The sequence below is a fragment of the uncultured Gulosibacter sp. genome (assembly GCF_963509965.1).
Taxonomy (GTDB): Bacteria; Actinomycetota; Actinomycetes; order Actinomycetales; family Microbacteriaceae; genus Gulosibacter.
Window position 1 is genome coordinate 1 of sequence record NZ_CAUPDE010000006.1, and the last position, 110779, is coordinate 110779.

The window sequence follows — 110779 nt, forward strand, 5'->3', positions numbered from 1 at the left end:
GGCTAGTGCAAACCGAAAGCCCGGCTAGTGCAAACCGAAAGCCCGGCTAGTGCAAACCGAAAGCCCGGCTAGTGCAAGCCGAAAATCGCGCTCCAATTGGGCGGCTGTGCGCGTTTAAGCGGTTCGATCCGAATCGACCCACGCGGTCTCGGAGCAGCGGCCGCATTTGCCAGCTGCGCATTGAGTCTGCGGATAAGCCGATCGGCATCGTGCAGATCGCCCCAAGTCCAGCGCGCGACATCCCAGCCGAGCGAACGCAACCGATGCTCACGCTCCTTCTCTGCCATGATCGCGTCGGCTGCCGCCTCGGTTGACCCGGCAATCTTGCCGTATTTGATGCGGCCATCAAACTCACCCAATAGACCAAGCTCAGAGCCAAAATCGCAACGCGCCACGAATCGGTCCCGTTCATCAAACACCGACACCTGCTGCCAATCGAAAGAGAAACCGTGCTGGTAGAACACATACTTGCTCCACGACTCCGCATAGCTCTCCGATCTAGCTGAAGCATGCATGCCCACCCAGCGCAAGGCACGCCGATGACGTAGCGGGGCTTCGAGATCGGTGATATCGCCGCCCTGTCGCAGCGCCGCCTCGGTGGCAGCCAAGAGCTCGGGTAGCTCCACACTCTCGGCGAGGTCTTGAATCGTGCGCTTGAGCGTGGTCACGGGAAGTCCGTGCAGGGTAGTCACATCTTCTGCCCGAAGGTGCGAGCGCCGAACCGCCACATGGGCACGTCGCGCACCGTGATTGCGGCGCGTCACCGTTATAGGGCCGGTGAGCCGATGGTTGAGCAGGGGCAGACCGTGCAACACCGCGGCGCTGATACCGCTGACGGTGGCGGTCTCGCTGCGGCGCATGAATCCGAACACTCGGGATGCGTGGGTCACCTCCGCAGAATTAGCCGCGAGCACGCTGAGTTCGGAGTCGAGGTAGGTGCCGCGATGCACACGTGTGAGCTCGCCCCGGGCGTGACGTTGTCGGAGCTCATATTCGGCAATGCCGTCTGAAGGTAGTTTGGATGAATTGATGAGGCGCATGCCCAGATCTAAGCGGGCCTGCGCCTCATGTGTGTTGCTACGCGACGACTCTGTGGACACACGAGTTTCCACATGCATCCCGAAACATCGAACCTGTCAGGGGATGGTGACGGTGCCATTTTGCGGCCCGAAGTTCGGAAGTGGCACCGTCACCGACTAATGGCACCAGCATCCCGGTGCCATTAGTCGGTAGCGGTGCCAGTAGCCCACAGATGAACGCGGATGAATGCTGATGAGCGCGGATGATCGCTGGCGGGGTGGATGCGTGGTAATCGCGCCACGCGTGGGAGTGGCAGGCGCTAATTCAGTGACACATGTCGGTTCCACGAGCGATGGGTCAGCCACAGGCACGTTGTTAGCAAGATCACAGCGCTGAGGTACACACCCAGCGGCATGACAGCAGTGTTGTGCCCTTCAACTATCGTCTGCACGAGGTTGTATTTCACGATCGAGAATTGGCCGCCGTGCAGTTGCGCCGCGAAGTCGATGCCAAACGGCACCGCGAACACCGAGAGCAGCGAGATGATTTCGCCACCAACGTAGGCAATGAAACCGACCAGGATCGGGCCGCCCACGCCCATCCGCCCAAAGCTGCCCTGGCTGCCAACTGACGCCACAAAGGCGTAGTAGACCGGCCACTGAATGATCAATACGATCAGAAGGGGCAGCATCACCCCGAGCAAAATGGGCATCGGCATCATCGTGGTGACAAGGTCGAGAAGTGCGGCAGCGGCCTTGAAAGGGTTCGCTTCAATCGTGCCCAGCATTTGTGCCGACGGGGTGCTCGCAAGCACAAACCAAGACAGGGCAGCGAGCGGCAGCATCACCAGGATCGCAGCGACGGTAGCGATCATGCTCCACAGTAATTTAGCCCAGAAAATTGTTGAGCCTTTTACTGGAATTGCGTGAGTGAGATACCCAGCCGCTCGGAAACTGGAGCGCCAAAAATCAATCGCGATGGCAATTTGTGTGACTGGTATCAACACAATTGGCAATATGAAGACCAATACGACGCCAAGTTCCGAGAGAATCGGGATGCGGCTGGCAACAACCAGCGAGCCGAGCGCGACACCGGCAATGGCTGCTCCAAAAATGGCGGCAAGCATCCCGCGAGTGCGGATGAATTCATGCTTCAAAATTGTGCGAATCATCGGTATGCCTTTCGGAAGAGTTCGTCGATGCTCAGCCCGTGTTCGGCTCGCAGGTCATCGGCGTCGCCAGTGAGCGTGATCTGCCCGTGGCGCATGAAGATGACCGAGTCGAGTGCGGCCTCGAGGTCGTGGATGAGGTGAGTCGACATGATCACGAGCGAATCGGGTTCGAGATTGCGCAGAATACCGTCGAGGATCCCCTCGCGAGCGGCCGGGTCGATTCCGCTAATGGGCTCGTCGAGTAGGTAGAGTTTCGCGCGTCGCGACATGGTGAGCGCAATCTGCACTTTTTCGCGCATCCCCTTCGACATTTCTTTGAGTTTCATTTTTTCGTTCAGGCCAAAGAAATTGATCATTTCGAGTGCGCGTTCGCGGTCGAAATCGGCGAAGAGGTCGTCGTAGAGCTCCAGGCAGTAGTGTACGGACAGTCCACGCGGTAGGTATTCGCTATCGGGTAGGAATGCGGTAATCGCTTTGGTTTCGGGGCCCGGTTTCATTCCGTGGATGCGAACCTCGCCGCTATAGTCGGATACGACTCCGGCGATAGTTTTGAGCAGCGTGGTTTTGCCGCAGCCATTTTCACCGAGCAGGCCGACGATGTGGCCGGGTTCGAGCTCGAGGTTGACTCCGTTGAGTGCCTGCACCTTTCCGTAATGCTTGTGCAGATCACGAATTTGCAGCAGGGGGTCAGCGACGGTGTTCATGGGATTACTTGCCTTCGGAATCGTCAATGTCATGGTTATGCCAACTTTCGGAGATAAGCCGTGTCGCCTGGGTTTGGCTGAGGCCGAGGCCTCGCGCGATGCGGATGTAGTCGTCAGCTGACGAGCGGGCGAGAGTGACACGGGTTTCGGTGATGAGCTCGCTGTCATCGGTGATGAAGCGTCCGGCCGTGCGCTCGGTGCGGCACAGCCCGCGACGCTCGAGTTCGGTGAGTGCTCGCTGGGCGGTGTTGGGGTTAACTCCCAGGTCGCCGGCGAGTTCGCGCACGGCGGGGATGCGGCTTCCGGCTGTCCATTCGCCGCTGGCGATGCGGCGGATGAACTCGTCGACGAGCTGCGTCCAGATGGGAGTGCCAGATTCGAATTCCACACCACTCCTTACTCTTGTGTTGCTGTATTACGGCCATAATACAACCACACAGTTTGTGGATGCAAGTGTGTCGTCGACCGGAGTTCGGCGCTGCCAGGGTGGCGCGTAGATGTTGTGCGGCGCTGCCCAGTCAGCCTGCATCCGGTGTCTTGCGCTCACTCGACGCGCGGCTGCGGTGCCATTTCCACGCTCATCCTGCTGAAATGGCACCGCAGCTGACTAGTGGCACCCGCATGCCGGTGCCACTAGTCGGAAGCGGTGCCATTTGTTGCGGGGGTGGTCGACGAGGGTGGGGGCGGGTGGCGGGAATGTGGGCGAGAGGATGTGGGGGAGCAGGGGATGGGGCGGAGCGCCGGGCTGGGCAGTAGACGCCGCGAAAAAGCACCGTGCCCGCCGGATGCGAAATCCAGCGGGCACGGCGCATTAATGCACAGGGTTACTCGTCGTCACCCTCGATCTCGAGCAGCACAGTGCCGGCCGATACCGTATCGCCCACGCTGCCCTGCAGATTGCGCACCACACCATCTCGCGGCGCGGGCATGGGCTGCTCCATCTTCATCGCCTCGAGCACGCACACGAGGTCGCCCTTCACCACGCGCTGGCCCTCTTCGACAGCGAACTTCACGATCGTCGCCTGCATAGGCGCCACCACGGCATTCCCCGAATCGCCCGCCACAGTGCCGTGCGATTTGCGACGCGGCGCGTGGCCGGCCATCGTGCGGCCAACACCGCCGTGCTGCATCCCGGCCGAAATCACCAGCCGCTCGGGCAGCGACACCTCGATGCGCTTGTCGTTGACCTCAACAACCACATCGCGCCGCGATCCCGGTGCGACAATATCCTCAGCCTCGCCCGACCACGGCTCGATCTCGTTGACATACTCGGTTTCGATCCAGCGCGTGTACACATCAAAGTTGCCGTTTTCGGCGGTGAATGCCGGCTGCCGCACAACATCCCGGTGGAACGGAATCACGGTCGGCAACCCAGCCACCTCAAACTCGTCGAGTGCGCGACGTGCTCGAACCAACGCCTCTTCGCGAGTCTTGCCGGTGACGATCAGTTTCGCGAGCATCGAGTCGAACGCGCCCGAAACCTGATCGCCTTGACGCACCCCCGAATCGATGCGCACACCCGGCCCCTCGGGTGTGACGAAAGTGGTGATCTTGCCGGGTGCGGGGAGGAAGCCGCGCCCCGCATCCTCGCCATTGATACGGAACTCGAACGAGTGCCCCTCGATCTTCGGATCGTCGTAGCCGAGCTCCTCACCCTCGGCGATGCGGAACTGCTCGCGCACGAGGTCGATGCCGGTTACCTGTTCGGTAACTGGATGCTCCACCTGCAGTCGCGTGTTCACCTCGAGAAACGCGATGGTCCCGTCGCTCGACAGCAAGAACTCGCAGGTGCCGGCGCCCTGATAGCCCACCTCGCGCATGATCTTCTTGGATGCGTCATACACCTGACGTTCCTGCTCGGCGGTGAGGAACGGTGCGGGGGCCTCTTCGACGAGTTTCTGGTTGCGGCGCTGTAGCGAGCAGTCGCGGGTGGAAACCACCACAACGTTGCCGTGAGCGTCCGCCAAGCACTGGGTTTCGATGTGTCGCGGGCGGTCGAGAAATTTCTCGACGAAGCACTCACCGCGCCCGAATGCGGCGACGGCCTCGCGCGTGGCCGAGTCGAAGGCATCTGCCACCTCGTGCTCTTCACGCACCACTTTGAGTCCGCGGCCACCGCCGCCGAATGCGGCCTTGATGGCCACCGGGTAGCCAACCTCGCGGGCAAACGCGATCACTTCGTCGGCGGTTTTGACCGGCTCGAGTGTGCCGGGCGCAAGCGGCGCGCCAACCCGTTCAGCCACGTGGCGGGCGGTCACCTTGTCGCCGAGCGCCTCGATAGCTTCGGGGGAGGGGCCGATCCAGATGAGTCCGGCGTTCTGCACGGCGCGGGCGAACTCGGGGTTCTCGCTCAGAAAACCGTAGCCGGGGTGGATTGCATCGGCACCTGAACGGCGGGCCACCGACAGGATCTTCTCGATCACGAGATAAGTGTCGGCGCTCGTTGTGCCGCGCAGAGCGTAGGCTTCGTCGGCCAGCCGCGCGTGGGGTGCGTCGCGGTCTTGGTCGGCGTACACAGCCACCGAGGTGATGCCGGCGTCGCGTGCGGCGCGGATAATGCGGACTGCGATTTCACCGCGGTTGGCGATGAGCAGTTTGGTAATTCGGGCCATAATCACCAAGCCTATTCAGAGTTTCCCGGTGGGTGTTATTTAAATCACACAAAGCTGGATGCGGTCTATTGCTGAAACCTGCAAAACATCCCGGGATGGCACGATGGTCACATGGAGATCGTTGCAGCAGCAGATGGTTCATCACTCGGTAATCCCGGACCGGCTGGATGGGCGTGGGTCACCGCTGAGGGTGCCTGGCAGGCGGGCGGCTGGCCACGCGGCACCAATAACCAGGGTGAGTTGATGGCCGTGCTCGACCTGCTGCGCGCGACCGAAAAGTTCGATGCATCCCTGCGCATCCTGTGCGACTCGCAATACGTGATCAATTCGGTTACGAAATGGATGCCCGGATGGAAGCGACGCGGATGGAAAAAATCTGACGGGAAGCCGGTGCAGAACCGGGAGCTTCTGGAACAGATCGATGCGGCGCTTGCGGGGCGCGAGGTGTCGTTCGAGTGGGTGCGCGGGCACTCGGGGCACGATCTCAATGAGCGCGCCGACGACTACGCGCGGGCTGTGGCGACGGCCTATCAGCAGGGTGTCGAACCCGAAACCGGGCCCGGTCTCGGTGGCGGTCGGGCCGAGGGCGCTGCGCGCACCGAGTCGGCGGATGCGAATGGCTCAGCGCATGCGGGGGATACTGCCCAGAATGCACTGGCGGATGCGGATGCTGCTGGGCGTGCCAGTCGCCCGGCGTCGACGCACTCGGAACGCACCGCCCACGCGGTGCCCGCCGACCACAATGCCGCGCTTGACGCTGCACTTTTTGATCTTGATGACGACTCGTTTGCGGCGGATGCGAGCGCCGCGGCTGTCGCCGAACTGCGGCGTCTTGAGGTTGACAGCACCGGCCGCGAGCATCCCGAGTTTGAGCGGGTGGGGGCAGAACTCACTGGCACCCCCGAGTTTGTTCGCGTGTCGCTGCTCGGATCGGGAGTTGCACTGGTGCGCTCGCAGATCGCCGGGCGTGAGCGCACATCCGTGTGGCAGCTGACCGACGGCGGCGATTTCCAGCGCTGGCTGCTGCGCCTGCGGCACCAGTCGTAGCCGCGGGCACCGCATCTCGCTGCCTCCCGCGACCCAGCTTTACTCGCGATTTGTGTGGGTTCGCGTCATTTGTATGTGGCAGAGCACGCACATTTGACGCGGAGACACACACTAGGCGCAAATAGCGGCGCAAATAGCGGCTGTGGCAAGATAACTTGGTTACACGCCGAATAATCCGAAACACCGACCGGCGCCGCTCGCACTCGTTCCGATCCCACAAGGATGCACATGCTGGGCAAACTGCTCATTCGATACCTCCGCAGATACCGGCTCTTTGTCGCCGGGGTGCTCGTGTTCCAGTTCTTGCAAGCCCTCGCGGCGCTGTACCTGCCGACACTCAACGCCGACATCATCGACAATGGCGTGGCTAAGGGCGACGTCGGCTACATCTGGCGGGTTGGCAGCTTCATGCTGCTGATCGCCTTTGTGCAGATTGCAAGCAATATCACCGCCATCTACTGCGCCTCGCGTGCCGCGATGGGCGTGGGGCGCGATATTCGCCGCGACTTGTTCGAGCGCGTATCCGAGTTCAGCGAGCGCGAGGTGAGCCATTTCGGTGCCGGTTCGCTCATCACCCGCAACACCAACGACGTGCAGCAGATCCAGATGCTCGCCCAGTTCGGCATGATCATGCTGGTGTCGGCGCCGATGCTGGCAATCGGTGGCGTGATTATGGCGCTGCGGCAGGATGTGGGGCTCAGTTGGCTCATTGCCGTGGCCGCCCCCGTGCTGATCGCGATCGTGGGTGTTGTGGTGGGGCAGATGATCCCACTGTTCCGCTCGTACCAGGATCGTGTCGATGCCATCAACCGGGTGTTGCGTGAACAGCTCACCGGCATCCGCGTGGTGCGCGCGTTCGTGCGTGAAGACATTGAGCGCGAACGATTCCGCGAAGCTAACCAAGATATGGCCGATGTGGGGCAGCGCATCGGTAACCTTTTTGTCGCCGTATTTCCTGCCGCATCCCTGGTGATGCAGCTGACGATCGCGGGGGTCATCTGGTTCGGTGGCATTCAGATCAACAACGGTGATGTCGAGGTCGGCACGCTCTTCGCCTATATCGCCTATGTGACGCAGATTCTGATGGGCGTGATCATGGTGAGCTTCATGACCACGATGATCCCGCGCGCGGCAGTGTGTGCCGAGCGTGTCGGCGAGGTGCTGGCAACCGACACCTCGCTGGTGTTGCCCGAAAACGGTGTGCGCGAGCTGCCCGAACCCGGAGCGATCGAGTTTGCTGGTGTGGGGTTCGCGTATCCCGGTGCGGAGCATCCGGTGCTTGGCGATATTTCGTTCCGCGTGCATCCGGGCCAGACCGTCGCCGTGATCGGCTCGACCGGCGCCGGCAAAACGACGCTGGTGAATCTCGTGCCGCGGCTCTTCGACGTCACATCGGGTGCCGTGCGAGTTGGCGGGGTGGATGTGCGTGAAGCCGACCCGGCCGCGCTGTGGGATGCGATTGGGCTGGTTCCGCAACGTCCCTATCTGTTTGCGGGCACGGTGCGCTCGAACCTCGAGTTTGGTCGCGCGGATGCGAGCGATGAAGAACTGTGGCGGGCGCTTGAGATTGCGCAGGCTGCCGAGTTTGTGCGCGAACTTGATGGTGGTCTGGATACACCGATTTCGCAGGGCGGCACGAATGTGTCAGGCGGTCAGCGGCAGCGACTGTCGATTGCCCGCGCGATCATCCACGAGCCGCAGATTCTCGTATTTGATGACTCGTTCTCGGCGCTCGACCTGGTGACGGATGCGCAGCTGCGGCAGGCGCTGTGGCGGGAGCTTCCCGAGGTGACAAAACTCGTGGTGGCGCAGCGCGTATCGACCATCACCGACGCGGATCAGATCGTGGTGCTGGAGGACGGCGCCGTGGTTGGGCAGGGTACGCATGACGAGCTGCTCGCATCGAACCCCACCTACCAAGAAATTGTCGAGTCTCAGCTCGGAGCGGAGGTGGAGCGATGAGCCAGCAGCAAAATAAAACGACCTCGCACGAGGAAGAGTTTGACGAGGCGGCAACCGCTGCATCCGCTGGATGGGGTGCCGGTGACATGCGCCCGGCGAGAAATTTTTGGCCGAGTTTCAAGCGGCTTTTGAGTTTGCTCGCACCGTGGCGCTGGCAGATCGCGCTGGCGACCCTGTGCGGTGCCGGCTGGGTGGCGCTGTATGTGCTCGGCCCGAAGCTTTTGGGCGAGGCAACGAACATCATCTTTGAGGGCGCGATTTCGAGCCACTTGCCGGCGGGAGTGTCGAAAGAGCAGCTCGCGGCCGGCCTCGAGGCCGAGGGGCAGCACGAGTTTGCGCAAATGCTGCAGGCAATGCATATCGTGCCCGGTGAGGGCGTTGATTTCACCCGGCTTGGCACAGTGCTGCTGTGGGTGGTGGCGCTCTATTTGTTCGCCAATACGCTCGACTATCTCTCGGGCTACATTCTCAATCGTGTGGTGGTGCGGGCCATGTATCGGCTGCGCGACCGGGTGGAAGAAAAAATCCACAGCCTGCCGCTCAGCTACTTCGACAAGGTCAAGCGCGGCGAGCTGCTCAGCCGCGTCACGAACGATGTTGACAACCTCACCAACTCGCTACAGCAGTCGCTCATCTATGCGCTCACATCGCTGCTCACCGTGCTTGGTGTGCTGGTGATGATGTTCAGCATCTCGTGGCAGCTGGCCCTGGTGGCGCTTGTGGTGCTGCCGATCACCGGCGTGATTTTCGCGGTTATCGGGCCGAGATCGCAGCGGAACTTCCGCACCCAGTGGCAGCAGACCGGGCGTCTCAACTCGCGTGTCGAAGAGTCGTTCTCGGGCCACGCGCTGGTGAAGGTGTATGGCCGCGGCGACCAGGTGCGCGCCGCATTCAACGAAGAAAACGATGCCGTGTACGAGGCCTCGTATAAGGCGCAGTTCTTGTCGGGTTCGATGATGCCGCTGATGCAGTTTGCCGGCAATCTCTCGTATGTTGGCATCGCGGTGCTCGGTGGCCTGCAGGTGGCGAGCGGTCAGCTGCGGCTGGGTGATGTGCAGGCGTTCATCCAGTATTCGCAGCAGTTCACGCAGCCGCTGGCGCAGCTGGGCGGGATGGCGGCAACCGTGCAGTCGGCAACGGCTTCGGCCGAGCGCGTGTTTGAAACGCTCGATGCCGAGGATGAGCCGGCGGATGCTGCGGATGCGCCCGAGCTCGTACCGGGGCCAGGCGAGATTGCATTCCGGGATGTGCAGTTCTCGTACGTTCCCGATCGGGAATTGATTCGCGATCTATCGTTCGCGGTGCATCCGGGCCAGACTGTGGCGATTGTGGGGCACACCGGTGCCGGTAAGACGACGCTCGTGAACCTGCTGATGCGGTTTTATGACGTTGATGGCGGCGCGATTTTGCTTGACGGGCAAAACACTGGCGAGCTGCGTCGGCACGATGTGCGCGCCCGCACCGGGATGGTGTTGCAGGATCCGTGGCTTTTTCAGGGCACGATTCGCGAGAACATTCGCTACGGCCGCCAGTCGGCAACGGATGAAGAAGTGTTGGATGCTGCCAAGGCGACCTTCGTCGACCGCTTCGTGCACTCACTGCCGGACGGTTACGACACGGTGCTTGATGAGGATGCATCGAATGTGTCGGCTGGTGAGAAGCAGCTGATCACTATTGCGCGCGCGTTTGTGGCGAACCCGGCGGTGCTGATTTTGGATGAGGCGACCAGCTCGGTCGACACTCGCACCGAGCTGTTGCTGCAGCAGGCGATGGCGGCGCTGCGTAAGGGGCGCACGAGCTTTGTGATTGCGCACCGGCTGTCGACCATTCGTGACGCCGATCTCATCCTGGTGATGGCGCAGGGGCGCATTGTTGAGCAGGGCACGCATGAGGAGCTGCTCGAGCTCGATGGTGCGTATCGCGAACTGTATGAGTCGCAGTTTGAACGCGCGATGGTCGATGAGGATGAGCTCGGCCCTGGAAGTTCGGCCGAGGGTTCGAATAATCCCGACACCCCCGCGGTTGAAAACGATTCGCAATAGCGTTAGGCTGGCAGTGCACGAGGTTCGAGGGGGACCAGATCGTGTACACCGGCCCGCAGCGACAAGCGCGGGCCGGTTCGCTTTTCCGCGAACCTCCTCGCCCTAGCTCGCCGCGCCCGCCCGATTCCAAAACTCGTGCCAGCGAACCCCGAGCCCGCGGGCAAGCTGGCGCAGCGTCGGCAGCGAAATGCCGATCACCGTCGAGGGATCGCCCGAGATGCGCTCGATAAACGCGCCACCCAGCGAATCGATCGTGAATGCACCCGCCACATGCAGCGGCTCACCGGATGCAATATAGGCGTCGATTTCGTCATCGCGCAGATCGTCAACAAACGTCACCTCGGCCGACTTCACCGCGCCAACGCCCGCATCGCCACTATGGCCCGCGCGACGGTCGACCAGCCAGTGGCCCGACCAGAGCGTGCCGGTGCGGCCCCTCTGCATCTGCCAGCGCTGACGCGCCACCTCGGGCGTGTGCGGCTTGCCGTAAATCTTACCGTCGAGCTCGAACATCGAATCGCCGCCGAGCACAATACCGTCGGGGCAGCCGTCGCCATCAGCCACGGCGAGCGCCTTGGCGCGCGCGAGAGTCAGCACAGTCTCGGCAGGTGACAGCGCACCGGATCCGGCGAGCACCGCATCCTCATCAACCGCGCTCGGAAGCACGAGCGGTTCGACACCGGCGGCGCGCAGCACCGCGAGGCGGGCGGGGGATGTGGACGCGAGGATAAGTTGCATGCGCACCAGCGTACGCAAACCGGGCATCGTGGCGCGGCCCGGTTAGTCTGGAAGCGTGAACGAAGAGCAAGAACTGACCGTCGACGATCTCGTCGAACTCGAGATTGGCGATGTGGCCCATGGCGGCATCTTCGTCGCCCGGCACTCATCAGGTCGGGTGGTGTTCGTTTCAGACGCGCTGCCGGGCGAGCGGGTGCGCGCCCGCATCACCGAGGTGCGCAAACGCCACGCCCGCGCCGCCACGGTCGAGGTGCTCGATGCATCCACAGAACGTCAGCAGCACGTGTGGCCGGCGGCATCGCTCGACCGCGCCCCCGAAGACCGCGCGGGAGGAGCCGAGTTCGGCCACATGCTGCCGAGCTTCGGGCGCGAACTCAAACGCCGCGTGTTGGCTGACGCGCTTTCTCGGTTTGGTGGCCTCGACCCCGAAGACCGGTTGATTCGCGAGCTCGAGGTGGATGCACTGCCCGGCGATGATGCATCGCGCGGCACCGGTTGGCGCACCCGCATCACTCTGCACGTGGATGACACGGGTCGGGTGGGGCCGTTCGCGGCGCGCAGCCACCGCGTGGTTGATATCGACTCGCTGCCGCTGGCAACCCCGACGATTGAACAGCTCGCACTTGAGCAGGTGAGTGCCGGCGCGCGTGGCAGCGGACGGATCGACTTCGTGTCGCCCGCCGACGGTTCGGCACGGATGCGTGTGCTGCTCGACGGGCGCGAGCCGCGAGCTGCCGAGACGCTCGTCGAACGCGTTCACGACCACGAGTTTGCCGTATCGGAGGCGGGGTTTTGGCAGGTGCACCGCGCCGCAGCCACCGCGCTATTCGACGCGGTGCGCGACACGATCGACCCGGCACGTTTCGACCCGGAGGCAGGCAACCTCGACCTCTACGGCGGTGTGGGTCTGTTTGGTGTGGCGCTGGCGGAACTTGGCGGGCCGGTGACCAACCTCACCTCGGTGGAGGTGGCCGATACCGCTACCGAACTCGCCGCCCGAAACCTGGCCGACTGGCAGTACGCCGCGGCCGTGACCGGGCGGGTTGATCGTTTTTTGCGTTCGCTACGCGAAGGTGCCGACGGGGCCGAACGAGCCGCGCTGCGCCGCGGCACCGTGGTGCTTGACCCGCCCCGATCGGGGGCCGGTAGACAGACGATCGAGCAGCTGGCAGCAATCCAGCCGGCGCAGATCGTGTACGTTGCCTGCGACCCGGTTGCGCTTGCCCGGGACGTGGCGCTGTTGCGCGAGCGCGGATACCGGCCGGTTCGGATGCGCGCGCTCGATCTGTTTCCGAACACGCACCACCTCGAGACGGTCGCGCTGTTCACCCGCGACGCCGAGTAGCGCGTCGCACATCGCCCGCCGAGCACCCCACGCATCCGCCGAGCACCCCACCGCCCGTCGTGCACCCCACCTAGCCGGATTTGTGTGGGTTTGCGTTAACTGTGCGTGTTCTGCCACATACAAATGACGCGAACCCACACAGAACCGTGAGGGGCGCGGCGTCTACAGGATGCGCGGCGCATGCGGCGGATGTGTGCCGTGGCGTGCGGCGCGGCACGGCACTCGCGCTACAGCTGCGGCGGCAGCGGCATCGCGGGTAGTGGCTGCTGCACACCGGTTTGCCCGGCACCAACATTGCCGGTCAGCTCACGCAGCGCCTGGGCAACCGTCACCACATTCGGCACATCGTGCAGCTGCAAGCGCGCGCCGCTCACCGCATCCAACACCACATCTCCCGAACCAAAAAGCCGCTGCCAACCGTTCTGCTTGAGCGTCACGCGCGCAACATGATGGTGCGGCATCTCACGCTTTTTCACCCCAAAAAATCCGTAACGCTGCACCGTCTTCACGGTGGTGATCACCGTGCGAAGACGCAGCCAAGCAATAATCGGCAGCAGCCCGAGCAGCACCGCGCCCACCGCGGCAATAGCCGCCCACATCAGCCAATTGTCGCCATCACGCAGCCCGCGCGTCGCGTAGCCAATGAATCCCGTGGCGCCCACCAGCACCAGGCTCGGCAAGATGAGCCCGCGCCCGTGCAGATGCAACGTTGCCAGCCGCCATTCACTCATTACTGGTCCTCTGCCTCCGCGGGGCGCACATGCTCAACATCGCCCACTGAAACACTGTGCAGCCGCCCATGGTCATCCTGCACTTCAAGCTGGCCGAGTGCATCCACCCCGGTTGCGCGACCCCGCAGCGCCGAGCCGTCGGCGAGCGTCACCGCCACATTCGCGCCGATCGTGCTGCAATGCAGCAGTAGCTCATCCCGCAGCCCAGACGCATCCGCATCGCCACCCGCAGCCTCCAGCGCGGCGAGGCGGCGGGCAATCGCGCGGATGAGCTCAGGAGCAAGATCGAGCGGATCAACCGCGACCCCGTGCAATTGCAGCGACGTGGCCTGCTCGGTGGGAAGCTGCTCGGCAGGAATACCCGTGTTTACGCCGACGCCGACCACGCAGGCAAACGCGCGGCCACCATCAACCACTCCCAGCAGCTCGCCGAGAATACCGGCCACCTTCGCGCCATCGAGCTGCACATCATTGGGCCACTTGATGCCGATACGGTCGGCATCGATGCGGTCGGCCAACACTTCGCGCAGCGCCAGCCCCGCACCCAACGACACCCAACCCATCGCCCGCTGGGCGGCAGCCGCAGAAAACTCGGCGTACACCGACAGCGCCAGCGTGCATTCGGCAGGTGCGACCCACTCTCGATCCAAGCGCCCCTTACCTGCAGTCTGCGACGTGGTGGCAATCGCGTAAAACGGCGCGAAGTGTTCGTGCTCGTCAACAAAACGGTTGTGGAACATCGCGTTGGTTGAGGTGAGTTCGGGATGCACCTCGAGCGTGCTGGATGCGGGCGGCACGCTGAGCGTGATGGTGCGGATAGTGGCGGTCATAGAGATCCTGCTCGGCTACTTCGGTGGGGGTACTGTGCGCATTGTCTCGCATCCGCCGGTGCATCAGCTGACGCATCCCCGCATGCGAGTGAGATTTGCCGCCCGCGCGGATGCAGCAACCAACGCATTTGTAGGAATCCTCAAGAAATCGACGTCTGGATGCACGGGTTAGGCCACACAATTCGCGTTGCCGCTGTGTAGATTGGGTGACGATGAACGACTACATCGATGACGAAACGGCGATTGACCTCAGCACCGCAGGGCGCATCCGCGACCTGAAAGACCGCCACGCTGAAGCGGTGACGGATGCTGAAACACGCGCGGCTGAAAAACAGCACGCCAAGGGGAAGAACACGGCGCGCGAACGCATCCTGGCACTGCTCGACCCCGGTTCGTTAGTAGAAATCGACGAATATGTGCGGCACCGCACCACCGCCTTCGGGATGGACAAGAACCGCCCCTACGGCGACTCGGTGATCATCGGCACCGGCACCATCCACGGCCGCAATGTCGCGGTCTACTCGCAGAACTTCACCGTCTTTGGGGGCTCGCTCGGCGAAGTGGCCGGCAACAAGATCATCAAGATCATGAAGCACGCGCTCAAAACCGGGGTGCCGATCATCGGCATCCTCGACTCGGGTGGGGCGCGCATCCAGGAGGGCGTGATCGCGCTCGGTAAATATGGCGAGATTTTCCGGCTCAACACCGCCGCATCCGGTGTTATTCCGCAGATTTCGATCGTGATGGGGCCGGCGGCCGGCGGCGCCGTGTACTCGCCCGCACTCACCGACTTCGTGATCATGGTCGACAAAACCAGCCACATGTTCGTGACCGGCCCGGATGTGATCAAGACCGTCACCGGTGAAGACGTCGGGATGGAAGAGCTCGGCGGCGCACTCGCACACAACCGCACCTCGGGAGTGTCGCACTACCTCGCCAGCGATGAAGAAGATGCGCTCGATTTCGCGCGAAACCTGCTGTCGTACCTGCCCGACAACAACCTGTCGGATCTGCCGACCTATGATGCTGATGTTGAGCTCGAAGTGACCGATGCCGACACGAAGCTCAACGAGATCATCCCCGATTCGCCCACGCAGCCCTATGACGTGCTCAGGGTGATCGAATCGATCGTTGACGACGGTGAGTTTTTGGAGATCCAGTCGCTGTTCGCCCCGAACGTGGTGGTGGGGCTGGCACGCATCGAGGGATCGCCGGTGGGGATTATTGCCAACCAGCCCAAGCAGATGGCCGGCACCCTCAACATTGACGCCGGTGAGAAAGCCGCACGATTTTTGCGGATGTGTGACGCGTTTTCGATTCCGATTGTCACGCTGGTGGATGTGCCCGGCTACCTACCCGGCACCGACCAGGAGTGGTCGGGTGTGATTCGTCGCGGCGCCAAATTGCTGTACGCCTACGCTGAGGCGACAGTGCCGCTGGTGACGGTGATTTTGCGGAAGGCGTACGGCGGTGCCTACATCGTGATGGGGTCGAAGCAGCTCGGCGCGGATATGAACTTTGCGTGGCCCACCGCCGAGATCGCGGTGATGGGTGGTCAGGGTGCGGTGAATATTCTCTACCGCCGCGAGATTAAGGCCGCCAGCGAGAAGGGTGAAGACCCGGTGGCGCTCGGCAAGAAACTTGCCGATGAGTACACCTACGAGGTGGCGTCGCCGTATTTGGCGGCTGAGCGCGGCGAGATCGACTCGGTGATTGAGCCGGCGACTACGCGTGTCTCGGTGACTCGGGCGCTGCGGTCGCTGCGGTCGAAACGTGCCTCGCTGCCGCCGAAGAAACACGGAAACATCCCGCTGTAATGCCGAACGCCAAACTGCCGAAAATTGCGATTCCCGACCTCGACCTCAGCGACTCGCTATCGCCGGGTGAGGCTCGGCTGCTGCGTGGGAACCCCACCGATGATGAGCTTGCCGCGGTGGCGGCGACGCTGGCGGTGCTTTTTGCTGACGGGGTGCAGGTCGATCGGCCGCGGGATGCGGTGGTGAAACTCACGCCGTGGCAGCTCAGTCAGCGCGCGCTGCGTGGTGGCGGTGGGTCGGGTGACCCGTTCGGCGGCCGCTACAAGCTCTAGCTGCAACTTTCCTGGGCTCGCTGCGGAAATTTGTTTCCTGGCCTCAGAAAATTGGCTGCAAAACTGCGGTTTGAAACGTTTCAACCGTCGAAAAACTTCATTTTGCAGCCAAAAAACAATTCTCCGGCCGAAACTGCAGCCAGGAAACAAAATTCTCAAGCCGGGATGCGGCGTGCAGTCAGCCGGGGAAGTGGCACACAGGCAGCCGGGATGCGGCGGGGAGGGTGATCGGGCGCGAACACTTGCCGGGATGCGCAGCAGTGTCGAGCTGCTCGCGCCGGCGAAGTGAAGGGGCTGACTAGCTGACGCGGTGGGGTGCGTACACCCACCAGCGGTAGAGCAGGAAGCGAAAAACAGAGCCAACTCCAATGCCGACGAGCTTCGCGATATTGTCGGCGGCCACCGAGGTCATCCCAAGCAGATAGTGCGAAATCCACAGCGGAATCAGCCCGATCACCATCCCGGCAAGGCTCACCAAGAAAAACTCGACCGCCTCGCGGGTGGCGCCAGCATCACGGCGGTGCTCGCGGAAGGTCCAAAGCCGGTTCCCCACCCAGTTCCACAAAATGGCGACGACAGTCGCGATGATGGTGGCCAGCATCGGCCCCCAACGCCAATCATCGGGCGACAGCACCGTGCCGCGCAGCAGGTTGAACACACCGAAGTCGACGATGACACCGGTGCCTCCCACCAGGCCAAACTTCAGCAACTGCGAGAGCAGTTGACGAAACCACGGCCAGCTGAACTGCCGCGGCTGGTCCCCGGGATGCGCGGCAGAGTCGGCGGATGCAGCGGCAATGAGTGCGATGGGTCCGGTGTTCGGAGACCGTCGATCATGCCATTGATAGGTCTGAGCTGGCTCGCGCGGAGTCTGGCCACGCTGATCGTTCGGTTTTCGCACAGGGACAATCTTTCGGAGCTGCTTGGACCGACAAAACGATTCACCGGCCTCGTTGCAGCCTAGTCGCCCATCCTGTTAGACGCACGGTTCGTGCACCGAATTGCCGCAAATCGTTAGCGGCGCGCAACCTTTCAGCTTGCGCGCACCGAACACGCATCCCGCACGCATCTCAAAAGGCGAACGATCCGCATCCCCGCCAGTGCTGCTGCAGCGCTGCCAATGTGCCCGGTGGCAGAATAGGGCGGAAGAACCCCACACCTCGATGCGAAAGGCGATGCACGATGCCCGTACCCACAGTAGGCGTGATTGGTGGCGGACAGCTTGCCCGCATGATGGTGCCGGCGGCATCGGCGCTCGGAGTCGAGATCCGTGTACTGGCCGAGGCAGAAGGCTCATCAGCGCGTCTGGCTGCCACAGCGGTGGGTGACTATAAAGACATCCCGACCGTGCTCGACTTCGCCCGCGGCGTGGATGTGGTGACGTTCGATCACGAACATGTGCCGCAAGAGGTGCTGCGCGCCCTCACCGCCGAATCGATCGCCGTGCATCCCGGCCCCGACGCGCTGATCGCAGCCCAAGACAAGCTGCGGATGCGCGAGATGCTTGCCGAACTGGGAGCGCCGATTCCCGAGTGGGCGGCGGTGGCTTCACCCGAGCAGCTGCAGGCGTTCATCGACGAGCACGACGGGGCCGCGGTGTTGAAAACCCCGCGCGGCGGCTACGACGGGAAGGGTGTGCGCATTGTTACCAGCGGCGACCAAACCGCCGACTGGTTTGCCCAGTTCGACCAGCTGCTTGTGGAAGAGCGCGTCGATTTTCGCTGCGAACTCGCCCAGCTGGGGGCGCGTCGCCCCAGCGGCGAACTGCGGGTGTGGGATGTGGTCGAAACCGTGCAGCGCGATGGCGTGTGCAATGAGGTGTATGCACCGGCGCCCTCGGCGACACCGCGGATGCGTGAGGTTGCTGCCGAAATCGCCAAACAGGTAGCGGAAGGGCTCGGCATCACCGGCACCTTCGCGGTCGAAATGTTTGAAACCAGCGACGACCGGCTACTCATTAACGAGCTGGCAATGCGCCCTCACAACTCGGGGCACTGGACCATCGACGGGTCGATCACCAGCCAGTTCGAGCAGCACCTGCGCGCGGTGCTCGACTGGCCGCTGGGCGCCACCGACGCGATCGCCAAGCACGCGGTGATGGCGAACATTCTCGGCGGCCCGCAACACGAAGCGATTACCGACCGATTCGCGAAAGTGTGGCGCACGCATCCCGCTGTGAAGCTGCACACTTACGGAAAGTCGGCGCGCCCCGGCCGCAAGGTGGGTCACGTGACGATGATTGGTGATGACCTAGACGAAGTTGTGTACCAGGCGCGCGCCGCCGCCGAACTATTTAACGACCTCGACAACTAGCTCGGGTGGGTCGCACAACTCAACCGCAAAAACAAGACGGGAGCAAATCGATGACGGCAGCCGGGCCCCGCGTGGGCATCATTATGGGATCGGATAGTGACTGGCGCGTCATGCACGAGGCTCACGACATCCTGAACGAACTCGGCGTCGCCGCCGAAGTTGAAGTGGTTTCAGCCCACCGCACACCCGACAAGATGGTTGAATACGCGCGCGCGGCGCGTGGGCGCGGCGTGCAGGTGATCATCGCCGGCGCTGGTGGTGCGGCGCATCTGCCGGGCATGGTGGCGTCGATGACGACGCTGCCGGTGATCGGCGTGCCGGTGCCGCTCAAATACCTTGACGGGATGGATTCGCTGCTGTCGATCGTGCAGATGCCCGCCGGGATTCCGGTTGCCACAGTATCGATTGGTGGCGCCAAGAATGCCGGCATTCTCGCAGCCCGTATGCTTAGCGCATCCGACCCGCAGCTCGCCGACCGCCTGCAGGAATATGCCGATAACCTGACCGCGATGGTTGCCGACAAGAACGCGGCACTGCAGGCGCAGCTTGATGTCTAACGCGCTACCGCTCAAGCATCCCGACACCGGCTCGCCCGAGTTCATGACGAGGCGGGCGTGGTGGCTCGTATTTGCAAACCTGTTGATTCCAGGCATCGGCCCGCTGCTGGCGGGTAACCGGCGGTTTGGTCGGGCTGCGCTGCGCGTGTGGCTGGGCGCGATCATCACCCTGCTGGTGGTGCTGGTGATGGCGCTGCTGCTGCGCGGGCCGCTGCTGTTCGTGCTCACCACCGCCTGGGGGCTCGCGATTTTGAAATGGCTGCTGTTCGCTTACGGTCTGTGGATGCTGGTCACGATGATCGAGACGGTGCGGCAGGCGCGGCTGGTGAAAGTGGATGCATTCGCGCGCGGCCTCGTGTTACTGGTTGCTGTGCTGCTCGGCGCGCTGCCGATGTTCGCGGGTGTGTTTGCGTGGGCGCAGGTTGGTCAGGTGCAGTCGACCGTGCAGGCACTGTTTGGTGGCAAGAAAGCTGGGCTGACGCTGCCGTCGGATGGCCGCATCAACATCATGGTGCTCGGCGCCGACCGCGGTGAGGATCGTGAGGGGTCGCGTCCTGACTCGATCAGTGTGATGAGTTTCGACATGTGGTCGGGGCAGCTGGTCACGATTGGGCTGCCGCGTGTGCTGCACGGCTTCGGGTTTGTTGACGGGCCGATGCGCGATATGTATGGCGACGACTACTCCGATTGCAATGTGGATGTTTGCTACCTCAACTCGGTGTACACCGAGGTAGAGGTGTACGACTACGACATGTATCAGGATGCGGAAGAACACGGTTCTGAGCGCGGTATCGAGGCGACGCGAGACGCGGTGGAGTGGATCACCGGGCTCGACATTCACTATTACGTGCTGGTGGATATGGCCGGTTTTGCGGAGCTCATCGATGCGATGGGCGGCGTCGAGGTGGATGTGCAAGAGCGCGTTGGTCTCGGCATCAACGATGACGGAACGAACCCCAATTGGCAGCCGCCGTCGGCGTATATCGAGCCGGGGAAGCAGCGGCTCAACGGTGAGCTGGCGCTGTGGTACGCGCGTTCGCGTTATGAGACCACCGACTACGACCGGATGCAGCGTCAGCGTCAGTTACAGGATGCGGTGATCGCTCAGCTGCCGGGCAAGATGTTTAGCCGTGGGAGCCAGATCATGAAGGCGGTTGATGAGGTGGTGCAGACTGATATTCCGCAGGGCGCCGCGGGGCTGATTGCTGATTTGGCGTTGAAATCGCGCGGTCGCGACGATAATTCGCGGGTTACGCTCGCGCCGCCGCTGGTGGATCCCGAAGCCGACTTCGTCGATTATGACGTTGCGCGCTCGGCGATCCGGGATGCGCTCGACGGCAAGCCGCAGCCAACCGAAGTGCCCGCAGAGTAGGCGCGCGGCGTGGCGTGGCGCGCTGCATCGCGGTGCCGCGTGTGTGCTGCCGCGCCGCGCCCTGCACCGTCGCGTCGCGTGCATCCACCCGTGCGCCGCCCCGCCGCCAGCGCCCCTCATGCACACGTGCACTCGTCTTCAACCGGATTTGTGTGGGTTCGCGTTAATTGTGTGTGTTGTGCCACATACAAATGACGCGGATGCACACAGGAGGCGGGCGGGTGCTCTTGGGTGGCACGGCGTGCGTGCACGCGGTGAGCGCAGGCGCGGCGCAGCGCAGCGAGCACGACAGCACCGGCACCCCTGTGGATTGTGACCTATCCACAGCGACCGCACGCGCTGCAGCGGAACGCATCCGAATACCGTCAAATGATGCGCATGCGCATTATTCGACCTGCGGCTCATTCGATTGGTGACTACCGCCCCGAAACGCTTCGTCGGCGCCTGCGGCGGGGTGAAATCCACCGCGTGTATCGCGGGGCCTACGTTGAAATTGCTAGTGACGATTGGGATTCGCTCGCGCCGACCACGCAACATGTGGCGCGCACGATTGCCGTTGTTGGTGCATCCAACACCGCTGTAGCGTGCGGCGTCAGCGCCGCCGCGATCCACGGCTTACCGCTACTCAACTCTCGGCTGAGCGGGCCGGTCACTGTGAACCGATCGAGCGCCTCTCCGCCGGTTGCGGGTTTGCGGGTCATGCGGTCGCGACTTAAAGATGCGGATGTCGCCGAGATGTACGGGCTGAGGGTGACGACGCTTGAGCGAACGCTCCAAGACCTCGCTTCGCTGGTGTCTGGTCACGAACTGCTGGCGGCGGCCGATGCGGTGTTGAGGTTTGGTGCGAGTTTCGATGCGTTGGATGAACCGCTGCGCCACCGGCGCACCTTGCGCTGGGTGAAAACGCACGCGAGTGATCGGGCCGAAAGCTATGCCGAGTCGTGGAGTAGATATTTGATGATCGAGCACGGGGTCGAATTCGATCTGCAGCAGGCAACGATTCTCGACGAAAACGGCGAGTTTTTGGCCCGCACCGATTTCGCCTCGCGTGCCGGGGTGCTGGGCGAGTTTGACGGCAGGATCAAGTACGGAAAGTTGTTGGCTCCGGGCGAGGATGCGGTGTCGACGGTGATGGCTGAGAAGCAGCGAGAGGCACGGTTGCGCGCGGCCGGGTGGGAGATGGTGCGCTGGATGTGGCGCGACCTGCAGCATCCCCAAAAATTTATTCGGATGCTTGAGCGCGGCTTTGAGCGGGCGCGCACGTTGCCTGCACCGCGCGGTCACGTTGTGATCGAGCCGCTTCGGCCTCCGGAGCAGCCCGACTGGAGCTTTCTCGTCGCGTAGTCGCTCTTTGCGCGCAGTGCCCGCCGTGCGCTGCGTTCGGCATCGGCCTCCACGGATTTGTGTGGGTTCGCGTCATTTGTATGTGGCAGAGCACACACATTTGACGCGGAGACACACACGAGGGCAAAAAGTGGGGTGCAAACGGGGATGCGAGGCGACGAGGGTGCGGCGGGCATCCGCTCACGCCGGCACGCGGCTAGAGGTCGGCGTGCAGCTGCCAGACGAGGTCGGCCGAGTAGGCCCACGAGTAGATCGGGTGGCGGTCTTGCCCCGCTAGTACCAGGCTCTCGCGCAGCTCGCGGTCGCCGAGCACATTCGATAGCGCGATCGACAGGCGTTCCACAAAGCTCGTTTCGTTACCGAGGCCGACGTGCAGGGATGCACCCTGCGACACTTCCATCAACGCCGGCACATCACTGTGCACCACGGGGGTGCCGGCCCGGAACGCCTCAAGAATGGGCAGCCCGAAGCCCTCGTCGAGCGAGGGCATGCACAGCACAGTGGCGCGGTCGAGCACAACGGCGAGCTCGGTATCGTTCACAAAGCCGAGGTTGCGCACGCGCGCCCGGTCGACATTGGCGGCGGCGCAGAGCGAATCGAGATCGACTTCGCCCCAGCCTTCGGGCCCCACATGCACGAGCTGCGCATCCCGCAGTCGCGGCTGCGCCATCGCTTGCAGTAGCCGGTCGATTCCCTTGCGTGGTTCGAGCGTGCCGATAGCCAGGATGAAGGTGTCGGGCAGTTGGAAATGCTGGGCGATGGCCTGCTGAGTGGCTTCATCGGGCAGTTGAATGTCGGGGGATGCGGCGCCGGGAATCACCCGCAGCCGGTCGCCAAAATTGTGCAGCTGGGCCACCTGTTCGGCGACGGCGTGCGTGGGGGTAACGACAGCGGCGGCGTAGTTCCAGGCGCGTTTGAGCATCGCCTTGTGCCACCGCACTCCGTTGGGGGTGAGGGTTTCGGGATGCGTCCACGGCACTGTGTCGTGGATGGTTACCACAACTTGGGCTGGGTCGCCGCTTTCGAGCGGCCGCAGCGGGGCCAGCAGGCTGGGTGAGTGAAATAGTCCACCACCAAAGGCGTTGGTGAACATGCCGTTTCGCCACGCCTGCGAGAGCATCTTGCGGTTGAGGCGTGACATGCGCACCGATTCAAGGCCCGGCAGCCGGTCGAGCAGTGCCGAGCGTTGCTCATCCGAGATGAACGAGGTAATTCCCGCTACATCGCAATCGTGCGGGGCACGTCGAATCACCTCGCGCACCAGATTTTCGGTGTATCGACCGATCCCACCGGGTACTTCGGCGGTGAGTTGATCGACGACGAAATTCAGTGTGACCATGTGCTGCTAGTGAACCTCGGCGACCGGTGTGGGTTCGACGACGAGCACGCCGTCGGCTGCGGCTGCGGCGATCGCTTCGCGCCAATCGCGGATGGGGTCGATGCCTGCCTCGTGCCAGCGGCGGTGCCCGAGCACCGAGTAGGCGGGGCGGGCGGCGGGGCGAACGAATGCGCTCGAGTCGGTGGGTTTGACTCGAGCGGGGTCGTTGCCGGTGAGCTGGAATATTTCGCGCGCGAAGTCGAACCAGGTGCACTCGCCCGACGAGGTGCCGTGGTAGATGCCGACGGGACCATTCGCATCCAGTAGTCGAACGGTTTGTTCGGCGAGGTCGCGCGTGTAGGTGGGCTGGCCGCGTTGATCATCCACCACGGTAATTTCGGGATGCGAGCCGGCGAGTTTCACCATGGTTTTGGCGAAATTGCCGCCGGCGGCGCCGTAGAGCCAGGCGGTGCGGATGATGTAGGTGCCGTCGGGATGCGCGGCGAGCGCCGCCACTTCACCGTCGGCTTTGGTGCGCCCGTAGGCGTTGAGCGGGTCGCGGGGTGCGTCTTCGTCGTATGGTTCGCTGGCGTCGCCCTGAAACACGTAGTCGGTAGAGAAGTGCACGAACTTGGCGCCAGTTTCGGCGGCGGCTTTTGCGAGGTGCTCGACGGCGGTTGCGTTGAGCAGCTGCGCGGCTGCTTCATCGGTTTCGGCCTGGTCGACAGCGGTGTATGCGGCGGCGTTAATCACCACGTCGTAGCCGGCGACGGCCGCCGCCACCGCAGCCGCATCGGTGATGTCGAGGTCGGTGCGGCGAAGCGCGGTGACGTCGCGGCCCTGTAGGGCACGCTGGAGGTCTTGCCCCAGCATGCCCGCAGCGCCGGTGATGAGGTAGCGCTGGCTAGCCTTCAAGGGCGGCACGCTCCTTCAGTGGCTCCCACCAGTCGCGACGGTCGCGGTACCACTGCACCACGTCGGCGAGGCCCTGTTCGAACGGCACCTGGGGCTCGTAGCCGAGCTCGTTTTGGATTTTGGTGATGTCGACGCAGTAGCGCAGGTCGTGGCCCTTGCGGTCTTCGACGTGGTCGACGTACGACCAGTCTTTGCCCATGAGTTCGAGGATTTTCTTGGTGATCTCGACATTGGTGAGCTGGGTGCCGCCACCGATGTTGTACACCTCGCCGGCGCGGCCCTTGGTGTAGACGAGTGCGATGCCGCGGCAGTGGTCGTCAACGTGCAGCCAGTCGCGCACGTTTTCGCCGGTGCCGTAGAGGGGCACGTGCTTGTCGTCGAGCAGGTTGGTGACGAACAGCGGGATGAGTTTTTCGGGGAAGTGGTAGGGGCCGTAGTTGTTCGAGCAGCGCGTGATCGAAATGTTCATGCCATGGGTGCGGTGGTAGCTGCGGGCCACGAGGTCGCTGCTGGCCTTGGATGCGGCGTAGGGCGAGTTGGGTTCGAGCGGCCACTCTTCAGTCCATTCGCCCTCTTCGATCGAGCCGTACACCTCGTCGGTTGACACGTGCACGAAGCGGTCGACACCGTGTTTGAGGGCGGCGTCGAGCAGGCGCTGAGTGCCGATGACGTTGGTTTCGAAGAAGATTGATGAGTCGCGCACTGAGCGGTCGACGTGCGATTCGGCGGCGAAGTGCACCACGCCGTCAACGCGGGGCATGAGTTTGTCGAGCAGCTCGGCGTCGCAAATGTTGCCGTGCACGAACTCGTAGCGGGGCGAGTCGGCGATCGGGTCGAGGTTGGCGCGCACCCCCGAGTAGGTGAGTGCATCGAGCACGATAATCTCGGCGCCCTCAAGGCCGGGCAGCTGGTCGTTCAGCGCACGACGGACGAAGTTCGAGCCGATGAAGCCGGCACCGCCGGTCACGAGTAGTTTCATTGCTTTCCTTCTCGGTTACCCAAACTGCGCCGCGGGGGCGCAAACACTGCCCTCTAGCCTACCGGGGTTACGCTCGGCTGGCGCAGGAATAGCTGAGTTGGGCTGAAGTTTCGGCCTGCCAGCCGAGCAGGGTAGCGTCTTTGGTATGAACGCAATCGTTACAGCTACGGCCATTGTTGTCACCTGGAATGGTGGGGCTGAGGCGGTGGCTGCGGTGCGGTCACTGCTCGACCAGCACGTGCCGGCGGGGATGCGCTGTCGAGTGGTGGCGGCCGATAACGGTTCGTCTGACGACACGGTTGCGCGTATCCGGGCGGAAGCACCCGAGGCTGAAGTGCTCGAACTGCGCACCAATCTTGGTTATGGCGCTGCCGCTAATCGGGCGATGGCGGCGTATCCTGCCGATGCCTATCTGGTGCTAAATCAGGATGCGGTGTACCAGCCCGGTTTTGTGGCGGCGCTACTCACCGAACTCGCGAATGATGAGCAGCTGGGTGCGGTTACCGCGCAGGTGCAGTTGGCGGGTGAGTTCATTGCGGCAGAGTTAGACACTACGGCTGCCGAGGTGTTTGTGGGGCATGACGGCGCACGCTGGCGTCGCACCCGCGAAGGCGAGCGGGGCGAGCGGCTGATTAACTCGACCGGTAATCAGCTCACCCGGTCGGGTAATGGTGTCGACCGCGGCTGGTTGGCGCCTGTTGGCACCGAGTTTCCGCGTAGTGTGCTGGGTTTTCACGGTGGTGCCTGTGCGCTGCGGGCTGAGGCGGTGCGCGCGCTCGGTGGTTTTGATGAGCGGTATTTCATGTACTACGAAGACACCGATTTGTCGCTGCGGATGCGCGCGGCCGGCTGGTCGGTTGCCTATGTGCCCGATGCGGTTTCGGTGCATCAGCACGCGGGGAGCTCTGGCACCGCGAGCCCCGGGTTTGTTGAATGGAATGCCCGTAACCGGGCGTGGAACGCGCGGCGTAATGGCCCGGTGCGGATGCGGGTTGCAGCCACCGGGCGCACGCTTGCCGGAGCGGTGAAGGGTGCGTTGGTGGCATCGGATCCGCGCCGACCGCGGGATGAACGCGAGCTTGGCCGGGCGCGGGCGCGTGGCGCGCTGGCGGGGGTGTTCGCGCGGGTTGGTGAGCGTCGCAAGCCGGCAGTTGATGAACCGACACCGCTGCAGTATCAGGTTCATCTGGATGCGGATGGGGATGTGCCGGCGCCACGCACGCTGATTGATCTCACTTCGGTTCCGTTGCAGCTCGGGGGAGTGGGACGGTATTTGGAGGGGTTGCTCACCGGTTTTGAGGCGATTGGTTTCAATCCGGTGCTTGTTTGCCGTGCCGAGCATCAGGAGCATTTCGCCGCGCTGGCACCGAGTGCCGAGCTGCATGTGGCGCCGCGTGCCATTGCCCAAAAGGCGGCCCGGTTTGCGTGGGAGCAGACGGGCCTGTTGCGTTTGACAGGTGAGGTGCGTGCCGAGGTGATTCACTCGCCGCACTATTCGTTTCCGCGGGGTACGCCGCTGCGGCGGGTGGTGACGCTGCACGATGCCACGTTCTTTTCTGATCCCGACGCGCACACGGCGCTCAAACGACGCTTTTTTACGAATTGGATTCGTGCGGCGGTGCGGGCGGATGTGTGGCTGATCACACCCTCTGCGGCAACCGCGGGCGAGATTGAACGCTATGCGGGGCGGCCTCGGCGGGCGATGACGGTGGCGCTGCACGGTGTTGATCGGAATGTTTTTCACGAACCAACCGCAGCCGAGGTCGCGGCTTTCCGCGATAAGTACGAGCTTGGCGACCGTCCCTATATTGCGTTTCTCGGCACGATTGAGCCGCGCAAACGGGTGGCGCAGTTGATTCGCGCGCACCGCATCCTGCAACAGCGCCTGGGGGCGGATGCTCCGCTGCTGCTGATTTCGGGGCAGCGCGGTTGGGATGCCGAGGCGATTGAGCTGCTGGATGCGGCAGGTGCCGATTCGGGGGTGCGTGAGCTCGGCTATTTGCCGCTGGATGAACTGCGCTCACTGCTTGGCGGCGCGAGCGCGTTTTGTTATCCATCAATTGCGGAGGGCTTCGGGCTTCCGGTGCTTGAGGCAATGTCGGCCGGGGCCGCGGTGGTGACAACCAACCGCACCGCGCTGCCCGAGGTTGGTGGGGATGCGGTTGTGTATGCCGAGCCCGAGCCTGCAGCGCTCGCGGATGCGCTCGAAAAGATCTTGACCGATGCTGACTCTGCTGCAGGGTTGCGCGCGGCGGGATTGGCGCGCGCGGCTGAGTTCACCTGGGAGCGTTGCGCACGCATCCATGTTGATGCCTATTCGCGGGCGGCGCATGGGTAATCGCGTTGTCACATTCGCGTCAATCAGCCACGGAGCTATCCGATGTGGTGACAGTTCCATTGCGAATTGTGAGCATACGTTGTGATAGTGAGCGAATATGCTCAGAATCGTGGCTGGTGAACACCACGGTTCCTCCATTCGCATGAAAGTCGCGAATCATCTCCATCACGGTTGTTACGGCATCAGCGTCGAGTGCATTGAATGGCTCGTCGAGAAGCAGTACCTGGGGGTTCTCCATGAAGGCCTGTGCGATAGCAATCTTTTGTTTCATGCCCAGCGAGTAGTGCCGCATTTTTTGACGTAGGTCGGGATCCAGTCCGAGAGTTTGCATGAGTGAACGTATCTCCTGTTCGCTCACACGTTTGCGTATTTCGGCGAGTTGTAGCAAATTGTCGAGCCCGGTTTCATCTGGGAGGTAGCCTGGTCGATCAATAATGATGCCAAACCGGTCAGGGTAGGTGCGCCGATTGGAGAGAAACCGGGGTGAAATGCTGATGCTCCCACTATCTGGCTCTGAAAGAGCGCACATGAGTCTGAGTAAAACACTTTTGCCTGAACCGTTGGGTCCGACTAATCCGGTAATGGTTCCTTGGGGTATTTCGAAGTTTACGTCGGTGTACAGCGGCCGTTGGCGATAAGACTTGCTGACGTTGACCGCCTGAATCACTGATTCCATGCGCTTTACGCTCCATTCTGCACTGTGAAGAGATTTACTAGTTGGACTATTTATACAGGTTGGGGATGCTTGTATCGGTTGGGGATAAGTAGGGCAAATATGCTAGAGGCAAGAGCTAGCAGCCAGATCGCTAGAATGGATCCATAATTGATGCTTTGTAAGCCCGGGTCGATTGAGTAGGGTGCGCCAGGGTTTATGGCTGCTGGTGGCAGGGTGTAGCCGATTAAGAGCACTACTGAGCAAATGGTGAGCCAGGTCTTGTCGATTGATGACCGCCAGATGAGGGAAAGAGTTGTCGAGAATGAGAAAATGCAAAGAGCTGTTGCGCCAGATCCTGCAGCAAGAAGCAAGGGCGGCAGTTTTTCGGGATCAAAAGGTTCGCTTTGTGTAGATGTGTCGATGAGAGCCACTATCCCGAGGAATGCACCAACCCAGAAGCATATCCAGGCAACTTCGCGCAACCACAGGTGTCTTACCCAGCGATCATTCCTTCCGTAGCGAATGGCTCGTTGTTCGAAAACGGATCTGGGTTTTGATTGTTTCCGCACTCGCAAAACTGACAGAGAAGTGAATCCGAAAAGTATTATCTGTATGACCGCATACGAGATTAGGTCGTTATTTCGTCCTGCTAATCTGTCGGCAGTTCCGGATGTGCTGGTTGGGAATGAAAGAGCTAACGGTATGGCGATTGCAAGAAAAACCAGGCCGGATATGCGATGAGAGAAAAGTGCTCGGGTGTAATTCGCTATTGCGCTCACTGAGTACATTGATATCAGCGAGGTTAGCGCAAGTATGCAGAAAAAGACAATTATTGAAGTGGTAAAGGTTTCGGTTCCGATCGCCCAAGGGAGTGACACTAGACTCACGGGCAAAAAGGAATCCATGCTCCCTGCAAACGTGGTGATTGCCATGGCTGAAAAGACTGTCCAAAGTAAGACAGCTGCTGTCATGCGTCCGAAACGAACTGCGACCGCGATGCACAGCGCAGCAATCAGCAGATAGCCAGTCGCGCACCACGCGAGTATTGCGATGAGAGCGGTGAAGGGTGACTCAAAGTGTGCGACCAGTGCTCCCGGGCTGAACACAGATAGTTGGATTTCGTGTCTAAGGTCATGTAGTAGATGCGCGCTTTCGCTCCAATAGAGGCTGTTGCTTTTCGCGCTCGCGACACAGTAGGTTGACGCCGAAACGAGGAGTAGCCCAGCAACAAGGCCGGGAAGCAACTGCAGTAGTGAATAAGTCACCGACCGTAAAACCGAGCCAAGTCGAATGAGTCGCTCGGGTGAAATGACGGCAGGGATCTGGCGGGCGAGTAAAAGGGCCCACCACAAGAATGTAACGAGCGCCAGGGTGCGTGTCTCTGAAAGTTGTGGCAGGAAAACATCCCACGCATTTTGCTGACCGTATGACTCAGGCGGTTGGGATAATGCGTAGAGAGTTAACCCGACCTGGAGCAATGCGAGAGCAAGGGAGGGCCACCAGGTAATCGTGTTCCAAAACTGCCTGATCATGAAAAGCGTCCCGAATGGCGAGCCCGCAGTATGATGAATGTGCATCCGGCTATTCCCATAAGGAATGTGACTCCCATTGGTATGGCTGCAGCTACAAGTTCAAAGTTGGTGAGGCCGTAGGGATATGGGGTAGTGATGGTGAACGAGTACTCGGGCAGTCCGGCAATCTGCGCGACAGTTGAGGTTCCAAAAAACCAGATAAATGGCACGATGAGTGCGACGAGTGAGTTGTTGATGGTCAGAGAGGCGATCGCGGTGACGAGAGCGAAAGCAATTGCGGTCAGGCTGGTCCAGCAGGAGATGGCGGCGACAAATGCTATTGGGCTCAGGTTGAGTGCATCGGCTAACGGAGCGGTCTGGATTGATTCGGCAAGAATCTCGTCACTGCTGTGTAGTCCGTACTGTTCGGGGGAAATCGCATCTGGGAAGAGTGCGGGTGCGATCCAATAGCCGATGCAAGAGAGCGTTAGTCCAAAAATAAAGAACAGTGCCCCTGCTTTCAAGCATGCGTGAATAATGTTTTGAGTGAGTAGCCTCCTCACGTCAATCCGGGTGCGCGTCGAGACAATGTATCGTTCCTCAATAAGGCGGGAGAGCCTTGGCTGGCATATGAGTGCCACGACCACTGGAAAGAGCAGGCGAGCAGGTCCCTGGAAGAACGCCGCAGTCATAGTCTGAGGTGAGGGGTACACCGAAGATTGCGCGTCATAGAAGCCGGCAATTATATGAAGCGCTAGCAATACGGTGCATGAAATCAATCCAACTGTGTTGTGATGCGAATAGACTCTCATTTAGAATCCCTCACTGTCAGTTTGCGAAGTGTGAGCTGCACTAGCAGGTGCAGCTCACACTTCGTGAGTTGGAGTACGAGACTAGTTCGTCTTATACCAGCCGTCAATGGAGACAGTTACTGTGGTCCAGGTGTTGTTGGTGACAATAAGTCGGGTGCGTTTCCCCTTAGGGGTGCCATTGGGGATGCTTTGGTTCTTGCCGGATGAGATGCCCTTGACCTCCTTGTACTGTTCCCCGGTGTCGTGCTGGGCTTTTACATTCATCGTGTAACCGCCGCCGATGCGGCTGAATCGAATCTGTGAGTCCTTACTTGTAGTTTTGGGCTGATGTTCGAAGTATCGAGACTGCTGCATACGGTTGGCAATTCCGTCGAATGTTGTTTGCGACTCGACGGCCTGGGCGACGACGGCGCCTGATGTTAGAGACACCGCGATGGCGAGGCCGGTTGCGATCTTGACAATTTTCTTGCTCATGTTCTCTCCTGGTGTATCAACTACGCTGTTGTTCGGAGGAGCTAGCTCGAGCAGTATTGTACTCAATTGTCGAGACGCGTTCTCGCCAGTCAGTGATTTTTGCGGATTTACTCAGCAAACACCTGATCGGGCCACCACGGCACATGGTCGTGGATTTCGTCGGCGAACCGCTGGGTGAGCGTGCGTGAGAACGCGGTGGTGATGTGGCTTTCGTCGAACCAGGTGACAACGCCTCCGACTTCGGGGCGGCAGGTGCCTTCGGGGCAGTAGTAGTCGGTGAAGTCGATCCAGAGCGCGCCGGTGTCTTCGATTTTGTTGATGTAGCTCGCGCTTACCGGTTTATTTGCCGGATGCTGGCAGTCGGGCGAGCTGAAGCCGTTGGCGAGTGCGCACTCGTAGGGTGATACTTCAAATCGCGGGTTGTCGCGCACCACTACAAACTCGGTGTCGGGTGCGGCTGCACGCGTTTGCTCGAGCCAGGTGGGCAGGTGTTCCCAGGTTTCTTCGGTGCCGTCGGGGGCCGATTTTGTGCCCAGCACCACTACGAGCCCGGGTTGTTTGGCGGCGATGTAGTCGGATGCATCCAGCCAGACCCGGTCGCACACATCGTTCGGCTGCAGATTTGGTTGCCAGGTGAAGCTGCAGCTGGGGCCGGCTTGTAGTCGCACGTTGAGATACCCGGTGACCGCAGCGGTTTGATAGCCCACTGCAGCCAGCTGCTGGGTGTGCGAGTTGCCCACGAAGAACGCGGTGGGCGCCTGGGGGTTTTCGGCGGCGAGTTCCCAGCAGATGGCGTCGTCGCCGGGGTTAGGTGCGAATTCGGTGCATTCGATACCGTCGCCGGCATAGCTTCGCGCCACATCCGGGTCGTCGGGCACCGGCGACTCGTTAGCGGGGGCATCTGGGTTTTGCGCACCCACCCGCACATCCAGCGGTGCAAAATCGGGGCCGTCGTATGCATCCTCAGTTTCGGGTGGGGTGGGGGTGCCGGTTGCGGTGGCAAACTCGTTTTCGAGCTGTGCCTGCGAGTTGGCGTTATTGGCGATCCGCTGCTGGGTGTGGATGAATGCCGGTGCGGCCACCATGACCGCGGCAAGCGCGATGATCAGCAGGTGTCGGGCGGGTTTGCGCACCGTACCCACTCGCGAAACGGGTTTTTCGATCAGCTCGGTCAACAGGAAGCTAATGCCGAAGGCGAGCGCCAACACTCCCATGCCGAAGAGGAAATTTGGTTCGGTGTTTTGGGCGAGTTGCACCGCGAGCAGCAGCAGTGGCCAGTGCACGAGGTAGAGCGCGTAGGTGTATTGTCCCAGCCAGCGCAGCGGGCCTGTTCCCAGTAACCGTTCGGCGCTGAAGCGTGCGGGTTGTTCGTTTTGGCGGGCTTCGGCAGCCACAATCACCAGCACGGTCGAGAGGGTTGGCCACAGTGCCGCAACCCCCGGGAAGCTTGATTCCACTGGCAGCACGATGCCGCACAGCACCACCCCGAGCAGCCCCAGCCACGACATGAGGTTGCGCATCCCGGCACCCAGCTGCAGGCGATTAGCGACGAGCGCCACAAGTGACCCCAGCGCGAATTCCCACATCCGAGCGAGGGTGTCGAAGTAGGCGTGCGGTTGATTGTCGAGGGTGTGCCATACCGACCAGGTGAACGAGGCAATGAAAACGAGCCCGAAGATCATGCCGAGCACGCGCGGCAGAGACTGTCCGCTGCGGCGGGCTATGCCGAAGCCCAGCAGGTGCAGCAGCGGCCAGATGACGAAAATCTGGCCCTGGATCGACAGCGACCAGAAGTGCTGAAACAGGCTCGCGCCACCGAGATCGTGCGCGTAGTAGTCGGTTTGGAGCTGCTGCAGGCGAATGTTTTCGAAATAGCCGAGCGAGGCCAGTGCATCCCCGGTGAGCGTGGAGTGCTGGGATAAGGGCATGATTAGCCAGCCGGCCACGAGCGTGAGCAGGATGGTGGTGGCCGCTAGTGGCAGCAGGCGAGCAAATTTGCGCAGGATGAATCGCAGCGGTTGCGGTGCATCACCGGCGACGGCGCTCGCGGTGAGTGAGCGGGTGAGCAGATAGGCCGAGATGAGCAGGAAGACGTCGACGCCGCCCGAGACCCGGCCGACCCAGATGTGGAAGACCGCGACCAGCACGAGCGCAACGGTTCGCAGCCCCTGCACTTCGGGTAGGTAGCGGGGAGGCGCGGCTGCAGCGGGTCGTTGCACGCAGACAGCCGGGCTCATTCGCTCTCCCTCGGGTTCGTGTGGGTGTGGTTCGGTGGGCGCACCAATGGTAGCCGCGGCGGATGCAATTCGTGCGTCACTTTTGTGACGACGTGTGCGCGGCGCTACCAAACTCCCAGGGTGATGGTGGCCGCAAGCACGAGTTGGTCGCGGCGGCGGCGGCGCAGCTGGTGTGCGCGACGGGCGAGGCGGAGGCGTGAGCGAAGGCTGTTTGATTCGATTTGCGTTGCGAGCCAGCGCAGTCGTGGTGCCTGTTTGGCATCGGCAACCTCGAGGGCGGCGGCGACAATATTGGCGACGTCGGCTCGGTAGGTTCCTTCGCGAATCACTGCCAGGCGTCGCAAATGCTGCCGCCAGCCCTCGTTGGCGCCGAGCACGTTGTCGTCGTGTTGGCGGTAGTCGACGGTGGGTTCGCCATCAATGAACCAGCGGCCGCCGCTGGCGCGGATGAGCGCGTAGATGAGCCAGTCGTGTGATCGGGCAGTGTTGGTGTTGCTTTGCGGGGTGCGCAGCTGCTGCTGCACGAGTGTGAACGCTTGGGGCTGGATGAGAAAGGTTGAACCGGGCCCGCCCGATTCGAAGGCGTAGTCGGCGAGCTTTTGGGTTTGGTTTTTTACGATCAGCTGACGGGTGCCGTCGGGTTTGAATGCGGTGACATTCGATGACACGGCGGCATAGCCGCCCTTGCCGTCGAGGCCGAGCGGTGCCGAGAGGATGTCGTAGTGCCGGCGCAGTTTTCCGGGCAGCCAAATATCGTCTTGGTCGCACAGGGCGATTGCGTCGTAGCCGGTGGGGTTGGCATCTCGGATGAGGCGGGCGAAGTTGTTTGCCGCCGAGCCGAACTTGCCGGGTTGAAGCAGTTCGATGCGTGAATCAGTATCGGCACGCTGCGTCAGCATCGCGAAGGTCTGGTCGGTTGATGTGTCGTCAGACACCAAGAGCGTGACGTCGACCTCTGCTTGCGACAGCACCGAGCCGAGCTGTTCGTCGAGAAACTCTTCGCCGTTGTGGGTGGCGAGCAGCACCAGGATGCGGGGACGACGCCCATCGCCCATGGGTGCGGTGCTGGGTGGGTGCTGAATTGAGCTAGACATCCTTCCGGTAACCTAGCCCACCGTTCGGAAACACAAAATGAAGGATGCGATTGTGTCGCACGCGGGTATGATGAGGGTTTGATCTCGGCCCCGTTGCAATAGGACTTGTCTGCATGCGTGTTTTCGTTCAGATCCCCTGCCTGAATGAAGAGGAGACTCTTCCACTGGTGATCAACTCGATTCCGAAAGAGATTCCCGGTGTTGATGAGCTGCACATCCTCGTAATTGATGATGGATCAACCGACCGCACTGTTGAGGTTGCGCGTTCGCTGGGTGTCGAACACTTCGTGATTCACGCCCGCAATATGGGGCTCGCTCGTTCGTTCAGTGACGGTGTTGACTACGCGCTCAGCCACGGTGCCGACATCGTGGTCAACACCGATGGTGACAACCAGTACCCGCAAGACCGCATCCCCGATCTGCTCGCGCCGATCATTGCCGGTGAGGCTGATATCGCGATCGCCGACCGTCAGACCGCGACCATCAAGCACTTCTCGCCGTTCAAGAAAACGATGCAGCGCTTTGGGTCCAGCGTGGTGAACAAGGCTGCCGGTACGAAGCTGCCGGATGCTGCCTCAGGGTTCCGTGCCTATTCGCGTAATGCGCTTTTCCGGTTGAACGTGGTGACGCAGTTCAGCTACTGCATGGAGACCATCATCCAGGCCGGTAACAAGCGCCTGCGCATTGCGTCGGTGCCGGTTGAAACGAACGCCAAGACGCGTGAATCGCGCCTGTTTAAGAACATCTGGCAGCACATGTTCAAGTCGGGTACCGCGATTGTGCGCTCGTTCTTGATGTTTAAGCCGCATGTGGTGCTGATGACTATCGGCATCATCATGGCGATTATCGGCTTGATTCCGATGATCCGCTGGTTTGTGCTGTGGCTGATGGGGCACGGGTCGGGTAACGTCCAGTCGCTGATTCTCGGCGGTGTGTTCTTGCTGGGCTCGTTCCTCTGTTTCGTGCTGCTGGTGATTGCCGACCTGCAGCGCACCAACCGCGTGCTGCTTGAAGACACGCTTGAACGCGTGAAACGCATTGAGTTTGGTGGCCCGCATGTGGCCGGTACGCAATACACGGTGCTCGATTTGGGGCCCGACACCGATGGTGTCGACGAGGTGCAGCGCGCACGCTTCCAAAGCGAGTAGCGTATGCGCGTTCTTGCTTTCGGAACATACGACGCTCGCCTGCATCCCCGAGTTAAAGGCATTATTGAAGGCCTTGCGGCCCACGGATACACGGTTCGCGAACTGAACTTGCCACTTGGGCTGTCGACTGCCGACAAGGTGTCGGCGCTCAAGAACCCCCTGCAATTGCCGCGCCTAGCGTTCGGCATGCTGAGCAAGTGGGTGCGTCTGGCTTGGCGGTCGCGCCGGTTTCATGGCAAGAACCAACCGGATGCGATTCTGGTTGGCTATATGGGGCACTTCGATGTTGTGCTGGCACGCCTGCTGTTTCCGAGAACGAAGATTGTGCTGGATCACCTCATCAGTGCCGCTGGTACCGCTCGTGACCGTGGCGAATCGCAGGGGTGCAAGATCAAACTGCTTGCAGCGCTTGATCGTCTTGCCACGCGTTGCGCCGACATTGTCGTGACCGACACCGAAGAACATCGTCAACAACTTCCACCTGCTGCACTCGATAGGGGAGTGGTTGCGCTCGTTGGTGCACCGCGTGACTGGTTTACAGCCGGAAGCAACGAACACGTGCAGCGGGATGTTCCCCGCATCGTGTTCTACGGGCTGTTCACGCCGCTGCAGGGTGCTGCGACCATCGGCCAAGCCATTCGGATTCTTGCCGACCGCGGCGTTGAAGCAGAGGTCACACTCATTGGCGACGGGCAAGACGCTGCTGAGGTGAGAGAGCTCATTGAAGGTTTGCCGGTGCGCTGGGAGACCTGGGTTGAGCCCGAGCTGCTTCCCGCGGAAGTGGCCGATTACGATATTTGCCTGGGTGTTTTTGGCACCACTGCAAAGGCACTCAATGTGGTGCCCAACAAGGTGTACCAGGGGGCGGCAGCGGGTTGCGCAATTGTGACCTCCGACACCGCACCGCAGCGTCGCGTGCTCGGCGACAGCGCCATTCTGGTAGCTCCTGGTGATGCGCAGGCGCTGGCCGATGCGCTACAGCGACTCGTTGAAGACCGGGCGCTGTTGCAGCGGCAGCGTGAGCGGGCCCGCGAGCTCGCAAACCGTGAGTTCACCCCTGAGCGCTTGGCTGCGCCCATCGTTGAGCGGCTGAGTTAGGCACGCGATGCAAAAACTGCTAGACCTATTGCAATCCACCTGGGTGCGAGTTGGCTTTCTGACCGTCGCTTTCGCGCTGTGTATCTGGGCACTGGTGTCGCAATGGGACGAGATTGTTGCTGCGGTCAGCGCGCTCAATGCCTGGTCGCTGCTGGGCGCGCTGTTTCTGGGTTTCGCGTATGTGGCCATCACCTTTATTGCGTGGCGAGTGGTGTTGCGGGGCTTCGGAACGCAACTTCCACCGGGGGCCGCCGCCAGAATCTTCTTTGTTTCGCAGCTTGGAAAATACCTTCCAGGTGGCATCTGGAACTTCCTTGCCGCCGCGGAATTGGGTAAAGATCACGAGATTCCGCGAAGTAAATCGGTGCTGGTGATGTTCGTCAGCCTGCTGCTGTCGATCGCAACGGGCATCGTGCTTGGGGCACTGGCGCTGCTGTTCGGCCCGGCCGAACTTCGCGATCGTTTTTGGTGGGTGGTGTTGGTGCTGCCGCTGGTGGCGATTTCGCTCGCACCGCCGGTGCTCAACCGGGCCCTGGCTTTTGTTGCTAAGAAAGCGAAGCTCGCGACGAATGCGCCGGCCATTTCTGGAGCAGCAGTTGCTGCAGCGACGTTCTGGTCGCTTGTCGCGTGGCTGCTCGCCGGTGGGCAGGTTTGGACACTCGCAGTGGCGATGGGGTGGGAGATAGGCGTTGACACTTTCCTGCTGGCAACGGCCGCCTATTCGCTCGCCTGGGTAGCGGGATTCATCATGGTGTTCGCGCCGGCCGGTGTTGGTGTGCGGGAGGCGGTGCTTGGCGCCGTGATTGCGCCGAGTATTGGTTCGGCGGCAGCGATTGCGGTGGTTTTGTTGTCGCGCGTGCTGCTCACAATTGCCGATGTTGTGCTCGGTGTTGTCTTTGTGTTTGCGGGCCGTAAACGTGGGGCAGACGAGAAGTGAGTGCGTTTCTAGTTTTGGTGCGACGACAGCTTTGATTGGGGCGTAGGGCGCGAAGCATTGTGTCGAAATCCTGCAATGCATCACTGACTGAGCGGTCTAGGTGCACCCCGAAGCTCGGTGGGCGACTGGCGCGGCTCGATTGTTAGGCTGAGGTATCTTGACGTCATACGCCCTTCGGATATTCGCGTCAGATACTTCAGTTCGAAACCTGCCGCATACATGGCAAAACTTGGTCATTCGGCGTCGGGGTTCGTTGTGGCGTGACGGTGGCTGGCAGTACTTGATTATGGGAGCACAATGACCAACGAATCGGTATCGCGCGCGAATCCGAACCACACGGATCCTTCCGCTGCGGCTTCTCCCGAGCAGGTAGCAGCCAATGCGGGAGAACAACAACCGTCAAACCCTGCTTCTGATAGCCGCATGGCCAACGAAGCCGTCGGCGCCCACGCGGTTGACCGAAGCAAGTTCGTGAGTGATGCTGACCGGCGTCGGAGCCGACTTGCTGTTGCTGCGGTGGGCCTTGGCTGGGCGATATACGTCGGGTTTGTTGTGGTTTCGGTGCTCTCGTCACTTTTCTCGGGCAAAGTGTTCGCCGCAACCGACATGCTCTTGCGTTCACCGGCATACTGGGAGAACGCCACGATTGACGGCGAACTGATCAACATCGTTTCTGTCGACACCGTCGACTCGGTCATTCCCCGCTCCATTGAGTTTGCAGATCGTCTCCATCAGGGAGACTTCCCCGAATGGAACCCCTACATGGTCGGTGGCGAGGAGTTCGCGGGTTTGCCGAACTCCGGCCTGATGTCACCCCTGTCGCTGCCATGGTGGATTGCGCCGCCAGAAATCGCCCCGGCCCTCGTCAAGGTGCTTGAGTTCGCGGTAGTGGCGCTTGGCATGTCACTATTCCTGCGACGACTTAAACTCCCGGCGGTCACCTGGCCCTTGGCCTCGCTTGCATTCTGTTCATCGGGATTCATGATTGCCTGGACCAACTGGCCACAGACCCGTGTTGCCGCGCTCATCCCGCTCGCTTTCTGGGCCGTCGACTACGCCGTCACTCGCCGAAAATGGTTTGCCTTTTGGCCACTTGCGCTCGCCTTCGCCGCGATGTGGCTGGGCGGTTTCCCGGCGCTAGTTTTCCATACCGCGTATCTCACCTGCGCCTACGGCGTCGTTCGTGCAGTTGCGCAGACCCGGTGGCGTGAATCCGGTGCAATCTGGCAGTTCGGCGGTGACGCATTGCGATACGCGGCCGGGATGATCAGCGCCGGGGCGCTCGCCGCCGTCGCGCTCTTGCCGTTCTATTTGAACTCCAAAGATGTGCTCGATTTTTCGGTACGCAACTACCGTGGGTCGTCGCTCAACCCAGAAGCGTTTGGAACCGCCATCCTGCCGTATGCAATTGGCACAGCCGGACTAAAGAACTTCACCGGACCGTTCAACCCGGTAGAAGCGCTGTCGTATTTGGGTGTGGTGGTCGTGCTTTGCGCCCTGATCGCACTGGTATTTCACCGACGGTTGCAGGTTGCACGGGCGCCGATGTGGTTCTTTGTCGTCGCAGCGACACTGAGCGGCATAGCGATGTATTGGGGCGGGCCCGTGCTCGACGTAATTCAGCAATTGCCGACGATGAGCACCAGCTTGATCGGTCGTCTACGGGCAGTTTTCGGATTCTGTGTCGCTGTGCTCGCTGCCTACGGTGTCACGGCGCTCATGAGCGCCCGTATGCCTGCGCTGGCGCAGAGTGAAACCACAAGCAGTCGTGTTGCTGCCACACGCACTACACTGCGCGACCTCGCGGGCTGGGCGCTTGCCGCAGTTTTCGCGGTACTCGTAATACAGGCGGCGAGCGTCGCGCAAGAAGGTTCAAAGCTACCGGAATGGTCAGCCAGGTGGGTCAAATACTCGGCCGTATTCGCTGTTGTCGCGCTCGTGATGGTGGCGCTCATCCTGCTAGTGCGGCAGCGTTGGTTCCAGAACCTCGTTGCAGTGGGATTGATCACAGTCATGGCTGTGCCAAGCCTGCTCATTGTGCGAGCTTGGTGGCCGCACAGCAAACCCGAGAGTTACTACGCACCTGCCGAAGCATTTACCTATCTGCAGGAAAACCTCGGTGAAGACAGGTTCGTCGCTCTGGGCGGAGCATTGCCAATGGGAGCATCAACGGTGTACAAAACCCGGGATGTGCTCGGCCACGCGTTCATGACCGGGCGATGGAAAGACATGCTGCAGCAGGTCTATCCCGATGTGCTCGTTACCGCGACATACCCGAACATTCCGTCAGATCAACTCGACGGGGTTATTGACAGCCGAATCCTCGATCGCTTAGCCGTGCGCTACGTTGCGGTAGGGAGTGCTGAATCGGTGCCCGGTCGCCGGGAAATATTAAGTAGTAGCGTCTCGTCCACTGACTTGCGCCCCGATGAGGTGATTCGCAGTGGACAGTTCGCCGGCCCCATCCGTGGCATTCAGATCGCAGCTTTGGATGCGCAAGTTCCCGCCGGCGCTGCCATACCTCTGAACGCGCGAATAGTTGGGCAAGACGGTGCCGTGCTAACGGAGACCGAGTTTTTGTTGCGGAAGATCGATAAGGAAACTTTCATTCCGTTCGATGGTGATGAGTTCTCTGAAGACCAACCCTGGCACCTTGAGCTTGAGGCCGAAGAACTACCCGGAATCGTCACCTTTGGGGCAGATGACCAGGGAAAAATTACTATCGCTGCCATTCGCCCCATCCCCGATGGGGTGAATGTGGCGCAAACGGGAAACGTCACTCTGCTCGAACGCACAAGCGCGCTCGACCGAGTGCGCTGGGCTAATGAAGTCGCAGTTGAAGAAGACGCAGCGGCACGTATCGACCTATTGGGCAGCAGCCTGGCGCCAGAGACGGTCGTGCTCGAACGCAACCCCGCCAATGCCACAACCCCTGGATCAACAGCAACGATAGAGGTGCTGCCAAGCGACGATCTTGACCAGAGCACAATTCGGGTGAACTCCACGGGCGCTGGTTGGGTGGTCGTGGCTGACTCGCTCGACCGATCAGGGTGGACAGCCACCATTGACGGGCAGCAGACCGAGTTGCTTCGAGCTGATCACGTGGGAGGGGCCGTGTATGTTCCAGAAGCGGGAGAGCACACGATCACGCTCGAATACCGAACCCCTGGCTTGCGAGTAGGCGCAGCCGTGTCGGCAATCACTCTGGTAGGCGTATTCGCACTTGCCGTGATGGATAGGCGCGCTCGACGACGCACCACTGCTGAGGCCGACCAATAAGCTCAGCAGCGCGATTCGAGCCCGCAGATAACTTAGGGTGTGACTCACGCAAGCTTTCCGCGCTTCTTTGCGGATTCACTCATGGTGTCGGTCATGTGCATAATCGAGCCGTACACTGCTAACTATGGAAATCCGCGAACTGAGCATTGCAGGTAGCTTCGAGATCACGCCGAAGCAGTTCCCCGACGACCGAGGAATCTTCCTCGAGTACTACCGATTCGACAAGCTCGCCGAGGCGGTGGGGCACCCGCTCGACCTCAAGCAGGCGAACACCTCGGTGTCGAAACGAGGCACGGTACGTGGTATCCACTTCGCGGATGTGCCGCCGAGCCAGGCGAAGTATGTCACCTGCACCCGTGGCGCCGTGATCGATTTCGTGATCGACATTCGTGTTGGCTCGCCCACCTTCGGTCAGTGGGACCAGGTGCGCCTTGACGATGTCGACCGCCGCGCCATCTACATCCCCGAAGGCCTCGGCCACTGTTTCGTCGCGCTCGAAGACGACTCGACCGTGAGCTATCTCTGCTCGGCCACATATGCGCCCGGACGCGAACACGGCGTGAACCCGCTGTGCAAAACCATTGGGCTCGATCTGCAGCTGGCCGAAGATGAACTGCTGCTCTCACCCAAAGACACCGAGGCACCGGGCCTGCTCAAAGCGAAAGAGCAGGGGCTGTTGCCAAAGTATGACGACTGCGTGGCGTTCTACAACGAGCTCAATGAAAAGGCAGGTGCGTAAGCATGAAGGGCATCATCCTCGCCGGGGGTTCGGGCACTCGACTCTGGCCGATCACCAAGGGCATCTCGAAGCAGCTCATGCCCATCTACGACAAGCCGATGATCTACTACCCGCTGTCGACTCTCATGATGGCCGACATTCGCGAGGTGCTGATCATCACTACACCCGAGTACAACTCGCAGTTCCGCGCACTGCTCGGTGATGGCTCACACCTCGGCATGACAATCGAATACGCCGAGCAGCCCAGCCCCGACGGGCTCGCACAGGCATTCATCATCGGTGAAGAGTTCATTGGCGACTCGGGATGCGCGCTCGTGCTCGGCGACAATATCTTCCACGGCACCGGCCTCGGGTCGTCGCTGCGCGCTCACGGTGAGATCGATGGCGGGCTCATTTTCGCCTACCAGGTGGCCGACCCGACCGCCTACGGTGTGGTCGAGTTCGACGAGCACATGAAGGCGCTGTCGATCGAAGAAAAGCCCGAGCAGCCGAAGTCGAACTACGCAGTGCCCGGGCTGTACTTCTACGACAACGATGTCATCGAAATCGCCAAGAACGTCAAGCCGTCGGCACGCGGCGAGCTTGAGATCTCGTCGGTGAACTCGGCCTACCTCGACGCCGGCAAACTGCAGGTGCACGTGCTCGACCGCGGCACCGCCTGGCTCGATACCGGCACCTTCGAGTCGATGATGCAAGCTTCCGAATACGTGAAGGTGATCGAAGATCGTCAGGGGCTCAAGATCGGCTGCATCGAAGAGATTGCCTGGCGTGCAGGCTGGATTGATGACGAGCAGCTCGCTCGACTTGGCGAACCACTGAAGAAGTCGGGCTACGGTCGCTACATCCAGCGACTGCTCGACCAGGCGTAGATCTGATGACGAGCTCTGCTGAGAACCAGCCCCGTGTTTCGGTTATCGTGCCGGTCTATAACGCGAGCGAGTATCTAGTTGAAACAATTTCAAGTGTCACACAGCAAACACTTCGTGATCTTGAGATCATCATCGTTGACGACGGCTCCACCGACGGGTCATTCGCTATCGCAGAAGAACTAGCTGCTGGCGACGCACGCATTCACCTCTTCGCTCTCGAAACAAACCGGGGCGTTGGTGCAGCGCGAAACTTCGGGATCCAGCAAGCGACGGGAGACTTCCTCTACTTCTTAGACAGCGATGACCGTCTGCACGAAGAAGCGCTAGCGGTGCTTTCAAAGAAAGCGAACGATGAACAGCACGACATCCTGTATTTTGACGCCGAACCGTTCTTTGATTCGCCGCAACTCGAACTCGAAAAGGGTGGCTACCGCAACTACTATCAGCGCAGCGACAGCTACTCCGGTGTTAAGCCAGGTGTCGAGCTCCTCGTCGAGATGACAGCAAACGATGACTGGAAGCCAGGGCCACCACTGCAACTCGCACGTCGCTCATTTATCGAACGTGAGGGTGTCACATTCCCAGAGGGAACCTTTCACGAAGACAACCCCTACACCCTGCTGAACGCCCTCGCCGCAAAACGCGTCGCCTATGAATCTCGCCCGCTCCTGCACCGACGCATCCGCGAGGGCTCAATAGTGACGAGTGCGCCAACTTCACGGCACGTTCTTGGCCTCTTCGATGCGTATGTGCGGGGGAGCGCCATCGCCGACCGATTGGGTTACCAACCCGGCAGCCGAGAAGGGCGGGCAATCGATTGGGAGATCCGCAAGCTGGCAGACGACGCGCAGCGAAAGTATGCGCGGCTTTCAACGGAGGCTGAGAGAGCACAAGTGCGTGAAGAGCTGGGCTCGTCTTTCGCTCATCGGGATATTGCTGAACTGTCGCAGCTTCGGGCAGAGGTTGCAGCCTACCGGCGGAATCTTCAGAAAGTTGAACAGGATTTGCTTGCCATTCAGCAGCGGTCGGCCCGACGGTCGCGTAGCCTGCCGGCGCGGGCACTCGGCAAAATTAAAAACCGAGTTTCACGACTTGTCGGCCGCTTGCGACGATGAGCCCCGCGGCTGGCTGGCATTCACACAGCCGGCCTGATGGGGGAACGAACGCATCAGTTCGGATTGCACGAATGTCAGATTGCGCAGGGGGCGCCACTGTGAGACGTATTGGTCGATCCCATCCATTAGCGCTGCCGGTGAAACGGGTTCACGCTTCGTTGCGAACGCTGAATAAAAATCGTCAAACTTGTAACGACCGCCAATTACCTGGTCGCTAAACTGAACCCAGGCATTTGGAACGCCGAACGACTCAGCGACAATCACGCCGTGTAGGCTCGACGAGATAACAAATCCGCTCGCTGCAATTTCTTGGATCACCTGGCTGACCGGTGCCATTACGTCGATGTGATGAGCTCCCAAGCGGGAGATCAGTTCTTGTGCTGTGTCACTCGTTTGGTCAACATAATGTGGAATTACACTCACTTTAACGTCAGGGGTTGCGGTTTTGGTAATTTCTGGAAAGGCAAGCGGGGTGAGGATTCCCGGATCGCCCAGGGCAATATGCCGCTTCGTGAGATGCCGTATGCGTTGCAGTGAAAGCTGCCCACGCACCGCGCGAACGTCGAGCGGTGGGCCAGCATAATTCTCGCCGGGAGCTACGAATCCAGACCCCCAGATCACGGGGCGTCGAAAGCTTACCGTTCGTTCGACCTCTTGCAAGACTGAGCCAATGCTCACGAGTTCGCATTCATCAATGGGGGCATAAACCGCATTCACTGCGAAAAGACGCTCGATCAGCTCTTTGCTGAGTTGGTCGCCAAAATTACCGGTCGGCTGGTCGCCTTTCCAAGAGAATAGTCGGATGGGCTGTGACCTCCAGAGCATAGTTCGTGGTACACAACGACGTGCCATTGACTTGAGTTGCTTGAATTTTTGTATTCTCATTCGGTTAGATCCGTTGTGGTGGCAGGTCGAGATCGATTACTTGTGTCGCTTCATCCGGCGAGCGAAGTTGATGGTGCGCTGTAGGAACGCGGGTGGAAGTTGGTTTCTGAGGTGAGCGTTTTCGTCGAGGAGTTCTACAACCTTTTGATCGAGCAGTAGTTCGCGTTCCCGCCGACGATCGCGCTCAGTCTCTAGGGATGACTCAAGATTGGCGATACGTTCATGTTGCAGCTGATTGTGCTTTGCAAGCTCGTTGAAGCTCTCCTGCGCTTCAGTTAGGGCTGCCGCGCGGTCGTTTTCTAGGTGAACGAGAGCAGGGCCGGCGGCGAGATACTTCTCGAGCAGGTCGTCTTGATTTGCGATCTCTTGCGTCTCATCAGGGGAAGACTCGGGGCCGTCTGAAGCGGTGATGCGCCTGCAAATATCCGCCAGGCGGCTGTCTGCTGCGAACCCGTCACCATTCAACGAAGGTGACAGCCGAGCTACAAAGAAAGGCTTGAGGAAGTCTGCTTTGAGCCAGCGGTAGTCGCGCATGGTGTGGTGGCGCGGGCTCGGCTTCAAATCGGGGCTTGATTCGTAAGCTCTGCCAGTCATGGTGACGCGATCGCGATACTGCTGCCATGAGCGCCACGGAACGTGCAGCACCTCGATTGCAATACCGTCTGGCAGCTGGTCTGCTTGTGGAGCCGAACTGAAATGATTTCCCTGCGCCACCTCGATATCGTCACGGCCTGGGTGAATGAGATTATGCGTTGGGTGGCTGTGCAAACCGACCAGCTCCAACTGCTCCTGTGACCGAACATCGCGAAGCGTGGTGTTGGCAAGGTCGATGCCAGTCTCGAGAATGCGACCGACCATGTTGCTTACCGGGATGGGGAATGACTCTCCCGACCGGGGGAGTGAACGAACCACACTACCGAGGGAGTCGCTTTCGGGCACGACCCAGAACTCATCGGCGTCTGAGTTCAATACCCAATCCGCCGAGTATTGCGTGTACGCGTCGCGCGCCATTGCCGTGACCACCTGGTATTGCTTCTTGTCGTGGTGCGGGTAGTGGCGCAAATCAATCAGGCCCCTGCTGGCATAACCTTCAAGGATCTCGCGGGTGCCATCGACCGAGGCGTTGTCGGTCACGATGATCTGATCGATGTCTTGTGAGAGGTGATATTCGAGCCAGGTGCTGATGATGTCGGCTTCGTCACGCACCATCAGAGTCATCACTACACGGATGTCTGCCGGCGTCTGGTCGCTCATCTGGTTCTCCTCTCGCGCCAGGCTAAACTTCGGTGCCCGGTGCGTCTCGAATTGTTGACACGACTTTGGAGTACACCGGCCCGATGCTCTCGGCGCCCGCGGTCACCTCAAACGACCCCAGCGACTCGACGCGAGAAATTTCACGACGTTTGCCATCGTAGAAAGTCGCATTCACCGTGTAGGCACCGCTACCGAGAGAGAGACCGGGAATCTCAAAATGCACCTTGAAGTTGCCACCAACGGGCACATTTCGAGAACCTGTCACGTGAGTCGACGTAGCGAGCACTGTGGTTCCCAACTGATTCACAAGGGCAATCATCAGATCCCACTGATCAAAATCGACACGCGAGTTGAGCGTCACTTCAACCTGCAGATCATCGCCCGGGCTGAGTACCTCGCCGTTTTGCGGAGTGGCGACGATGTCAACGATGTCAAGTTGTTCATGGAGTCGTTTCAGCTCCTGTTCGCGGGCTCGTTCGCGGGCGATTCGCTCGCGAGCTTTATCGCTGTCGAGCTCACTCTCAAACCCGGCACGAAGAATACTCACCGCCTCTTCGGCTGGGCCGTCGAAGACAACATGACCGTGCCCCAGCACCACTGCTCGGGTGCAGAACTTGGTGATCTGCTCGAGACTGTGTGAGACAAGAATGATCGTTCGGCCTTCTTCTTGGAAGCGTCGGATCTTGTCGAGGCACTTTTCTTGGAACGCTTCGTCACCGACGGCGAGCACCTCGTCGACGAGCAGAATGTCTGGGTCGACGTTGATAGCAACGGCAAACGCGAGCCGAACATACATACCGGACGAATAAAACTTCACCTGGGTATCGATGAACTCTGCGATGCCCGAGAACTCAACAATCTCGTCAAATAGTTCGTCAGTTTGTGCCTGGCTGAGACCAAGTATCGAAGCGTTGAGGTAGACATTCTCGCGGCCGGTGAGGTCTGGGTGGAAGCCCGCGCCGAGTTCAAGCAGCGCAGCCAACCGTCCACGCGACCGGATCTTGCCTGAGGTCGGTTCAATAATGCCACCGAGTGTTTTGAGCAGTGTCGACTTGCCCGACCCGTTTGGGCCGATGAGGCCGATGGTCTCGCCGGCTCGTATCTGAAGCGAGACGTCGCGGAGGGCCCAGAAATCCTGTCGGTGAGTTACCGAACGACGCGGATTGAGCAGCCGTTCTTTCAGCGACTTGTTCTTCTGGATCACGAATCGCTTCGATACCGATTCGACGTCGACTACCACCGGCATCTCGACGGTTTGGGTGGATTGAGTATTCATTAGAGCTCCTGCGCGAAGTTGCCCTGCAGGCGAGCAAAAATTCGTTGGCTGATCCAGATGCTGACGATGCCGCACGCTAGCGCGATCAGCATCTTCGTCATGAGTTGCTCCGGGAAGTAGCCGTGTGGATACAGCGTCTCGAGCCCCGACCCGGGCGCCCAAAAGGCAGCCTGGAAGCCGAGAATCGCGAGTGTGACAGGGTTGCTGGCGTAGACCGTGCTGACGGTTTCAAGGCCGCTGTCGATCATGACCTGATTCACCATCTGCCATGAATAGACGATGGGGCTGAACCACATCAGCAGCATCAGCAACACCTCAACGAGGTACTGCACATCCCGTAGATACACGTTCGTAGCGGCCAGGATCAGCCCCAGACTCGTGCCCCAAGCAAGAATAATGAGCACCGCAACCAATGCGTAAAGCAAGTGCGGGCCGAAGGCGAGGGTGCCGAGGATGCCGGCGGCGATCAGCAGAATGACCATCTGCATCCCGAAGTTGAACAGGGCCGAACCAATGGTTGAGATCGGGAAGATCTCTCGGGGCAAATAGACCTTCTTCACCAGCCCGGAGTTGGCAATGACCGACCCGGTCATCGACTGGATCATCTCGCTGAACAAACCCCACAGTGTCAGGCCGGTGAAGATATAGATCGCAAAGTTGGGGATGCTGCGTGCTGCCCCGAGAAACTGCCCCATCACCAGGTAATAGATGAGCAGCTGGGTCAGTGGTCGGATGAGGCTCCAAGCGAAACCAAAGACAGAGTCTTTGTAACGGCCAACGAGCTCACGTCGAACCAGCAGGCCGAGCAGCTGGCGCCGCTCGACGAGCTGACGCACCGAGTCGATGAACCCCTTTACGGGGCTGTGGACGGGTTCGCGTGATTCAAGCTCGAGCGATTGCAAGCGTTGCGCTCTGCGCGCAGCTTCCTGCTTCATCTCGTTGATGTATTCCATGCACTTCTTTCCTCGGCACACCGCTGACAGTGGTATGTCACGTGTGCCGCAAGTGTACTCGTCTGGAGCTTCAACCTGGAGTGGAGGTGTTGGCGAGTACGCTCTTGGTAACACAAGTTCAGTTACACAGGGAGCTCCTAAGTGCGCCGTCACCTCGTTTTCTTGCATTACGACCCCGAAGGGCACGTCGACACTGCCGTCCTCCACACACTTCGCGGCTTTCGACCCCATGTCGAAAAGATCTTCGTTGTTGTTAACGGGTTTCTTGATGATGAGTCGAGACAGCGCCTCGACAGCGTGGCCGATGAAGTGATGGAACGCGAGAACGTCGGCTTCGACATCGGCGCCTACCGGGCAGCCCTCGGGCGGATCGGTTATAGCGAACTGTCTCAATACGACGAACTCTTGCTGGTGAACTACACCTTCTTTGGCCCTGTGGGGAGCTTTGACGATCTGTTTGAGCGGATGGATGCGAGCCCCGTTGACTTTTGGGGTATGACCGATCACATTGCAGTTACGCCACACCCGATCTTGGGCGTAGGCACTATGCCGCAACATCTGCAGTCGTACTGGCTTGCGATTCGCAACCGCATGTTCACGGCGCCAGAGTTTCGCGAGTACTGGTCGGGGCTCAAGAACGCCAACTCGTACCACGACGTCATCGTCAAGTTCGAGACTGAGTTTACTCAGCACTTTGCCGACCGTGGATTTACTTGGGAAGCTGCGTACAGTCACGAACGCTACGGCACGCTCAACGCATCGATGGAGGCCCCGCTTGCGCTCCTTGACGATGGCTGCCCCATGTTTAAGCGGCGAATCTATTTTCACGATGCTGTCGACCGTGACCACACCGGAGTTGCCGCGGCAGAAGTGACCCGGCGTGCACTCGAGCTGGGGTACCCCCGTGCAGAGCTCATTGACGGAATCTATCGACGAACCCCGTCGCGGCAGCTCTCGACAGCGATGGATGCCTACTTAATGGTGCCTGAGCCCTCAAACGAAAGTTCCGCGCATGATCAAGCTGGCGCGAATGTGGTTGAGGGGGAGTTCTGGAAGGCTTGGCTCGGTGAGGGGCAAGACGTTTTCGGCGAAAGTGGCGTCGTTTTTCGTGCTGGGGCCGATTTCGATACCGACGCCGCGAGCGCTACGATGCGTGCCGCTCGCGAGCGCGCGCTGAATGTTGCGCTGCGGCAGTCAGCCGAGGTGCTCGCCGCAATCGACCGCGACGAACACCTGGGGTTTGTGGTGCCACTCGTTGAACATCGGTCAACCGACGTGCTCGGCAATGGGTATGGGAAGTATGTTTTTCAGATCGGTGAGCTGGCCGACCTGCTTGGTATCCGTGCCCCTCTGGAGCTGGATGCGCCGCTCACTCCCGTTTTTGGGATTTCGGTGCTGCGCGCAGAAGCGTTCGCCGATTTACCGGCGAGAATCGCTGCTGCCGGAGGCTGGGACTCTGTGGCCGCGTCGGTAGGGGGTGATGCTGCACTATCAGAAATGCTCGACCTGCTGGCAGCAGATATTGCGCGTACCAGTGGGTTCATCACCGCCCAGGCGGCAACGCCGTTCCAGATGCGCGTTTCGCACGCCATGCTCGAGCAGAAGTTCTCACGCCTGGCTTCTCGGTTCGGTCCCGGTCCGAAGGCGCCTTTTGAAGGCACACTTCGCGCGAACACGCCGCGCGCGGTCGTTGCTCGCTGGGTGAAAAGTCGGTCGCCCGAGACTGCAGCGCGCATTGCGTCTCTTGAACGAACGGCGAAGGATGCTGCGAAAGGTTCGTTGAACTCGCTCCGACAAGTGGCCAAGCGGGTGGTCGGGCGATGAGAGAGAGCGGACGTCTGGTCGTCTATGTTTTGAATGAAAGCGGTGCGCGGCTATCTGAGTATGTGTTTCATGCTCTCGACGTCTACCGCAAACATGCCGAAACGCTTGTCGTAGTGGTGCAAGACAGCCTCCGGCTCGAGCCGCTGTCGCTACAGCGTTTGGAAGCTCACGCAGACAGTGTTTGGCACACAAAGCGGTCGCGCAGCATTTCTAACGTGTGGACTACGTTGCGAAAACGAGTCGGTCGCGAACAGCTCACCTCGTACGCTGAGGTGCTTCTAGTTAACGACAACAGCTTCGTGTTGTTCGATGAGCAGCTGCCGATGCCGGGTGATCCGGCAGCGCTAGACGCCTGGACTCTGGCACGCCCCGACCTTGCGCAGGGGCGTGAGCGAGCCCAGCTGAACTGGCTTGCCGTTCCTGGTCGGACTCTCGAGTTTGAACGATTCTGGTCAGTGGTCAAAAACTCGCCCACGACACTAGATGAGTTCCGTGACGGGCTGCTCGACATCGGCCTTGATGTAGGAACCGTTTTTGAGCGTCCCTCAGCGAATGACGTCTACCTGATTCGAGACTCGCTACATGACCTAATCGAACAGGGGCTCCCTATTGTTCCCTGGCATGCGCTCACTATCGATCCACTCACCGCAGACAGATGGGCCATCCTGCCACGTGACACCTATGACCTGGTAGTCGCCAAGGGGTATCCAGAGGAACTCATTTGGCAGCATTTGCTGAAAGTTCTTAAGCCTCGTACCTGGTACACGAATCTCACGATGCATGAGGTCATCCCTTCCTGTGGCGCCTCAGCAAACGACACACAACTTCGAACTGCGATTGTGATGCATGTCTACTACGTGGACATGCTTGATGAGCTGCTGGCTTATGCGGCGAATGTCCCGGGTAAGCGTCGACTTATCATCACCACGAACACCGCCGAAAAACGAGCTGAACTCGATGACATGGTTCGTGCCGATGGGCGGTTTGACGACTACGATGTGCGGGTCGTGACGAGTAACCGGGGGCGCGACATATCGGCGTTTGTGCTCGACTGTGAAGATGTGCTTCGTGACGAATCGATCGACATCGTAGTGAAGTTGCACTCGAAGCGGTCGGTGCAAGACCCCGCGACAGTGAGCTCATGGTTCCGTCGCCACCTTTTCGACAACCTGCTTGCGAACCCGGACTACACCCGGAACGTCTACACACTTTTTGAGCGGGAATCGCAGCTGGGGATGGTGTTTCCGCCGACGATCCATATGGGGTTGCCGACACTCGGTCATGCCTGGTCGCTGAACCTTGGCCCCGCGATCGAACTGGCGCCGCGTCTGGGGGTCACAGTTCCTCTCGATACCACCACGCCGCTTTCGCCATACGGGTCGATGTTCATCGCTCGTCGAGAGGTGCTGGCGCCGCTACTGGAGGCAGCGTTCACCGTCGACGAGTTTCCTGACGGTGAGGAATACCGTGACGGTTCTCTCGCACACACGCTTGAAAGGCTCATTAGTTACATCGGGATGAGTCGGGGATATTACGTCAAGACAGTTCAGTCGACCGAGCTCGCGGCGAAAAGTTCGGTGTTTTTGGAGTTTAAGCAGACAGAAGTTGCCCAGTACCTGCCGCCCTATGCCGTTGATCAGGTTGCTGCACTGTACGGCAACGGTGAGACTTGGCCTGCCATCTCGATGTTGAAGCGCATCGTCCGGTTGCGGATCGCGCAACGGTCTATGTTTGCCTCGAAGATGCTTGACCGTTTCGCTCATTTTCGGCGTCGTATTCGTCGCCGGCTTAATCGTGGCTAGCCTATGTATCACGCGATTTGTCGATGACAACGCGCGTGCTACCGGTCAGTGTGTGCAGATGGCGCGGTAGGTAAGAGGGGCTAGTCACTCTAAGTTTTGCGTAGATCGCGGCCCAGCATAGGAACATCCAGTGGCCCTCGACCAGCAGTCGTGATTCGGTCATCGACTGCACTACGAGGGCAACCAGGATGAGGAATGGGGCTGCGGTCTGGCTGGCTCGATGCTGGTGGGTGCCCTGGTGGTCGGTAAACATCACAAGTGGCGTGTCTGGCGGATCGATTGCAATCCACCAGGTGCGAATGAGTGCGGTGAACGTCAGCAGTGCAAATAGGACGACGCCGATTGCCCCCGTTTGCATCCAGGCATCAAGAAACGCGTTGTGTGCCTGATAATAGGTGGCGCCCTCAATGACGGCGAGGTCGTCAAACTGGGGCAGCCAAGGTGCCCAGTAGCTAATCCAGCCGATACCGATGAAGGGTGACTGCGCGCCGAGTTCGATAACAGCGCGCCAGATATCTCCTCGACCAGACATGTCTGACGAGCGATTCATCGTGGCGAAAATGAAATCGTTATTGGCAACGACAAAAATGGCGCCGGCGACAAGTAAGACACCAACCGTGCAGTACATCGCCCAACGGAGCAGCCGCGTAATGCGCCGCCCCAAGAACACGAGCACGCTGCCAAGGCCAACAAAAGCGAGTGCAATGAATGCGGTGGCTGAGTGAGCGTGCACCAGCACGAATATCGCTATGGCGATCATGCAGATCGCATAGGGGGTTGGAAGATAGCGATCCCAGAGCTGTACGACCGTCATGATCAAGGCGATCACTGCGATCATGGCCAATAGGTTGCGGTTTCCGGGAAGGCCCTGGATGTCACCCTGCGCAAGAATGTTGAGATTCGCGTGGCTCCAGTAAAAATTGCTGGGGATGCTGGCGAGGTCATGTGGGGTGCCCGGGCCGAGAAAGAATTGCAGCTCATTAAGGTAGAGGTAGGCCGGTGGGACCAGGCCGTGCGGAGCGAAGATTTTTACCCCGAGCTCAAACAGCAGTGAACCGATCGTGAGGATGCGGGTGGCGGCGCCGAGTGCTTGAAAAAATTGAAACCGAGTGAGGCAAAGCGCGAGACCCAGTCCGAAATAGGCCGTGAGCAGTTGCACGGCCGATGCCATCACTGTCTCGAGTGGATATTGCGACCACAGTGTTGAGAGCGCACACCATGCGACGAATGCAATCAGCATGGTGGGTAGGTGCCAAACGCGCACCTGCGAATGTCGGCGTCGGAGCGCTATGCCGAGGGTGACAGCGAGAACGAGCGCAACGATGACATAGCCCACCCATCCGATGGTGTATCGCAGCGCGTCACCAGAAAAAGCGATGCCGATGATGACGGTGCTCAACAGCATCGTGCGCGACACCCTCGGTGGGTCGGGCTGCCTCCGAGCATCGGTGGCAACACTGCGAGCGGGGTCGCTTGTGTGGCTCCGATGCTGGAATGTCATGCGGTCTATTCTCGCATCCGATTATCGGCGGAAGTCTCGGGTCGCTCGCTCGGCTGTCGAATTACAACGGTGTAAGTAGCTTGTTGCGTCAAAATCTGCGCCATTGTTCACGGTGTGTCGAAAATTACTTCGTGACAAATGTGACAAGTGTGACTAGTGTTTCAAATGTTGTTTACCGTGACGACACATTGAGTGTTGGAGGAATCATGACTAGTCAGGCCAGTTCGTCAGCAAACGGAAATCGCCTGCGCATGTTGGTGCTCGGGCTGGGAGCTGTGACGCTGTCGCTCGCCGCATGCACCAGCGTGGTTAGCGGCGGCGAAGCTACCGCGACCACCACCGCATCTGTTCCCACCGCCACGCAGACCACTGAGGCTGCGACCGAGTCAGCAACTGCGCCGGCGACGACCGAATCGAGCGACGCCGCATCCGGTGACGCGAACGTCATTGTGGTGGCAGCCGACTATGACGCGGCTGCCGCCACCATTGAGGTGCGTTCGATCGTGACAAATCTCATCACCGAGGGCACCTGCACGGTAACCGCCACGAGCCCCGCCGGTGTCGAACTCACAACCACGGTTGCAGCACGCCCAGACGCGCAAAGCACGGTGTGCCCGCTGGCCGTTATTGAGGGTGTAGACAGTGATGGCTGGAAGGTGCAGGTGGCCTTTGCAAGTGAGGCGGGTAATGGCGTCTCTGAAGCTGTTGTCGCGGAGGTGCGCCAGTGATTCGCCGCTTTCGACGCCATATTGCGCTTGCCTGTGCCGGTGCACTGATTGCGGTTACCGGGATCGTTCTGACGGCGAGCAATCAGGATGCACGGGCTGCCGACGCCGCTAACTTTCAGCCTGGTTATCTCATCAGCGATGAGAACTTCTATAACTCCGACGCGATGACGGTTTCGCAAATTCAAGACTTCTTGAATAAGCGTGGCGCAAACTGCACGGGCAACTGCCTCAAAGACAAACGCGTTGACACGGTAAGCAAGGCCGCCAACAAATACTGTGGCGCCTACCAGGGTGCGCGCGGTGAAACGGCCGCGCAGATCATCTCAAAAGTGGGTAAGACCTGCGGAATCTCACCAAAGGTGCTCATCGTGATGCTCGAGAAAGAAACGTCGCTGGTCACCATGGATAACCCCGGTGAATGGCGCTACGAGCGGGCGATGGGCTACTACTGCCCCGACGACCCGAGCCGCCCCGGATGGTGTAACCCCGAATACGCAGGCCTCTACAACCAGCTCTACCGGGCAGCCTGGCAGTTCAATCAGTATGCAGCGAATAGCGGCGACTATGCCTATGTAGCGGGACGCAATAACAGCATCCTCTACAACCCCGACCGTAGCTGCGGTGCGTCTAACGTCTACATCAAGAACCAGGCAACCGCATCGCTGTACATCTACACTCCCTACCAGCCCAACCAGGCGGCGCTGTCGAACCTTTACGGCTCGGGTAGTGGATGCTCGAGCTACGGAAACCGCAACTTCTGGCGCCTCTACACCGACTGGTTTGAGTCACCCACCGGGGCGGCAAATAAAAAACCGATCGGGCACTTCGACTCGGTCTCGGGAGCGACTGATTCAGTAGTCGTCAGCGGTTGGGGTGTCGATCCCGATGAAGCGGGCGGTCAAGTGCAGATTGAAGCGGTAGTCGACGGTGTTCGCTGGGTCTTCCGTACCGGTAAACCACGTGCGGATGTTGACCGAGCGATAGCCGCTGCCGGTCCAAATCAGGGATTTCAAGCACGAATTGCGGCTAAGTCGGGCACACGTAAAGTTTGCGTGAGTGTTCTTGATTCCAACCGTGGAGCTAAAGCCGAGCTTGGGTGTAAGTCTGTCGTGGTGAAGTCGAGCAATAGAAAGCCGGTTGGGCATCTCGACTCGACCGCGGGATCAACCAACTCGGTTACCGTCAGCGGCTGGGGTGTCGATCCGGATGCGCCCGGTGGGAAGGTGAAGATTCAAGCCTATGTAGACGGTACGCGGTGGGTCTTCCACTCGGGTAAGGCTCGGCCTGATGTGCAGCGAGTGATCCCCTACGCGGGGGCAAATCAGGGCTTTCAGACCCGCATCGCTGCAGCGCCTGGTGAGCGAAAGGTGTGTTTGAGTGTTCTTGACACTAAGGGTGGGCCAGAAACAGCTCTCGGCTGCAAGACCGTGACGGTGTCTTCGAGCTCAGGCGCCAAGTCGAGCTCGGCAAGCAGCGCCTCGGGTAAGTCTTCATCAACTACCCGTTCAGCCGATAAGGCGGCGCCGAAGCGATCCTCGCAGCAGAGGTCGAGTGCCAGCCAGCAGACCCTCTCGATCATTCCGCGCAGTGCCAGCGACGACACCGCGGCAAGCGACGGCTCGAACGACACGGCGTCGGTGCAGGCCTCCGCAAGCTCGCCAAACGAGAGCGCGAGTGAGTCGGCCTCGGTAGAAGAACGTCAACCCGAGCAATCGCCGTCGGGGAAGGCCCAACCTGCCGAGTCGGCGCAGGCTGACGACACCCCGGCAGAAGCCTTGCAGCCCGACGGGGCAGTCGAACCGGCGTTACCCGCTAAGCCGAGTGGTGAGTCCAGCTCGAACGGCGAGGCTCAGCCAAACAACGAGGCACAGCAGTCGAACGAGCAAGCCCAGCCGGGCGAGGCTCAGTCGGGCGGCCGAGTTGAACCATCGGGCGAAGCCGCACTGGCTGAGCAGGCACCGCGACAGCTGTCGGTGATCCCGAGCGAAAGTGTGGCTGAAGCCCACGACTTGTCGTCGAGTGACGCAACCGAACTCGCCGCAACCGGTATGCAGCCAATGACCACCCCGGTGCTTGTCGCGCTCGGTGTGCTGCTCGCCAGCGCCGCAGCCCTGCTCGGCACCCGAGCGCTGCGTCGCGAGCCCTAGCCCAGTGAGCTCGAGAGGTCGAAAGTGAGCTGAGAAACGCATCACTCAGCGCGTGTCAGGCCCAAACGCGGTACCGCGTTTGGGTCTGACACCGCTTTCCAGACTCGTAACGGGTAAAGTCACCAGCGATGTTTGTACCGCTCGAAAACACACCGATGCGCTATGCCTGGGGCGCACGAGGCGCGATTAGCGACTACCTCGGAACCACCGGTGCTGTTCGCGAGCCCGAAACTGGTGGCGCTCAAGCGCCGGTGCAGGCCGAACTTTGGCTCGGAGCCCATCACGGTTCTCCCGCGCTCATCACCAATCCCGAACTGGTGGGTGGCTACACCGATCTGCGGCAGTGGATCGAAGCCGAACCCGAACGCGCACTCGGCCAGTTCGCAAAAGGTTTGCGACACGGTGAGCCGGTGCGGCTGCCATTCCTGCTCAAAGTGCTCGCGGCAAGCGAACCCCTCTCGCTGCAGGTGCACCCCGACCTCGCTGGTGCACGCCAAGGGTATGCCGCCGAAAACGAAGCGGGTATCGCGGTTGACGATCCGGCGCGCAACTACCGCGACCCCTTCCACAAACCCGAACTGCTCATCGCACTCAGTGAAACCATGTCTGCGCTGGCCGGATTCCGCAGCTTCGCCGAAGTGCGTGAGCTCGTGGCAGATATCGCCGCGCTCGCCGATGAAACCGGCACCGCATCCCAGTTCGCCCCTTTTGCCGGGCGGGTAACTCACCTGAACTCTGCAGCGGCGCTACGTGAACTTGTGGCTTTCAACCTATCGAGGTGTGCCGAGGCGGCCGCAGCGCTCCCCACGCTTTATCGGTGGGCTGAAGGCGGCGGGAAGTGGCAGCGCGAACGGGCAACTGTGCGCGCTATTCGCCGTGCGCACCCCGATGACGCCAGCGTGCTGACGACGCTGCTCATGAACCACGTCACGCTGCACCGTGGCGAGGGTGTCTACATCCGTGCCGGGGTGCTGCACGCCTACGTTGAGGGCGTGGGTATTGAGGTCATGGCTGCCAGCGACAACGTGCTGCGCGGCGGGCTCACCGCCAAACATATGGATGTCGCCGAGCTCATGTCGGCGCTCAGCTTCGCTCCCACGCCGCCGCCGTACCTGAGTGCCGAACCGCTCAGCGAATGTGTGACCACTTTTGATCCCGACGAGCCCGACTTCCGCCTGCAGCGCGTGCAGGGAGGGCGAGTGGATGTCGAAATCGCCGTCGTCGGCCCGAGCGTGCTACTCAACCTCGGGCAGGCAGTTGAAATCACCGACGCGACGGGTGAGACGATCAAGCTCGCGCCCGGGAAAGCAGTTTTTACCACACCGGATGCGCCACCAATGCGCGTTGTCGGCGGCGATGTTGACCTGGTGGTGGCATCGACCGGTGTGGATGCTGGCGACACGCTACCGCTCGACTAGCCGCAGTGACGACGGTTGTCGTCGTGACACGGCGGTGCGCAAGCTGGGAAATCCCGCAGAATCTCGAGTCATCCATTACAGTTTCCGCCCTCGCACTTGACGCAACCCGTGTTACACCGGTGTAATTACATTCAATGAACAATCCGTTCACGGGAATGCGTTGGAGTTGTGATATGACAAAGGGTTTCAATCGGCCGGTACCAGAGAACTGGTACGTCGATCCGCTGGTGCAGGGTGTTCCCGGTACGCCCGACTACATTGGCGACGACAACCCGCTCTCATGGCAGGCCGACGCGCTGTGCGCCCAAACCGACCCCGACGCATTCTTCCCCGAGAAGGGTGGCTCTACCCGCAGCGCCAAATCAATCTGCCAGGCCTGCGTGGTGCGCGCCGAATGCCTGCAGTACGCCCTCGACAACGACGAGCGCTTCGGTATCTGGGGTGGCCTTTCAGAGCGCGAACGTCGCAAGCTGCGTCGACAGGCGTAATCTGCGGGCATCAGGCACTGTGCCGCGAGGTATCACAACCACGCTCCCGGCTCGCCGCACAGAATGCCAATTCGCTCGAGATCAATCACTAGCATTCAGGTAATGCGACCCAAAGTCACCGCAGTTGTCGTAGCTCGCGAAGCTGCCTCCGCGCTCGAACGCACCATTCCCGCGCTCGAGTCACAAACCGCGCCCATTGCGACATCAGTTTTCGTGCACATCGACTCGCGAGATGACACCCTCGAAGTCATGCGCGAGGCGCACCCAACGCTGCTGCTCACGGTCGCTCAAGACGCCTCCTTCGGTAAAGCTGTCGCCGCGGCAACAGGCGAACTCGACGCCATCGAGCCGATTCGCGAAGCCGATACCGGTGCCACACATCCAAACGAATGGCTCTGGTTCATCAACGCCGCAGACGCCCCCGAACCAGACGCGCTTGCAGAACTGCTCGACACCGCCGAACGAAACCCTTCACTGGCAGTAACCGGCCCCAAACTCGTCTCGGCACACGACCCCAGCCGACTGGTCGAGTTCGGCCAGTCGATCACCCCCACCGGCGAGTCAGTGCGGCTGCACACTGATGCATTTGACCAGGGCCAGTACGAAGCGTTCAGCGACGTGCTTGCTGTTGCCACCAACGGCATGCTCGTGCGCCGCGATGTGTGGAACGAACTGCACGGCTTCGACCCCGGGCTCGAAGCCGTCGACGACTCGCTCGATTTCTGTGTGCGCACCTGGCTCGCCGGAAACCGGGTGCTACTCACCCCCGACGCGCGCATCGAAACGCCCGGTAAGGATGCCCCCGGCACCGCAAAATACGGCCGCCGCACCGGTAACCAAGCCCGCTATCGGGCCCGTCGCACCGCAACACTGCACCGGCGATTGGCGTGGTCGGGCCCAGTCATGTTCTGGGTCAACTGGCTGCTGCTGCTTCCCGAAGTGGCTGTGCTGACAGTGCTCAACCTGCTCCGAAAACAACCCGGCCGCATCCTGCCCGATTTCTTCGCCGCACTCAAAGTATTCTTCGGTGGCACCGGCGCGCTAGCCGCCCGCCGCCGATTCGCCGCGACGAGCGAACAGCCGCTGGCGAGTCTCGACCGGCTTCGCATCTCAGCTTCTGAATGGCGCACAATGCGCGCCATCAAACGTGACGAGCAGCTCGCAATCGCCCAACAGGGCGGTGACCGATACAACTTCATCACCGGCGGCGGTGGCTGGGTAGCCCTGATCACCGCAGTCGCCTCGGCAATCATGCTTTTCCCGCTGCTGCGCACCAGCGTGCTCAGCGGGGGAGCGTTGCTACCGCTTTCGGGCAGCATCGGCGAGCTGTGGGCCGCCACCGGCTACGGTCTGCGCGACACCGGCGGCGGAATCGGCGTGGCCGACCCGTTCCAATTCGTTCTCGCCGCACTCGCCAGCCTCACGTTCTGGCAGCCAAGCCTGATCGTCGTCGTAATCTGGCTCATCGCCCTACCGCTGGCAGCCACCGGCGCCTGGTTCACCGCCGCGCGCTTCACTCGGCGACCCTGGCTTCGCGCATTTTTCGCTCTCGCCTGGGCGCTTTCACCAACGCTGCTCGGCGCACTCGCCGACGGCCGCCTCCCGGCGGTGCTCGTGCACATCACGCTGCCCTGGTTTGTTTTCGCATTCTTCGCCGCCCGCAACCGCTGGGCCGCATCGGCCGCCGCATCCCTGCTCGCCGTGGTGATTGCCGCCAGCGCCCCCTCGCTCATCCCGGCGCTGGTGATCCTCTGGCTGCTGATGGTGGTCACCTCGGGCGCCGGATGGCTGCGCCAAGTGTTTGTGCCCATTCCCGCCGCCGCGATGTTCCTGCCGCTTGTGGTGACGCAGTTCAATCGCGGTCGCCCCCTCGCGGCCCTCGCCGACCCGGCGCTACCCGTCCCCTACGAACCGCTCCACGGCTGGCACACGGTGTTTGGATTCGCCGACCCGAACCTCGGCGGCTGGCACGACTTCTACGGCCAGCTCGGTTTCGGTGGCAGCAACCAGTTCGTGCTGTTTACCGCACTGTTGGCACCGCTGGCGATACTCGCCGCGATCGGTATCTTCACCAACGGCTGGCGGCTGGCACTTGCCGGCCTCATCGTCGCGGCAACGGGATGGATCACCGCCGGTGTGGCTGGCGGCTTCGCGTTCGCCGTGTGGGAAGCAACCGCGGTGCCGATCTACCCAGCCGCCGCACAGTCACTCGGCTACTTCGGCCTACTGATGGCCGCCATCGCCGGCGCCGCTCACATCGGGCCACTGCGCATCCCGGTAACGATGCTCGCCCTCATCGGCGTGACCGCACTGATCGTGCCGCTCTTCCCGGCACACCTCACCGGAACCGCAGCGGTAACCGCCTCAGACGGACGCACACTTCCCGCACTCGCCACCGTGCAGGGCGAGGATGCAGCCCAATTGGGCACCCTGGTGGTCACGCCCATCGGGCCAGACCAGCTGCGCCTCAACCTCGAACGCGGCTCAGGCATGAAGCTGAACGATATCTCGACCCTCGCCACCACCAACCCGGCAACCTCACCCACCGATGAGTCACTCGCCGCCCTCGTGGTTGACTTCTTGAGCGCCGGTAAATCAAACCCGATGTCGCAACTGCACGAACTCGGTATCGGATTCGTGCTCCTTCAACCCGCCGAAGGGGCCGGTGCACCACTCGGGCAACGACTGGTGACCGGACTGTCGACCAACGAATCGGTGACCAGCATCGGCAAAATCAAAGACTATGGAACGCTGTTCCAAGTGGTGAACGCCGCCGAGAAACCCACCGACCCGGTGCTTGCACAGCAGCTCGATGTCACCAACTGGCAGAACCTGCTCGGTCGCGCCATGCTGATCGCACAGACACTCATCCTGCTGTTTGTGATCTTGCTGGCCCTGCCCACCGGCCGGGTCGCCGATCTGAGCGCAGCCGCACGCCGCAACAAACCGCAGTGGGAAGACCTCGACCGCGGCAAAGACGTGCTGGCGCTGCGCAACTACCAGCTCGACCAAGAGCGCGTTGAAGTGTATTCATCCGCCGCCAGCGGAGACACCACCAGCCCCGCCGGGAAGGAGGAGCTCGATGACTGATCGCGAACACGACGACGAAGCGATGCCCGACCAACGCGATGACGCCTCGCAGCCGGACGAACCCGCGCAGCCCGAAACCGAAACCATCCGGCCACCGGTGATTGCGGCACTGACCGTCGACGACAGTGCCACGGCGGCCACGCAACAACGCGACAGCGAAAAAGCAGCAACCCCGCCCGCATCCAAAACATCCGACGACGAAGCGGTGGCCGCCTCATCCGCAACGCCAAAAAACAGCCCACGCCTGCGCCGTTCCGGTAGCGGCGCCACCGCCGCTGCGCGCCGAAAACGCACCGAAAGCGCCGAGCTGCGTCAGCGCAAAGTGGTGGGGGCAGTAGCCCGCACCACGGGCGTGATCGCCTCGTTCGCGGTAGTCGCCGGCACTGTGTGGGCACTGGGCTGGATGCCCCTTCCCACGCACACCACCGAACCAGCGGGGCTGCAGGTGACCCCGCCAAGCGGCGACCAGCAGGCAGTATGCCCCGGCCCGCTCTTGCAGCTCGGGCTCAGCAGTGATGCAAACCAGATCAGCCCAGTGGGTGAGCCACAGATCACGCACCACTCACGCGGCGCCCAGCCAGAGTCCACCACTCTGAGCGAGGGTGGCCCCGCGGTGTTCGTGCAGCACGCCACGAAAGCACAAAACCAGCTGTTGAGCGCAGCCGAATCGGCCACACTCAACACCCCGAAAACCAACGGCTACACCGCCACCAACTGCATCGCCCCAGCATCCTCACAGTGGCTGCTCGCCGGCAACACCGAAACCGGACACACCACCGCACTCGACATCCTCAACCCCGGGTCAGTGAAAGCGCGCGTCAACTTCCGCATCTTCACCGGCACCGGCCCAGCCCCGTCGGGCCTGGCCGAAATGGTGCTCGAACCGGGCGAACACCAAAGCATCAGCCTCGCCGGAGTCGTGCCCGAATCATCCGTGATGGCGGTAGAGGTGATCGCCACCGGCGCGCCAGTGGCCGCCTACATCCACGAAACGTTCACCGAAACACTCACCCCGCGCGGCGCCGAAATTGCCGAATCAACCACCGAATACGGCACCACCCAGTTCTTGCCCGGCGTGGCAATCTCGGCCTGGCCACAAGACGGGCCCGAATCGTCAGCAACTATCGGCACTGCCGTGCGGCTGCTCAACCCGGGTGACACCGAAACCACGGTGACCATGCAGGTGCTCGACGAAAACGGCAAAGTTGCCTACCGTGACGATATTCCGGTGCGAGCCAACACCGTTCTCGACTACCCGGTGGGTAATGTGCCCAACGGCAAATACACCATCCGCGTTGATGCGCCCACCCCAATTGTCGCCGCAGCTCGGGTCGCGCCGCTCGACTCAAGTGAGTTTGCCTGGCTCGCGCCGTCACCCTCGCTGGGCGACACCGCACTGATCGCGGTTCCCGAAGGAAAATCACCCCGGCTCGCAGTAATGAACCCCGGCGAAACTCGTGAGATCACCGTGAACGGGAAACGCGTGACCATCGCCGAGGGAACAACCTACGAAACCGATATCTCTGGCGACAAGGTTGAACTCACCGGTGCCAGCGGGATGCGCGCGGCCGTTCACTTCATCTCGCCCGGTGCCTATTCAAGCTTCCCGGTGCAGCCGAGCCTCAGCGAAGGCGATACCATCACCGTCTACCGCTAGCGACCCCAGCCGCCCGGATCGAGCCGATCTTCAAGTCGGCCGTCAAGCAGCTCATTCACTGCCGACATGACCACTCGCTCCACATACTCGCGGAACATCGGCTGATCGGCTGGGTTCGAAAGTGACATGCGTGCCATTCGCTCAACCGGCACCCGGTAGATCACCACGCGCTTGAGCGTGCGGTCAAGATCCCACATTCCAGCCGCATTCGGGTTGCTGGCATCGGCTCGCGGCATCCCGGCGACCGTAACCGAAACCTCGGCCATCAAATCGGGTGCAACCGCCTGCAAAAAACCAACCGTTTCGGTGACCACTTGAAAAAAACGCGGGATGCGACCGGTCAACTGCGGCAGGAAGGGGCCAGCCACACTCGAACGCAGCTCGCGTCCGTGCCGACTACGTGCACCACGTGAACGGCGTTGCGAGTGCATCCTGCGGGAACGATACATGTGCATCAGCCTAACGCGCGGCGACCCGAAACTTGTCGGGCCGCCGCGCAGTGCGGATGAGTGCTGGCAACGAGGCAGAACTCGCCCGTGTTTGTTGCGGTTCAGCTCCGGTTGCGGATCAGCGCTCGTCGCGGATCAGTGCGAGCGCCAGATCGCGTACCCGCGCCATCTGCACGAAAGTGGCCGCCTCAACGTTGAGCCGTAGCAGCGGCTCGGTGTTCGACGGGCGCACATTTACCCACCACCAGTCACGGCCACCAAACGAGAACGTGAGCCCATCGAGCTCATCGACCGACGCGGAACCCGAAAACTCGGTGACCAGTCGGTCGTAAGCGGCAGGAATATCTGCAACCGTCGAGTTGATCTCACCCGACGCGAAATAGGGGGTGTGCTCGGCCGCGATCTTCGACATCGGCTCGGTCTGCGAACCGATATACGCGAGCATATGCATCGCCGCGAGCATGCCGTTGTCGGCACCCCAAAAGTCGCGGAAATAGTAGTGCGCCGAATGCTCGCCACCAAACACCGCGTGAGTGCGCGCCATTTCGGCTTTGATGAGTGAGTGGCCAACCCGGGTGCGTACCGGAGTGGCCGAAATCGACTCGATGGTTTCGACCACATGGCGTGACACCAGCAGGTTGTGGATCACCGTGATGTCGGTTTCGCCGGCGGCGCGCACCCGCTCGACCTCTCGCGCCGCAACGATCGCGCACACCGCCGAGGGTGAAACGGGTTTACCGCGCTCGTCTACCAGGAAGCAGCGGTCAGCATCCCCATCGAACGCGAGCCCGAGGTCGGCACCCTCGGCAACAACCCGCTGCTGCAGATCAACGAGATTCTTCGGGTCGAGCGGGTTGGCTTCGTGGTTGGGGAAGGTGCCGTCGAGCTCGAAATACATCGGCACGATCTCTAGCGGAAGTTTCGGCAGCTCACATGCCGACCCGAGCACTGCCGGAACCGTTTTTCCGGCCATGCCGTTGCCCGCATCCACCACGATTTTCAGTGGTCGAATGCTGCTGAGATCAACGAGTTCACGCAGATAGTTGGCGTAGTCGCTCAACACCTCGCGCTCGGTTACCTCAGCGATAGTGTCGGATGCGGCCGGGATACCGTCGCGCAGGTAGACGGCAGCACGGTCGCGAATCGCGCCGAGGCCGGTGTCGAGTGAGATACCGCGGGCGCCGGCAGCCGATAGCTTCATACCGTTGTAGGCGGCCGGGTTGTGGGAGGCGGTGAACATGGCGGCGGCTGCCTGCTCGCGTCCCGAAATGAAGTAGGTCATATCGGTTGAGCAGTAGCCGAGCAGCACCGGCTTCGCGCCGCGCACGGCTGCGCCACGCGCGAAGGCGGCGGCGAACGCGGGGCTCGAGTCGCGCATATCGTGACCGATAAAGATTTCGTGGCCGGCGAGGTCGAGTTCGTCGACAGTGGCGGCACCGACCGCGGTAACGAGCGGTTCGGTAATGGTGTCACCGACGAGCCCACGGATGTCGTAGTTCTTGACGATGGCGTTGAGATCACCAAGCTGAGCGGGGTCTGCCGCAGGGATCGCTGTATTCATGACGATCCAGTGTAGTCAGTGGCAGATGCAGCGGGTCGAATCGCTTGGGTTGTGTATGCGGCGCGTTCACTGTCGGGTTACTGCGAGTCGCATATAAAGATGTATAAAGATGTATAAGGGCGTATAGCAATTTTTGCATACACGTCAATACAGTTGCATAAGGCGTCATACAACCAACAACGGAGATCGGCTCGATGGATCCCACTCTCAACCCTTTCGCGCCGGGTGCGGGGCTACGGCCTCCGGCCCTGGTCGGGCGCGACGCGGAAATAGCTGAGGCCGACACCTTGGTGAAGCGCGTGTCCATGGGCCTGGCCTGTCGGGGGTTAATCCTGTATGGGCTCAGGGGAGTCGGCAAGACCGTGCTGCTTAACGAACTTGCCTTCCGGCTGGACAAAGCTCAGTGGTTTGTAGTGAGCGTTGAGGCAAACAAGTCTGAACAGGGTGCCGTGAAACTACGCCGGCGACTCGCCGACGAATTGCAGCGTCGCGCCAGATCGAGAACTGAAGCGTTTGGCGATGCAGCGGGCGCGATTGCTGCTGCACTGGGATCCCTCACCCTGCGCTTTGCTGGAACCGAAATATCAGTGAATCGCGAGCGCAACAGCTCAACAAACGAACTCGATCTCAGAGACGCGGTGTTGAAAATCGCGGCAGCACTCCAGCGTCGGCAGCGAGGTTTTGCAATTTGTGTTGATGAAATTCAAGACATAGACAATGAACTTGCTGAAGATCTCATCGAAGCTCAGCATGCTGCTGGGCAGCAGGGCTTGCCGTTCTTCCTGTTGGGAGCAGGGCTGCCTGGGACGCCTGCGAGGTTAGCTGACTCACACTCTTATGCCGAGCGACTATTCAACTACTGCCAGGTGGGCCCACTGGATGCCGCTGGAGTTGACGCTGCACTGAATGAGCCGGCAGCGCGTCAGAATGCCTCCTTTTCGTTTGAGGCAGTGCAGGCAATCGCTGATGCGTCGGCCGGCTATCCCTATTTCGTCCAAGAGTTTGGGCAGGCCGCTTGGAACCTGGCTGATGGGCCGCAGATCACGAAAGAAGAAGCCCACGCTGCTGTGCAGCGCGGATTTGACGAGCTAGACAGCGCCTTTTTCGCTTCTCGATGGAGCAAGGCAACGGACAGGGAGCGGGATTACCTTCGCGCAATGACGGTTACCGACGGAACCCAGACCCTCACACGCGAGGTCGCTCAGCGACTGGGTACTACAGTGCAAAGCCTTTCACCTCAGCGGCAGAGCTTGATCGATAAGGGAATAATCTGGTCACCCGAGCGCGGGAAGATCGCGTTTACGGTGCCTGGAATGGCTGAGTTTATTGATCGACTCAGTAGCTAACCGGCGGTAGGGGGCACCGGTGGTTGGCCGAGCGGGGTGGGTTTGATGAGCAGCCACCCCGCGGGCACCGAGGTTTTTTCGGCGTGGAACTGGCACAGATCGTAGCTGTGCGGTTCGGCGCGGTATGACAGCGGGCCGAGGGCTGCCATCTTGTCGCCGTAGTCGAAAGTGAGCGTGAACTGTGCACGACGCGAGCAGCCAACACGGCAGCAGGGTCGAGTACGCATACCGGCAAGTCTACTTGGCAGTGTGCGGGCGCCCAGCGGGCTCAGGGTATTCAACCCGGGCAACCACCAGGCGGCGTTGGCGCGCGCGATACGGCTAGCGCTGACAGTTCGGGCACCACACCGATTCACGCTCGGTGGCGCCGCTGCGGGCTGATCCCGACTCGTGCGTGCCGGAAACAAGATCGCTGCCGCACCGGCGACACTGACGCCCTTCGCGGCCAAACACCCAGTTGGGGCGGCGAAGATCACCGGTGAAGGTGCGCTCAACCCGGTCGCGGTTGGCGAGCATGAGCTGGCGGCCAAGTGTCAGCCACTCGTCAATATCACCGGCCTCGGCGACAGTTCGGCTCGGCAGCACACCGCATAAAAAACACATCTCGGTGACGTACTCATTACCGAGGCCCGCCACATTGCGCTGGTCGAGCAGCGCCGCGGTGATGCTGCGGCCGGGCTGCGCGAGGATGCGCCGCCGCGCTTCCGCAAGATCGGGCTCGGCTGCCAAAAGATCGGGGCCGAGCCAGCCCAGCCGCTGCGGTTCATCGGCGGTTCGCCAGCATTCGAGTTTCGCGAGGTCGATGCCGAGCGCGATCACCGCGTCGGTGCCGATGATGGCGCGGATGCGGTGCGCCGCTGGCCAGGAAAGCGTCGGGCCACCGCGTGCCCCGCCGGTGCGATCCCGTGCCGATCGTGTGGCCCGCCCACCCGAGCTGCCGGGCGGTACGAGTCGCCACGACCCGTCCATCCCGAGGTGCGAGTGCACAGTGTGGTCGCCGATACGCAGCAGGATGTGTTTGCCGCGCGCATCCGCACCGCGGATTTTTTCGCCCGTGAGGTCGAACTGCGCGAACTTTGGTACCCGCAGCTCGAACCGGTCGATGGTGCGTCCGGTGAGTGACCGCGCCAGGTGGTACGCCGCGCGATAGGCGGTGTCTCCCTCGGGCATTAGGGATGCACCCGCATTCGGAATCCACGCGGCGTGGCGTTGAACCCGGCCTGCTGCAGCCTGGTGGCGGTGTCGGTTTCGAGGGCGTAGTTGCCGTTGATGCGTTCAATCACCAGGTCGGGGATGCGCGCGGCGCGCACAGTGGCGGCGAGCGATTCGGCTGCCTGGCTGATGAGCCGGTCGTTATCGGTGAACTGCAGCATGGTTTTGCCGCCGCGCTCAACGTAGAACACGAGCTGCCCGGCAACGAGGGTGACGAGCCCGCCGGCCTTCCGTCCCGGTCGATGTTTGCTTTGCGCGAGCTCGGGCCAGGGCAGGGCCGTCCCGTAGGGATTGGCTGGGTCGGTGGCAGCCAGGGTCACCACGCGGGTGGGTGCGTCGTTGCGGTAGCCGTCGGCGCGTTCCGTTGTGTCGCGGTCGATGGCTCGCAGGCGGTCGATTGCACCGGCGGTGGCGAACTGTGCGGCGCCGAGCTGTGCGACGAAATAGCCGCGGCGGGCGTGACCGGCCTGTTCGAACTTGGCGAGCAGCTGATAGACGGCGGTAAACCCGCCCGGAACATCGGCCGCGGTGACGGTGCCCTTGGTGACGACGCCGTAGCGGTACAGCAGCAGTTCGCCGAGAGCCCCAGCCTGCTCGGCAGCGTCGAGCGGGCTGAGGGTGCTGTTGGTGCTCGGGGTGAGTGACCAGCGTCCGGCGGCATGTGGCGGGGTTGGCGTGGTTGGCCCCGCATGCATGCCGCTACGGTAGAGGCGGCCGCGTGCGGCGCGCCGGGGTGTGCGATGTGCCGAGGTGGATGCACGCCCGCCCGGTGCGGCTAAAAGAGCGCGCAGCGGGGCGAGCGCGTCGGTGGTGGCGTATCCCGCCCAGGCGAGTTCCCACAGCGCATCGGCCACGGTCGCCGCTGATGGTGCATCCTCGCCGAGCGCGCGCAATAGCTCTGCAAAAAACATTGCTCCGCCGGTGGCGAGCCGAGCGCGCAGCTGCTGCGCGAGCGGCGATAGTTCAGTTGCTTCGGGCCCGGGAGGTGGTGCCAGCGGTAGCAGTTCGCTCAGCGAGAGCGACACCCAGCCGTCGCTGGTGCCGATGGCGCCGTGCCCGATCCAGCGCACTTCACCCGAGGCGAGCAAGCCGTCGAGCATGGCGGGTTGGTAGTCGTGGATGCGTGCCGGCAAGATCAGCGATTCCCAAGCCGATGCCGGAAGCGGCATCCCGTGCAGCTGCTCGATCACCGCGATCAGCCCCTCGACACCCTCGAGCCCTTCAGTGCCGAGCATCCGGGTGGTCTGCGCCGTGCGGTCATGCGGTGCCGTGGGTTGGGTATCGCGCACATGCTGCCACTCGGCCAGAAATTGTGCGTATGTCTGCTGCGACACCGGTTCTACTTCGCGACGCAGCTTCGCGAGCGTGCGCGAGCGGATGCGCCGCAGCACCTGCTCATCCACCCACTCGGTGCCCTCGCGGCTCGGCGTGAACTCGCCGTGCACCACGCGGTGTGCCACTTCGAGTCGACGCAGCACATCGGCCACCACCGCCTGGCCGAGCCCGAGTGCTTCGGCGGCAGCCGCAGTGGTGAACGGTGCGTTCGTGCGCGCGTATCGGCCCACAAGATCGGCGAGCGGGTCGGCAACCGGTTCGAGGAACACTGCCGGAACCCCCAGCGGCATCGGGGTGCCGAGCCCGTCGCGTAGGCGCGCGGCATCTTCTACTGCGGCATACACTTCGCGGCCGGCGAGGCGAACCTGGATGGCTCGGCGTGCAGCCACCAGTTCGTGCAGCGCTGCTGCCGCGTCGAGGTGCGCATCCGCATCGACACGTGCCGCAACTTCAGCGGCATCTAACGGGCCAACCACGCGCAAAAGGTCGGCGATGCCCTCTACGTCGTGGGCCCGCCAACCGGCTGCGGTGCGTTGCAGTTCGGCCGCAACGGCGGTGATCGCTTCGGCATCGAGCAGCTCGCGTAGCGAGGCGGTGCCGAGCAGGTCACCCAGCAGGTTCATATCGAGCGAGAGTGCTGCCGCCCGTCGTTCGGCAAGTGGCTGGTCGCCCTCGTACATGAAGGCGCCAACATAACCGAATAGCAGTGTGCGCGCGAACGGTGACGGTTCGGCGGTGGTGACGGTCACCACCCGGATGCTTCGCGCGCGGATGCCCTGCAGCAGCTCGTGCAGCGCGTCGAGGTCGTACACATCGTGGAGCACTTCTCGCACGGTTTCGAGCACGATCGGAAACTCGGGGTAGCGGCGGGCCACTTCGAGCAGTTGCGCGGCCCGCAGCCGCTGCTGCCACAGCGGTGAACGTTTGCCGGGATGTGAGCGCGCCAGAATCAGTGCTCGGGCAGCATTCTCGCGAAAGCGCGCCGCGAACAGTGCCGACCCACCCACCTCGCGGGTGACGAGCTGCTCAATCTCATCGGGTGCAAAATCGAAGAGTTCGGCACCCGGAGGCTCGGCCTCAATATCGGGCAGGCGCACGATGATGCCGTCGTCGCTGGCAATCGCCGAGGCTTCGAGACCGAACTGTTCGCGCATCCTGGCGGTTACCATCAACGCCCAGGGGCCGTGCACCCGCCGACCGTAGGGGCTGTGCAGCACGATGCGCCAATCGCCGAGCTCGTCGCGGTGCCGTTCGACCACGAGCGTGCGGTCGGAGGGAATATGCCCGGTGATCTCGCGCATTTCGTGCAGGTAACTGCGCAGGTTCGCCGCCGCGAACGGGTCGAGGAGCCCGTCGAGGTCGTCGCTAGCAGCGCGGTCGGCATACTTGCGAGCAAACGCGCCCATCGCGGCGCCGAGCTCGGCGGGCCGGCCGAGCGCATCACCGATCCAAAACGGTAGTCGGCCGGGCTCGCCAAATGCGGGTGTTACACGCACCTGGTCGGGGCCGATTTCGCGGATGCGCCAAGAAGTCGAGCCGAGCGCAATAACATCGCCCACCCGCGACTCATACACCATTTCTTCATCCAGCTCACCCACGCGGCGACCCACCACGCGTCGCGACGCGGTGCCGTCGTCGGGAAGGTCTTCGGTTCCGGTGAGCATGAACACCCCGAAGGTGCCGCGGTCGGGAATCGTGCCGCCGCTGGTGACCGCGAGCCGCTGGGCACCGGGGCGGCCGGTGAACGCATCCAGTTCGCGATCCCACACGATGCGGGGGCGCAGCTGCGCGAACTCGTCGGATGGGTAGCGTCCGGCGAGCAGGTCGAGCACGCTGTCGAGCAGCGCCCGCGAGAGTGTGGCAAACGGTGCCGCGCGGCGCACAAGGTTGAGCCAGTCATCGGCCTGCCACCGGTCGAGTGCCGAGGCCGCGATGGTCTGCTGTGCCAGCACATCGAGGGGGTTGGTGATGGGTGTGAGCGCCTCGATCGACCCTGTCAGCATGCGTGATGCCACTACCGCCGAGTGCAACACATCGGCGCGATGTTTGGGGAAGATCACCCCGCGCGACACCTCGCCAACCTGGTGCCCGGCGCGGCCGAGCCGCTGCAGCCCGCTTGCTACCGACCAGGGCGCTTCTACCTGGATAACCAGATCGACCTCACCCATATCGATACCGAGCTCGAGGCTCGAGGTGGCTACCACACAGCGCAACCGGCCCGATTTCAACGCGTCTTCTACTTCGGCGCGGGTTTCTTTCGATACCGAGCCGTGGTGAGCGCGCGCGAGTTCGGGGGCAGCTCCGGCGAACTCTCCCGAACCACCGATGAGCGTGGCGTTTTTGAGGCGCGGGTTTGGATGCTGGCGTGACTCGCGCTGCTCGGCAGGTGAGTGCGGGGCTGGTTGCGAAGGCGGTGAGGGGGTTGGTGGCGGCGGTGCTGGCGAGTCTGCTGCCGGTGCGAGCAACTGGCGTTCGTCGTACAGCTCATTCAGGCGCGCGGTGAGCCGTTCGGCCAGCCCGCGCGAGTTAACAAACACGATGGTTGCGCGGTGCGCGAGCACTCGGTCGAGGATCTCTGCTTCGATATGGGGCCACACCGAACCGGCGCGCTGTTCGTGAGCGATCGATTGGGATGCATCCCCAAAAATTGGGGTGTCGCCAGCATCCTCGGCGCGGTCAACACGCTCGGTGTCGCCTGCAGCTCGCCTCGCCCCTGAAGGCCCACCGGCGGCGATATCGCTGAGATCTTCGACGGGAACCACGATGCGCAAATCAAAGCTTTTCTCGCTCGGCGGCGCGACAATATCGACCCGTGCCCGGCCGCCGAGAAACTTTGCCACCGCATCGAGTGGCCGCACAGTGGCCGACAGCCCGATACGCTGCGCGGGCCGCTCGAGCAATGCATCGAGCCGCTCGAGCGAGAGCGCCAGATGCGCGCCACGTTTAGTGGCAGCCACCGCGTGCACCTCGTCGATGATGACGGTATCGACCTGTCGCAGGGTGCGCCGCGCCTGTGAGGTGAGCAGCAAAAACAGCGATTCGGGTGTGGTGATCAAAATATCGGGCGGTTTGGCCTGTTGGCGTCGCCGCTCTGCCGGGGGAGTGTCGCCCGACCGCACACCCACGGTGAGTTTCGGCGCCTCGTCACCGAGCCGCTGCGCGGTCTGCGAGATTCCCACCAGTGGCGCGTTGAGGTTGCGTTCGACATCGACTCCAAGCGCCTTCAGCGGCGAAATATAGAGGATGCGTGTGCCGCGGGCCGCGCCACCGGGTGCCGGGCCTGCGGCATGCCCGGGATCGTGTTCGGGAGCACCCTCAGCGACGGCCGGCGACACCGCATCGGGCTCAGCGGCACGGGTGCGCTGGCGCATTACCCGGTCGATCGCCCACAAGAATGCCGCGAGTGTTTTTCCCGACCCGGTGGGCGCGACCACGAGCGTGTGCTTGCGCTGCGCGATCGCCGCCCACGCTTCGCGCTGCACCCGCGTGGGCTCGGCGAAAGCCACGCGGAACCAGCTGGCAGTAGGCGCGCTGAACAGCTCGAGCCCATCGCTCGCTGCCGAATGAGTGTCACGCGCCATGACACCATCAAACACCCAGCCACCGACATTTGTGGCCGCGGCAGTGGTATTACGGGCCGCTACCAGTGCTGCAGATAGCTGATTGCCGCGCGCAATAGCGCTCCGCGCCCGCCCTCGAGCTCTTCAAGCAGGTCGGGGTCGCTGGCATCATCCGGGGTTACCCAGGTGACCTCCAGCGCATCTTGGCGAGGCTGGCACTCACCGGTGACCGGCACGATATACACCAGCGCGATGGCGTGCTGGCGTTCATCGTGCAGCTGGGTCATCGGCATTGGCGAAAACTCGGCAATCGTGAACGGCACCAGTGCGGGTGGCAGCTGCGGGAACGCCATCGTGCCGAGATCTTTTTCAAGATGCCGCACCAGCGCCTCACGCAGGGTCTCGCCATAGTGCACCCGTCCCGAAACAAACGAGCGGGCAATCATCCCGTCACCGGTGGCGCGCAGCAGCAGCCCCAGATGCTCTACCTGCCCTGAACTACCAACCCGCACTGGAATCGCCTCGACATACACGATGGGCACCCGCTTGCGGATGTAATCAAGTTCGTCGGCGTCCATCCAACCGCCTTGGCCTTCGGGATCGGGAGTGCGAACGTCCATACCGCTGATTGTGCCGCATCTTGATACTTGGTGCGAGACAATGTTGCCATGCTCACCGCGAACGACCACCTGACCGACGCACCGCTCGTGGTGCTCTTGCACGGCTACGGCGCTGATGAACGCGACCTGGCGGGCCTGGTGCCATACCTGCCCGAACACTACCGCTACGCATCGCTGCGCGCCCCCGAACCGGTTCCCGAGATGCCCGGCCACCAATGGTTTTCGCTGCGCTGGGTGCCGGGCCCGGCCGGCCCCACCCTCGATACGAGCGCCGAAGCCGAGGCCGCACTCAACCGTGAAGTCACCGCCGCTGCTACCGACCTGATCGACCGCATCGCGGCACTCGGTGCCGAGCGAGTGGCCTTTATCGGATTCTCGCAGGGTGCGGTTGCCGGGATGCAGGCGTGGCGGCTCGATCCCGACCGGTTCGTATGCGGCGTGGTGCTGTCGGGCTTTGTCGCCTCGGGCGAGGTGGCGGGGGATGCGGTGCTGGCCGAGCGGCGCCCGCCGGTTTTTTGGGGTCGCGGCGATGCCGACCCGGTGATTCCGCAGGCGGCGATTGAGTTCGCCGGGCCGTGGCTGGATGCGCACACCACCCTCGAGCGGCTGGTGATTCCCGGCGCGGGGCACGAAATAACCCTTCCCGAACTCAACGCGGTGGGGCACTTTTTGGATGCGCAGCTGAGCTGATCTCGGCGCCAGCCCGCCTGTACTCGGCAGCAGACCACTTCACCCCAGGCGCCGATATTTTGCATATAAGTTCACATCGCCGAGCCAGCCAGCGCGAACCCGTATTGGCGGGTTGCTGCTAGTGCGATGCGTGCAACGTCTCGTTGGAAATCGTCACGCGCGGAGGCGCCCATGCGCGTCCTTTCAACTCGGGAAACCGTGACTCCCAGGCATCAATGATGAACCGGTCGAGACTCAACCTCGGCCACAGTCGGATGAGCCGATCGGCGTTGAGGTAATTGCAGATCTCCGCGGTGGTGCCTTCAGTAAGCACTGCTTGGTAGACGACAGTTGCCGCTCCGAGCTCACCGAGGTCGTATTCGTTATTGCCTGGGGCCCAGATAATGTGGTGCGGCAGCGATACCGTGCCGGCTGCCGGGCCTTGCAGGCTGGTCAGTGATGCGGGGACGTTGATTGGCTTGAAATGGCGAATCGTCAGGTGCTGCGTCACTGGTGCTCCTATCGCTTCGTGCAATAAGGATACGGTGTTGGTATTGCACGGGCAATGTTCTGCACCTGGGTTTTGATCCTGCCGCTGCTTACGAAACCGGCTGGTCATCACGAGTTTCCGAGTGGCTGACGCCAACACTCACCGCGAGTCGACCAGTCGCACTGTGGGCGTGCGCAGATGCACGAGACTCGACAGCTTTGTAACCGTTGAGTGCCTCTGCGCAAGTCGATAAAATCAGTCACAACCTGAGGAGGGATCGTGATGGCCGAAGCGCAAGCGAAATCTGAAGCGACTTCGCCAGATGTGCAGCGCACGCTCGATTTTGTGCACGGTGCGCTTGGTTCGGCCGGTCACGCGGTTACTGACACGATGGCACTCGAGCTGCTGGAGCGACTGGCCAGAGGTGAGATCTCCGGTGACGAGTGCCGTGCCGCGATGATCGACCAAGCCCTTCAGCCATGACCGCGCAAGATTCATGACCACGCAAAGGTTCGGTGCCTGGGAAGATTACTTCATCCCACGCACCAGTGTTTTGCGCAACAAATTCACTTCACCAACTCAACCGTTCGGCGTCACTGACCCCCTGTTGCTGGAACACCTTGAAGCTCATGTGGTGAGTACACGTCTACTGGAATTAGAACAGCAACCACTCTCGGGCAATTTCGATTACGCGCATATAAGGGCGATCCATCGCTATCTATTCCAAGATGTCTACGAGTGGGCTGGGGAACCAAGACGCGGGCCGGCAACTGCGATGGTGAAACAAGGCCCGAACGTGCTTGACCCCACCGACCCGACGCCGCGAGCCTATGCCTATTACCCCGGAAACGACGAGATGAATCGAGCCGCCGAAGCGCGGTATGCCGCGCTCGCGAACGACAACTAGCGGGAAGCGTTTGTAAACGCCCGATTTTATGGACAAGCGACCGGCCGCAACGACCGCTTGGCACGGGTGCTTGACGAGGTGCTTTTGGGGTAACTGTGCACTCACCGCGAGTCGGCCAGTGCACCGGGAAGCTCGGCCACCACGGCGGCAAGTTCGGCGCGCACCGCGGCGATTGCTGCATCCCCTTCGCTGGCTTTTCGCGCGGCCGTGAACAGGTGCCGCCGCGGCGAACCGGCAAGATCAACCAGCCGCACCGTGGGGGTGCGTAGATGCACGAGACTTGGCAGCAGCGCCACCGCGTTACCGGTTTCAACCAGCCGCACATGCGCCTGCAGATCGGCGGTGACGAAACGAATATCCGGCTCAAAACCGGCGACGCGGCAGGCCTGCTCGGCCCAGTGGCGCGTGGCAGCACCCACCGGTTCCATCACCCACGGCAGCGCTGACGCATCCGCTATCGAAGTGATGTTGTCGTAGGCGCCACCACCTACTCCGAGCGGTGGCAGTGCCAGCTGGATGCGGTCGTGAGTGAGCGGCACGCGATCGAGGCCGGGGAAGTGCCGGCGGGTATGGCCGGGATACTGCTCGGCAACCACAAGATCAAACTGTCTGGTCCAGGTTTCGCTGAGCGCCGCCTCGGGTTCGTACTGTTTGAGCTCAACCCGCAGCTTGGGCGCCGAGGTGCGCAGCCGCTGCACCACATCCGGGAAAAGCGCCAGCAGCGCGGTTTGAAAGGTCGCCACCCGAATCGTGCCGGTAACCTCGTTCGACACACGATGCAGCACCGACTCGGCACGTTCGAGGCCGTTCAGCAGCTGCTCGATTTCGGGCACGAGCGCCTGCGCGGCGGCGGTGAGTTCGAGTCGACGCCCCGATTTGCGCAGCAGCGGCACCCCGGCCTCGCGTTCGAGCAGCGCCAGCTGCTGCGAAACTCCCGAAGGGGTGAAGTTGAGCGCGGCGGCAACCGCGGCGATAGTGCCGCGATTGTGCAGCTCCCACAGCAGGCGCAGGCGTTTCATTTCGAGCATCCCACTCTCCGTTCTGGCGCCGACGAGGTTTTGGCACCGGCAGTGCAGCGCCGCAGTTGCTTCACCAAAGCTGAACTGTATTAGGAATAAACCGTAACTTTACGTGACGAATATTCGGTCGCACACTGGTGACAGCTCAACGAATCGACGGCGCCAACGAAGGCTCCCAACGATTCAACCGGTTGTCGAGCACAGTCGACCGATACCGCATCCCGAGCCCTGCTCGCCGCGGTCAGCTGTCGAACCAGACTCGCTGTCGAAAGGCATGATCGTCATGACGCAAACACCCCCGAATGCCACGGTGCGCCCCCAAGACCTCGCCGACGAAACCATTGCGCTGGTGCAGCGCTGGCTCGCCGAAGCTGCAAACGAACCGGTCGACCCCGCCGCCGAACGCCTCGCCGGGGTGCTGCGCGACGAAAACGGCCTCGACTTCACGGTTGGATTTGTCGACGGCGTGGTACGCCCCGAAGACCACGCTGCCGCCGCCCGCAAACTCGCACAGCTCACACCCCTCACCCCGAAGTTTTTGCCCGCCCCGATGCGCGGCGCAATCAAACTCGGCGGCACGGTCGGCCCGGTGGTACCCGGCGTAGTGGTACCAATCGCCCGCAAAGTGCTGCGCCGCATGGTGCGTCACCTCATCATCGACGCCACCGACAGCAAACTCGGCCCGGCAATTGCCCGCATCAAAAAAGACGGGCTGCGGCTCAACGTCAACCTGCTCGGTGAATACATCCTCGGCCAGGGCGAAGCCGAACGGCGCCTCGAAGGCACCCGCAAATTGCTGGCCCGCCCAGACGTCGACTATGTGTCGATCAAAGTGTCATCTACTGTGGCACCCCACAACCACTGGGCCTTCAACGAGGCGATCGACCACATCGAACAGCAGCTCGTGCCGCTGTATGAACTCGCCGCGAAATCGTCGCCGAAAAAATTCATCAACCTCGACATGGAGGAATACAAAGACCTCGATCTCACCATCGAGGTGTTCACCCGCATCCTCGAACGGCCCGAGTTTCGCAATCTCGAAGCGGGCATCGTGCTGCAGGCCTACCTGCCCGATGCGCTCGCGGCGATGATGCGGTTGCAGCAATGGGCCGCAAAACGTGTCGCCGCCGGTGGCGCCCCCATCAAGGTGCGCCTCGTGAAAGGCGCGAACCTGCCGATGGAACGGGTGGATGCCGCCCTCCACGGCTGGCCGGTGGCAACCTGGCACAGCAAACAGGCCAGCGACACCGGCTACAAGGCCGTGCTCGACTACGCGCTGCACCCCGAACGCGTGCGCAATGTGCGGGTGGGTGTGGCCGGACACAACCTCTTCGACGTGGCGCTCGCGTGGCTGCTCGCGAAGGCGCGCGGGGCCGAATCGGGTATCGAATTCGAGATGCTGCTCGGCATGGCGCAGGGCCAGGCCGAGGTGGTGCGCCGCGAGGTGGGGTCGCTGCTGCTGTACACCCCGGTGGTGCATCCGGATGAGTTCGATGTCGCCATCGCCTACCTCATCCGCCGGCTCGAAGAGGGCGCCAGCCAAGAAAACTTCATGTCGGCCGTGTTCGAACTGCACGACGACGACCAGCTCTTTGCCCGCGAACGTAACCGGTTCCTCGCATCCCTCGCCGACCTCGAAGCGATCACCGGTGATGGCGACGAAGCGAACTTTCGTGTGCCGCGACCCAATCGCGTCCAAGACCGCCGCGAGTTCGACACCGAAGGTATCGAGACGCGCGTGGATGAATGGACCAGCGGCGGCTACGCCGGGTTCCGCAACACCCCCGACACCGACCCCGACCTGCCCGGCAACCGGGAATGGGGCCGCGCCATCGCCGAGCGCATGGTCGAATCCAAGCTCGGATGCGAACTGGTTGCGAACTCGCGCATCAAAACTGAAACCGAACTCGACAGCGTCATCGGTCGTGGCGTCAAGGCCGCCGACCGCTGGCGCGAGCTCGGCGTTACTGAACGCACCCGCATCCTGCACCGCGCGGGTGAGCTGCTCGAAGCGCGCCGCGCCGAACTGCTCGAGGTGATGGGATCGGAATGCGGCAAAACGATCGACCAGGGCGATCCCGAGGTGAGCGAAGCGATCGACTTCGCGCACTACTACGCCGCGCTCGGGCAAGAGCTCGAACGGGTCGACGGCGCGAGTTTCACTCCCGCGAAGCTCATCGCGGTGATCCCGCCGTGGAACTTCCCAACCGCGATCCCCGCCGGTGGTGCGCTCGCCGCGCTCGCATCCGGTGCCGCGGTCGTCTTCAAACCCGCATCTGCCGCCGCCCGCACCGGAGCCGTGCTGGTTGAAGCGCTGTGGGAGGCCGGGGTGCCGAAAGACGTGCTGCAGTATGTGCAGTTCGCCGACCGCGGCCTCAGCTCAAAACTCGTTGCCGATCAGCGCGTTGAACGCGTAATTCTCACCGGCGCCTATGAAACCGCCGTCGCCATGCGCGAAACCCGCCCCAACCTGCAAATTCTTGCTGAAACTAGCGGGAAAAACGCGATTATTGTAACCCCGAATGCCGACCTCGATTTGGCAGTGCGCGATGTCGTGCAATCGGCGTTCGGGCACGCCGGGCAGAAATGTTCGGCCTCGTCGCTGGTCATCCTGGTGGGTTCGGTGGCGAAATCAGAACGGTTCCGCAGGCAACTATTGGATGCTGTGCGCTCGCTGCGCGTGGGAACCCCCGACGAGCTCGAATCGCAAATGGGGCCGGTGATTGCGCCACCATCCGGCAAGCTGCTGCGCGGGTTGACCACCCTCGGCGAGGGGGAGCGGTGGCTGATTGAGCCCGGCCCGGTTACCGACGCTGGGCCGCTCTCGCGCAATGAAGACGGCGAAACAAAACTGTGGCGACCGGGTGTGCGCGAGGGCGTGCGTCGCGGTTCGGAATATCACCTCACCGAATATTTTGGCCCCATCCTCGGCATCATGACCGCCGAAACCCTCGAAGAGGCGATCGAAATCGTCAACGACATCGACTACGGCCTCACCTCGGGGCTGCAATCGCTCGACGCCAACGAACTCGCCACCTGGCTCGAGAGTGTGGAAGCCGGAAACCTGTACGTCAACCGCGGCATCACCGGTGCGATCGTGCGGCGGCAGTCGTTCGGCGGCTGGAAAAAATCGGCCATCGGCCCCGGCACGAAAGCCGGCGGGCCAAACTATCTGCACGCTTTCGGTAGCTGGTCGGATGCGCCCGTGCGCGACACTGCCGAGGTTGCCGAACCCGTGGCGCAGCTGCTGCGCGGCGCTGCCGATGCCGACCTGGATGCGGACGAGCTGCGCTGGTTGCAGGACGCGGCCGGATCGGATGCGCGTGCCTGGGCCGACGAGTTCGGTGTCGCCCGGGATGCATCCGGGCTCGGTATCGAACGCAACCTACTGCGCTACCGGCCGGTGCCGGTGGTGGTGCGTGCCGGTGCAGACGCGACACTCGCGCAGACGCTGCGCGTGATCGCCGGTGCGCTTGCGACGGGATCTCAGGCCACGATTTCGCTCGCCACCCCGCTGCCTGCCGGTGTCGATGAACAGCTGCGAGCCGCAAACCACACCGTGGTGGTCGAAGACGAAACGCTGTGGGCGAATCGCGTGCGCGCACTGGCGGCAGTCGAGGGCCCGCAGGCCGGGGCGCGCATCCGACTTGTTGCCGGCACATCCCGCACCGAGCAGCTGCAGGCAATTATTGAAGCAAGTGCCGGCAAGCCCGATATCGCCGTTTACGACGGCGAAGTGGTTGCGGCCGGCCGGGTTGAATTGCTGCCGTTCTTGCGCGAACAGGCAGTCTCAATTACCGCCCACCGGTTCGGAACCCCGAATGCGCTTTCAGAGGGGCTGGTTTAATGGGAAGCCGTAACTTGCGTGGCCAGCGTTTCTGGCCGCCCCGGTCTCGCCGTGAGTTTGGCCCGGTGCGGGCCCGGGGCTAATCAACGCACCGGGCCGGCACACCCCGTCCAGCATCCGCCAACCGCAGAGAAAGAAGACAAAGGTGTCCAATCAAGCGTTTTATTTCATCGCCCTCGGCATTTATTTCGCCGGGATGCTCGCCATTGGTGTTATCGCATTCTTGCGCACCAAAGACCACGAAGATTATGTGCTTGGTGGCAGAAAACTCCCGCCGTTTGTGGCGGCGCTGAGCGCGGGCGCATCCGATATGTCGGGCTGGCTCATCATGGGTTTGCCGGGCGCGATTTATGCGACGGGTTTGCTTGAGGGGTGGATCGCGATCGGGCTGTTCATCGGTGCCTACCTCAACTGGCTCATTGTCGCGCCGCGGCTGCGTGCCTACAGCGAGGTGTCGAAAAACTCGATCACAGTGCCGAGCTTCTTCGAAAACCGCACCCGCGACCGTTCGCGACTGCTGCGCATCGTGTCGAGTGTGATCATTCTCGTGTTTTTCACGCTCTATGTGTCGAGCGGGATGGTCGCCGGCGGTAAGTTCTTTGTTTCGTCGTTCGGCGGCGAATACCTGGTGGGGATGTCGCTGATTGCCCTGGTGACGCTTGCCTACACGCTCTTCGGCGGCTTCTTGGGTGTTTCGCTGACGGATGCGGTGCAGGGCATCATGATGTTCGTCGCGCTGCTTGTGATCCCGATTGTGGCGCTGTTCACCATCGGCAGCTTCGATGAAACTGCCTCCCGAATCAGCGAGATCAACCCGGCGGCGCTCTCGCTCGTTGGTGACGGCTCACTCAGCACCTTCGCCGTGAGTATGTTCATCATCTCGGGTTTGGCGTGGGGGCTTGGCTACTTTGGTCAGCCGCATATCATCGTGCGTTTCATGGCGCTGCGTAGCGCCCAAGAGGCGAAGACCGCCCGCCGTATTGGCGCTGGTTGGCAACTCATCTCACTTGCGGGTGCCGTGATGGCCGGGTTGATCGGTGTCGCTTATTTCTCGAAGTTTGGTGGTGCCCCCGACGACCCCGAAACTGTGGTGCTGCTGATGTCGCAGGTGCTTTTCCACCCGCTGGTTGCCGGCCTCGTGCTCGCGGCGGTGGTTGCGGCGATCATGAGCACGCTGTCGAGCCAGCTGCTGGTGACCTCGTCGGCACTGGTTGAAGACATCTACCGGGTGGTGCGCAAAGACCCACCCTCGCAGGTCTCGCTCATGTGGCTCGGGCGCGCCGCTGTGCTCGTGGTTGCCATCATCGCCGGGCTGCTGGCTGTGAATCCGAACGACACGGTGCTGGGCCTGGTGGGTTTTGCCTGGGCCGGCTTCGGTGCCGCGTTCGGCCCGATCATGCTGCTGAGCCTCTACTGGCGCAAGCTCAGCAACTGGGGTGCACTGGCGGGCATGATCACCGGTGCGGTGACCGTGTTCGTGTACAAGGAAATCGACAAGATGTTCGAGATCGGCCTGTACGAGCTGGTGCCGGCGTTCTTGCTGGCGCTGGTGGCGGCGGTTGTCGTGAGTCTGCTCACCCCGAGCATCGACCCTGAGATTCAGGAAGAGTTTGACCAGACCGGTGCCATTGTGCTCGGCGAGAAAGCCGACGGTGCCGCGGCCGCAAACTAACTAGTGCCGGGGCTGCTCGGGCGGCAGGGTGCCGCCGGTGGCGAGCTTCATGAGGTCGGATTCGAAATCGACCGCAAACTCGTTGCCACCGTCACTCCCGAACTGGTGCTGATAGCTGTGCCAGGTTTGCTTGCGCACGCTGCGTGCAAACCCGCTGCGCATGAGCAGCCACAGCTCGTAGGCGGCGCGTTCAATGCGCTCGGCGAGGTCGGTCGAACTCCAGTCTTCTGTGGTCGCAAAAACACTCGTTGGGGTGACCAGCGCACGCAAATAGGCGAAGGATGCGCGCATCCCGTTATCGACCACCAGCGAGTGGCGGGGTGTGCCGGCGGTGGCCCCGAGTAGCACCGGCTTACCGATGAGCAGGTCTTGGTCGAGCACTTGGAACAGTGCGGTGAACGAGGCCGATGGTGCGGCCTTGTAGACGGGCGAGACCGCCACCAGGGCATCGGCTTCGCGCAGCACCGTCACCGCGTGTTCGAGTTTGGGGCCGAGAAATTGGCTGCTCATAGCGTCACCGAGCTCAGAGTTGAGTTCGCGAGTTTCGATCACGTCGACGTGCAGCGTCACCCCGTCGGCCTGCGCGAACCTGTTGGTTGCGGCAACCAGTCGATCGGCGAGCATCCGGGTGGTGGAGGGGTCGCTCGTGCCAGCGCTCACCACGGCGAGTCTTAGTTCGTTCGACATCAACACCTCTTTCATTCGTGACAACGTTAGTGCGCGCTCGTAAAAGCGTCAGTTTCGCTCATCGACGACGTCGATGTAGGGCGAGCCGCCGGTGACGTTATCGCCGCGGTTCGCGGCCGGGCGTGGCTGGCGCGGTGCGGCATCACCGTATTTGGCGCGCACGAGGTCGGCGTGGGTTGGTGGGCCTGCGGGCACTTCGGGGTCGCGGCGGGAGGCAAGTTCACGTCGCAGCACTGGAAGCACTTCGGCGCCGAACAGTTCGAGCTGGTCGAGCACTGTGCGCAGCGGGATGCCGGCGTGGTCGACGAGGAAGAGCTGCCGCTGATAGTCGCCGATGTACTCGTGGTAGCCGAGGATTTTGTCGATGACCTCCTGCACGCTGCCCACAGCGAGCGGGGTTGATTCTGAAAACTGCTCGAGTGAGGGGCCCCCGCCGTACACCGGGGCCGCGTCGAAGTAGGGGCGGAACGCATCCTTCGCACCCTGGCTGGTGCGGCCAACGAAGAATTGTCCGCCAAGTCCAACGATCGCGGTTTTCGCGGGCCCGTGACCGTGGTGTTCGTAGCGCTCGCGGTAGAAGTTGACCATGCGCTTGGTGTGTGATGGTGGCCAGAAGATGTGGTTGGCGAAGAAGCCGTTGCCGTAGTAGGCAGCCTGTTCGGCAATTTCGGGGGTGCGGATTGAGCCGTGCCACACGAGCGGCGGTACGTCATCGAGTGGCCGCGGGGTGGAGGTGAAGCCGTGAAGGGCGGTGCGGAAGCGGCCTTCCCAATCGACAACGTCTTCGCGCCAGAGGCGGTGGAGCAGGTTGTAGTTTTCGAGCGCGAGGTGCAGGCCGGTGTGGATTTCGTGACCGAACCAGGGGTAGACGGGGGCGGTGTTGCCGCGGCCGAGCATGAGATCCATGCGGCCGTTTGCGAGGTGTTGCAGCATCGCGTATTCCTCGGCGATGCGCACGGGGTCGTTGGTGGTGATGAGGGTGGTTGAGGTGGTGACGATGATGCGTTCGGTTTGGGCGGCGATGGCCGCCAGGAGTGTGGTGGGGCTCGATGAGAAGAACGGTGGATTGTGGTGTTCGCCAACCGCGACCACGTCGAGACCGACCTCTTCGGCCCTTTTGGCGATGGTGACGAAGCTGCGGATGCGTTCTGCCTCGCTGGGAGTTTGACCCGTGGTGGGGTCGCGGGTGACATCACTCACCGACATGATTCCGAACTGCATGGTTATCTCCTCAACTGGTCACTCGACTGCACACATCAAGTCTATGCGTCTGCATAGAAGTGCTGGTGGTGTAAACGCTTGCGGCCGCAAGTTATTCCAGCGGGTGGGGAGCTGTTCGGGTTGGGTTTCGGTTAGGGGTTTGGGGTGAGTACGGTGCTGAATCGGTAGGTGGTGATGGGTGCGGAGGTGATGGTTTGCTGAACGGTGCCGTTGACATTGATGCGCGCACCGTTGACGTGCACGACGGCCCGGTAGTGGATGGTGGCGTGGACGGTGTAGGTGCCACCGGTGGTGTAGGTGTGACTGGTTTGCGTGGTGGTGTTGGCGGGTTGGTTGAGGTTGGCCCAGGATGCTCCGACCGTGTCGGTGGACGCGGTGGCGCCGTCGCCGTAGTTCCACTGCACACTGCTGGGGATGAACTCGATCGTGACCGGGGTGTTGAACAGGGTGGTTTGCACGCGCGGTGCGCCGGTTTCGATCCAAAAGTTTGTGGGCGAGTGAAGGAGCGCCCAACCGTCGGGTTCCATGTGGATGCTGGCGGGATTGGGTTGGGCTTGGGTGAGGTCGGTGACGGTGATGACCCGGGTGGCCCAGGGGGTGTTGGGTGCGGTGCCGACTGCGATGCCGGGCCCGAGGCCGCTGCCGTACAGGTAACGTGACCGGGTGTCGGCTGAGTCGGCTGAATCGGCTGAATCGACCGGGCCGGTTGGGGCCTCGTGGTCGGCTTCGTCACCGTCGTAAGAGTCTTCAGGCTCGGATTCGTAACCCTCTACGGGGACCTCGTCTTGCCAAGCTCCCGAGATATGGACGAAATCTGGGTCAGTATCGGTGCACACGCTTTGATTGTCAGATGAAAATGTGCACTCTGTCCGAATGTGCCATGGGCCGGTTGTGATTGCAGGAAGTAGAACTATCGAAAGTAGTGCTATTGCTCGCATGGGTTTGGATCTCCAAGAAGCCCTGATTTTTCCACTTTCAGTGCATTGATTGGCCCCTTCACGACGACGACCATGGGTCGCCTGTCACCTTTCGAGCGGTCTCGAATGTGCTCGTGCTCGGAATTTGAGATATTGATCTCACCGTCTCTCTGGCAGGCGATGAACTGTAGCCTGACGTACTCGTCTGTGATTTTGGAGTTGGTGAGTTCGATGTTCTCGAGTCGGAAAGCACCCTCTACCTTCCAGGGGCCGTGATCCGCCGCTGCTTCAGCGAACCAGTCGATATCATCCTGCATCGATGGCAGGGCGTAGTCTTTCAAAGCGTCGGCATCAAGCTTGTGCTCGAGCACGCGAAGTGCGGCGTTCAGGTAGTCGAGGTAGGCCGTGACGGCGAGGTCGAGGTATTCGTCTTCGTATTCCGGCGGCACGGTTCCTTCGGTGAGTGTGGGCAGGGTTGGTTCAGCTGCGGCTGTGTCGGTTGCCGTCATGAGCGTGGGGCGACCGGTTTCGCTCGCGTCGGATGCTGCGCATCCCGCCAAGAGCACGATCACGAAAGCCGTGACCAGCAGCCCGTTGAACTGTCTGCGCATCCCGTCTCCTCACTTAAGAGTGGCTGATTGGGCGATTAGTCTAGACAAAACTGCGGGTTCGCGCGCGAGTTATCCACAGCACGCGACAGCTCAGCGAATCAGCCGCGGCCGATCATCGCGGCTGCTCGACGGCATCACCTCCGGATACCCCGACTCACGCAGCGCACGCAACATGAACCCGCTCGGGTCCGGTGACGGACGCCGCACCGCATCCGTCAAAATATCGAAATCACGCGCCGAAATCTCCACCCAACCCGGCCGCAGCCGCTCACCCCAAAACCGGTCGTCACGCGTCAACTCGAGCATGTCTCGCAGCGGTCGAATTGAGGCCACCCGCGCATCCGGCAACCAGTCAACATCGTGTCGCCACGGCGAGCGCCCAGCATTACCCCACTGGCGCGGCACCTCGCTCACAACCCGGCCCGACGCCACCGCCGCCCGCAACGGCTCACCATCAGGGTTCGACACCCTGGGGCTATACAGAATCACTCCATCCGAAACCCGCATCTGATCGAGCGGCTCCCGCGCACCCCACGGCACCTGCACGCATCCCGACGCCACCAACTCACGGGCGCGATCAAGCGGCTGCACCACGAACCAATAGCGAATCGCCAACGACTATCGACGCCCCTGCGGCACACGCCGATACACCTCGGCTGCCACTGCCAGATCTTGCCACGACATACCAACCGACTTGTATACGACCGGCTTATCGCGACCCACCAGCCGCGGATCGCGCACGAAGTCGTGCAGCTCGATCAGATCGTCATCGGTGAGCGCGCCCTCGGCGGCAGCCATGGTCACATCGCCCGCCTCACGCATCGCGGTGGCACGGTCTTCAACAATCACATACGAGCGGCCCAACAGCTCGCCCTCAACCTCGCGGCGGTCGTTATTGTGCGACCCAATCGCCATCACCAGCGTGCCCGGTTTCACCAGCGACGAATCAAACAGCGGCTCAGCGGCACCGGTAACGGTGAGGATGACATCAGCCTGCGGAATCGTCGACTCGGGCGAACGCGCGGCGCCGATACGCGCATCCCAGCCGTGCTCGGCCGCATTGGCGGCAAACATCTCGGCCTTCACCTGGTTGCGGCCGGTGACAACCACCTCGCTCAGCGACGGGCGGATCTCTTTCAACGCGAGCAGATGTGCGCGAGCCTCGGCTCCATAGCCGAACAGCATCACCGTGTGGGCATCCCGCGGCAGCAGCGCATCAGCGACCACCATCGACATGGCCGCGGTGCGCAGCTCGGTCAGCTCGCTGCCGTCAATAATGGCGCGGGGTGTGGTGGTGTCGAAATCCATCAACAGATACACGCCCTGCACACGGTCGATGCTGCGTCGATAGTTGAGCGGGTTCACCGAAATGAGTTTCGTGCCCACCCACTCACGCGACTGTGACGGCATGAACAGCAACTGCTTCCGATCGGCAAGCTCGAGAATCTGGCGCGGGAAATCGGTTGCCGGATCAACATCCTCAAGCAGCGCACTGCGCAGCGCCGTCATGGCCTGGCGGTAGGTGACATGCTCGCGGATATCGCGGTCGGTGATGTGCGGGATGTGAATGGTCATGCGTGCCCCTCGCAGACAAGTCGGGTCAGCCACTGTTCAGCGGCCGAAAGCTCCAGTGGTGTGCGTCATCGCGCCTACTCTCACAATACCGTCGGGTCAGGTAGTCACGCGCAGCGAAGTGAGTATCGAGTCGGTAGCGATTTGATGCGTTTGGTGAACGCTAGCACCCAGCCCCGACAACCGCAGCAATATCGGCGACAAAACTGTCGACCGCCGCATCGGTGGTATCCCAGGCCGTCATTAGCCGAACCGTTGCGGGAGCATCTTCGGTGGGCCAATCATAGAAACGCCAGCCTCGCCCGCGCACCGCATCCGCAACCCCGGCAGGTAGGGTCGCAAACACCGCGTTCGCGTCGGTTTCGGCATACAGACTCACCCCCGGAACTTCGCGCAGCTTCGCGGCCAGACGCGCCGCCTGCGCATTGGCGTTACCGGCCAACTCGCGCCACAGCTCACTGCCATACAGTGCCAGCAGCTGCGCCGACAAGAACCGCTGCTTCGACGCCAACTGCAGGTCGACCTTGCGCAGCCGATCAATACCGTGCACCGCGTCGGGGTTACGCACCACAATCAGCTCGGCCCCCAGTGCTCCAAGCTTGGTGGCGCCGAGCGAAACCACATCCACACCCGCAGTGATCGTCGCCAGATCGGTGCCAAGTGCCACCGCCGCATTTGCCAGGCGCGAACCATCACAGTGCACGAGCAGCCCGTGCCGACGGGCGGTGCTGGTGATCGCGGCCACCTGCTCGAGAGAGTGCACGGTGCCGAACTCGGTTGAGTTCGAAAACGACACCGCCAACGGCTCAGCCGAATGCGGCACCATCACATCCGCCAGCGCCGGCGCAATCTGGTCGGGGTCAAACCGGCCATCGCTCGAACGCTGCGGCAGCAGCTTGATACCGGCGATACGCTCCGGTGCCGCATTCTCATCGGTGTTAACGTGCGCGGATGCGGTGACGAGCGCCGCACCCCAGCGTGGCAGCATCGCCTGCAGTGACACCACATTGGCACCGGTGCCGTTGAACACCGGATAGACCTCAGTTTCGGGGCCGAAAATCTCGCGCATCCGCGCCTCGAGTTCGGCGGTAACCGGGTCATCACCGTAACCCGGAACATGGCCAGAATTGGCGCGCACGACCGCCTCGATCACCGCGGGATGCGCGCCAGCATAGTTATCGGAACCAAAATGAATCGACCGCGTTGGCATGGCATCAACGATAGGGCCGTCTGGCTGGCGAAACATCAGGATGCGGGCCGATCGGCCGCCCGCTCGGCCTCGGTGCGCTCACGCCAGCAGATGAGGTTGCGGCGATCAAAACGGCGCGAACACTTCGCACACGACACCGGTTTTGACGGCCGACGGAACCGCACAATCTCGTGCCCGGCCGGGCACACCCCCACCCAGCGCGCAAACTCGCGAGCCACTTCACCGTCATGGGTGCGCCCGCCGGTGTAACCGAGACTGCGGGCGATGCGCAGCCACGCATCCCCGTGCCCAGCTGCGGGCCCCGCCAGCGCGTGCGCGATTTCGTGCAGCAGTGTCTGCTCGTTTTCAGCATCCGAATAACGCGCGGCGAGATAGCGGGATAGTGAAATTTGTTGATGGGTGTAATCGCACTTACCGGCCCGCAGTTTGGCCGTGTCGTAGGCAAACGACCAGCTTGGGCCCAGGTGTTGCGCGAGCATCCGCTCGGCTATTTCCTGCAACTTGTGAAGATCGCTCAACGCGCGGGGCTACGAATCGATCGAGTGAACTGGTAGCGCCTCGTCGGGTGCTGAATCACCCTCGATCTTGGCGCGTGTGACGCGAATCGCGAACTTGGTTGAGTTGAGCTGATCGGCTGGCGCGCTGTGTTCTTCGCGGTATTTGAGTGCCGACTCAAAATCGGCCAGCGCCTCGTCGTAGCGTTCGAGATCGAACAGCACCTTGCCGCGATGCTGCAACGCAAACCCGGCCAGTGCTGCCCACTCGTGCGCGATGGCCTCTTCGACACAGTTGGTGAGTTCGTGCAGTGCCGGGTCGAGGTTGCCGCGGAACTGTTCAACCTGCGCGCGGCGGATGCGCGCGGCCAGTGAGTCTTCACGCGAGCCGGTGAACCGAGAAAGACGGCAGGCAGCCTGCGCCTTGTCGAAGGCCTCGTCGAAGCGACCCAGCATCCGCAGCAGCGCAACCTGCTCGTTCACGGCCGAGAGTGAGCGCAATTGCTCGATCTCTTCGAGACGCGCGTTCACCGCATTCGGGTTGATGCGTTCGCGGAGCGTCTCGGGGTCGTAACCAAGAATCATTGGAGCTGGAGCGTCAGACACGCCACGAGGTTATCGACACTTCCTGTAACAACGCGGTTGCGGTGTCGGCGTGGTCACGATATGGGCGCATATCGGCCGGGCGCGGGAGCTATTGGTGGTCGTGTTCAGCGCATGAAAACTGAGGCGTCTGGTGAGGGAGAGCCGACTGCATCCGCATCACTAAACGGTGTGGCCCCGCGCATCCAGGTGACCGCCTCGGAGTCGGTGACCACCGTGCCCGGTGGGAAGCCGTTAGCCACGCGCCGTGCCAGGCCATCCCACTCACGTGCGTTGCGGCCGGCCACCACCACGATATTTCCGAAGCGGCGGCCCTTAAGCACTGCCGGTTCGGAAATCAGCGTCACCGGTCCTATCGCTTCGCGAATAGTTGCCACCTCGCGGCGAGCAAACTTGAGCCCGGCTCCGTCGGCGACATTGGCGAGCACAATTCCTGCGGGCGCGAGGCGGCTGGCGACCTCTTCGAAAAAGGTGGTGCTGGTCAGATGCGGGGGAGTGTGGTCGCCGGCGAATACATCCACGATGAGTGCGTGGACGGTGCTACGCAGCCCCTCGGGTAGCCGGGCGAGTTGTTCGCGTGCGTCGCCATAGCGGATGCGGATGGATGCGTGAGCGGGCAGCGGAGCCACTCGGCGCACAAAATCGATGAGTTCGCGGTCGATTTCGATGACCTGCTGGCGCGAGCCGGGGCGGGTGGCCTCGACATAGCGGGGGAGGGTCATGGCTCCGGCGCCGAGATGCACCGCGGTGATGGCGCGTTTCGCGGTGAACGCGAGGTCGAGGGCGTGACCCATATGGCGGATGTACCCGAACTCGAGCCGCGTGGGGTCGAACAGATCGATCTCGGATTGCGGGGTGCCGTCGATGTGCAGCTGCCAGCGATCACCCTCGCGTTCGAACCAGGCCCGCCGGCCCGAGGCGAGCGTTGTGGTGAGGTCGGAGCTGGGGTGGGGTTTGCGGCGAGACACTCGTGCATTCTCGCAGTTCGGCGTCGGAGGCGTGAGGTCTGACCGTTTTTCGCGGGTTCGAGGGCTGTGAAGCATCCTGGATGCGAAATGTTCCGCCGAACTCACGCGTGGGCTGTGAAGCTGAGCATCACCTGGGCGTTCTTTTGAATGGTTCAAAATAGCGCGGTAAAATGGCAATATGCAGCAACCAGCAACGCACGTTCCGTATCCCGACCGCCTCCGTGCGGCAGGGCTGCGCGTGACGTCGCGGCGCGTGGCCATGTTGCATGACCTCGACGCGCACTCGCACAGCTCGGCTGAAGAGCTGTATCAGCGGGTGGCGGCGCAGGTGCCCCACCTCACCCGGCAGGCGGTTTACGTCAGTCTCAACGATTTTGTGTCGCACGGCCTGGTTCGCAGTATTGAGCTACCCGGTTCGCCGGCACGCTACGAAACTCGAACCGGCGACAACCACCACCACCTCGTGTGCAAACACTGCGGTGCCATCGTTGACGTCGACTGTGCGGCGGGAGACGCCCCCTGTCTCACCCCGAGCGACAACGCCGGCTTTGAGGTTCACACCGCCGATGTCATCTACTTTGGGATTTGCCCGCAGTGTCGCGGTACTACCGCCGACGCTACGGACGCGCTCGAATCTCCGGAAGTCGGAACGTAGCGGTTCACCGGTGGCTCGGCATCCCCATCCACCCAAATTTCCAACCCAGTATTCGTCCGCAAGTACAAAGGAGCACAATCGTGACGCTTGACAGCAATATCGACCCCACGTTGCCCTCGACCCGCCAGAACGGTGCACCGGCCGAGAGTGACCGCAACTCGCTGACCGTTGGGCCCAACGGCCCCATCACCCTGCACGATGTGCAGCTGGTTGAAACCCTCGCCGCGTTCAACCGCGAGCGCGTGCCCGAGCGCAACCCGCACGCCAAGGGCTCGGGTGCGTTCGGCACCTGGGAGGTGCTCGAAGATGTTTCGAAGTACACCCGCGCAAAGGTGTTCCAGCCCGGCGCCAAGGCGCGTATGCTTGCCCGCTTCTCGACCGTAGCCGGTGAGCAGGGTTCGCCCGACACCTGGCGCGATGTGCGCGGATTCTCGCTGCGGTTCTACACCGAAGAGGGCAACCTCGACATCGTCGGGAACAACACCCCGGTGTTCTTCCTGCGCGACCCGATGAAGTTCCCGCACTTCATCCGCTCGCAGAAGCGCCTGCCCGACTCGGGTCTGCGTGACAACACCATGCAGTTCGACTTCTGGACGCAGAACCCCGAAAGCGCCCACCAGGTGACCTACCTCATGGGTGACCGGGGCCTGCCTCGCACCTGGCGCCACATGCACGGTTTCTCGTCGCACACCTACTCGTGGATCAACGCTGAGGGTGAGCGCTTCTGGGTGAAGTACCACTTCCGCACCGATCAGGGCGAGCAGAACATGACCAACGAAGAAGCCGAGAAGCTCGCCGGTACAGATGCCGACTTCCACCGTCGCGATCTGTTCGACGCTATCGAGCGCGGCGAGTTCCCCTCGTGGACGCTCTACATGCAGGTGATGCCCTACGACGAAGCGAAAAACTACCGCTTCAACCCGTTCGACCTCACCAAGACCTGGTCGCACAAGGACTACCCGCTCATCAAGGTCGGCCGTTTCACGCTCAACGAGAACCCGGCCAACTTCTTCGCCGAGATCGAGCAGGCTGCCTTCTCGCCGGGTAACTATGTGCCGGGCACCGGCATCTCGCCCGACAAGATGCTGATGGGTCGCATGTTCGCCTACCCCGACGCGCACCGCGCCCGCATCGGCACCAACTTCAACCAGCTGCCGGTGAACCGTCCGGTGGTGAAGACCAATAGCTACACCTTTGACGGCAATATGCGCTTCGACCACTCGGGCAATGCCCCGGTTTACGCGCCCAACTCGTTCGGTCGCCCGCACTCCGACGAGACCGGCCCGGTTGAAAACTCGTGGGAGGCCGACGGCGAGCTCGTGCGCAGCGCCTACGAGCTGCACGCCGAAGATGACGACTTCGGTCAGGCCGGCGACCTGGTACGTCGCGTGTTTGACGACGCACAGCGTGAGCGTTTCGTTGACACCGTGGCTGGCGCACTCATGAGCGTGCAGGAGCCGGTGCTTTCGAACGCCTTCCAATACTGGAAGAACGTTGACGAAGAAACCGGCGCCAAGATCGAGGCTAAGGTTCGCAAAGAGCGCGGCCTGTAGATCAATCACCTAATCTGCCCGCGGGGTTCGGCCACTGTGCCGAGCCCCGCGCGGCATTTTCCGGGATGCTGCCGGGTGCCCGCGCGAGCTGCCATGCAGTGCCTAGCAAACCCTTACAGATTGGTAGCCAATTGGCTGCGGCGAGGAAATTTTCTTGCCGGAATGTGAAGTTGGTGAGGGTTTCATTCAGCTGTGGGGAATACGATGGCGACCCAATTTTCACTTCTGTTGAAAGGACCGCCGGTGAACCAAACCGCGTCAGAAACCTCACGAATCCGCGTCGCAATTGCGGGCTACGGAAACCTTGGCAAAAGCGCCGAGCGCCTGGTCAAGCGTCAGACCGATATGGATCTCGTTGGCATATTCTCGCGACGCGACAAACTCGACACCGACACCCGCGTGCTCCCGGCTGCCGGCGCGGCCCGGTATGCCGATGAGGTTGATGTGCTGTTGCTGTGCCTGGGCAGTGCCACCGATATTCCCGAGTTGGCTGCCGAATACGCGGCACACTTCAACACTGTCGACACCTATGACAACCATGCGCTCATACCCGAGCATCGAGCCAAGATGGATGCGGCCGCACGCGCCGCGGCGAATCTCTCGCTGATCTCTACCGGTTGGGATCCGGGCCTGTTCTCACTGAACCGAGTGATTGGTGCGGCGCTTTTCCCAGAACCGCAGCAGGCCACTTTTTGGGGCCCGGGGGTTTCGCAGGGTCACTCTGATGCCATTCGGCGCATCCCCGGTGTGATTCGCGGTGTGCAATATACCGTGCCGAACGAGGACGCGGTTGCGGCGGCGAAGACTGCGGGCGCCGAGGTACCGACGGGTAAGCGGGCGCACGCACGTCGCTGCGTCGTGGTGGCTGATGAAGCCGACCATGACCGCATTCGCGAGACGATCGTGAACATGCCCGATTATTTCGTGGGCTATGAAACCACGGTTGAGTTTGTCAGCGACGAAGAGTTTTCGCGCAATCACAGCGGTATGCCGCACGGTGGCCGCGTGATCACGAGCGGTGATCTGGCTGGTTCGCACTCGTCGGTTGAGTTTGCGCTCGAACTCGAACGCAACCCCGACTTCACTGCCGCGATGCTCGTGGCGTCTGCCCGTGCGGCAGCGCGGATGCATGCGGCTGGGCGCGTGGGTGCGGTGACAGTGTTCGAGGTGCCACCGTACCTCTACGCGCCGCAGCCGCTTGACGAGCTGGTTGCCGGGTCGCTCTAGCGGAACTCCGGCTGCGTTTCGCGGCGCTGCAACAGCTTCTCGACAAATATCAGCGCGAGCACAATCGCCGCGCCGAGCGCGGCCAGCAGCACCGGCCCGAGCACCGGTTCGGTCGGGGCCAGCAGCATCCCGGCTCCGTCACCGTCGGCGGCGCCGACTGTCTGCCACGGCCACAGCGCACGCAGCGACCCGATCATCAGCCCGGCCATGGCCAGCAGTGTGGTGCGGCGGTGTTCGTTCAGCAGATAGTGCAGCAGCTTCACGAATGCCGCCAAGCCCACGATGGCGCCGAGCGCAAACACTCCGAGATAGACGAAGTTGCGGTCATCCACCGCCTGCAACGTGGGTGCATACAGCCCCACCGCCAGCAGGAAGAACGAGCCTGAAACTCCAGGAATCACCAGCGCACAGATCGCAACCGCGGCGGCGATGAACACGACCGGGAGTGCCGGGTTTTCAATCACCTGGCCGCCGGCGAAACTCGTCAGCACGAACGCCACCACGGCGGCAACCACAACGATCACCCAATCCCACACCGGTGAGCGGCCCTTCACTCGCGCCGGTGCCATTTGCAGCGGCACGATCAGGCTCGCGGCAACCATGCCGAAGAACAGTCCGCGCGCGTGCTCGGGTGTGTTGGCTACGAAATCGTGCATCAAGCCGGCCACGGTGAACACCACCGTAGCCATACCGACCAGCACCGGCACCAGCATCCACCAGTTCACGCTGCGCAGCTCAGAGCTGAACCGCTTGCCCCGCTCGGGGCCGGTGAACAGCGCCCGCGCGCCCTGCACGACATGGTTTGCCGACTTGATGAGTTCGTCATAGAGGCCGGTGACCAGCGCGACGGTGCCGCCCGAGACACCGGGCACAAGCTCAGCCATTCCCATTAGCGCGCCGCGGATGAAATCGACGGGGATGAGATAGCGGGGCCGACGGGAAGTTTCTGTTTGGGTCATAGAGGTCTTTCTGCTGCACGTGATTGGGTGCGGATGTATTAGCAGGCTAGCGGTAGTGGCTGTATTTGCGGAGGCATTGGCGCATCGTCAGCAACCGGCCACTAGGTTGGATGGCATGACGCATCCATTCGTTCCCAAACTGGACGCATTCGGCGGTATCGAGATTCACTACGCCGAACTCAACGACTTTGAGAACAATTGCTATGTGGTTGTTGACACGGCGTCGGGAAAAACGCTGGTGGTAGACGCGGCGGATGCAGCACCGCATGTGCTCGACCTGGTGGCCGCGGCGCGCGAGTCGGCAGCGCGAGCTGGGCGCCCCGAGATTACCCCGGTGGGGGTGCTCACCACGCACTCACACGCCGATCACTGGCAGGCGCTCGCGGAGGTGAAGGCGGCGCTGGCGGTGCCGTCGCTTGCTGGCGAGGCGGATGCTGAAGAGATTCCGGTGCCCACCGATCGGCTTGTGAACCACGGTGACACGGTTGAGCTGGGTGCGACGACACTTGAGCTTGTTGGCCTGCGCGGCCACACTCCGGGGTCGATTGCGGTCGTGATTCGGCAGCCGGGCGAGGCTACCCGCATCCTGACTGGCGACTCGCTGTTTCCCGGCGGGATCGGTAACACGTGGGATGATCCCGAGCGGTATCGGCAGCTGCTCACCGATTGTGTGGAGCGAATTTTTCGGCGGTTTCCGGATGAAACCGTGTTCTATCCGGGGCACGGGCTGCCGTCGACGATCGGTCGGGAGCGCGGGTTCCTCAACCGCTGGCGATTGCTTGGTGGCCTGCCGCCAGCGAACCCGAGCGACGACCGCTATTTCGGCGACGATTAGCTGACCAGTTCGGTGGCTCAGCGCCGCAGATCGCGCTACGATAGACCCCAATACCAGATCGAGAGCGTTCTCTCTGGTATTTTTCGGCATTCAGTCTTATAATGACTACTTGCGCTTCGTCGCTCCATGCCTTCATATTGCGGTGGGCTTGGCAGTGCGGTTCATCGCAGTTCGGCCACCGGTATCCCGCTTTCGGCGTTCAGCATGAATCTATCGCACAGCCAGGCGATGTAGCCAACCCTCACGAATCGATGCGAGACCGTCCCCTCCATGCCGGGGGACTGCGGAGGTATTTCCATTGGCTGTTGCGAATAACGCACCTGCGCCCAAGTCGGGCCGCTTGGCACAACGACTCTCGTTTGCCAAGATCGCTGACACCCTCGAGGTGCCAGACCTGCTCTCATTGCAGACCGAATCGTTTGACTGGCTCGTCGGTGACGACGACTGGAAGGCACTCGTTGCCTACCAGCTCGACCAGGGCCGTACCGATGTGGCTACCGCATCCGGCCTCGACGAGGTCTTCGAAGAAATTTCGCCGATCGAAGACAACGCCGGCTCGATGCAGCTGACGTTCCGCAACCCCTACCTTGAGCCAGCGAAGTATTCGATCGACGAGTGCAAAGAACGCGGCAAGACCTACGCGGCCCCGCTGTATGTCGAAGCCGAGTTCATGCGCTACGAGACCGGTGAAATCAAGACCCAGACCGTGTTCATGGGCGATTTCCCGCTGATGACCGACAAGGGCACCTTCATCATTAACGGCACCGAGCGTGTCGTGGTGTCGCAGCTGGTTCGTTCGCCCGGTGTCTACTTCGAACGCACCCCCGAAAAAAACAGTGACACCGACGTGTTCTCGGCGCGCGTGATCCCCTCGCGCGGAGCCTGGCTCGAGTTCGAGGTCGACAAGAAAGGCTTCGTTTCGGTTCGTGTTGACCGCAAGCGTAAGCAGTCGATCACCATTTTCCTGCGCGCGATCGGGCTCAGCGAAGACGAGATTCGCGCCGAGTTCGCCGGCTACCCGACCCTGCTCGAAACGCTGAGCAAAGACGACCCGAAAATTCAGACACAAGAAGACGCACTGCGCGACATTTACCGCAAGCTGCGCCCGGGCGAGCAGGTGGCTTCAGAAGCTGCCCGCGCGCTGCTCGAAAACTTCTACTTCAGCCCCAAGCGTTACGACCTGGCCAAGGTGGGCCGCTACAAGCTCAACCGCAAGCTGGGCCTTGAAGCCCCTATCACCGACTCGGTGCTCTCGGTAGAAGACATCGTCGCCACCATCAAATACCTGGTTGCGCTGCAGCAGGGTGACACCAGCATCCCCGGCACCCGCAACGGTGGCGAGATTGTTGACATCCCGCTCGATGTTGACGACATCGACCACTTTGGTAACCGTCGCATCCGCGCTGTTGGTGAGCTCATCCAGAGCCAGGTGCGCACCGGCTTGAGCCGCATGGAACGGGTCGTGCGCGAGCGCATGACCACCCAGGAAGTCGACGCGATCACTCCGCAGTCGCTCATCAACGTGCGCCCTGTTGTGGCAGCTATCAAGGAGTTCTTCGGAACTTCGCAGCTGTCGCAGTTCATGGACCAGAACAACCCGCTCGCCGGTATCACCCACAAGCGTCGCCTCTCGGCGCTCGGCCCGGGTGGTCTCAGCCGTGAGCGTGCCGGTGTTGAGGTGCGTGACGTGCACCCCTCGCACTACGGCCGCATGTGCCCTATCGAAACGCCCGAAGGCCCCAACATTGGTCTGATCGGTTCGCTCGCAACTTTCGCGCGCATCAACGCGTTTGGGTTCATCGAGACCCCATACCGCCGCGTCAAAGACGGCGTGGTCTCGAACGAGATCGACTACCTCACGGCTGCCGAAGAAGACGACTTCGTGGTGTCGCAGGCAAACGCCCCCATCGACGAGAACGGTCGCTTCATTGAAGACAATGTGCTCGTGCGCACCAAGGGTGGCGAGGTTGAGCTCGTGTCCGCAAACGAGGTCGACTACATGGACGTCTCGCCGCGCCAGATGGTGTCGGTGGGTACCTCGCTGATTCCATTCCTTGAGCACGACGACGCCAACCGTGCCCTGATGGGTGCCAATATGCAGCGTCAGGCGGTGCCCCTGGTGCGCGCTCAGGCTCCGCTGGTGGGTACCGGTATGGAGGGCTACACGGCCGTTGACGCCGGTGACGTGGTCACCGCCGTGAACGCCGGTGTGGTCACTTCGGTTTCGGCCGACCAGGTCACCGTGCAGACCGATGACGGTGGCAGCGAGTCGTACTTCCTGCGTAAGTTCCAGCGCTCCAACGCCGGCACCTGCTACAACCACCGCGTGATCGTCAAAGCTGGCGACCGTGTTGAGGTTGGTGAAGTGATCGCCGACGGCCCCTCAACCGACCGGGGTGAACTCGCCCTGGGTGCGAACCTGCTCGTGGCATTCATGCCGTGGGAGGGTCACAACTTCGAGGACGCCATTATCATCAGCCAGAACCTCGTGAAAGACGATGTGCTGTCGTCGATCCACATCGAGGAATACGAGGTGGATGCACGCGACACCAAGCTCGGTAAAGAAGAAATTACTGCCGATCTACCGAATGTGTCGCAAGACATGCTCAAAGACCTCGACGAGCGTGGCATCATCCGCATTGGTGCCGAGGTTCGCCCCGGCGACATCCTCGTGGGTAAGGTCACCCCGAAGGGTGAGACCGAGCTGAGTGCCGAAGAGCGTCTGCTGCGCGCCATCTTCAACGAGAAGAGCCGCGAGGTGCGCGACACCTCGCTGAAGGTGCCTCACGGTCAGCAGGGAACGGTCATCGGTGTCAAGGTGTTTGACGTTGAGGCCGGCGACGACGAGCTAGGTTCGGGTGTGAACCAGCGCGTGATCGTCTACATTGCCCAGAAGCGCAAGATCACCGAGGGTGACAAGCTCGCGGGCCGCCACGGTAACAAGGGCGTCATCGCCAAGATCCTGCCCGAAGAAGACATGCCGTTCCTCGAAGACGGCACCCCGGTCGACATCATCCTGAACCCGCTGGGTATTCCGAAGCGAATGAACTTTGGTCAGGTCATGGAGTCGCACCTGGGCTGGGCCGCTTCGCAGGGTTGGGACATCGAGGGCAATCCCGACTGGGCTGCCGAGCTTCCCGAGGCTGCCTACCACGTTGAGGCCGGCACCCGTGTGGCCACCCCGGTGTTCGATGGCGCCAGCCAGGAAGAACTCACCGGTCTGCTCGGGTCAACCCGTCCGAACCGCGACGGTGACCGGCTCATCGACCAGTCGGGTAAGACCCGCCTGTTCGACGGCCGCTCGGGTGAACCGTTCCCCGACCCGGTGTCGGTGGGCTACATGTACATCCTGAAGCTCCACCACCTCGTCGACGACAAGATCCACGCCCGTTCGACCGGCCCCTACTCGATGATTACCCAGCAGCCACTGGGTGGTAAAGCCCAGTTCGGTGGTCAGCGCTTCGGTGAGATGGAGGTGTGGGCGCTCGAAGCCTACGGCGCCGCCTACACCCTGCAGGAGCTGCTCACCATCAAGTCGGACGACATCGTCGGTCGTGTGAAGGCATACGAGGCGATCGTGAAGGGCGACAACATCCAGAAGCCCGGTATTCCCGAGTCGTTCCGGGTGCTCGTGCGCGAAATGCGCTCGCTGTGCCTCAACGTCGAAGTTCTCGGCATGGACGGCCAAACCGTCAGCCTCGAAGAGAACGACGACGACGCTTACCGCGCCGCCGAAGAGCTCGGCATCAATATCTCCAGCCGGTTCGAGACTGCCTCGGTCGAAGAGATCTAGTCCGGTACTGAGAATCGAATCGCGTTCAGATTTAGGGAGAAATCAGAATTGATCGACGCAACAAAGTTTGACAGCCTCAGCATCGGGCTGGCGACCAGCGACGACATCCTCGCGTGGTCGAAGGGTGAAGTTAAGAAACCCGAAACTATCAACTACCGCACCCTCAAGCCCGAGAAGGACGGTCTGTTCGGTGAACAGATCTTCGGCCCCTCGCGCGACTGGGAGTGCGCCTGCGGTAAGTACAAGCGCGTGCGCTTCAAAGGCATTATTTGTGAGCGCTGCGGTGTTGAGGTGACCAAGTCGTCGGTGCGACGCGAGCGGATGGGGCACATCAAGCTCGCCGCACCCGTGACCCACATCTGGTATTTCAAGGGCGTGCCCTCACGCCTGGGCTACCTGCTCGACATGGCACCGAAAGACCTCGAAAAGGTCATCTACTTCGCCGCCTACATGATCGTCTCGATCGATGAAGAGGGCCGCCGCGACGACCTCGACGAACTCGAGCAAGAGCTGCGTCTCGAACTCGAAACAATCAGCAAGTCACGTGACTCGCAGATCAACAACAAGCTCGCCGAGCTCGAAAAGACGCTCACCGAGCTCGAAGCTGATGACGCCACCGCCGACCAGAAGCGCAAGGCGAAAGATGCGAACGACAAAGAACTCGCTCGCATCCGCAAAGAATCTGACGCGCTGATCCAGCAGCTCGAGCGCGTGTTCGAAACCTTCAAAGAACTCAAGGTTGGTGAACTGCGCGCCGACGACGCCGACTACGCCGAGCTCGTCGACCGTTATGGTGACTACTTCGAGGCCCACATGGGTGCCGAAGCGATTCAGCGCCGCCTGCGCGACTTCGACCTTGAAAGCGAAGCTGAGATGCTGCGCGAGCAGATCCAGACCGGCAAGGGCCAGAAGAAGATCCGCGCGATCAAGCGCCTCAAGGTGGTCACCGCATTCCTCAGCACCAACAACGAGCCCGAAGCTATGGTGCTCGACGTCATCCCGGTCATTCCGCCCGAACTGCGCCCGATGGTGCAGCTCGACGGTGGCCGGTTCGCAACCAGCGACCTCAACGACCTCTACCGTCGGGTGATCAACCGCAATAACCGTCTGCGTCGCCTGCTCGACCTCGCTGCTCCCGAGATCATCGTGAACAACGAGAAGCGCATGCTGCAGGAAGCGGTCGACGCGCTGTTCGACAACGGTCGTCGCGGTCGCCCGGTGACCGGTACGGGCAACCGGGCCCTGAAGTCGCTGAGCGACATGCTCAAGGGTAAACAGGGTCGATTCCGTCAGAACCTGCTCGGTAAGCGCGTCGACTACTCGGGTCGTTCAGTGATCATCGTGGGGCCGACGCTGAAGATGCACCAGTGTGGTCTGCCCAAGCAGATGGCGCTGGAGCTGTTCAAGCCCTATGTGATTAAGCGCCTGATCGACCTCGGTCACGCATCCAACATCAAGGCTGCCAAGCGTGCCGTTGAGCGCGCCAAGCCCGAGGTGTGGGACGTGCTCGAACAGGTCATTAGCGAGCGCCCGGTGCTGCTCAACCGTGCCCCCACCCTGCACCGTCTCGGTATCCAGGCCTTCGAGCCGCAGCTGGTGGAGGGTAAGGCTATCCAGCTACACCCGCTTGCCTGTGCGGCGTTCAACGCCGACTTTGACGGTGACCAGATGGCAGTGCACCTGCCGCTGTCGGTTGAGGCCCAGGCAGAGGCGCGCATCCTCATGCTCGCCTCGAACAACATTCTCAAGCCCTCGGACGGTCGCCCCGTGACCCTGCCTTCGCAGGATATGGTTGCCGGTCTCTACCACCTCACCTTCCAGCGTGACGATGTGGAGGGTGCAGGCCGGTCGTTCTCGTCGGTTGCCGAAGCAATTCTGGCCATGGATGAGGGCACGCTGCACCTCAACGCCCCGGTCAAGATCCGGCTCACGGGCGGTGCCGATGTGCCGACCGTGCGCGAAACGACGCTCGGTCGGGCGCTGTTCAACGAACTGTTGCCCGACGACTACCCCTACCTCGACCAGGTGATGACCAAGGGTCAGCTCTCGGGTGTGGTGAACTACCTCGCCGAGCGCTACGACAAGGATGTGGTCGCCAGCACCCTCGACAAGATCAAGGACGCTGGTTTCTACTGGGCAACCCGCTCGGGTATCTCACTCGCAATCAGCGATGTGGTGGTTCCCGACACCAAGGCGAGCATCGTTGCCGAGACCGAGGCCAAGGTTGCCGCACTGCGTGACGACTACACTATGGGTCTGATCTCGCAGGCCGAATACCGCGAAAAGACCATTGCGATGTGGGAAGACGCCACCGAGCGCGTGGCCGAAGACACCCGCGAGCAGTTCCCCGACACCAACTCGATTCACCGCATGGTGACCGCAGGTGCGAACGGTAACTGGCTGCAGGTGCGTCAGGTCGCCGGTATGCGAGGCATCGTGGCAAACCCGAAGGGTGAGAAGATCGCTCGCCCGATCATCCACTCGTACCGCGAGGGTCTGACCGTACTCGAGTACTTCTCGTCAACCCACGGTGCACGCAAGGGTCTGGCCGACACCGCGTTGAAGACCGCCGACTCGGGTTACCTCACCCGTCGTCTGGTCGACGTTTCGCAGGATGTGATCATTCGCGAGCTCGACTGTGGCACGCGCAAGGGGCTCACCCTGCCGATCGTGCAGACCGATGCGACCGGTGAAGTGCAGCTGGCTGACAACGTCGAGAACTCGGTGTATGCCCGCACCCTGGCGGTTGATGTCAAGGATGCCGAGGGCAATGTGCTGGCTCAGGCTGGCGACCCCGTCGGTGACGTGCTCATCGAGCAGTTTGTTGCCGCCGGCGTGCGCGAGGTGGTTGTGCGTTCGGTGCTTACCTGTGAGTCGCAGGTTGGTGTTTGCGCCAAGTGCTACGGCCGTTCGATGTCGGCATCGCAGCTCGCCGACCTCGGTGAAGCCGTCGGTATTATCGCGGCCCAGTCGATCGGTGAGCCCGGAACCCAGCTCACGATGCGTACCTTCCACACCGGTGGTATTGCCGGTGCCGCAGACATCACCCAGGGTCTGCCGCGTGTGCAGGAGCTCTTCGAAGCTCGTACCCCGAAGGGTGCCGCGCCGCTGGCGAAGGTGGCCGGCATCATCAGCATCCAAGACACCGAAAAACAGCGCAAGCTGGTGCTCACGCCCGACAACAAGGACGAAGAGCCCATCACCTACCCGGTGACCAAGCGCGCCGAACTGCTGGTTGAAGAGGGCACTCGAGTTGAGCCCGGTCAGCAGTTGGTTGAGGGGCCGCTCGACCCGAAGGATGTGCTTGAGGTGCGTGGCCCGGCAGCGGTGCAGAAGTACCTCGTGGAGGGTGTACAGGAGGTGTACAACAGCCAGGGCGTGCCGATTCACGACAAGCACATTGAGGTGATCGTGCGCCAGATGCTGCGCAAGGTGACGATTAACGAGTCGGGCGACACCGACATGCTGCCCGGTGAGCTGATTGACCGTCAGCGTTTCCAGGCCACAAACCGACAGGCTGTCACCGAGGGACGCCGCCCGGCCTCGGGTCGTCCCGAGGTGATGGGTATCACCAAAGCCTCGCTCGCTACCGAATCGTGGCTGTCTGCCGCCTCGTTCCAGGAGACCACCCGCGTGCTCACGCAGGCTGCGATGGAACAGAAAACCGACCCACTGCTCGGGCTCAAAGAGAACGTCATTATCGGTCGCCTCATCACCGCCGGTACCGGACTCAACGAGTACTCCGACCAGGTGGTGGAGGCCACTGAAGAGGCGATTGCCGAGCGGTATCCCTACCAGCAAGAGAACATCGACTACGACACCGATCTGTCGTTTGCCGACTTCGACTCGTTCGGAGCCGATAGCGATTTCGGTATCAAGTTCGACTAGACGGCAGGCTCGCTCATCTGTAGCTGAGCTGGAGCGGGGTTCGCGCCTGGGGCGCGGGCCCCGCTCGCGTTGGTGGTTGCTGCGGGCGTGCAGATGTAAGCCCGCGGATGCGCTGCGCATCCGGCGCGGCACGACGGCAACATGCCACCTGCGCAATAGTGTGGCCTACATGACCGATGAATACCGTGCTCCTCAGCCCTATGACGACGGGCCGCGCCACGACGACGGTGCCGGCACGCCCGCTGCCGATCAATCGCAGGCCACCGACGAGCAGCAGCGAGTGTTTGCCATGCCAGCTGGCGACGAGGCTTCCGCACCGGACGCTGCGGAGACCGACGCTGCCGGCGATGCCGCCGCCTCAGCCGCTCAGCAGGCATCGGAACAGTCGGCTGCCGCGACCGCGCAGCACGGTTTCGAAAACGCCCCGCCGCCGCAGGATGAGCGTCTCATCGAGGCCGTGCAGCGATCGCGCAATCTGCCGATCGACGGCGACTATGAGGTATCTGCAGCCGAGGCTGACGATGGCGAAGCGGTGCCGGCAACGGCGCCGCAGGCGCAGGATGCGACAGCGACTGCGGCGGGGAGTGAACCGCAGCAGGCAGCTGCCGTTGAAGATATTGCTGAACCGCAGCAGACGCCGGCTTCTGGGGCAACCGAGCAGCTCGAACAGGATGCCGTCCACGAAACGGTAGCAGCAGACGATAGCGAAGCCGCGCATCCCAGTGATGATGAAACCTTCGCGCCGCTGGGCATTTCGATGACCGAGGGCCTGCTCGTCGAACCTGAAAAACCCAGCAACCGCGGCTTCGCGGTGCTGATGTCGGTGTTTGCGACCGTAGTTTTTGCGGTGGGCTACGCCGTCGCGTTTACGCTTGCACGCAAGCTGTTTACTCGCGATCTCGACATTTTCACGGGCCTCATGGAGATGGTCGGCCTGCTGCAGTTCTATCTACCGGTGGCGGTGTTCTTCGTAGTGTTCTTGTTCTGGTCGCTGCTGGCGAACCGGGCGCGCTGGTGGGGCTATATTGTCGCCTCGCAGCTGTTGGCCGTGCTGGTAGCGGCAGCCTGCTATGCGGCCCTCGGCTTGAATGCGGTGCTCGATGGCAAGCCATTCACCGGCGAGGTGTTTCTGGAGGCGCTACGCGACTATGTGCACCTGCCTGGCGCACTATTGGCCGCGCTGGTCGCTATTCCGGTGGTTACCTGGTTTGGTGGCATCAGTGCGATGCGCGCAGCGAAGCTCACCCGTGAATACGAAGACGAACTCGCCGAGTATGACCGGCGGGTAGAGTTTGAGCGCGAGCAGGCTCGTCAACACCTCGAAACTCCGGTTGTCGAATAGTTCGCGAGCAATTCTGGCGCCGCATTGCATCCCAAGCTTGACCGCATTCTGACGCCCCGGTAACATGTTCAGGTGCGCCGGACTCGGCGTGCCTGAAATACACCGCGGGAGTCGCCTTCTCGTGACACCCCGGCAGGTAGCCGCCGAACGTCCGTGCAGGACGTGTTACTTACCAGCGATATCGCATGTTGTCGTATTGCCGGTGAGCCGGGCGAACGCCCGAAGCTGCTGGCCGCGGCCAATCACACAGAGCAATACACCATCAAGGAGAATTACCAAGTGCCAACCATTCAGCAGTTGGTTCGCAAGGGCCGCAAGCCCAAGGTGAGCCGTTCAAACTCGCCCGCGCTCAAGGGCAATCCGATGCAGCGCGGTGTGTGCACCCGTGTCTACACCACCACCCCGAAGAAGCCGAACTCGGCCCTGCGCAAGGTTGCCCGTGTGAAGCTGTCGAACGGTACTGAGGTCACCGCCTACATCCCCGGTGAGGGCCACAACCTGCAGGAGCACTCGATGGTGCTCGTGCGCGGTGGTCGTGTGAAAGACCTTCCTGGTGTGCGCTACCACATCGTTCGTGGTGCGCTTGACACCCAGGCAGTCAAGGGCCGCAAGCAGGCTCGTAGCCACTACGGCGCCAAGAAGGAGAAGTAATGCCTCGCAAGGGACCCGCGCAGAAGCGCCCAGTCGTTATCGACCCCGTCTACGGTTCGCCGGTAGTGAGCCAGCTCGTCAACAAGGTGCTCGTTGACGGCAAGAAGTCGCAGGCTGAGCGCATTGTTTACGGTGCACTCGAGAACGTTGCCAACAAGACCGGCGAAGACGCCGTCAGCATGCTCAAGAAAGCACTCGATAACATTCGCCCCACCCTCGAGGTGCGCAGCCGCCGCGTCGGTGGTTCGACCTACCAGGTGCCGGTTGAAGTGAAGCCGCACCGCGCCAACACGCTCGCTCTGCGCTGGCTCGCCGGATACGCCAAGGTTCGTCGCGAAAAGACCATGACCGAGCGTCTCACCAACGAGATTCTCGATGCGTCGAACGGCCTCGGTGCCGCGGTGAAGCGCCGCGAAGACATGCACAAGATGGCCGAATCGAACAAGGCCTTCGCCCACTACCGCTGGTAGTTTTCAAGCCGGTCAACAAGACATGCTAAGCAGTCTTGTCGGCCGGTTTGCGGTTGGAGTAATCCACTCGAATCGCGAAATTAGAGCAGTAACCCATACATCAAACAAACGGGAGACACCGTGGCACAGGAAGTGCAGACTGACCTTACAAAGGTCCGCAATATCGGCATCATGGCGCACATTGACGCCGGTAAGACCACGACTACCGAGCGCATCCTGTTCTACACGGGTGTTAACCACAAGATTGGTGAGTCGCACGACGGCGCGGCCACCATGGACTGGATGGCTCAGGAGCAGGAACGCGGTATCACCATTACCTCGGCTGCTACCACCTGCTACTGGAACAACACCCAGATCAACATCATCGACACCCCCGGTCACGTCGACTTCACCGTCGAGGTAGAGCGCTCGCTGCGCGTGCTCGACGGTGCCGTCGCCGTATTCGACGGTAAGGAAGGTGTTGAACCCCAGTCGGAGACCGTGTGGCGTCAGGCCGACAAGTACCACGTACCCCGCATCTGCTTCATCAACAAGATGGACAAGCTCGGCGCCGACTTCTACCATTCGGTAGAGACCATCAAGTCGCGCCTGGGTGTGAAGCCGCTGGTGCTGCAGCTGCCGATCGGTGCTGAGAGCGACTTCATCGGTGTCATCGACCTGGTGAAGATGGAGGCGCTGACCTGGCGTGGCGACGACAAGGGCATTGTGTCACCCGGAACTCCCGCCGAGGTTGAAGAAATCCCCGCCGATCTCGTTGACAAGGCCGAGGAATACCGCGCCGAGCTGCTGGAAACCATCGCCGAAACCAGTGAAGAGCTGCTCGAGAAGTACCTCGGTGGCGAAGAGCTCACCGTCGCCGAGATTCAGGCTGCGATTCGCCAGCTGACCATCGCCGGTGACGCGTTCCCGGTGATCTGCGGTACCGCGTTCAAGAACCGCGGTGTTCAGCCCATGCTCGACGCCGTTGTGGCATACCTGCCCTCGCCACTGGACGTGCCCCCGATGAAGGCCACCCTCCCGAACGACCCCGAGACCGTTGTTGAGCGTCCCTCGAGCAAGGACGCACCCTTCGCGGCACTCGCCTTCAAGGTTGCGGTGCACCCGTTCTACGGTCGCCTCACCTACGTTCGCGTCTACTCGGGTCAGGTTTCGTCGGGTACCCAGGTGCTCAACTCGACCAAGGGTAAGAAGGAACGCATCGGGAAGCTGTTCCAGATGCACTCCAACAAAGAGAACCCCGTTGACGAGGTGATCGCCGGCCACATCTACGCCGTTATCGGTCTGAAAGACACCACCACCGGTGACACCCTGTGTGACATCAACGACCCCGTGGTGCTCGAATCGATGACCTTCCCTGAGCCGGTTATCTCGGTGGCTATCGAGCCAAACTCGAAGGCCGACCAAGAGAAGCTCGGCACCGCTATTCAGAAGCTGGCTGAAGAAGACCCGACCTTCCGCGTTGAGCTCAACCCCGAAACCGGTCAGACGACCATCTCGGGTATGGGTGAGCTGCACCTCGACATCCTGGTCGACCGCATGAAGCGCGAATTCAAGGTTGAGGCAAACATCGGTAAGCCGCAGGTGGCCTACCGTGAAACCATCCGCCGCACTGTTGAGCGCTACGACTACACCCACAAGAAGCAGACCGGTGGTTCTGGTCAGTTCGCCAAGGTGCAGATCAAGCTCGAGCCGCTCGAGGTTGAGGGCGACAAGATTTACGAGTTCGAGAACGCCGTTACCGGTGGTCGCGTGCCGAAGGAATACATCCCCTCGGTTGACGCCGGTATTCAGGATGCAATGCAGGTGGGTATTCTCGCCGGCTACCCGGTGGTGGGTGTGAAAGCCACCCTGGTTGACGGTGCCTACCACGACGTTGACTCTTCGGAGATGGCGTTCAAGATCGCGGGTTCGATGGCGTTCAAGGAAGCCGCGGCAAAGGCTTCGCCGGCGCTGCTCGAACCGCTCATGAAGGTCGAGGTGCGTACCCCTGAGGAATACATGGGTGACGTTATCGGTGACCTCAACTCTCGCCGTGGTCAAATCCAGTCGATGGAGGACGCCTCGGGTGTGAAGGTGGTTCGTGCACTCGTACCGCTTTCGGAGATGTTCGGCTACATCGGTGACCTGCGCTCGAAGACTTCGGGTCGCGCCGTGTACTCGATGGAGTTCGACTCGTATGCGGAGGTCCCGAAGGCCGTCGCCGACGAGATCATCGAAAAGGGTAAGGGCGCCTAGTTGACGCCCTGCGTCGCAACGCGCTAAACCCCTGCACTCGTTCGTCCAGGCGGCGACCGGGTATACTAAGCAACTGTCAAATTTTTCAAAGTTACGATTCTCGCGATAGCGTAGAGCGTTACCAAGAAACCGTCCTGAGGAGGACCCACAGTGGCCAAGGCCAAGTTTGAGCGGACTAAGCCGCACGTCAACATCGGAACGATCGGTCACGTTGACCACGGTAAGACGACTCTGTCGGCTGCCATCTCGAAGGTGCTGGCTGACAAGTACCCGTCGGACGTCAACGTCCAGCGTGACTTCGACACCATCGACTCGGCTCCTGAAGAGCGCCAGCGTGGTATTACCATCAACGTCTCGCACATCGAGTACGAGACCCCGAAGCGTCACTACGCACACGTTGACGCTCCCGGCCACGCCGACTACGTGAAGAACATGATCACCGGTGCCGCCCAGATGGATGGCGCAATCCTCGTGGTTGCCGCCACCGACGGCCCGATGGCGCAGACTCGCGAGCACGTGCTGCTCGCCAAGCAGGTTGGTGTTCCCTACCTGCTCGCTGCACTGAACAAGTCAGACATGGTCGACGACGAGGAAATCCTCGAGCTCGTCGAGATGGAGATCTCGGAACTGTTCGACTCGCAGGGCTTTGACGCTGAGGCACCCATCGTGCGTGTTTCGGCCCTCAAGGCTCTCGAGGGTGAAGAGAAGTGGGTCAACTCGATCCTCGAGCTTATGGAAGCTGTCGACGAGAAGATTCCCGACCCGGTACGTGACAAAGACAAGCCGTTCCTCATGCCCATCGAGGACGTCTTCACCATCACCGGTCGCGGTACCGTTGTGACCGGCCGTGCCGAGCGTGGCACCCTGTCGATCAACTCGGAAGTTGAGATCATCGGTCTGCGCCCGACCCAGAAGACCACCGTTACCGGTATCGAGATGTTCCACAAGCAGCTCGACGAGGCATGGGCAGGCGAGAACTGTGGTCTGCTCCTGCGCGGTCTCAAGCGTGAAGACGTTGAGCGTGGTCAGGTTGTTGCAGCCCCCGGTTCGGTGACTCCGCACACCAACTTCGAGGGCACCGCGTACATCCTTTCGAAGGAAGAGGGTGGCCGCCACAACCCCTTCTACACCAACTACCGTCCGCAGTTCTACTTCCGTACCACCGACGTGACCGGCGTGATCACCCTGCCCGAGGGCAAGGAAATGGTTATGCCCGGTGACACCGTCGAGATGACCGTTGAGCTCATCCAGCCCATCGCTATGGAGGAGGGCCTCGGCTTTGCTATTCGTGAGGGTGGCCGCACCGTCGGCGCCGGCACCGTGAGCAAGATCATCAAGTAGTCACCGACTGCTCGCAAAGGCGGGTGGCAACCTTCGGGTTGCCACCCGCCTTTTGTGGTTGCACAAGCACACATAGACGCATAACACTGGCTTAAGCTGAAACCTGTGTGTAAGCTGTGGGCCATACAGACAGGTTGCAACATGGTTGGCAAGCTATGTGGTGGCCTAACTTCCGAAGAGATCTGAGCTAAACGAGAGTGAGATTGAAACGCTTTCGAGGCTCAAAAGCGGGAGTATAGGTGTCATGTCACGCTACGACGGTTCGATCAAGCACTGTGATGACAGAGATCATGGTGTTGGTGAACGTCAGGATGCTGACTGGCGCAAAAATATTCGCCGTGCCGGCTTGGCTCGCGTGAAGGCACTCAAATCGCTGGTGACGGCGGCCACTGCCGCAGCGCTCGTGCTCGCGATGCCAATGGCGGTGCTGGCAGAAGAAGCTGACCCGGTCGACGAACCCACCATCGCCTAGTCGATTACCGAGCAGGTCCCCGAGTCGACGCCGCAGGAAGATGCGCCTACCGAAGCGCCCGAAAGCGAACCAGCCGACGATCCAGACGCCCTGGGCGAAGAAGACGTTTCGGTGGTCGAAGAAGAAAACATCGAGTCGGTGCAGTCACGCGCACAGGGCGTGCCGAATATTCAGCCCCGTGCAGCGGCACCCCCTGACGAAATCGCAACTTGCGAACCGGGCGTGTTCTATTCGGTATACGCAGACGGTTCGATTTGGCGCATAGATGTATCGAGCGGGCGAGCTCAGGTGAGTCAGTTCAGCAACTACCGTGGCGGCATCGATACGAACGGATTGGCGATCGGCCCTAACGGCACACCGATCTTCGCGTACGACCGCAGGCCGGGCACGGGCAGGCTGTCGCAGGTGCGCATCCTCGAATATGTGGGCAGTCCGGTTACCGCGCAGCCGCGCACGGACTGGTACGAGACCGGTATCACCAACTCAAATATTGCCGGCGCAGTCGATCCGGTATCGGGTAACTATTACTTTGGGGGCTACACCCGGGGGCCCAATCAGCTCGACTTTAAAGTGTTTCGCTACGACGTAAACACAGTCCGAATTGAACAGGTGGGGCTGGTCAAGATTCGCGACCAGAACGCGGGCGGCCTTTCGAACGGTGACATGGCTTTCGATGTGCACGGAAACCTCTACCTGCTGCACGCCACACAGCCCTATAACGGTCAGACAAGAGTGCGGTTTGTCACCGTTCCCCGGGCAGAACTGGGCAATCCCGATGGACGCTACCTGAAAACGAGCGAGACAGCCGTTCGCACCTTCCACACGAGCGCGCCGCTCAACGGTATGGCGGTTGATCAAGACGGCACCGTGTTTGTTAGCAACCGCGTGACGGCATATCGAGTCGACCCCACCAACTGGCAGACGATTGAGCTGTTTTCGGGTTCGATCGGCGGCAGTCGAGACCTGGCATCATGTGTTTCACCCCCACGATTGAACTGGTGAAGGATGTGCAAGGCCGCGCTGACGTTCACGGCCAGTTCAATTTGACAATTGCCGAAACCGCAGACCCCGAAGACCCCTTCGTTGAAGTCACGACAGCGGGTGACACGCTGGGTGTGCAAGACCAGCAAATCTACCCAACGATTGTTCGCGCCGGTGGCGAGTACGTGCTGAGCGAAAGCATGGCGCCTGGATCAAAGTCTGACCTGCGGAAATATGACACCAAATTCACTTGCCGTGCAACATACCTCGATGGCTCATCCGAGTCGATATTCGACGATGTTTCACTCACGAACACCAACGACAGGGCATCGTTCACGATCACGATTCCTGACGGTAGCCCAGCCATCAAGTGCACTTTCGTCAATACGCCAAAAGCTGCCGGCATCAAGGTCGACAAATACTGGGTGATTAACGGCGGCACGCTCGTTCCCGATAGCGAAGCTCCCGAGGGGGCTTGAAGCTGCACCGTCAATCACCATCAATGGTGACGCGGTGACCGAACCTGAATGGGGTACAACCCAATCCGGTGAACACGGGGCGCCGTTTGAACTCAACGAAACTGTAAAGCTCAACGGTGAATATGGGCTGTGCTCGGTGAAACAAGAAATCACCAAGATTAATGATGAAACGCTTGCCCGGCCCATCGACGCTGCTGCCGCCTACAGGGCACGCTCGACCGTGAACTCACCAAAGTTGAGTACACCAACAGCGTTTCTTGTTCGACACTGACACTGGTCAAAAAGGTTGACGAGAGCGACAAATTCGACTTCATCACACCGCTTAGCTCCGATAACTGGACCGTCTCGGCTAGCGCCGACAACCTTCCCAAGATCACCGGCGAAGGATACGCCAGTGGACACGTGCAGACCGGCGTGCCATACAAACTGGCTGAGGCAGGCGGCCACCCGAGCTATGAATCGCCCTGGGTTTCGTTCCGTTCTTCAAGCAAGGATGGAACCGATGAATCA

89 protein-coding genes are annotated in these 110779 nt (G+C 61.6%); 47 read left to right on the forward strand and 42 right to left on the reverse strand.

Annotation, left to right across the window (positions count from 1 at the left end; translation table 11 throughout):
• Window positions 1–68: 68 nt before the first annotated feature.
• The 5 genes from RQ865_RS05365 to RQ865_RS05385 all read right to left on the reverse strand — a co-directional run bounded on the left by RQ865_RS05365 (window position 69) and on the right by RQ865_RS05385 (window position 5507).
• Window positions 69–1040, reverse strand: coding sequence for a hypothetical protein (locus RQ865_RS05365; protein ID WP_311478088.1), 972 nt, complete (start codon window positions 1038–1040; stop codon window positions 69–71).
• 299 nt (window positions 1041–1339) lie between these two features.
• The gene (locus tag RQ865_RS05370; RefSeq protein ID WP_311478089.1) at window positions 1340–2146 is read right to left on the reverse strand and encodes a hypothetical protein; all 807 of its coding nucleotides are present in this window, start codon (window positions 2144–2146) and stop codon (window positions 1340–1342) included.
• 41 nt (window positions 2147–2187) lie between these two features.
• Window positions 2188–2895 carry an ABC transporter ATP-binding protein gene (locus RQ865_RS05375; RefSeq protein ID WP_311478090.1) on the reverse strand — a complete coding sequence of 236 codons (708 nt, stop codon included), beginning with the start codon at window positions 2893–2895 and terminating at the stop codon, window positions 2188–2190.
• 4 nt (window positions 2896–2899) lie between these two features.
• Complete coding sequence (locus tag RQ865_RS05380) at window positions 2900–3283, reverse strand: GntR family transcriptional regulator (RefSeq protein ID WP_311478091.1); 384 nt, start codon at window positions 3281–3283, stop codon at window positions 2900–2902.
• Between the two features lie 436 nt (window positions 3284–3719).
• Window positions 3720–5507 (reverse strand): acetyl/propionyl/methylcrotonyl-CoA carboxylase subunit alpha, encoded by a 1788-nt coding sequence (locus RQ865_RS05385; RefSeq protein ID WP_311478092.1) that lies wholly within the window; start codon window positions 5505–5507, stop codon window positions 3720–3722.
• Between the two features lie 111 nt (window positions 5508–5618).
• On the opposite strand from RQ865_RS05385, the gene RQ865_RS05390 reads away from it, so the two are divergent.
• The 3 genes from RQ865_RS05390 (at window position 5619) to RQ865_RS05400 (ending at window position 10558) form a co-directional block, all read left to right on the forward strand.
• The gene (locus tag RQ865_RS05390) at window positions 5619–6554 is read left to right on the forward strand and encodes a ribonuclease H (RefSeq protein ID WP_311478093.1); all 936 of its coding nucleotides are present in this window, start codon (window positions 5619–5621) and stop codon (window positions 6552–6554) included.
• A gap of 228 nt (window positions 6555–6782) precedes the next feature.
• Window positions 6783–8516, forward strand: coding sequence for an ABC transporter ATP-binding protein (locus RQ865_RS05395; protein WP_311478094.1), 1734 nt, complete (start codon window positions 6783–6785; stop codon window positions 8514–8516).
• Entirely contained in the window at window positions 8513–10558 is a 2046-nt protein-coding gene (locus tag RQ865_RS05400; protein WP_311478095.1) for an ABC transporter ATP-binding protein, read from the forward strand. Before RQ865_RS05395 ends, RQ865_RS05400 begins: the two co-directional genes overlap by 4 nt.
• Before the next feature lie 102 nt (window positions 10559–10660).
• Here the strand turns inward: RQ865_RS05400 and RQ865_RS05405 are convergent, their stop codons facing one another.
• Window positions 10661–11296, reverse strand: coding sequence for a nucleoside triphosphate pyrophosphatase (locus RQ865_RS05405; RefSeq protein WP_311478096.1), 636 nt, complete (start codon window positions 11294–11296; stop codon window positions 10661–10663).
• 55 nt (window positions 11297–11351) lie between these two features.
• Here RQ865_RS05405 and RQ865_RS05410 point away from each other — a divergent pair, with 55 nt between their 5' ends.
• Entirely contained in the window at window positions 11352–12641 is a 1290-nt protein-coding gene (locus RQ865_RS05410; RefSeq protein ID WP_311478097.1) for a TRAM domain-containing protein, read from the forward strand.
• Between the two features lie 227 nt (window positions 12642–12868).
• Here RQ865_RS05410 and RQ865_RS05415 read toward each other — a convergent pair whose 3' ends face one another.
• Window positions 12869–13372, reverse strand: a complete 504-nt coding sequence (locus tag RQ865_RS05415; RefSeq protein WP_311478098.1) for a PH domain-containing protein — start codon at window positions 13370–13372, stop codon at window positions 12869–12871.
• Window positions 13372–14202 (reverse strand): biotin--[acetyl-CoA-carboxylase] ligase, encoded by an 831-nt coding sequence (locus RQ865_RS05420; RefSeq protein ID WP_311478099.1) that lies wholly within the window; start codon window positions 14200–14202, stop codon window positions 13372–13374. Before RQ865_RS05420 ends, RQ865_RS05415 begins: the two co-directional genes overlap by 1 nt.
• 212 nt (window positions 14203–14414) lie before the next feature.
• Here RQ865_RS05420 and RQ865_RS05425 point away from each other — a divergent pair, with 212 nt between their 5' ends.
• Window positions 14415–16019, forward strand: a complete 1605-nt coding sequence (locus RQ865_RS05425) for an acyl-CoA carboxylase subunit beta (protein WP_311478100.1) — start codon at window positions 14415–14417, stop codon at window positions 16017–16019.
• Window positions 16019–16291 (forward strand): acyl-CoA carboxylase epsilon subunit, encoded by a 273-nt coding sequence (locus RQ865_RS05430; protein ID WP_311478101.1) that lies wholly within the window; start codon window positions 16019–16021, stop codon window positions 16289–16291. The genes RQ865_RS05425 and RQ865_RS05430 overlap by 1 nt, the downstream gene beginning before the upstream one ends.
• 298 nt (window positions 16292–16589) lie before the next feature.
• Here RQ865_RS05430 and RQ865_RS05435 read toward each other — a convergent pair whose 3' ends face one another.
• Window positions 16590–17192 (reverse strand): GtrA family protein, encoded by a 603-nt coding sequence (locus RQ865_RS05435; RefSeq protein ID WP_311478102.1) that lies wholly within the window; start codon window positions 17190–17192, stop codon window positions 16590–16592.
• 281 nt (window positions 17193–17473) lie between these two features.
• On the opposite strand from RQ865_RS05435, the gene RQ865_RS05440 reads away from it, so the two are divergent.
• From RQ865_RS05440 to RQ865_RS05455, 4 genes are all read left to right on the forward strand, one after another.
• Window positions 17474–18604: a 5-(carboxyamino)imidazole ribonucleotide synthase gene (locus RQ865_RS05440; protein WP_311478103.1), complete on the forward strand. Its 1131-nt coding sequence runs from the start codon at window positions 17474–17476 to the stop codon at window positions 18602–18604.
• Window positions 18605–18654: 50 nt separating this feature from the next.
• Window positions 18655–19161, forward strand: coding sequence for a 5-(carboxyamino)imidazole ribonucleotide mutase (gene purE / locus RQ865_RS05445; protein WP_311478104.1), 507 nt, complete (start codon window positions 18655–18657; stop codon window positions 19159–19161).
• A complete protein-coding gene (locus RQ865_RS05450) occupies window positions 19154–20533 on the forward strand; it encodes an LCP family protein (protein ID WP_311478105.1) in 1380 nt (459 codons plus the stop codon). Before purE ends, RQ865_RS05450 begins: the two co-directional genes overlap by 8 nt.
• 378 nt (window positions 20534–20911) lie before the next feature.
• The gene (locus tag RQ865_RS05455) at window positions 20912–21877 is read left to right on the forward strand and encodes a hypothetical protein (RefSeq protein WP_311478106.1); all 966 of its coding nucleotides are present in this window, start codon (window positions 20912–20914) and stop codon (window positions 21875–21877) included.
• Between the two features lie 196 nt (window positions 21878–22073).
• On the opposite strand, the gene RQ865_RS05460 is transcribed toward RQ865_RS05455, so the two are convergent.
• From RQ865_RS05460 to rfbB, 3 genes are read right to left on the reverse strand one after another with little or no spacing between them, the layout of a single operon-like run.
• A complete protein-coding gene (locus RQ865_RS05460; protein WP_311478107.1) occupies window positions 22074–23216 on the reverse strand; it encodes a glycosyltransferase family 1 protein in 1143 nt (380 codons plus the stop codon).
• A gap of 6 nt (window positions 23217–23222) precedes the next feature.
• The gene (gene rfbD / locus RQ865_RS05465) at window positions 23223–24110 is read right to left on the reverse strand and encodes a dTDP-4-dehydrorhamnose reductase (protein ID WP_311478108.1); all 888 of its coding nucleotides are present in this window, start codon (window positions 24108–24110) and stop codon (window positions 23223–23225) included.
• Window positions 24100–25089 (reverse strand): dTDP-glucose 4,6-dehydratase, encoded by a 990-nt coding sequence (gene rfbB / locus RQ865_RS05470; RefSeq protein WP_311478109.1) that lies wholly within the window; start codon window positions 25087–25089, stop codon window positions 24100–24102. The genes rfbD and rfbB overlap by 11 nt, the downstream gene beginning before the upstream one ends.
• 145 nt (window positions 25090–25234) lie before the next feature.
• Between rfbB and RQ865_RS05475 the strand changes: the two genes are divergently transcribed.
• Window positions 25235–27427, forward strand: a complete 2193-nt coding sequence (locus RQ865_RS05475; protein WP_311478110.1) for a glycosyltransferase — start codon at window positions 25235–25237, stop codon at window positions 27425–27427.
• A gap of 19 nt (window positions 27428–27446) precedes the next feature.
• On the opposite strand, the gene RQ865_RS05480 is transcribed toward RQ865_RS05475, so the two are convergent.
• From RQ865_RS05480 to RQ865_RS05505, 6 genes are all read right to left on the reverse strand, one after another.
• Entirely contained in the window at window positions 27447–28103 is a 657-nt protein-coding gene (locus tag RQ865_RS05480; protein WP_311478111.1) for an ABC transporter ATP-binding protein, read from the reverse strand.
• 50 nt (window positions 28104–28153) lie between these two features.
• Complete coding sequence (locus tag RQ865_RS05485; protein ID WP_311478112.1) at window positions 28154–29614, reverse strand: hypothetical protein; 1461 nt, start codon at window positions 29612–29614, stop codon at window positions 28154–28156.
• A complete protein-coding gene (locus tag RQ865_RS05490) occupies window positions 29611–30285 on the reverse strand; it encodes a hypothetical protein (RefSeq protein ID WP_311478113.1) in 675 nt (224 codons plus the stop codon). Before RQ865_RS05490 ends, RQ865_RS05485 begins: the two co-directional genes overlap by 4 nt.
• A 201-nt stretch (window positions 30286–30486) precedes the next feature.
• Complete coding sequence (locus RQ865_RS05495; protein WP_311478114.1) at window positions 30487–30879, reverse strand: hypothetical protein; 393 nt, start codon at window positions 30877–30879, stop codon at window positions 30487–30489.
• Window positions 30880–30986: 107 nt separating this feature from the next.
• A complete protein-coding gene (locus tag RQ865_RS05500; RefSeq protein ID WP_311478115.1) occupies window positions 30987–33098 on the reverse strand; it encodes an acyltransferase family protein in 2112 nt (703 codons plus the stop codon).
• 122 nt (window positions 33099–33220) lie between these two features.
• Window positions 33221–34210 carry a glycosyltransferase gene (locus RQ865_RS05505; protein ID WP_311478116.1) on the reverse strand — a complete coding sequence of 330 codons (990 nt, stop codon included), beginning with the start codon at window positions 34208–34210 and terminating at the stop codon, window positions 33221–33223.
• 113 nt (window positions 34211–34323) lie between these two features.
• Here RQ865_RS05505 and RQ865_RS05510 point away from each other — a divergent pair, with 113 nt between their 5' ends.
• The 7 genes from RQ865_RS05510 to RQ865_RS05540 all read left to right on the forward strand — a co-directional run bounded on the left by RQ865_RS05510 (window position 34324) and on the right by RQ865_RS05540 (window position 43395).
• Window positions 34324–35358 (forward strand): glycosyltransferase family 2 protein, encoded by a 1035-nt coding sequence (locus RQ865_RS05510; protein ID WP_311478117.1) that lies wholly within the window; start codon window positions 34324–34326, stop codon window positions 35356–35358.
• 3 nt (window positions 35359–35361) lie between these two features.
• Window positions 35362–36456: a glycosyltransferase family 4 protein gene (locus RQ865_RS05515; RefSeq protein WP_311478118.1), complete on the forward strand. Its 1095-nt coding sequence runs from the start codon at window positions 35362–35364 to the stop codon at window positions 36454–36456.
• 7 nt (window positions 36457–36463) lie between these two features.
• Window positions 36464–37393 (forward strand): lysylphosphatidylglycerol synthase domain-containing protein, encoded by a 930-nt coding sequence (locus RQ865_RS05520; RefSeq protein ID WP_311478119.1) that lies wholly within the window; start codon window positions 36464–36466, stop codon window positions 37391–37393.
• A 423-nt stretch (window positions 37394–37816) separates the two neighbouring features.
• Window positions 37817–40672, forward strand: a complete 2856-nt coding sequence (locus tag RQ865_RS05525; RefSeq protein ID WP_311478120.1) for a hypothetical protein — start codon at window positions 37817–37819, stop codon at window positions 40670–40672.
• Between the two features lie 124 nt (window positions 40673–40796).
• On the forward strand, window positions 40797–41411 hold the full coding sequence (locus RQ865_RS05530) for a dTDP-4-dehydrorhamnose 3,5-epimerase (protein ID WP_311478121.1): 615 nt from the start codon (window positions 40797–40799) through the stop codon (window positions 41409–41411).
• A gap of 2 nt (window positions 41412–41413) precedes the next feature.
• Window positions 41414–42280, forward strand: a complete 867-nt coding sequence (gene rfbA / locus RQ865_RS05535; RefSeq protein ID WP_311478122.1) for a glucose-1-phosphate thymidylyltransferase RfbA — start codon at window positions 41414–41416, stop codon at window positions 42278–42280.
• A 5-nt stretch (window positions 42281–42285) separates the two neighbouring features.
• The gene (locus RQ865_RS05540) at window positions 42286–43395 is read left to right on the forward strand and encodes a glycosyltransferase (RefSeq protein ID WP_311478123.1); all 1110 of its coding nucleotides are present in this window, start codon (window positions 42286–42288) and stop codon (window positions 43393–43395) included.
• On the opposite strand, the gene RQ865_RS05545 is transcribed toward RQ865_RS05540, so the two are convergent.
• The 4 genes from RQ865_RS05545 to RQ865_RS05560 are packed head-to-tail and all read right to left on the reverse strand — an operon-like array spanning window position 43366 to window position 47763.
• Entirely contained in the window at window positions 43366–44280 is a 915-nt protein-coding gene (locus RQ865_RS05545) for a polysaccharide pyruvyl transferase family protein (RefSeq protein ID WP_311478124.1), read from the reverse strand. The two genes, RQ865_RS05540 and RQ865_RS05545, sit on opposite strands and share 30 nt — an antisense overlap.
• Window positions 44281–44316: 36 nt before the next feature.
• Window positions 44317–45534 carry a glycosyltransferase family 2 protein gene (locus tag RQ865_RS05550; RefSeq protein ID WP_311478125.1) on the reverse strand — a complete coding sequence of 406 codons (1218 nt, stop codon included), beginning with the start codon at window positions 45532–45534 and terminating at the stop codon, window positions 44317–44319.
• A gap of 22 nt (window positions 45535–45556) precedes the next feature.
• The gene (locus RQ865_RS05555) at window positions 45557–46810 is read right to left on the reverse strand and encodes an ABC transporter ATP-binding protein (RefSeq protein ID WP_311478126.1); all 1254 of its coding nucleotides are present in this window, start codon (window positions 46808–46810) and stop codon (window positions 45557–45559) included.
• Complete coding sequence (locus RQ865_RS05560; protein WP_311478127.1) at window positions 46810–47763, reverse strand: ABC transporter permease; 954 nt, start codon at window positions 47761–47763, stop codon at window positions 46810–46812. The genes RQ865_RS05555 and RQ865_RS05560 overlap by 1 nt, the downstream gene beginning before the upstream one ends.
• Before the next feature lie 141 nt (window positions 47764–47904).
• Here RQ865_RS05560 and RQ865_RS05565 point away from each other — a divergent pair, with 141 nt between their 5' ends.
• Together RQ865_RS05565 and RQ865_RS05570 are read left to right on the forward strand one after the other, a co-directional pair.
• Window positions 47905–49587: a rhamnan synthesis F family protein gene (locus RQ865_RS05565; protein ID WP_311478128.1), complete on the forward strand. Its 1683-nt coding sequence runs from the start codon at window positions 47905–47907 to the stop codon at window positions 49585–49587.
• The gene (locus RQ865_RS05570; protein ID WP_311478129.1) at window positions 49584–51389 is read left to right on the forward strand and encodes a rhamnan synthesis F family protein; all 1806 of its coding nucleotides are present in this window, start codon (window positions 49584–49586) and stop codon (window positions 51387–51389) included. The genes RQ865_RS05565 and RQ865_RS05570 overlap by 4 nt, the downstream gene beginning before the upstream one ends.
• Before the next feature lies 1 nt (window position 51390).
• Here the strand turns inward: RQ865_RS05570 and RQ865_RS05575 are convergent, their stop codons facing one another.
• Window positions 51391–52794 carry an O-antigen ligase family protein gene (locus RQ865_RS05575; RefSeq protein WP_311478130.1) on the reverse strand — a complete coding sequence of 468 codons (1404 nt, stop codon included), beginning with the start codon at window positions 52792–52794 and terminating at the stop codon, window positions 51391–51393.
• Window positions 52795–53096: 302 nt separating this feature from the next.
• Here RQ865_RS05575 and RQ865_RS05580 point away from each other — a divergent pair, with 302 nt between their 5' ends.
• From RQ865_RS05580 to RQ865_RS05605, 6 genes are all read left to right on the forward strand, one after another.
• Window positions 53097–53618, forward strand: a complete 522-nt coding sequence (locus RQ865_RS05580; RefSeq protein ID WP_311478131.1) for a hypothetical protein — start codon at window positions 53097–53099, stop codon at window positions 53616–53618.
• Entirely contained in the window at window positions 53615–55765 is a 2151-nt protein-coding gene (locus RQ865_RS05585; RefSeq protein WP_311478132.1) for a hypothetical protein, read from the forward strand. Before RQ865_RS05580 ends, RQ865_RS05585 begins: the two co-directional genes overlap by 4 nt.
• 128 nt (window positions 55766–55893) lie before the next feature.
• Window positions 55894–57183, forward strand: a complete 1290-nt coding sequence (gene manA, locus RQ865_RS05590; RefSeq protein ID WP_311478133.1) for a mannose-6-phosphate isomerase, class I — start codon at window positions 55894–55896, stop codon at window positions 57181–57183.
• A gap of 173 nt (window positions 57184–57356) precedes the next feature.
• A complete protein-coding gene (locus RQ865_RS05595) occupies window positions 57357–57671 on the forward strand; it encodes a WhiB family transcriptional regulator (RefSeq protein ID WP_311478134.1) in 315 nt (104 codons plus the stop codon).
• Between the two features lie 102 nt (window positions 57672–57773).
• Window positions 57774–60761 (forward strand): glycosyltransferase, encoded by a 2988-nt coding sequence (locus RQ865_RS05600; RefSeq protein WP_311478135.1) that lies wholly within the window; start codon window positions 57774–57776, stop codon window positions 60759–60761.
• Window positions 60754–62418, forward strand: a complete 1665-nt coding sequence (locus RQ865_RS05605) for a DUF5719 family protein (RefSeq protein ID WP_311478136.1) — start codon at window positions 60754–60756, stop codon at window positions 62416–62418. Before RQ865_RS05600 ends, RQ865_RS05605 begins: the two co-directional genes overlap by 8 nt.
• On the opposite strand, the gene RQ865_RS05610 is transcribed toward RQ865_RS05605, so the two are convergent.
• Window positions 62415–62867: a hypothetical protein gene (locus tag RQ865_RS05610; RefSeq protein WP_311478137.1), complete on the reverse strand. Its 453-nt coding sequence runs from the start codon at window positions 62865–62867 to the stop codon at window positions 62415–62417. The genes RQ865_RS05605 and RQ865_RS05610 overlap by 4 nt on opposite strands.
• 118 nt (window positions 62868–62985) lie before the next feature.
• Complete coding sequence (locus RQ865_RS05615) at window positions 62986–64428, reverse strand: phosphomannomutase/phosphoglucomutase (protein WP_311478138.1); 1443 nt, start codon at window positions 64426–64428, stop codon at window positions 62986–62988.
• Between the two features lie 194 nt (window positions 64429–64622).
• Here RQ865_RS05615 and RQ865_RS05620 point away from each other — a divergent pair, with 194 nt between their 5' ends.
• Complete coding sequence (locus tag RQ865_RS05620) at window positions 64623–65774, forward strand: ATP-binding protein (protein WP_311478139.1); 1152 nt, start codon at window positions 64623–64625, stop codon at window positions 65772–65774.
• Here the strand turns inward: RQ865_RS05620 and RQ865_RS05625 are convergent.
• The 4 genes from RQ865_RS05625 to RQ865_RS05640 form a co-directional block, all read right to left on the reverse strand.
• Window positions 65771–66001: a DUF3499 family protein gene (locus tag RQ865_RS05625; RefSeq protein ID WP_311478140.1), complete on the reverse strand. Its 231-nt coding sequence runs from the start codon at window positions 65999–66001 to the stop codon at window positions 65771–65773. The genes RQ865_RS05620 and RQ865_RS05625 overlap by 4 nt on opposite strands.
• Before the next feature lie 94 nt (window positions 66002–66095).
• Complete coding sequence (locus RQ865_RS05630) at window positions 66096–66944, reverse strand: DNA-formamidopyrimidine glycosylase family protein (protein WP_311478141.1); 849 nt, start codon at window positions 66942–66944, stop codon at window positions 66096–66098.
• On the reverse strand, window positions 66944–71902 hold the full coding sequence (locus RQ865_RS05635) for an ATP-dependent helicase (RefSeq protein WP_311478142.1): 4959 nt from the start codon (window positions 71900–71902) through the stop codon (window positions 66944–66946). The genes RQ865_RS05630 and RQ865_RS05635 overlap by 1 nt, the downstream gene beginning before the upstream one ends.
• 59 nt (window positions 71903–71961) lie before the next feature.
• Window positions 71962–72501: a DUF4916 domain-containing protein gene (locus tag RQ865_RS05640; RefSeq protein WP_311478143.1), complete on the reverse strand. Its 540-nt coding sequence runs from the start codon at window positions 72499–72501 to the stop codon at window positions 71962–71964.
• A gap of 48 nt (window positions 72502–72549) precedes the next feature.
• On the opposite strand from RQ865_RS05640, the gene RQ865_RS05645 reads away from it, so the two are divergent.
• Window positions 72550–73191 (forward strand): esterase, encoded by a 642-nt coding sequence (locus RQ865_RS05645; protein ID WP_311478144.1) that lies wholly within the window; start codon window positions 72550–72552, stop codon window positions 73189–73191.
• Between the two features lie 118 nt (window positions 73192–73309).
• Here RQ865_RS05645 and RQ865_RS05650 read toward each other — a convergent pair whose 3' ends face one another.
• Entirely contained in the window at window positions 73310–73681 is a 372-nt protein-coding gene (locus RQ865_RS05650; RefSeq protein ID WP_311478145.1) for a transcriptional regulator, read from the reverse strand.
• A 261-nt stretch (window positions 73682–73942) separates the two neighbouring features.
• Here RQ865_RS05650 and RQ865_RS05655 point away from each other — a divergent pair, with 261 nt between their 5' ends.
• Window positions 73943–74143, forward strand: coding sequence for a hypothetical protein (locus RQ865_RS05655; RefSeq protein WP_311478146.1), 201 nt, complete (start codon window positions 73943–73945; stop codon window positions 74141–74143).
• A 13-nt stretch (window positions 74144–74156) separates the two neighbouring features.
• Entirely contained in the window at window positions 74157–74567 is a 411-nt protein-coding gene (locus tag RQ865_RS05660) for a hypothetical protein (RefSeq protein ID WP_311478147.1), read from the forward strand.
• Between the two features lie 101 nt (window positions 74568–74668).
• Here the strand turns inward: RQ865_RS05660 and RQ865_RS05665 are convergent, their stop codons facing one another.
• The gene (locus tag RQ865_RS05665; protein WP_311478148.1) at window positions 74669–75595 is read right to left on the reverse strand and encodes a LysR substrate-binding domain-containing protein; all 927 of its coding nucleotides are present in this window, start codon (window positions 75593–75595) and stop codon (window positions 74669–74671) included.
• Window positions 75596–75869: 274 nt separating this feature from the next.
• On the opposite strand from RQ865_RS05665, the gene RQ865_RS05670 reads away from it, so the two are divergent.
• Window positions 75870–79433, forward strand: coding sequence for a bifunctional proline dehydrogenase/L-glutamate gamma-semialdehyde dehydrogenase (locus tag RQ865_RS05670; protein WP_311478149.1), 3564 nt, complete (start codon window positions 75870–75872; stop codon window positions 79431–79433).
• 145 nt (window positions 79434–79578) lie between these two features.
• Window positions 79579–81105, forward strand: coding sequence for a sodium/proline symporter PutP (gene putP, locus RQ865_RS05675; protein WP_311478150.1), 1527 nt, complete (start codon window positions 79579–79581; stop codon window positions 81103–81105).
• Here putP and RQ865_RS05680 read toward each other — a convergent pair whose 3' ends face one another.
• From RQ865_RS05680 to RQ865_RS05725, 10 genes are all read right to left on the reverse strand, one after another.
• A complete protein-coding gene (locus RQ865_RS05680) occupies window positions 81106–81792 on the reverse strand; it encodes a CE1759 family FMN reductase (protein ID WP_311478151.1) in 687 nt (228 codons plus the stop codon).
• 48 nt (window positions 81793–81840) lie between these two features.
• Window positions 81841–83013, reverse strand: a complete 1173-nt coding sequence (locus tag RQ865_RS05685; protein ID WP_311478152.1) for a CE1758 family FMN-dependent luciferase-like monooxygenase — start codon at window positions 83011–83013, stop codon at window positions 81841–81843.
• 131 nt (window positions 83014–83144) lie between these two features.
• On the reverse strand, window positions 83145–83849 hold the full coding sequence (locus tag RQ865_RS05690; protein WP_311478153.1) for a hypothetical protein: 705 nt from the start codon (window positions 83847–83849) through the stop codon (window positions 83145–83147).
• 89 nt (window positions 83850–83938) lie between these two features.
• Window positions 83939–84541: a hypothetical protein gene (locus tag RQ865_RS05695; protein ID WP_311478154.1), complete on the reverse strand. Its 603-nt coding sequence runs from the start codon at window positions 84539–84541 to the stop codon at window positions 83939–83941.
• Window positions 84542–84631: 90 nt separating this feature from the next.
• Entirely contained in the window at window positions 84632–85156 is a 525-nt protein-coding gene (locus RQ865_RS05700; RefSeq protein WP_311478155.1) for an EVE domain-containing protein, read from the reverse strand.
• Window positions 85157–85159: 3 nt separating this feature from the next.
• Window positions 85160–86116 (reverse strand): ornithine cyclodeaminase family protein, encoded by a 957-nt coding sequence (locus RQ865_RS05705; protein ID WP_311478156.1) that lies wholly within the window; start codon window positions 86114–86116, stop codon window positions 85160–85162.
• 160 nt (window positions 86117–86276) lie between these two features.
• On the reverse strand, window positions 86277–87323 hold the full coding sequence (locus RQ865_RS05710) for an aminotransferase class I/II-fold pyridoxal phosphate-dependent enzyme (protein WP_311478157.1): 1047 nt from the start codon (window positions 87321–87323) through the stop codon (window positions 86277–86279).
• A gap of 35 nt (window positions 87324–87358) precedes the next feature.
• On the reverse strand, window positions 87359–87841 hold the full coding sequence (locus tag RQ865_RS05715) for a SprT-like domain-containing protein (RefSeq protein WP_311478158.1): 483 nt from the start codon (window positions 87839–87841) through the stop codon (window positions 87359–87361).
• Between the two features lie 9 nt (window positions 87842–87850).
• A complete protein-coding gene (locus tag RQ865_RS05720; protein WP_311478159.1) occupies window positions 87851–88423 on the reverse strand; it encodes a tetratricopeptide repeat protein in 573 nt (190 codons plus the stop codon).
• 104 nt (window positions 88424–88527) lie between these two features.
• Window positions 88528–89388: a fused MFS/spermidine synthase gene (locus RQ865_RS05725; RefSeq protein ID WP_311478160.1), complete on the reverse strand. Its 861-nt coding sequence runs from the start codon at window positions 89386–89388 to the stop codon at window positions 88528–88530.
• A gap of 178 nt (window positions 89389–89566) precedes the next feature.
• On the opposite strand from RQ865_RS05725, the gene RQ865_RS05730 reads away from it, so the two are divergent.
• From RQ865_RS05730 to RQ865_RS05740, 3 genes are all read left to right on the forward strand, one after another.
• Window positions 89567–90043, forward strand: a complete 477-nt coding sequence (locus RQ865_RS05730) for a Fur family transcriptional regulator (RefSeq protein WP_311478161.1) — start codon at window positions 89567–89569, stop codon at window positions 90041–90043.
• A gap of 80 nt (window positions 90044–90123) precedes the next feature.
• Window positions 90124–91596, forward strand: a complete 1473-nt coding sequence (locus tag RQ865_RS05735; protein WP_311478162.1) for a catalase — start codon at window positions 90124–90126, stop codon at window positions 91594–91596.
• A gap of 243 nt (window positions 91597–91839) precedes the next feature.
• Window positions 91840–92823, forward strand: a complete 984-nt coding sequence (locus RQ865_RS05740; RefSeq protein ID WP_311478163.1) for a diaminopimelate dehydrogenase — start codon at window positions 91840–91842, stop codon at window positions 92821–92823.
• On the opposite strand, the gene RQ865_RS05745 is transcribed toward RQ865_RS05740, so the two are convergent.
• Window positions 92820–93782 (reverse strand): DUF368 domain-containing protein, encoded by a 963-nt coding sequence (locus RQ865_RS05745; RefSeq protein WP_311478164.1) that lies wholly within the window; start codon window positions 93780–93782, stop codon window positions 92820–92822. The genes RQ865_RS05740 and RQ865_RS05745 overlap by 4 nt on opposite strands.
• Window positions 93783–93897: 115 nt before the next feature.
• On the opposite strand from RQ865_RS05745, the gene RQ865_RS05750 reads away from it, so the two are divergent.
• From RQ865_RS05750 to RQ865_RS05805, 12 genes are all read left to right on the forward strand, one after another.
• Window positions 93898–94617: an MBL fold metallo-hydrolase gene (locus RQ865_RS05750; RefSeq protein WP_311478165.1), complete on the forward strand. Its 720-nt coding sequence runs from the start codon at window positions 93898–93900 to the stop codon at window positions 94615–94617.
• A gap of 298 nt (window positions 94618–94915) precedes the next feature.
• Window positions 94916–98410 (forward strand): DNA-directed RNA polymerase subunit beta, encoded by a 3495-nt coding sequence (gene rpoB, locus RQ865_RS05755; protein WP_311478166.1) that lies wholly within the window; start codon window positions 94916–94918, stop codon window positions 98408–98410.
• A 48-nt stretch (window positions 98411–98458) separates the two neighbouring features.
• Window positions 98459–102298 (forward strand): DNA-directed RNA polymerase subunit beta', encoded by a 3840-nt coding sequence (gene rpoC, locus RQ865_RS05760; RefSeq protein WP_311478167.1) that lies wholly within the window; start codon window positions 98459–98461, stop codon window positions 102296–102298.
• 169 nt (window positions 102299–102467) lie between these two features.
• Complete coding sequence (locus tag RQ865_RS05765; protein WP_311478168.1) at window positions 102468–103640, forward strand: hypothetical protein; 1173 nt, start codon at window positions 102468–102470, stop codon at window positions 103638–103640.
• Between the two features lie 279 nt (window positions 103641–103919).
• Window positions 103920–104291 carry a 30S ribosomal protein S12 gene (gene rpsL / locus RQ865_RS05770; protein ID WP_201517567.1) on the forward strand — a complete coding sequence of 124 codons (372 nt, stop codon included), beginning with the start codon at window positions 103920–103922 and terminating at the stop codon, window positions 104289–104291.
• Window positions 104291–104761 (forward strand): 30S ribosomal protein S7, encoded by a 471-nt coding sequence (gene rpsG / locus RQ865_RS05775; RefSeq protein WP_311478169.1) that lies wholly within the window; start codon window positions 104291–104293, stop codon window positions 104759–104761. The genes rpsL and rpsG overlap by 1 nt, the downstream gene beginning before the upstream one ends.
• Window positions 104762–104881: 120 nt before the next feature.
• Window positions 104882–106996, forward strand: coding sequence for an elongation factor G (gene fusA, locus RQ865_RS05780; RefSeq protein ID WP_311478170.1), 2115 nt, complete (start codon window positions 104882–104884; stop codon window positions 106994–106996).
• 150 nt (window positions 106997–107146) lie between these two features.
• Window positions 107147–108337 (forward strand): elongation factor Tu, encoded by a 1191-nt coding sequence (gene tuf / locus RQ865_RS05785; RefSeq protein ID WP_311478171.1) that lies wholly within the window; start codon window positions 107147–107149, stop codon window positions 108335–108337.
• A 244-nt stretch (window positions 108338–108581) separates the two neighbouring features.
• A complete protein-coding gene (locus RQ865_RS05790; RefSeq protein ID WP_311478172.1) occupies window positions 108582–108809 on the forward strand; it encodes a hypothetical protein in 228 nt (75 codons plus the stop codon).
• Window positions 108810–108920: 111 nt separating this feature from the next.
• Window positions 108921–109811 (forward strand): hypothetical protein, encoded by an 891-nt coding sequence (locus RQ865_RS05795; RefSeq protein ID WP_311478173.1) that lies wholly within the window; start codon window positions 108921–108923, stop codon window positions 109809–109811.
• Window positions 109808–110269, forward strand: a complete 462-nt coding sequence (locus tag RQ865_RS05800; protein ID WP_311478174.1) for a hypothetical protein — start codon at window positions 109808–109810, stop codon at window positions 110267–110269. Before RQ865_RS05795 ends, RQ865_RS05800 begins: the two co-directional genes overlap by 4 nt.
• 34 nt (window positions 110270–110303) lie before the next feature.
• Entirely contained in the window at window positions 110304–110540 is a 237-nt protein-coding gene (locus tag RQ865_RS05805) for a hypothetical protein (RefSeq protein WP_311478175.1), read from the forward strand.
• Window positions 110541–110779: the final 239 nt, after the last annotated feature.

Bases quoted from the DNA above. Each gene is read 5' to 3' on its own strand.
- RQ865_RS05365 (WP_311478088.1), bottom strand. From the start codon at position 1,040: ATGCGCCTCATCAATTCATCCAAACTACCTTCAGACGGCATTGCCGAA.
- RQ865_RS05370 (WP_311478089.1), bottom strand. From the start codon at position 2,146: ATGCTTGCCGCCATTTTTGGAGCAGCCATTGCCGGTGTCGCGCTCGGC.
- RQ865_RS05375 (WP_311478090.1), bottom strand. From the start codon at position 2,895: ATGAACACCGTCGCTGACCCCCTGCTGCAAATTCGTGATCTGCACAAG.
- RQ865_RS05385 (WP_311478092.1), bottom strand. From the start codon at position 5,507: ATGGCCCGAATTACCAAACTGCTCATCGCCAACCGCGGTGAAATCGCA.
- RQ865_RS05390 (WP_311478093.1), top strand. From the start codon at position 5,619: ATGGAGATCGTTGCAGCAGCAGATGGTTCATCACTCGGTAATCCCGGA.
- RQ865_RS05395 (WP_311478094.1), top strand. From the start codon at position 6,783: ATGCTGGGCAAACTGCTCATTCGATACCTCCGCAGATACCGGCTCTTT.
- RQ865_RS05400 (WP_311478095.1), top strand. From the start codon at position 8,513: ATGAGCCAGCAGCAAAATAAAACGACCTCGCACGAGGAAGAGTTTGAC.
- RQ865_RS05405 (WP_311478096.1), bottom strand. From the start codon at position 11,296: ATGCAACTTATCCTCGCGTCCACATCCCCCGCCCGCCTCGCGGTGCTG.
- RQ865_RS05415 (WP_311478098.1), bottom strand. From the start codon at position 13,372: ATGAGTGAATGGCGGCTGGCAACGTTGCATCTGCACGGGCGCGGGCTC.
- RQ865_RS05420 (WP_311478099.1), bottom strand. From the start codon at position 14,202: ATGACCGCCACTATCCGCACCATCACGCTCAGCGTGCCGCCCGCATCC.
- RQ865_RS05425 (WP_311478100.1), top strand. From the start codon at position 14,415: ATGAACGACTACATCGATGACGAAACGGCGATTGACCTCAGCACCGCA.
- RQ865_RS05430 (WP_311478101.1), top strand. From the start codon at position 16,019: ATGCCGAACGCCAAACTGCCGAAAATTGCGATTCCCGACCTCGACCTC.
- RQ865_RS05440 (WP_311478103.1), top strand. From the start codon at position 17,474: ATGCCCGTACCCACAGTAGGCGTGATTGGTGGCGGACAGCTTGCCCGC.
- purE (WP_311478104.1), top strand. From the start codon at position 18,655: ATGACGGCAGCCGGGCCCCGCGTGGGCATCATTATGGGATCGGATAGT.
- RQ865_RS05450 (WP_311478105.1), top strand. From the start codon at position 19,154: ATGTCTAACGCGCTACCGCTCAAGCATCCCGACACCGGCTCGCCCGAG.
- RQ865_RS05455 (WP_311478106.1), top strand. From the start codon at position 20,912: ATGCGCATTATTCGACCTGCGGCTCATTCGATTGGTGACTACCGCCCC.
- RQ865_RS05460 (WP_311478107.1), bottom strand. From the start codon at position 23,216: ATGGTCACACTGAATTTCGTCGTCGATCAACTCACCGCCGAAGTACCC.
- rfbB (WP_311478109.1), bottom strand. From the start codon at position 25,089: ATGAAACTACTCGTGACCGGCGGTGCCGGCTTCATCGGCTCGAACTTC.
- RQ865_RS05475 (WP_311478110.1), top strand. From the start codon at position 25,235: ATGAACGCAATCGTTACAGCTACGGCCATTGTTGTCACCTGGAATGGT.
- RQ865_RS05480 (WP_311478111.1), bottom strand. From the start codon at position 28,103: ATGGAATCAGTGATTCAGGCGGTCAACGTCAGCAAGTCTTATCGCCAA.
- RQ865_RS05485 (WP_311478112.1), bottom strand. From the start codon at position 29,614: ATGATCAGGCAGTTTTGGAACACGATTACCTGGTGGCCCTCCCTTGCT.
- RQ865_RS05490 (WP_311478113.1), bottom strand. From the start codon at position 30,285: ATGACTGCGGCGTTCTTCCAGGGACCTGCTCGCCTGCTCTTTCCAGTG.
- RQ865_RS05495 (WP_311478114.1), bottom strand. From the start codon at position 30,879: ATGAGCAAGAAAATTGTCAAGATCGCAACCGGCCTCGCCATCGCGGTG.
- RQ865_RS05505 (WP_311478116.1), bottom strand. From the start codon at position 34,210: ATGTCTAGCTCAATTCAGCACCCACCCAGCACCGCACCCATGGGCGAT.
- RQ865_RS05510 (WP_311478117.1), top strand. From the start codon at position 34,324: ATGCGTGTTTTCGTTCAGATCCCCTGCCTGAATGAAGAGGAGACTCTT.
- RQ865_RS05515 (WP_311478118.1), top strand. From the start codon at position 35,362: ATGCGCGTTCTTGCTTTCGGAACATACGACGCTCGCCTGCATCCCCGA.
- RQ865_RS05520 (WP_311478119.1), top strand. From the start codon at position 36,464: ATGCAAAAACTGCTAGACCTATTGCAATCCACCTGGGTGCGAGTTGGC.
- RQ865_RS05525 (WP_311478120.1), top strand. From the start codon at position 37,817: ATGGCCAACGAAGCCGTCGGCGCCCACGCGGTTGACCGAAGCAAGTTC.
- RQ865_RS05530 (WP_311478121.1), top strand. From the start codon at position 40,797: ATGGAAATCCGCGAACTGAGCATTGCAGGTAGCTTCGAGATCACGCCG.
- rfbA (WP_311478122.1), top strand. From the start codon at position 41,414: ATGAAGGGCATCATCCTCGCCGGGGGTTCGGGCACTCGACTCTGGCCG.
- RQ865_RS05540 (WP_311478123.1), top strand. From the start codon at position 42,286: ATGACGAGCTCTGCTGAGAACCAGCCCCGTGTTTCGGTTATCGTGCCG.
- RQ865_RS05545 (WP_311478124.1), bottom strand. From the start codon at position 44,280: ATGAGAATACAAAAATTCAAGCAACTCAAGTCAATGGCACGTCGTTGT.
- RQ865_RS05550 (WP_311478125.1), bottom strand. From the start codon at position 45,534: ATGAGCGACCAGACGCCGGCAGACATCCGTGTAGTGATGACTCTGATG.
- RQ865_RS05555 (WP_311478126.1), bottom strand. From the start codon at position 46,810: ATGAATACTCAATCCACCCAAACCGTCGAGATGCCGGTGGTAGTCGAC.
- RQ865_RS05560 (WP_311478127.1), bottom strand. From the start codon at position 47,763: ATGGAATACATCAACGAGATGAAGCAGGAAGCTGCGCGCAGAGCGCAA.
- RQ865_RS05570 (WP_311478129.1), top strand. From the start codon at position 49,584: ATGAGAGAGAGCGGACGTCTGGTCGTCTATGTTTTGAATGAAAGCGGT.
- RQ865_RS05575 (WP_311478130.1), bottom strand. From the start codon at position 52,794: ATGCTGTTGAGCACCGTCATCATCGGCATCGCTTTTTCTGGTGACGCG.
- RQ865_RS05580 (WP_311478131.1), top strand. From the start codon at position 53,097: ATGACTAGTCAGGCCAGTTCGTCAGCAAACGGAAATCGCCTGCGCATG.
- manA (WP_311478133.1), top strand. From the start codon at position 55,894: ATGTTTGTACCGCTCGAAAACACACCGATGCGCTATGCCTGGGGCGCA.
- RQ865_RS05595 (WP_311478134.1), top strand. From the start codon at position 57,357: ATGACAAAGGGTTTCAATCGGCCGGTACCAGAGAACTGGTACGTCGAT.
- RQ865_RS05600 (WP_311478135.1), top strand. From the start codon at position 57,774: ATGCGACCCAAAGTCACCGCAGTTGTCGTAGCTCGCGAAGCTGCCTCC.
- RQ865_RS05605 (WP_311478136.1), top strand. From the start codon at position 60,754: ATGACTGATCGCGAACACGACGACGAAGCGATGCCCGACCAACGCGAT.
- RQ865_RS05610 (WP_311478137.1), bottom strand. From the start codon at position 62,867: ATGTATCGTTCCCGCAGGATGCACTCGCAACGCCGTTCACGTGGTGCA.
- RQ865_RS05615 (WP_311478138.1), bottom strand. From the start codon at position 64,428: ATGAATACAGCGATCCCTGCGGCAGACCCCGCTCAGCTTGGTGATCTC.
- RQ865_RS05620 (WP_311478139.1), top strand. From the start codon at position 64,623: ATGGATCCCACTCTCAACCCTTTCGCGCCGGGTGCGGGGCTACGGCCT.
- RQ865_RS05625 (WP_311478140.1), bottom strand. From the start codon at position 66,001: ATGCGTACTCGACCCTGCTGCCGTGTTGGCTGCTCGCGTCGTGCACAG.
- RQ865_RS05630 (WP_311478141.1), bottom strand. From the start codon at position 66,944: ATGCCCGAGGGAGACACCGCCTATCGCGCGGCGTACCACCTGGCGCGG.
- RQ865_RS05635 (WP_311478142.1), bottom strand. From the start codon at position 71,902: ATGGCGCGTGACACTCATTCGGCAGCGAGCGATGGGCTCGAGCTGTTC.
- RQ865_RS05640 (WP_311478143.1), bottom strand. From the start codon at position 72,501: ATGGACGTTCGCACTCCCGATCCCGAAGGCCAAGGCGGTTGGATGGAC.
- RQ865_RS05645 (WP_311478144.1), top strand. From the start codon at position 72,550: ATGCTCACCGCGAACGACCACCTGACCGACGCACCGCTCGTGGTGCTC.
- RQ865_RS05655 (WP_311478146.1), top strand. From the start codon at position 73,943: ATGGCCGAAGCGCAAGCGAAATCTGAAGCGACTTCGCCAGATGTGCAG.
- RQ865_RS05660 (WP_311478147.1), top strand. From the start codon at position 74,157: ATGACCACGCAAAGGTTCGGTGCCTGGGAAGATTACTTCATCCCACGC.
- RQ865_RS05665 (WP_311478148.1), bottom strand. From the start codon at position 75,595: ATGCTCGAAATGAAACGCCTGCGCCTGCTGTGGGAGCTGCACAATCGC.
- RQ865_RS05670 (WP_311478149.1), top strand. From the start codon at position 75,870: ATGACGCAAACACCCCCGAATGCCACGGTGCGCCCCCAAGACCTCGCC.
- RQ865_RS05680 (WP_311478151.1), bottom strand. From the start codon at position 81,792: ATGTCGAACGAACTAAGACTCGCCGTGGTGAGCGCTGGCACGAGCGAC.
- RQ865_RS05685 (WP_311478152.1), bottom strand. From the start codon at position 83,013: ATGCAGTTCGGAATCATGTCGGTGAGTGATGTCACCCGCGACCCCACC.
- RQ865_RS05695 (WP_311478154.1), bottom strand. From the start codon at position 84,541: ATGCGCAGACAGTTCAACGGGCTGCTGGTCACGGCTTTCGTGATCGTG.
- RQ865_RS05705 (WP_311478156.1), bottom strand. From the start codon at position 86,116: ATGACCATTCACATCCCGCACATCACCGACCGCGATATCCGCGAGCAT.
- RQ865_RS05710 (WP_311478157.1), bottom strand. From the start codon at position 87,323: ATGCCAACGCGGTCGATTCATTTTGGTTCCGATAACTATGCTGGCGCG.
- RQ865_RS05730 (WP_311478161.1), top strand. From the start codon at position 89,567: ATGCAGCAACCAGCAACGCACGTTCCGTATCCCGACCGCCTCCGTGCG.
- RQ865_RS05745 (WP_311478164.1), bottom strand. From the start codon at position 93,782: ATGACCCAAACAGAAACTTCCCGTCGGCCCCGCTATCTCATCCCCGTC.
- RQ865_RS05750 (WP_311478165.1), top strand. From the start codon at position 93,898: ATGACGCATCCATTCGTTCCCAAACTGGACGCATTCGGCGGTATCGAG.
- RQ865_RS05765 (WP_311478168.1), top strand. From the start codon at position 102,468: ATGACCGATGAATACCGTGCTCCTCAGCCCTATGACGACGGGCCGCGC.
- rpsG (WP_311478169.1), top strand. From the start codon at position 104,291: ATGCCTCGCAAGGGACCCGCGCAGAAGCGCCCAGTCGTTATCGACCCC.
- RQ865_RS05790 (WP_311478172.1), top strand. From the start codon at position 108,582: ATGTCACGCTACGACGGTTCGATCAAGCACTGTGATGACAGAGATCAT.